Below are 112,028 nucleotides of genomic sequence, written 5' to 3' on the forward strand. Positions count from 1 at the left end.
GCCCCGAGCCCTCGCGCGTTCCGCGCTGGGCAAGCGAGGGAGCGGCGCCGCCGAGGCTTCCGCGCTGGGCGACGCCGTCCTCTGTCTCTAGCGCTGAACCAGTACGGCGACCGTTCGGGCCGGCACTGAGACGGTGCCGGTTGCGGGGGTCCAGGTCGTCTGCTTGACGACCGGGTCGGAGCCCCCGGCCTGCACCGGCGAGAGTGACAGGTTCGCACCGGTCAGGCCCGGCACCTGCTGGCTGACGGTCGATCCGGTGCTGTTGAAGACCACCACCACACCCTTCAGCGCCGGGTCGACGTTCGGACCGACCGAGTCGTCGACGCGCATGGTGATGACGCCCGGCACAGCGGCGGCAGTGCCACTCACCGGGAAGCTCACCTTCTGGTTGATCAGCTCAGCCGATCCCAGCCGGAACAGAGGCGTCGAGAACCTGAGCTTCAGCAGATCCGCGGCGGCCGCGGAGGCCGTCCCCACCTCAGCGGCCGAAGGCTTCAGAGCAGCGTTGCCGAGCAGCGGCTTCATGAACGACCACTTGGCTTCGTTGTCCGTCTTCGGCGGCAACCCGTGCCCGAACCCGTTGTCCGCCCCCGTCCAGTCCAGCTGGTTGAACCAGTCGCCGGAGTCGTACGAGTTCCGGTCCAGCGACTTGCTCCGCAGCAGGTCCGCACCCGCGTGCCAGAACGACGGCGTCTGCGCCAGCGCGGTCGTTGCCAACGACAACGTGTTCATCCGCACCCGGTCAGCCATCGGCATCGAGGCCGGCAACTTGAAGGTCAGCGAGTCCCACAACGTCTCGTTGTCATGGGCATCCACATACGTGATGACCTCGTTGGGCTGATCCGCGTACCCGGCAGGCGACCCGTTGTAGTCCACCCCATCACCCCGTACGACGGCCCCGCCGTCCGCGGACCGGAAGCTGAACGCCCGCAGGTTCCCCGCCAGCCCGAGCTGCACCAGATCCGTGTCGTGCGCCAACCGCTTCGCCTGGTCAGCCGGCGAACCGTTGACCGGAGCACCGTTCGGATCGCTCGCCGCACCGGACCCGAACCCCTGCACCCGCGGGTCCTCGTCGAACGGCCCACCACCCCGTACGGCGTCCCGCAGCCGGTCGGAGAACGTCGCGATCCCGGTCCCGCCGAGGTTGCCCTGCGTCGCCTGCTCGAACAGCGCGTTGTTGGCGACCTCGCCGAAGTTCCAGCCTTCGCCGTACAGGAACACCTTCTTCCCGTCGACGCCGTCGCGGGAGACGGTCAGCTTGTCCAGCGCTGCCCGGACCTTCAGCATGTTCGCCTTGCTGTGATGCCCCATCAGGTCGAACCGGAACCCGTCGACCTTGTAGTTGCGGGCCCACGACACCGTGCTGTCGACCATGATCTTCTCGGCCATCGCGTGCTCGGTCGCGATGTTGCTGCAGCACGTCGACGTCTCGACCCCACCGGTGGCGTTCAGCCGCTGGTAGTAGCCCGGGACGACCTTGTCGAGCACCGACGTCGGCGCCTGACCGGCGGCCGGCGTGTGGTTGTACACCTGGTCGAGCACGACCCGCAGTCCCGACTTGTGCAGCCCGCCGACCATCGTCCGGAACTCCGCGACCCGGCTCAGCCCGTCCTTCTGGACGGCGTACGAACCCTCCGGCGCGAGCCAGTGGTACGGGTCGTAGCCCCAGTTGAACCCGTCCTTCGCCGCGACGGCGGTGACGCACGCCTGCTGCTCCTCCGAGTCCGCCGGGAGCGCCTTCAGGTCGCACGCGGGCTTGTCCTGCGCACCCTCCGGGATCGAGGCGATGTCGAACGTCGGCAAGAGGTGCACCGTGTTGAGGCCGGCCTGCGCGAGCTTGCGCAGGTGCTTGGTCCCGGCGCCCTCGTCGGCGAACGCGAGGTAGGTCCCGCGGTGTGCGGCCGGGACCGTGGTGTCGTTGATCGAGAAGTCACGGACGTGCAGTTCGTAGATCGTCGAATCCACCGACCGCGCCAGCGGCGGCACCGGAGTCTTCGCCCAGAGCGCGGGCTTCCCGGCGGCGGCGTCGAGATCCACGGCCACCGAGTACGCCGAGTCCGTGGTCAGCGCGACCGAGTACGGGTCGGTGACCACGTTGGTCTCCACCTTGCCCGTGCTCGGTGCGAAGACCGTCACCTCGTACCGGTAGGACGCCCCGGTCGATTGTCGACGATCGTCCGCCGTCCACGAGCCGTCGGACGACGGCCTCATCGGCACCCGCCGGCCGCCGATCAGCAGCGTGACCTTCTGCGCGGTCGGCGCCCAGAGCGTGAACCGCGGAACGCCGCCGTGCCACGTCACGCCGTACGAGCGTCCGACCGCCGAGCCGTAGACGTCGTCCAGTACGCCGGGGATCTGCACCCCGGTCGCGTCGAGCAGCCGCCCGGCGTCGTCGTACTGGGCGAGCCCGAGCTGGCCCTTCAGGATCTTGCGCGCGTCGGCGTTGTCGAGCCGCAGCGCGGTGTAGCCCTTGAGTGCCGGGTACTTGGCCAGCACCTTCGCAGGCAATCCTGCTGGATCGACCCGCAGTCCGGATGACGAGCCGCCGATGTCGTCCGCGTCGACCGCGAGCCCGCCGGTCGGCGACCAGTGCAGCCGCCAGCGCGACCGCTCCGGGTGAGCCACCGGCGGTACGGCGAGCAGGTCCTTGCCGACCCAGTGCGCCTTCGCCTGCTTGAGATCGGGCTGCGCGCCCGGCTTTGAGGTCGTCACGGTCAGCAGGTGCGTCGCGAGCACGTACGAGAACGTGACGACCAGCCCGTCGCCCGGCACCTGGATCGGGATGTTGCCGCCGGTCGGACTGCCGCCTTGGCCGTAGCTCTCGTCGAAGGAGAGCCCGTGCGCGACCTTCGCCTCATAACTGCCCGCTCCCAACTCGCTCGTCGACCAGGTGAAGGTGCCGTCGCCGTCCTGGTCGGTCAACCAGGGTCGCATGCAGTCGGGCGACCAGTCGGCCGGGCAGCCCAGCTCGGACTGGAACGAACCGGGCACGGTGACGATCGGGCCCTGCGCGTTCGAGGTGGCGAAGTGCCGGCCGTGCTCGTAGTAGAACGTGGTCGGTGTGGCCGGCGCGGTGTAGGAGATGTTCGCGCCGTTGAGGTTGCCTCCGGCCCCGTAGTTCTCGTCCCACGTCTTGTTGATCGCGGCCTTGTACGCATGCTCGCCCGCAGGGATCGGGTACGTACCCTTCCAGACCTTGTCCTTCGGGTCGAGCGTCAGCTGCGCCTGGTCGCAGTCCGGCGACCAGTCCGCCGGGCAACCCATCTCGCTGTTGTGGTCGCCGGGCACGCTCACGTTCGCGGGCTGCGTGACCGGTCCGTTCCCACCACCCCCACCGCCGCCGGGCGGCGGCGGGTCGCCGACCACGCCGTACGAGCCGGAGACGGAGTAGTTGCCGGACGCATCCTTGAGCACGGCCCGGTACTCCAGCAGGGTGCCCTTGGCAAGCTTCGAGACGTCGTGGAAGACGCGGTACGGCGCGTTGTCGTCGGACCCGAGTCGTTGCCACGTCGTCGTACCGACCGGGCGGACGCCGTACGTGACGGTGACCGGGGTGTTCTCCGGGACCGCGGCGGCGATCTCGGCGCGACCGCCGACGGTCGCACCGGGCTCCGGCGAGCTCAGGTAGACGGCCGGTGCCTTGGAGCGGTGCGGGACCTTGGAAACAGCCTGGTAGACCGTGACCGACAGCGGCGGCTGGGTCAGCGTCGCCCGGCCCTCGCGGTCGGTGACGAACGACTTCGTCCCGCCGTACACGGGCTTGAAGACCTTCGACCCGTACGTCGGGATGGTGGCGCTCTTCGCGGTCGTCGCGTTGTTGGACACCACCAGGTACTCGGTCTTGTCCGCGCCGATCCGGCTGAACGCGTACAGGCCGCCGGCGTTCGACGAGTAGCGGTGGATCTGGGTGCCGTCGCTGAGTGCCGGGTACTTGGCGCGCAGCTTCTGCAGCGCCGCGATGTGCTTGTACATCGGCGCGTTCGTGCTGAACGAGTCCTTGCTGCCGATTGTCGACGATCCGGTCCCGTCGACGACCTCGTCGTCGGCGTACTCGGTGGTCTGGGTCGCGAACATGTCCTGCCGCGCGTCCTTGTCGCCGCCCGGCCCGGTGAAGCCCTGCTCGTCGCCGTAGTAGATGACCGGCTGGCCGCGGGTCAGGAACATCAGCGAGTGCGCGAGCTTGTCACGCTGCAGGAGTTCCTGACCTGCTGCCCCGCCCTGCTTGAGGAACGTGCCGACCCGGCCCATGTCGTGGTTCCCGAGGAAGGTCGGCAACTGGTACGCGTTGGAGTCGGCGTCGGTGTAGTAGTCGTCGTTCGCGTAGAAGTCTCTGAGCTTCGTCGCGGGATCGCCCTTGGCGAACGCGACCGCGTTCTGCTGGAACCCGAAGTCGATCGTCGCCTGCAGCGCGCCGGAGGTCGTGTAGGTCGACATGAACTTCGGGTCGGCGTCGTAGACCTCGCCGAACATGAAGAAGTCCTTGGTCCCCTTCGCCTTCGCGGCCTTCAGGATCTCCGGCGAGAACTTCTGCCAGAACTCCAGGTTCACGTGCTTGACGGTGTCGATCCGGAACCCGTCGATGCCCAGCTCGGCCCAGGTCTTGTAGACGTCGATCATCCCGTCGCGGACCTTCGGCTGCTCGGTGAACAGGTCGTCCAGTCCGACGAAGTCGCCGTACTCGGCGCTCTCGCCGGCGAAGGTCGAGTCGCCGCGGTTGTGGTAGAGCGTCGGGTCGTTCAGCCAGGCCGGCTGCTTGACCGTCTCGTCGGCCGGCGTCTTGAAGACCGGCACGTTCGGGAAGCTGGTGTTGCGGTCGAGCGGCGGGAAGGTGTCGCCGCCGGCGTACTGCTTGTCGTCGAAGACGGTGCCGTTGGCATCCTTGTACGGCGACGTCGCCTTCGGGATGTAGCCGTACTGGCCGGACTCGTAGGCGATCACGTCCGCGGTGTGGTTGGTGATGATGTCGAAGAAGACCTTCATGCCCTTGCCGTGGGCGAGCTTGATCAGCTGCTGCATGTCCGCGTTGGTGCCCAGGTGCGGGTCGATCTGGGTGAAGTCGGTGATCCAGTAGCCGTGGTACCCGGCGCTCACGTCGGCGCCCGAGCCCTGGACGGGCCGGTTCTTGAACGACGGGGTCAGCCAGATGCTCGTCGTACCGAGGGACTTGATGTAGTCGAGCTTCTGCATCACGCCGGCCAGGTCGCCGCCGTGGTAGAAGCCCTTGTCGGTTGGGTCGAGTCCGGTGGTGAGCCGGTCTCCGGTCAGTCCGCCGGCGTCGTTCGCCTTGTTGCCGTTGGCGAACCGGTCGGCCATCAGGAAGTAGAAGCGTTCCTTGGTCAGGTCCTCGCGCAAGCTCGGGCTCGCCAGCGCCTTGTCGGCCGGGGTCGGCGTCGGGCCCGCGAGGTTGACCGGCACGACACTGACGACGTGCGTGGTGTCGTCGTAGCTGAACCGCAGCTTGGCCGGCCCGGCGATCGTCAACGGGATGTTCGCGCCGTTCAGCACGCCACCGGCGCCGTAGTTCTCGTCCCAGCCGCCGTTGACGGTCACCTTGTACTCGTAGCTGCCGGCGGGCACGTCGAAGACCTTGCTGTACGGCGCTGCCGACCCGAGCGTGCTCGCGGCACACCCCGGATCCCAGTCCCCGGCACATCCCAACTCACTCTGCAGCGACCCGGCGAGCGTGATCACCCGGTCTGCGGACGGACCAGCGGGTGCGGCGGACGGCGTACCGAGCCCTACCGCCACCACGGCGATCGCTGTCGCCCCAGCCAGCCAACGAGCACGGCGCATGACGAACCTGAGCATCGCGGGTTCCCCTCCCAAGACAGGACAATCTGCCCGGGACGCTAGCCCGCGAGTCTGGCCGGGGGAAGAGCCTGAAGGTCGCGCTCAGGTCACGGGACCGGGGCCGGCGGTCAGCCGACGAGGGCCGGCAGGGTGGTCTCGATCGGGCCGCGGATGATCTCGTCGGCTTCTTCGTCGTACGGCGTGGGCTGGGCGTTCATGATGATCAAACGCTTGCCGGCCTTCAGCGCGACGTCGCACAGCCCGGCGGCCGGGTAGACCTGCAGCGACGTACCGATCGCCAGGAAGGTGTCGCAGGCCTCCGTCGCCGCGACCGCCGCGTCGAGGATGTTCTGGTCGAGGGACTGGCCGAACGAGACCGTCGCGGACTTGAGGATGCCGCCGCAGATCTCGCAGGCGGGGTCCTCCTCGCCGGCCTCGAGGCGGGGGAGGAGGTCGGCCATCGGGATCCGGCGGGCGCAGTTCAGGCAGTCGACGAACCAGACCGTGCCGTGCAGTTCGAGGACGTTCACCGACCCGGCCTTCTGGTGCAGGCCGTCGATGTTCTGGGTGATCAGCGCGGTCAGACGGCCCTGGCGCTCGAGGTCGGCCAGCGCGCGGTGGCCGGCGTTCGGCTCGGCGGTCCAGGCGGGCGCGGCGAGGCGGTGCTTCCAGGCGGCGGCCCGGACCTGCTGCGACGCGACGTACTCGTCGATGTCGAACATCGCCTGCGCGCCCGGGTCTTTTGTCCACAATCCCTGCGGCCCGCGGAAGTCCGGGATGCCCGACGCGGTCGAGATCCCGGCACCGGTCAGTACGGCGAAACGTTCGGTCACGCCTCCGAACCTACCGGGCTCACTGGTTACTTGGCGGCCACTCCGTCGCGAGCACCGACATGACGATCGAGTCCACCCACTCGCCTTCCCACAGCAGGTCGTCGCGCAGCCGGCCCTCGACCACGAACCCGGCCTTCTCGTACGCCCGCTGCGCCCGCGGGTTGAACGCGTACACCCCGAGGCTGATCCGGTGCAGCCCGAGCACCTCGATGCCGTAGCCGACGATCAACCGGGTCGCCTCGGTCCCCAGCCCCCGTCCACGACCGCTCGGCCCGATCAGGATCCGGAAGTTGCACGCCTGGTTGTCCGGGTCGTAGTCGTTCAGCACCGCCTCACCGACGGTCTCGCCGGTGGCTTTGTCAACAATCGCCAGGTCGAGCCGATCGGGCTGGTCCTTGCGGGTCCGGATCCACTCCAGCGCCTTCTCGTCGCTGATCTCCCCGTGGCTCCCGGTCAGCCGGGCCACCTCGGGATCGTCCATCGCGGCCTTCATCGCCGGGAAGTCCTGCTCGTCCAGCACGCGCAGGACGACCAGCTCGCCGGTCAGGATCGGCTTGATCGAGAAGTCGGTCATGCCGGTCAGCCTGGGGCGTACCGGTCACTCGGCGCCAACGGTTTTCAGCCCAGCTTCCGTACGACGTACTGCCCGTCCTCCGCGGAGACCAGCTCCTGCCCGCGCATCCGGCACCAGGCAGGGATGTCCGTCGCTGCGGCCGGGTCGTCGGCCAGTACGGCGATGCTGTCGCCGACCGCCAGGTCCGGGAACGCCTGCGCGAGCTTGATCACCGGGAGCGGGCAGAGCATCCCGCGGCAGTCGAGGGTCGTCACATCCCCACCTCAGCACGGATCCGCCGAACCAGCCCGGGCAGCACCCGCGCGAAGCGGTCGACGTCCTCGTACGTGCTGCCGCGGCCGAGTGAGACCCGGACGTTGCCGTGGGTGAGTACGCCCATCGCAGCCAGGACGTGCGACGGGCGCAGCGTGCTCGCCGTACAGGCTGATCCGCTGGAGACGGAGAAGCCCTCGGCGTCCAGTGCGGTGACCAGGGCCTCACCGTCGACGTACAGGCAGGAGAAGGTCAGCACGTGCGGCAGCCGGTCCTCCGGATCCCCGACAACCTCCACGTCGGTGAGGTCAGCCGCTACCCGCGTCCTGAGCTCGGCGATCCAGGCCCGGTGCTGCTTGTCCAAGGCATCGGCTTCCAGGAGGCGGGCCTGCAGAGCAGCCGCGGCAGCCAGCGCAGCCGGGACGTTCGGGTGCCCGGGGGAGAGGCCGTCCTCGCGTTCGTCCACCGGCCAGGCCGGGGCGAACCGAGTGCCCTTCCGTACGGCGAGCAGCCCGACCCCGGCCGGGCCGCCCCACTTGTGAGCGCTTGCGGCCAGCACCGACCACCCGCCAGGGATGGGCTCGTGCCCGACCGTCGCGGCAGCGTCCACGAACAGGGGGACTCCAGCTGCGGCCGCAATCTCGCCAAGGCGGCTCACCGGCTGCCGCGTCCCCACCTCGTGATTCGCCGTCTGCAAGGCGGCCAGCGCGACGCCGGGCTGCCGGACCTGCTCGGCGAAGTCGTCGAAGTCGACCCGTCCCAGCTGGTCCACGCCCACCTCGTACGCCGTACCAGCTGCTGCTGCGGCATGCAGGACCGCCGAGTGCTCGACTGCGGAGTGCACCACCGTCGTACCGATCCGTCGCCGAGCAGCCGCGATGGCAGGCAGTCCGGCATGGATCGCGGCCGTTCCGGAGGTGGTCAGATACAGCTCGTCAGGCCGTACGCCGACGCCTTCCGCGAGCACCGCGCGGGCGTTGTCGAGCAGCAGCCGGGCGGTCCGTCCCTCGTGGTGCAACCGGGCCGGATCGGCCCACCCGGAATCGAGTGCCTGCAGCAACACCTCCCGCGCGGCAGGGTGCAGTTCCTCGGCACTTGCGGCGTCCAGATGTGCACGGTGGCTCACACGGGAAACGCTAAGCCCTACCTATGCGCAGAACGCGGGAGGCAGTCCAGTAGTGTTCTGTCGTCAGTCTCACCTGGGAAGGGAAAGGCGCCCCGTGGGTTCGAACGGCACGTCCGGAGTGGTCGCGCGAGCGGCGGGTCAGCAGACCCGCGCCGCGTCACGTCCGGCGAAGCGACGCCTGCTGGTCCCGGCAGCGGTAGTGGTCGGCACAATGCTGCTGACCGGCTGCTCGTCGGAGACCAACGCGCAGTGGAAACGACTTGGACTGCCGGAGGGTGCTTCGGACCGGACCGAGGCAGTCAGAAGCCTGTGGATCGGGGCGTGGATCGCTGCCCTGGTCGTCGGTGTGATGGTGTGGGGCCTGATCCTGTTCGCCGTGGTCCGGTACCGCCGGCGCAGCGAGGACGCGCCGCGGCAGACGCGCTACAACCTGCCGCTCGAGGTGCTCTACACACTCGCGCCGTTCGCGATCATCGGTGTGCTGTTCTTCTACACCGTCGAGCACGGCAACGTGATCACGAAGAACTCCGGTGCCTCGACGCACCAGATCAACGTGGTCGGCCAGCAGTGGCAGTGGACCTTCAACTACAAGGACACCGTCGACGGGCAGCAGGGCGTCTGGGAGACCGGCACGCTCGACCAGCCGGCCGAGCTGGTGCTCCCGGTGAACGAGTCGGTCGAGTTCGAGCTGACCTCGCCCGACGTGATCCACTCCTTCTGGGTGCCGGCCTTCTACTTCAAGCTGGACGTCATCCCGGGCCGGACCGGCAAGTTCGAGCTGACCCCGACCAAGACCGGCACCTTCGCCGGCAAGTGCGCGGAGCTCTGCGGCCTTTACCACAGCCGGATGATCTTCACCGTCCGCGTGGTCACCGCCGACGAGTACCAGGCACACCTGCGTGAGCTGGCGGCCAAGGGCCAGACCGGCGCCGCCACCGGTGGCCAGGACGCAACCACCATTCCCGGCCACGGGGAGCAGGAGGGCGAGAAGTGACCGACTTCGCTGAGCGCAGCGGCGCCGTAGGGGCCGCGAGCGCGTTGCCGAGGCGGCGCAGCAAGGGCCAGATCGCGGTCAAGTGGCTCACCACCACCGACCACAAGCTGATCGGTCACCTGTACCTGATCACCTCGTTCATCTTCTTCCTGATCGGCGGCGTGATGGCGCTGCTGATCCGCGCCGAGCTGGCCAAGCCGGGCCTGCAGATCGTGAACGAAGAGGTCTACAACCAGCTGTTCACGATGCACGGCACGATCATGCTGCTGCTGTTCGCGACGCCGCTGTTCGTCGGCTTCGCGAACGTGATCATGCCCGTTCAGATCGGTGCGCCCGACGTGGCGTTCCCGCGGCTGAACATGTTCAGCTACTGGCTGTTCCTGTTCGGCGGCACGATCACGATCTCCGGCTTCTTCACCCCGGGCGGCGCGGCCGACTTCGGCTGGTTCGCCTACGCCCCGCTGTCGAACGCGGTCCGTTCGCCGGGCGTCGGTGGCGACCTGTGGATCATGGGTCTGTACCTGGCCGGTCTGGGCACGATCCTCGGTGCGGTCAACTTCGTCACCACCATCATCACGATGCGCGCGCCCGGTATGACGATGTTCCGGATGCCGATCTTCACCTGGAACATCCTGGTGACCTCGATCCTCGTGCTGATCGCGTTCCCGATCCTGGCCGGCGCGCTGCTGATGCTGGAGGCGGATCGAGCCTTGGGGGCTCACGTCTTCGACGCGGCGAACGGTGGTCCACTCCTGTGGCAGCACCTGTTCTGGTTCTTCGGGCATCCAGAGGTCTACATCATCGCGCTGCCGTTCTTCGGCATCATCACCGAGATCCTCCCGGTCTTCAGCCGCAAGCCCGTCTTCGGCTACATCGGTCTGGTCGCCGCGACGCTGTGGATCGCGGTCCTCTCGGTGGCGGTCTGGGCGCACCACATGTACGTCACCGGAGCGGTGAACCTGCCGTTCTTCTCGTTCATGACGTTCCTGATCGCGGTCCCGACCGGGGTGAAGTTCTTCAACTGGATCGGGACGATGTGGGGCGGATCTCTGTCCTTCGACACCCCGATGCTGTGGTCGATCGGCTTCCTCACCACCTTCCTGTTCGGTGGCCTGACGGGCGTCATCCTGGCCTCGCCGGCCCTGGACTACCAGCTGTCCGACTCCTACTTCGTGGTGGCGCACTTCCACTACGTGGTGTTCGGAACGGTGGTGTTCGCGATGTTCGCGGGCTTCTACTTCTGGTGGCCGAAGATGACCGGCCGGATGCTCGACGAGAAGCTCGGCAAGCTGCACTTCTGGCTGCTGTTCATCGGCTTCCACACGACGTTCCTGGTGCAGCACTGGCTGGGCGTCGAGGGCATGCCGCGGCGCTACGCGTCGTACGGCGCGAACGAGGGCTTCACCACGCTGAACGAGGTCTCCAGCATCGGTGCCTTCGTGCTCGGCCTGTCGATGCTGCCGTTCTTCTACAACGTCTACAAGTCCCGCAAGGCGCCGCTGGTCGGCGTCGACGACCCGTGGGGCTGGGGACGTTCGCTGGAGTGGGCGACCAGCTCGCCTCCGCCGCGGCACAACTTCGTCAGCCTGCCGCGGATCCGGTCGGAGTCGCCGGCCTTCGACCTGCACCACCCGGACATCGCGCTCGCCGAGTACGGCGACAGCGGTGCCCCGCGGGACAACCTGCTCGACGCCGGTGAGGACCAGGGCCGGGTCGAGAACCTCGAGCGCAACTTGAACGCGGGCACCGGTACGACCGGGGACGGAGAGGGTAAGGCATGAAGGTCGAGGCCTGGGTCTTCGGCATCCTGACGCTGTTCGTCCTGATCGTCGCCCCGATCTACTGGATCATGTCGGAGGACCCGACCGGGACCACCGCACTGGTGATGACGTTCTTCCTGGCGCTGCTGGTGACGTTCTACCTGAGCATCACCGCGCGCCGGATGGACGCCCGTCCGGAGGACCGCAAGGAAGCCGAGATCGCGGACGGAGCCGGTGAGCTGGGCTTCTTCCCGCCGTACTCGTGGTGGCCGCTGTGGTGCGCCGCGACGCTGTCGATCATCGTGCTCGGCCTGGTCTTCGGCTGGTGGCTGTTCATCATCGGCACCGGGCTGGGGATCGTGGCGCTGTCCGGATTCATCTTCGAGTACTACCGCGGCGACCACGCGCACTGACGGAGCGCACTGACGGGACTCACGAAAAAGTCAACTAAAAGACCGTTCCGATCGTCATCAGTACAGCGGGTCCGAAAGGGCCCGCCGTACCGGTGGCGATCTGGTGCGTTAGGACCACCGCAGGGCGAGCTAGGCTTGCCGGGGCGGTGCAACGAATCTCAGGGGAGCTCAGGGTGTTGGGTAGTTCGGTGCGCAAACGCGGCCTGGCCGTGGCGGGGATCTGCGCGATGCTGGTGGTCGCGGCGGCTTGTAGTGACACCGACGGGGGCAGTCCAGCCGCGGGAGGCGCCCCGTCGAGTTCCACTCCCGGCGCGTCGACGACGCCCGGTGGCGACCAGAGCCAGACCCCGTCGACCGACCCGGCCGCGGCGAACGTGACCGTCACGCCGGCGAAGAACGCCGCGGCGGTCCGCCCGGACCAGCCGGTCAAGGTCGTCACCAGCTCCGGCACGCTGGACAACATCACCGTCAGCGACAAGGACGGCGACAAGGTCACCGGGTCGTTCAACGACGCCAAGTCGGAGTGGACGTCGCTGCCGCAGCTCAAGCCGAGCGCGACGTACACGGTGGCCGGGTCCGCGCAGGGCAGCGACGGCAAGACCGTGCAGATCAGCTCGACGTTCAAGACGCTGGCCGCGAGCACCAAGCTGAAGGCCTCGGTCGCACCGCTGAACGGCGAGACTGTCGGTGTCGCGATGCCGATCCAGATCTTCTGGAACAACCCGGTCAAGGACCGCGCCGCGGTCGAGAAGCGGCTCTCGGTGAAGACCTCGGTCCCGGTCGAGGGCACCTGGCACTGGATGAACAGCAAGCAGGTCAACTACCGGCCCAAGAACTACTGGCCGGCCGGCACCAAGATCACCGTGAACATCGCCACCCAGGGCGTCAACGCCGGCGGCGGCGTGTGGGGCTCGGCCAGCCGCGAGATCGATTTCGCGATCGGCAAGTCGGTCGTCACCAAGGTCGACGTCAAGAAGCACACGATGGCCGTCACCATCAACGGCAAGCTGGCCCGGACCATCCCGATCACCGCCGGCAAGGACGGGTTCACCACCCGCAGCGGCGTCAAGGTGATCATGGAGAAGTACCGCACCAAGCGGATGGACGCCCGCACCGTCGGCATCCAGCCCGGCGACCCGGAGTACTACGACATCCACGACGTCCAGTACGCCCAGCGCGTCACCAGCTCCGGTGAGTTCATCCACGGCGCTCCCTGGTCGAGCGGCAGCCAGGGCACCGAGAACGTCAGCCACGGCTGCGTCGGCATGAGTCTCAAGGACGGCGCCTGGTACTTCGCCCAAACGCTCCGCGGCGACCCGGTCGTCGTCACCGGCACCAACCGCCCCATGACCCCCGGCAACGGCTGGACCGACTGGAACGACTCCTGGACCAAGTACAAGGCTGGATCAGCCCTGGCCTGACCGGTCGCCCGGGCCTACCGCCCAGGCGCTAGAGCACCTAGGACCGCCCCACGCAGCTTGCGGGGGGCGGTCTGTGCTTTCCACCCCACGCTGTGGGCACGTGTTTCCACCTCCTGCTCGGTTCGGCCCGGTTTGCGGCTGATCGGGGGCTAGGCCCTCGAGACCGGCAGCCGGACTGCGGGCGGGAGGTCCCGGCGTACGGGGTTGGCCTGGAACGACTGGAGCATGAGCGCGGCGAAGCGTCTCGAGGCGGCGACTCTGAGCTCGGGGGTCGCGGCGCGGATGCCTTCGTTGGCCATCAGGGCGAGGGAGAGGTCCTCGAGCACGAAGTCGTCGCGGAGGGCGCCGGCTTCCTTGGCGCGGCCGATGAGTTCCAGCAGCGAGCGGAGGGTGCGGTCGCGCTCGGCGGCGAACCCGGCGGCGGGCGGCAGGCTCGACGTGAAGGCCCGGGCGAACCCTCGATCCAGCGCGTGCTGCTCCATCATCCGCTCGATCATCCGGCTGAACCCCACCCACGGGTCAGCGGCGTCCAGTGCGTCCTGCGCGATCGTCGAGCAGAAGTTCATCTGCTCGGCGAAGGCCTCGACGTGCAGGGCTTCCTTGGTGGGGAAGTGCCGGTAGAGCGTCGCGACGCCGACCTCGGCCCGCCGAGCGATCTCCCGGATCGGCACGTCCAGACCTTCAGCAGCGAAAGCCAACCGCGCGACGGCAAGGATCCGCTCCCGGTTGTCCCGAGCATCCGACCGCAACCCTCCAGCGACCCGCCCACGCCCAGCACCCTGCCGTGCCCCCGATCCCACCTTGGGCTCCCGGCCCGGCGCGGGTGCCACCGCCGGTCCCACCGCAGGCGCCGGCCCAGCCTCCTGCCACGCCTCCGATCCCACCTCACGCTCCCGGCCCGGCTCGGGTCCCACCCGAGGCGCCGGTCCGGCTGGTTGTGTTCTCACTTCGGTTGTCACGGGTCTCAGTTTAGCTAAGCGGACGGGGTGTTCCGTTACGTTCGCGGGCATGAGAGTTCTGGAGTTCAGTGAGTACGGGCCGCCGAGTGTGTTGCGTATCGGGGAGGTCGAGGCGCCGCATGCGGGGCCGGGGGAGATCCGGATCGCGGTGAAGGCTTCTGGGGTGTCGGCGGGGGAGATCGGGATTCGGTCGGGGCGGTTTCGGGAGCTGGTGCCGACCGAGTTTCCGTACCGGACCGGGTTCGACGCCGCGGGAGTGGTGGACGAGGTCGGCGACGGCGTGGACGGGGTGAGCGTTGGGGACGAGGTCTTCGGGTTCACCTCGATGACCGGCCGGGCGGCGAACGCGGACTTCGTCGTACTGGCTGCTTGGGCGCCGAAACCGGCCGTCTGGAGCTGGGAGGAGGCCGGAGGGGCAGCTGGGAGTGTGGAGACCTCCACGCGCGTCCTGGACCGCCTGAGCGTCCAACCAGGCGACACGGTGCTGATCCAGGGAGCCGCCGGGGGAGTGGGGACCGTCGCCATCCAGCTCGCGGTTGCTCGCGGCGCACGAGTGATCGGTACGGCGAGTGAGCGCAACCACGCCTTCCTCAAGTCCCTGGGCGCCGAGCCTACGACGTACGGGCCGGGGCTGGAGGACCGCGTCAGGGAGCTGGCCCCGGGCGGCGTCGACGCGGTGTTCGACTGCGCGGGAGGCGCGCTGGAACAGCTGATCACCATCGCCGGCGACCCGGCGCGTGTGGTGACGATCGCCGACTTCAGCGCAGCCCAGTACGGCGTTCACATGTCCCACAGCGCACCCGCTGACGAGACCGGCGAGGCGCTGGGCGCGGGAGCCGACGTACTGGCCGTCCATGGTCTGGCCGAGGCGGTCGAGCTCGCCAACGAGGGCCGGCTCCGGATCCCCGTGGCGGCGGCGTTCCAGCTCACCGAAGCAGCCGCCGCGCACGAGCTGAGCGAGTCCCGCCATGCTCGCGGGAAGATCGTCCTGCTCCACTGACCGACGGGGGGAGCTCGGGCCCGCCGAAGCGAGCCGTCCGAGGGAGAACCCGAGGCATAGGCCACGGCAGCAGGCACCCAAAGCAACCGGCAGCATCCACCCAAAGCAAAGCAAAAGGCCCCGGCTCTCTCGAGCCGGGGCCTTTCACATCGTGCTTGGTCAGTGCTTGGTGATCTGCTCGCGCGCCGTCTCGTCGTCGACCTCGACGGTGCCGGTCAGGCCGGGGACCTCGGCGGTGTGGCCGAGCTCCTCGTGGTCGTCGTGACCGTGGCCGTGAGCGTGCGCCTCTTCGATCTCCGCGGCGGTCGGCTTCTGGACCGAGTCGGCGAAGTAGAAGCGGGACAGCGCCGCGCGGATCCTGGTCAGGCCGCGGTGCGGAGCCGCAACACCGTTCTCGTCCGTCTCCGGGCCGACCTCGAGGGGCAGCGTCCGGTCGCGGGCGGTCAGGGAGTACGCCTCGTAGTTCGAGATCGGGGCGTGCTTCTCGGTGTACTCACCGTCGGGCGACCGCATGATGATGCCGGTCTCCAGGCCGTGCAGCAGCCGGTCGTTGTCGGCGCGCTGCAGCGAGATCGCGATCCGCCGGGTCGCCCAGAAGGCGAACACCGGGCCGAGGAACACCGCGAACCGCAGGAACCAGGTGACCGAGTTGAGCGAGATCCCGAAGTGCGTGGCCACCAGGTCGTTGCCGCCACCGATCCACAGCAGGCCGTAGAAGGTGATGAACGCGGCACCGATCCCGGTCCGGGTCGGTACGTTGCGCGGCCGGTCGAGCAGGTGGTGCTCCCGCTTGTCGCCGGTGATCCACTGCTCGATGAACGGGTAGAGGGCCACCAGGGTGACGAACGCGGGCGGGATGATCAGCGCCGGTATCAGCAGGTTCCAGCTCAGCGTCACGCCCCAGAAGTGGGACTCGAAGCCGGGCATGATGCGGACCGAGCCTTCCAGCCAGCCCATGTACCAGTCGGGCTGCGAGCCCGCCGTCACCTCGGCCGGGTTGTACGGGCCGTACAGCCAGACCGGGTTGATCTGCAGCAGCGCGCCCATCAGGGCGGTGATGCCGAAGACGACGAAGAAGAAGCCGCCGGCCTTGGCCATGTAGACCGGCATCAGCGGGTAGCCGACGACGTTCTTCTCGGTCCGGCCGGGACCGGGGTACTGGGTGTGCTTGTGGTAGACGACCAGGATCAGGTGGGCCGTCACGAGGGCCAGGATCAGGCCGGGGATGAGCAGCACGTGCACGGTGAAGAACCGCGACACCATGTCGTCCCCGGGGAACTCGCCGCCGAAGATGAAGAAGCTCATCCAGGTCCCGACCACCGGTGAGGCCTGGATCATGCCCTGGGTGATGCGCAGTCCGGTGCCGGACAGCAGGTCGTCGGGGAGGCCGTAGCCGATGAAGCCCTCGATGATGCCGAGGAACAGCATCCCGAAGCCGATCACCCAGTTCAGCTCGCGCGGCTTGCGGAACGCGCCGGTGAAGAAGATGCGCAGCAGGTGCACCATCATCGAGGCGACGAACAGGACGGCCGCCCAGTGGTGGATCTGGCGCATCAGCAGGCCGCCGCGGACGTCGAACGAGATGTCCAGCGTCGAGGCGTAGGCCTCGGACATGTGCAGACCCTTGAGCAGGCTGTACGAGCCCTGGTACTCGATCTCGGCCATCGACGGCTTGAACCAGAAGGTGAGGAAGACGCCGGTCAGCAGCAGGATGATGAAGCTGTAGAGGGCGATCTCACCGAGCATGAACGACCAGTGGTCGGGGAAGACCTTGCGCAGGTTCTTCTTGCCGATCTTGGTGATGCCGATGCGGTCGTCGACCCAGGCGACCGGCGGGGGAAGTTCTTTCGTGGCCACTGTTGTCACCCTCGTTCCCAGAAGCTCGGGCCGACCGGTTCGGTGAAGCCGCTCTGCGCGACCAGGTAGCCCTCGGCGTCCACGGCCAAGGGTAGCTGGGGCAGCGGACGGGCGGCAGGGCCGAAGATGACCTTGGCGCCGTCGGCCAGGTCGAACGTCGACTGGTGGCAGGGGCAGAGCACGTGGTGCGTGGTCTGCTCGTACAGCGAGATCGGGCACCCGACGTGGGTGCAGATCTTGGAGTAGCACAGGATCCCGTCGATGCCCCAGTTCTCGCGGCCGGCCGGGGTGCGGATCTCGTTCGGTGCGATCCGCACCACGATCACCGCCGCCTTGGCCTTGGCGTTCTGGTACTCGACCGGGCTCTCCTCCTGGATCGGGGCCAGGTTGGCGGGCGCGCCGTTGACCAGCTGACCGACGACCAGGTCGGACGGCTTGATCGGGCGCAGCGTCACGTCGTTCACGACCCGGATGCCCTGCGCCCAGATGGTGTTGTACAGCTTGCGGCCCGGCGAGGGGCCGAGGTCGCGCAGCAGCACGATGGCCGGCAGACCGAGCAACGCCATCGCGCCGATCAGCGACCGGCGGATCAGCTTGCGGCGGCCGAACCCGGACTCGGCGACGCCGGTCTGGAAGCCCTCGATGATGTCGGCGCGCTGCTCCGGCGAACCGCTGGCGTCGTGCCGCAGCTCGACGATCTCGGTGTCGACCATCAGTTTCTTGGCCCACTGGATCGCGCCGGCGCCGATCAGGAACAGCGCCACGCCCAGGCACAGGCCGATCGTCATGTTGTTCGCGTTGCCCGACAGCGGGCCGAACTCCAGGACGGCGTCACGCGGGATCGCGAAGTACCCCACGCACGCGCCGAGCGAGAGCACACCGGCGAGCGTGAACATCGTCGCGACCTGGCGCTCGACGCGGTCGGCGGCCTTCGGGTCGATGTCGGTGATGCGGTGCTCGTGCAGCTCGATGCCCGGGTCGGCGATCGGCTCGGCCAGCTCCACGGCGCCGTGGCCGTGGTCGTCGTCCCCGCTCACCGCGGGAAGGTTCTTGTCGTCGCTCATTCGGCCTTCGCTCCCTTGGCCCTGACGCCCTTGGCGCCGATCCAGACCGCTACGCAGACCAGTAGGCCGATCCCGACCAGCCAGCCCCACAGACCCTCAGACACGGGGCCGAGGCGGCCGAGTCCGAAACCACCCGGGTCTTTCTGCTCCTGCAACGCGTTCAGGTACGCGATGATGTCGCGCTTGTCCTGAGCCTGCAGCACCTGGTCCGAGAAGACCGGCATCTGCTGCGGGCCGGTCAGCATCGCCTCGTAGATGTGCTTGGGGTCGACGCCCATCAGCGACGGGGCGTAGCGGCCGTTCGGCAGCGCGCCACCCTTGCCGGCGAAGTTGTGGCAGGCGGTGCAGTTGGTCCGGAACAGCTCGCCACCGCGGGTCACCTGCTCGTCGGTCGCCTTGCTGATGTCGTAGGAGTCCGACGCCGGCACGGCCGGGCCGGGCGCCAGCGACGCGACGTACGCGGCCAGGGCCTCGATCTCCTCCGGCGTGTACGCCGGGGTCTTGCGGGGGATCTGGGCGCCGGGCTGCATGGCCGGCATCCGGCCGGTGCCGACCTGGAAGTCGACGGCGGCCGCGCCGACGCCGATCAGCGACGGGCCGGCGAACTTGCCCTCGCCGTTGCCGCCACCCTCGGCGTTCAGGCCGTGGCAGCTGGCACAGCCGACAGCGAAGAGCTTCTTGCCCTCTTCGATCTGCTGGGACTGGGCCGAGTTGTCGGCGACCGCGTTGTCAGGGGCGAAGGCGGCGTACGCCGATCCCACTGCGAGGAGGCCGAACAGGAGCACGACGAGGCCGGCTGACCGGTGCCGTCGTCGCGCAGACAAAAAGCGCGCCGGTGACAAGGAAAGTCTCTTCTCACTCATTTGAGCAGGTAGATGGTCGCGAACAGGGCGATCCAGACCACGTCGACGAAGTGCCAGTAGTACGACACGACGATCGCCGAGACGGCCTGTTCGTGGGTGAACTTACGAGCCATGTACGTGCGTGCGAGCACGTACACGAAAGCGATGAGACCGCCGGTCACGTGCAGACCGTGGAAGCCGGTGGTCAGGTAGAAGACCGATCCGTACGGCGACGAGGCGATCGTCACACCCTCGTGGATCAGCGTGGCGTACTCGGTCACCTGGCCGGCGATGAAGACCGCGCCCATCACATACGTGAGGATGAACCACTCACGCATGCCCCAGGACCGCGGGTTCAGCACCGAGCCGGTCCGGCCGACCCGGCCGTGCTCGGCGGCGAAGACGCCGAACTGGCAGGTGAACGACGACAGCACCAGGATCGTGGTGTTCACCGCCGCGAACGGGATGTTCAGGAGCGCTGTGGAGGCGTCCCACAGGGTCTCCGTTCCCGGTGCCGCGGCGGCGGTCGTCACCGACCGGATCGTGAAGTACGCCGCGAACAGGGCGGCGAAGAACATCAGTTCGCTCGAGAGCCAGACGATCGTGCCGACACTGACCATGCTGGGACGGTCGTGGTGTCCGTGTTCACGGGACGCTGGGAGTGCGGTTGCAGTGGCCACGCGGTCATTATGTCGGTCCAGGTTCCTGACAGCACGCCCACCCCCATGCATGTCGGCCCTTTGTTGTTTCTACTGTGGGAGAGTGCTTCCCCTCCACGCCGGACCCGGCGATCAGATCGAGCCGATCACGCCGCTGCGGCTGCTGACCGCCTGGACCTTCGAACCGGTGCTGCTGGCCGTGATCGTGGCCGTCGGCGCCGTCTACCTGTACGGCGTTCACCGCCTGCGTGCGCGGGGGGACAAGTGGTCGCGCGGGCGGACGTTCTCCTTCGTCGGCGTCGGTCTGGGCAGCGCGGTGATCGCGACCCAGTCGGTGCTCGGTGCCTACGACACCGTTCTGCTCAGCGTGCACATGGCCCAGCACATGGTGCTGTCGATGCTCACCCCGCTGGCGATGGCGCTCGGCGCGCCGGTGACGCTTGCTCTGCGCACCCTTCCGCGGCGGCCGCGCGGCTGGCTGCTCGCCGTACTGCACTCGCGCTTCGCGAAGGTGATCTGCTTCCCGCTGATCGGCTTCACGCTGTTCGTGCTGAGCCCGTGGGCCCTCTACTTCAGCGGCTGGTACGACGCGACGCTGCGCTCGACGATGCTGCACGACCTGCTGCACGTCCACTTCATCGCAGTCGGCGCCCTGTTCTTCTGGCCGCTGCTCGGCCTGGATCCGGTGCCTGGCCGCGTGATCTACCCGTTCCGGCTGATGCTGACGTTCCTGACGCTGCCGTTCCACGCGTTCCTCGGGATCACGATCATGTCGGCGAACAAGCTGATCGCGGAGGACTGGTACACGTCGTTCGGCCGGTCCTGGCCGCCGTCACCGCTGCGTGACCAGTACATCGCGGGCGGTCTGCTCTGGGGCTCCGGCGACATCGTCGGACTCGTCTTCTTCGCCGTGCTCTTCGTCCAGTGGGTGCGCCAGTCGCAGCGTGAAGCCAAGCGTGAGGACCGGCGGCTGGACCGGTTGGAGGAACAGGCGCGCAGAGCCGCGCCACCACCCCGGTAGCATGCGCGGTGTTATCTGCCTGTCCACACACAGCTTGGGATGAAGCGATGAGTTCAGAGCGTCCGCTGAAGGTGCTGGTCTACAGCGACGACCGTACGACGCGGGAGTCGGTCCGGCTGGCCCTGGGCAAGCGGCCCGCCGCCGATCTGCCCGAGCTCGAGTACTTCGAGTGCGCGACCGAACCGGCCGTGATCAAGATCATGGACAAGGGCGGCATCGACCTGGCCATCCTGGACGGCGAGGCCGTTCCGGCCGGCGGCATGGGCATCGCCCGGCAGCTCAAGGACGAGATCTTCCGCTGCCCGCCGGTCCTGGTGATCACCGGTCGTCCGCAGGACGCCTGGCTGGCCACCTGGTCGCGGGCCGAGGCCGCGGTCTCGCACCCGATCGACCCGGTCCGGCTCGCCGAGGTGACCGCCGAGCTGCTGCGGCAGCGGGTCGAGTCGCTGCCCGCGACGACCTGATCCGGCGATGACCGCCGCTTTCACCTGGCCGCAGGTGCTCAACCCGCTGCTGCGGCACGAGGACCTCGACGGCGCCGCCACCGGCTGGGCGATGGAGCAGATCCTGTCCGGCGCGGCCTCACCGGCCCAGCTGGCCGGGTTCGTGATCGCGCTGCGGTCCAAGGGCGAGACCGTCGTCGAGGTCGAGGGACTCGTCACCACGATGCGCGACTTCGCCACCCGGCTGGAGGTGTCCGGCCGCACGCTGGACGTCGTCGGCACCGGCGGTGACCAGGCGCACACGGTGAACATCTCCACCATGTCGGCGATCGTCGCGGCCGGGGCCGGGGCGAAGATCCTCAAGCACGGCAACCGCGCGGCCTCGTCGGCGTGCGGCGCTGCCGACGTACTGGAGGAGCTCGGGATCCCGCTCGACCTGACCGCGGCCCAGGTGGCGGCGGTGGGGGAGCGGGCGGGGATCACGTTCTGCTTCGCGCCGGCGTTCCACCCGGCGCTGCGGCACGCGGCCGTCCCGCGGCGCGAGCTCGGCGTACCGACGACGTTCAACTTCCTCGGCCCGCTGGCCAACCCGGGCAACCCGTCGGCTCAGGCCGTCGGTGTCGGCGACGGGCGGATCGCGGGCCTGATGGCCGGCGTACTGGCTCGGCGGGGGATCGACGCGCTGGTCTTCCACGGCGACGACGGGCTGGACGAGCTGACCACGATGACGACGTCGCAGGTCTGGTCGGTCGGCGGCGGGTCGGTCGAGGGGCCGGTGACGCTGGATCCGCGCGAGCTCGGGATCGAGCCGGTACCGACCGGAGCGCTGCGGGGCGGCGACGCGCCGTACAACGCGAAGGTCGTCCGCGCGCTGCTGGACGGGGAGACCGGGGCGGTGCGGGACGTCGTCCTGCTGAACGCGGGTGCGGCGCTTGCGGCGTACGAGGCGGAGCCGGGGACCGTGCAGACGCGGATTCGCGCCGGGATGGACCGTGCGGCCGAGGCGATCGACTCGGGCGCGGCGAAGGACGTGCTGGAGCGCTGGATCACGATCTGCGGAGAAGTCCGCGGCTGAGATCGTTCTGTACGGCGCCCGCTCCTCTTCGTGAGGAGCGGGCGTCTTTGCCGTCGGCTACTTGTTGAACTGGATCTTGGAGACGTTGGTGCGCCAGACCGGCGCCCACTGCGGGGTGGAGCCGGCGATGTCGGCGACCGAGACGACCGCCGTACCGTCACCGCGGTCGACCACCGCCACCATCACCGTCGAGAACGTCTCGGGCAGCTTCGGCTTGCGGACGTCGACCTTGATCGTCAGCTCGTGGCCCGCGTGCCCGTCGACGGTCAGCGGCCGGTGGGTGGCCTTGCCGATCAGCTTCACGTTCGGGTCGTAGAGGCGGACGAGCGCGGTGCTGGCGGCCTTGATCGTCGCGTCCTTGAGCCCAGCCGGGGTATTGGTGAACACGATGTCCTTGCTCAGGCTGCCGAAGGAGACGTAGTTCACCCAGTCCTCCTTGCCGTCGTACTCCTTGTGCACACTCAGCACGCTGCCCATCCCGCTGAGCAGCCCGGTGCGATCGGCCTGCGACTTCCACGCCGACGACATCATCGGCATCGTGTCGTCCCCGCCGTTGTAGAACAGCCCACCGATCACACGCCCTTCCGGCGTCGGCGTCGGCGAGGGGCGAATGGACGGGCTGATCGTCTTCACGTCGCCGGCGTTCCCCGCCGGCACGTCGACGGGCGATACGGCCTGAGCGTTCGACCACAACCACGACACGCTGAACACAGTCGTCAGCACAGCGACGAGCACCAGCGACAAGGCCCCAATCAACCGAGCCCGCTGAACATTCCCACCCGGAGGCCGATCCACCACGCCGTACGAGTCGTCGTCCCCACCGTCGTCCGGCGGTCCACCAGTTTCCTGCTCCTGCCACCCACCCCGAGCCGCCCGCCGAGCTTGCGACCCGTGCGCCCCATGCTCCTGCCGCGAAGTCCCCAGCGGAGCTTGCCCTTCAGCCGGCGTCCCCAGCGGCGTGTGCCCCTGAGCGCCAGGTCCCACAGGCACCTGGTCAGATCCCATGGGCGACTGCTCCAAAGACCCCAACCGCTGCGGCGGCTGCCCTTGCGCACCGGGCCGTTGCTCTGCCTGCCCTAGAGGCCACAGCGCATCCTGTGCTTGCCCCTGAGGCCGAGGCCCCTGCGGTACCTGCCCATGCGGCGGTCCCTGCGCCGGTCCCTGCATCGCCGGCCCCTGACCGTACGGCCCAGGTCCCTGCGGCCCACTCTGCCCAGTTCCTTGCCCACCCGGCCCAGGCCCCTGCGGCCCAGTCCACTGACCTTGCTCCGGACGCTGCCCGTACGGCACAGCAAACCCAGGCTCCTGCGGCCCACCAGGCCCACTGAACCTCTGCGAATCTCCAGGCTGCGCAACCCTCTGCCCACCCGGCCCCTGCGGCCCACCCGCCTGCGCGGACCCTTGCCCGCTAGGCCCCTGCGGACCGCCCGGCTGCGTGGACCCTTGCCCGCTGGGCCCCTGCGGACCTCCCGGCTGCGCGGACCCTTGCCCGCTAGGCCCCTGCGGACCTCCTGCCTGCACGGGCCCTTGCCCGCTTGCCTCTTGCGGACCTCCGGGCTGCGACGCCCCATGTCGACCCGGCGTCTGCGGACCACCCGGCTGCTGTGGCGCCTGCCCACCGGTTCCCCGCGCCCCGGGCCCGTACTGCCCCGGCGCCTGCGGCCGCCCCTGCTGCCCGTACGACGCCTGCGGACCCACCGGCCCATCAGGCTGCTGCTGTACTTGGCCCACCGGACCACCCGGCTGCTGCCCAGCAGACCGAGGCGCCTGCTCCGCCGAACCTCCAGCGCGCTGCACCGGCCCACCCGCCTGCTGCGCGGGCGCACCCGCGTGCTGGGTACGTGCACCTGCGTGCTGCGCCGGTCCACCGGCCTGCTGCGACGGACTACTCGCCTGCTGCGCGGGGCCTTCCGCCTGCGACGGCCGACCACCTGTCTGCGACGGCCGGCCACTTGGCTGCTCCACCGGACCTCCACCGTGCCGCACCGGACCGCCTGCTTGCTGCGCGGGATCATCCGCGCGTTGCGACCAACCAGCTGTCTGCTCCGCAGGACCGCCAGCCTGCATCGGCGGACCCGCGTGCTGCGCGGGACCACCGGCGTACTGCGACGGACCACCAGGTTGCTGCGGGGGAGCACTCGTCTGTCGTACGGGACCACCGGCGTGCTGCGGCAGACCATCGGCCTGCCGCGGTCCACCGTTCGGCTGCTGCGGCTCACGGCCACCGAGCGGGGCCTGCTGCGTCAGCGGCCGACCAGGCGGCTGTTGCGCCGACTGCTGGCCCGGCGGCTGCATCGGTTGCTGGGTCGGATGCCCAGGCACCTGCTGCCCACCAACCGTCCCCTCGGAAGTGCGCGGACGCGGGGGAGGCGGCGGCGGGGGAGCCGGCGCCGGCGACTGCCCGAACAACGGATCCGACCCACCCAACGAATCAGAACCCCCGCCACTCAACGGCCCCGAGGATCCACTCAGCGAACTCGAGGACTGACGACTCGGCCCCGAAGGTCCGCCCAGCGAATCCGAAGACTGACGAGTCGGCGCCCCCGAAGGCCCGCCGAGCGGAGCTGACGGTCGGTTGCCTAAGGCATCCACTCCGGCATCGCCTTGCGGACCTGTCGTACGACCGCTCAGCGGGTCCCCTTGCCCTCCCGCCCGGCGATCACCCGAGACGCCTTCGCTCGGGGCCGATTGGCCTGCGACGCGATCGCCAGGGAACTCGCCCCGGGTACGGGCGTCATCGCGTGCGGCGCCCTCGGCGGACCTACGGTCACCCAGAGGCGGTTGGCCGGCGATGCGGTCGTCGGGGAAGCTGTTGGTCGGCGTACGAGAGCCTTCCCCCGACGTGCCGTCGGCAGGCAGGCGGTCGCCTGTGGCGGGGTCCGTGGTGGAGCGGTCGGCCGGGGTGCGCGCACCTGGGTCCTCACCCACCGCGTCCGGCGGAAGATCGGGCCGGCGCGGGGGGCTTGGGGGCGGGGGCGCGCTGTGGCGGGGCGGGGTTTCGTTCTCAGCCAACGTTGATTCCCTTGTAGAGCTGGGCTTCGGCCGTCCTCAGATCCGGCCGGGTGGTCGGGATGTCGCTGATGTAGGCGACGGCGGTGCCGTCGCCCAGATCGAACACCGCGACCGTCAGGGTCAGTGCCTTGGCGACGATCTTCGGGTTCGTCGCCGTGACGGACTGCTGGTAGTACCAGCCGTTCTTGCCGGAACGCTTCACCGCGCCGTTGCGCAGGTCCGCGAACTTCACCTGGATGTCGCCGTACAGCGTGCTGCGCAGCTGCCCGGACAGGTCCGCGGCGGTCGCCTTCACATCGCCGTTGAACAGGACCGACGTACCGAGCGAACCGACGAACGCGTCGGCGTACCAGCTGTTCTTGCCGTCGAACTTCTCCTGCAGCAGCACGTACTGCCCGCTGGAGTTGACCAGTTGCGGAACGAGCCGCTTGCGGTCCGACCACGGCGGGCGCTGCCGCGGGAACGAGATCGCCTCGGAGGCGATCCGTCCGCCCTCGTGCAGCTTCGGGTCCTTGGACTGACCGGGGCGCACGGTGCTCTGGCTGCCCGGCGGGGTCGTCGGGGCACTCGTCGGCGCGGTCGGCGTACCGCTCGGCGTGGTGGTCGGCACACTGCTCGTCGGCTCGGGCTCGGCCTTCTTGTCGTCGCGGTTGGCGACGAAGAACACTCCGGCGACGATGATCAGCACCAGCCCGACCGCACCGGCGACGATCAGCAGTGTCTTGGGCGGTCCGCCGGGCTTGTCCCCACCGGACGACTTCTGCCGCGTACCGCCGCCAGTCGGGCCGGTCGGCCCCGCCTGCCACTGCGGGTCGCCCTGCTGCGGTCCCCACCCAGTCGCGCCGCTCTGCTCGGCCCCTACCTGCTGGGTCTGAGTCACGCCGTGCCACGGGTCGTTCTGCTGGCCCTCGGTCTGCCACCCGGCGGCACCCTGCTGACCGTCGGTCTGCCATTCGTTCTGTACGCCGCTGGTCTGCCAACCGGCCGCACCCTGCTGCGCGTCGCCGCCGCCTTGCCAACCGGCCGCACCCTGCTGTGCATCGCCACTGCCCTGCCAGCCGCCGGCACCTTGCTGTGCCTCGCCGCTGCCCTGCCACTCGGGCGTGCTCTGCTGCGGGTCGCCCTGCCACTCCGGGGCGCCCTGCTGCTCGCCGTTCTGCCACTGCGTGGTCTGCTGGTCAGCCCACTGTCCTTGCTCACCAGTCTGGCCCCACTGCGGCGTCGCCTGCTGCTCGTCGCTGGTCCGCCAGTGGTCCGGAAAGTCGTCGTTCGTCGGCGACTCGTCAGGCACCTGCCACAGCTGAGGCTTCTCGTCCCCGCCTGCGGTGCCCTCTGCACCTGTCTCCGCAGCACCAGCGTCCGTCGTACCCGCCGGATCTGTTGCCAACGACAACGTCCACTGGTTCTGCGCCGGCTCGGGGTCACCGGCGACAGTCGCCGGATCTGGTCCGCTGGTCTGGTCACCCGCCTCAGGCGCCGCCTGCTGAGTCCAGTGCCCGGCGTTGGTCTGCCCGGCAGGCCTCTGCGTCCAGGTCGCCCGGGCCTTCTCAGCAGCACTCACCGCCGCAGCATCAGCAGCACTGTCGCCAGACAAGGCTTGTACGCCGCCCTGCCCGTCGCCGGCTGCAGCAGCCCCAACGTCACCCCAGCCGCCAGCCCCCGAGCCTCCAGCGCTCACCCCAGCAGCACTCGAGCCACCAGCCGCACCCGTGTTCAAGTCATCAGAACCCACAGCCCCAGCACCAACCGCGCCCCAGGCGCCAGTTCCTGAGCTGCCCGCTCCGCTCTCCTCAGTGCTCGCAGCCCCAGTGCGGTCCGCACCCCAGCCGCCAGCTGCCGAGTTGCTCGCCCCGCCGTCGCCAGACCCCGCAGCTCCAGCGCCGTCCGCGCCCCAGGCTCCAGCTGTCGAGTTGCTCGCTCCGCTGTCGCCAGAGCCCGCAGCCCCAGTGCCGTCAGCACCCCAGCTGCCGGCTCCTGTGCTGCTAGCCCCGCTCTCACCCCAAGTCCCCGACGGGCTCCACCCACCAGCCGTACCGCCAGGTGAACTCCCGGCTTCCTCCGTGCTGGCTGCGGTCCCGCCGGCAGTTGCCGCGCCGCCAGCGCCCGCCGTACCGCCATCGGACCAATGGCCCTCCGCCGTACCGCCGGCAGCTCCGCCAGCTCCCGCCGTACTGCCGGCAGCTCCGCCAGCTCCCGCCGCACCGCCCGCAGCCCCACCTGCTCCCGCCGTACCGCCGCCCCCGGCGCCTGCCTGGTCACCAGACGCACCGGACCATCCCGAACTGCTCTCCGGGCTGATCTCCTGGGTCGTGTCCTGCGGCTCCGGGGTGGCCTCGTCCGGCGTCTCGCGCTCGGTCTTGTTGGTCCACTGCGTCCCGTTCCACCAGCGGATGGTGTCCGGCTGTCCGGTGGGGTCCGGATACCAGCCGGCGGGAGGGTTGCTCATGGGTTCACCGTAACTTCAGCGGGGTGTCAGTCAGGCCACGTGATCCAGCCTCAGAGACCGTCCTCCTGGCCCAGGCTGAACGCGGCCTCGAGGTCGTGCGTCGAGTACGTCCGGAACGCGATGTGCGTCTCCGTGCTCTGCACCCCCGGCACCCGGTTCACGTGGTCCGGAATCACACTCGCCAGGTCGTCGTGGTGAGCCACCCGCACCATCGCGATCAGATCCAGCCCACCGGTCACCGAGTACACCTCGCTGACGCCCTCGATCGCCGCCACCTGCTCGGCCACCTCGGGAATCCGAGCCACATCCGCCTTGATGAACACGATCGCCGTGACCATGACGTCCTCTCCGTAGTTCCCCGCAACCCCTACCGCGCTGAAGCATAGTTCCGCCCAGCCCCCAGCCGCCGCCCGGACAGCCCCGGCCTGTGGACAACCAATCGCCATCCACCTCCCGTACGCCGTCAGCCCGAGCCGGCGCCACAACCCCACACGCACCCCGCCCGCGGGGTACGGCGACTGACACGTTGCACGACGACTGCTTCGTTGTTCGACGACTGACGCCGTACATCGCGCAAGTGGTGACAACCGGCTGCAGTCGTCCTGAACGGCGTTGGTCAGGGCACCGGCGGAGGGCGGTGTGTCCACTCGGGGCGCGGCCCGGTGGGATTCACCGCAGTCGGCGGCCGGGGCGGCCGGGCGGGCGGATGGCGCGGCCAAGCCCTGCCCGCATGCCTTGTCGGCTGCTGCATCATCACCCGCCTGAGGCCGGCGGTGATGCGGCCGGCTGGGTCGCCGCTGCCTGAGGCCGCTGCGGCCGGGAAAGAGCAGGAGTTGCTCGGCGCCGACCGAGCTCGGCGGAGAGCGTGCGGCGGCTAGTCATGTGCCGCGGGGTGCCTGCGACACCCGGTCATGCTCCGCAGGGCGGGGGCTGGGGCAGACGGTGATGCGGCCGGCTGGGGCGTCGGTGGCTGAGGCCGCTGCGGCCGGGAACAAGCAAAGAGTCGCTCGGTGTAGGTGTGCCGGGGTTGGCGGGTGGTGTGGGGCCGGTGGGTGGTGTGAGCGATGGCGCCGGGTTCAGGTGGGCGTGTGCTCAGTCGGCCGAAGGGGCTGGTCGGCGACTCGCCGGTGTCAGCCGCCGACTCGGGCAGGCCTCGCCTGGGTCAGCCGCCGACCAGGGCTTGCCTCGCCGGCCTCAGCCGCCGATCAGGGCTTGCCTCGCCGGCCTCAGCCGCCGACCAGGGCTTGCGCCGCCTGGGTCAGCTGCCGACTCGGGCGGGACCGACCGGGCGCATCGAGCGGCGGCGGCGTTCGGAGGGGTGGTGGTGGTCTTCGGAGCGGGGTGGGTCCAGGCGGCGTAGGTGGCGGCCGGCGCCGGCTATGGGGCAGGTCCAGGTGCCGTTCATCTCGACCAGGCGGATGCCGGGCTGGTCGAGCCAGCGGAGGACTAGCTCGATCTCCTCGGGGGAGGCGGTGGCGACCGGGCCGATGCCGGGGAGGACGGTTTCGGCGGAGGAGCGGAGCATGTCGAGGTACTTGCGGGGGTCCGTGCCGCGGACGGCGATACCGGCGGCGGCGAGGCGGCCGTGGCGGACGACGTGGAGCTCCCAGCCGCCTTCCTCGGTACGACGGGCGGCGCAGATCTCGGGGCAGCTGGTGACGGCGGCCATCCGTTGCATCTTCGCGCTGCTGCGGACGAACGCCCCGAGCCGGTCCCGGTGCACCGCGGCGTCCTCGAACCGCTCGTCGGCGGACAGGACGTCGATCCGCCGCGTCAGCGCCTCGATCACCGGGCTCGGGTCGGACACCAGCGCCGACCGCAGCCCCTCCACGAACTCGCCGTACGCGTCCATGTCGATCCGGCCGTCGCACGGCGCGACGCAGCGGCCCATCTCGGCCAGCACGCACGGCGACATCCGCGGCGCGCGCGACATCCGGGGAGTGCACTGGCGGATCGGGAACGCCTCGTGCAGCGCGGCCATCGCCCGCTCGGCGGTCTTGCGCGAGCTGAACGGCCCGAGGTACCCCGCCTCGTCGTCCTTCAGCTGCTTGACCAGCGACAACCGGGGGAACGGTTCGACGGTGACCTTCAGCCAGTGCTGCCGTTCGGGGAACTTCGACCTCCGGTTGTACCGCGGTTTGTGCTCCGCGATCAGCCGCAGCTCGCGCACCTCGGCCTCCAGCGACGTCCCGCACTCGATCCCGCGGACGCCGGACGCGATCCCGATCATCTCGCCGATCCGCGTCCGCGTCTCCGAGGCGGTGAAGTACGACCGGACCCGCGTCCGCAGGTCCTTCGACTTGCCGACGTACAGGACCTCGCCGCGGTCGTCGGTGAACAGGTACACACCAGGGGCGTGCGGCAACGACTCGGCCAGGTGCCGCTTTTTCCGTACGGCGGGCGCGACGCGCGCCGAGAACGTCTGCAGGTCCTCCAGCGTCTGTACGCCGAGCGACCCGACCCGCTCGAACAGCCCGTGCAGTACGTCGACCGTGGCGCGCGCGTCCGACAGGGCGCGGTGGTTCGGCGTCGTCGTGGCCCGGAAGAGCTTCGCCAGCGTGCCGAGTTTGCAGTTGGGCACCTCGTCCGGCGTGAGCACGCGGCGGGCCAGCAGCGCGGTGTCGACGACCGGGAAGTCGGGCCAGTCGTACCCGTGCACCTGGCTGTCGTGCTTGAGGAAACCGACGTCGAACGGCGCGTTGTGCGCGACCAGCACGCAGCCGCGGGCGAACTCCAGGAAGGCCGGCAGCGCCGAACCGATCCGGGGTGACGAGGCAACCATCACGTCGGTGATGCCGGTCAGTACGGCGATGAACGGCGGGATGGGCTCGGCCGGGTTGACCAGGGTCTGGAACTCGCCGACCAGCTCGCCGGCCCGCACCTTGACCGCGCCGATCTCGGTGATGCCGGAGTCGCCCGGCGCACCGCCGGTGGTCTCCAGGTCGACCACGCAGAACGTGACGTCGCGCAGCGGAGTCCCGAGATCGTCGAAACTCGGCTGCACGCCACGGATCGGCGCGAGCGGTCCGGGCGCCGGGGCAGCGGCGGGATCCGGCGAGGGGCTGCTCATGACGACGACGCTAGAAGCCCCCACCGACAATTCCTGCGCTGACACGCGGCCTGACCGACTACGCTGCCCGTATGCGTATTCAAGCGATCACCGTGATTCCGGGCCGTGTGCCCGGCCGCTGTGGTCTGCATCACTGGCTGAGCCAGACCTCCGTCCGGGCCGGACTGCGGACCGGTGACTGAGGCAGGCACCGCCGCCGGGTCCGCTACCACCGCCTTGCCCGAACCGGTCCGGCAGCGGGTCGTCGCTCTCGCCGCTCAGGCCCTCGGTCAGCTCCCCGCGACCGACATCCCGGCCCCGCTGCGGCGGTTCGCCAGTTTCGCCCCGGCCAAGCGGGCCAAGCTGTCGGCGTCCGTGCTGGGTCCGATCCTCGCGACCGACGAGCACTTCCGCCGGCTGATCGCTTTCGAGGTACGCCGGGAGCACCCGGAGCTCGGCGACGCGATCGCCGAGGGCGTTCCGGTCCCGGCCGCTGAGCCGATCGAGGCGGCCGCCCTGGCGTACCTGCTGCGTCCGGACGACTGGGAGGAGCGTGTGCTCGCCGCTGCCCAGGTCCAGCCGGACACGGCCGCTGTCGACGACCAGGTGGTCAGCCGCCTCAGTGACCAGCTCGACCAGGCCCGCACCGAGACCCGCCAGGTCCGTGAGCGGCTGCGTGAGCAGGTGACCGAGGTGAAGGCCGAGAACGTCACCCTGCGCCGCAAGCTGAACGAGGCGCGCCAGCGGATCACCGGTCTGCAGAGCGACCTCGAGCAGCGGACGATCGAGGCGACCACCGCGGACGAGCGGGTCGCGGCTGCCCGTGCCGAGGTCGAGCGGGAGGTCCGCAAGCTGCGGGCCCGCGTGACCGAGCTGGAGGCCGTTGAGCACGCTGCACGTCGTACGGCGGGCCAGGAGCGGGAGATGGCGTCCACACGGACCAGGCTGCTGCTGGACACGCTTGTCGAGGCTGCTGGCGGGCTACGGCGCGAGCTGGCGTTGCCGCCCGGGGGAGAGCTCCGCCCGGCCGACACCGTCGCCGGTGTCGAGCCGTCTGCGTCACCGGTCGGTAGGACTGCGCCGGACGACGACCCCGCGCTGTTCGACGAGCTGCTGGCGTTGCCGCAGGTGCATCTGATCGTCGACGGGTACAACGTCACCAAGACCGTCTGGCCGAACTCGCCGCTGCACTCGCAGCGGCAGCGACTGGTCACCGCACTCGGGGCGCTGGTCGCTCAGCGCCGTGTGGAAGTGACGGTGGTGTTCGACGGCGCCGAGCTGTCCGGACCGGTCCAGCTGACGCCGCCGCGTGGGGTGCGGGTGCGGTTCAGTCCGGCCGGCGTGATCGCCGACGAGGTGATCAGGCAACTGGTTCGCGCCGAGCCGGTGGGACGCCCGATCGTGGTCGTCTCATCGGACCGGGAGGTTGCCGAGAGCATCATCCAGCTCGGCGCCCGGGCGCTGTCCGCGGTCAGCCTGATCGCCCGCATCGCCCGCCCCTGAAGCCGATCCCGGCGTACGCCGGGAGGACCGGCCCGATCCGGCGGAACGCACCGGAATTCCGCGCTGCCGCGAAAACTGTCGGCGGGGTTCTTTAGCGTCCTTCTCAGCCGGATGCAAGTCCGGTCCTTCCCCACTTGGAGGACGTTGTGCTGATCGACTGCGACGCGTGCGTGATGAGAGGCCCGGGCTGCCGGGACTGTGTGGTCACGGTGGTGCTCGGGCTGACGGCCGAGCCGGCGCCGGAGCTGCGGATCGACGACGACGAGCGCGCGGCGCTCGACGTACTGGCCCAGTCCGGTCTGGTGCCACCGCTGCGGCTGGTTCATGCCGTCAGCAGTGTCGAGCCAAACGCTGCTGAGGAAGGAGAATCGGCCGCCGACGCCGTCTGACCCCGGGTACGGGTCGCGCGTGCACCGCGACCGGTACGGCGGGCAAGGGGTTCGTGGACGTTAATTTTGGATCAAACCCGAGGGGCGAATTGCACTGGTCACGAATCGGTTACTACTGTTACCTCTCGTTGCCTCAGCGTGTCGGTCTACCGGACCGGCCGGGCAGCAACCAGCCGAAGGGTGACCCACCGGCTGGCGGCGGATCTGCTGCGGTAGGTTCGGCGCCACGAACGTGCGGTCGACGGGGACGGCGCGAGCAGAGGAAGGGACCGACCGGGCTGTGTCCACCGGACGCATCAACCGCACCAAGGGAATCGCCCTCGCCGCCATCACCAGCACCGCTGTTGTCGCGGGACTGCTCTTCTTCCAGGGAGCCGCGGACGCGGACCCGAAGCCCACGCTGGAGCAGGCGAAGGCCCAGGTCGCGGCACTGCAGCACAAGGCCGAGGAAGCCGGTGAGTCCGCCAACGATCTGCGTGGTCAGATCAAGGCGTCGAACGACCGGGTGAAGGCGCTGCAGGCCGGTATCAAGAAGCAGCAGGCCCAGGTCGACGGTGTGAAGCGGCAGATCGGCTCGCTCGCGGTCGCCGGGTACCAGACCTCCGGGATGACGACGACGGCGCAGCTGCTGCTGTCGACGAACCCCGACCAGTTCCTCAGCCAGGCCTCCACCGCCCAGGCGTACGCCGGCCAGCAGAACTCCGCGCTGCGGAAGTTCCAGGCCGCCCAGGGCAAGCTGGCCGACCTCCAGGCCAGCGAGCAGACCGAGCTGGCCGCGCTGCAGGCCGTGCAGGCGCAGCAGGACGGCCTGAAGAAGCAGATCCAGACCAACCTGGACGCCGCCGAGAAGGTGCTCGGCAAGCTCAGCGACGCCGAGCGCCGGCGGATCCAGGCGGAGAACGAGAAGGAAGCCGACGAGGCCCGCGAGCAGCGGACCAGCCGCAGCGGCCGGATGGACGACGACGAGGACGAGGACCTGCCGAACGTGCCGGCCAGCGGTCGCGCGGCGGCCGCGGTCAACTACGCGATGGCCCAGCTCGGCGACCCGTACGTCTGGGGCGCTGACGGCCCGAGCTCGTTCGACTGCTCCGGCCTGACGATGGCGGCCTGGAGCCGCGCCGGTGTCTCGCTGTCGCACTCCTCGAAGGCGCAGATCAACGAGGGCCGCCGGGTCAGCAAGAGCCAGCTGCAGCCGGGCGACCTGGTGTTCTTCTACAGCCCGATCAGCCACGTCGGCATGTACATCGGCAATGGCCGGATGGTGCACGCCAGCCGCCCCGGCAAGCCGGTGAAGACCGAGTCCATCGACGCGATGCCGTACAGCGGCGCGGTCCGCCCGGGCTGAGCAGGCGCAGGTACAGATTCGTGATCGCGGCTCCGGGGAAAGACCCCCGGGGCCGCGTCGTTTCACCACCGGTGTGTTCTCCTGTCGGGGAGGACGCCTAAAGTGACTCCCCGGACTGGGGCAGGAGAGCAGCAAGGGGCCGAGGTGAACGACGACCAGCGCGACACGACGCCGCGTCCTGCCGTCCCGCCGCGTGGCAAGCCCTCCGACAAGCCCCCGTCGGACCAGACGACGGTCGTCATCCCCGCCCAGCACGCCGCCCGGCGCCCCGACAAGCCGGCCGCCTCCGGTGGTTGGTGGGACGACGCCCCGGTGGCCGAGCTCAAGACCGAGCCGGTAGCCACACCCCGCCCGGAAACTCCCCGCACCCAGCAGCCGACCCCAGCAGCGAGGGAGCGGCAGCAGCCGAGCCCCGCAGCGGCGGAGCGGCAGCAGTCGACCCCAGCAGCAGGGGAGCGGAGGCAGCCGGAGCGGCGTCCCAGTGCGCCGACCGCCCTGCTCGGCGGAGACGGCAGCGGGAGCGGCAGCAGCAGTAGTGGTGGCAGTGACAAGCCTCCGGGTGACGGGTCCTGGAAGGGTGTTGTCTGGCCCCTGCCCAAGCCCCTGGTGAAGCGGATCGCTCTCGGAGCCGCGGTCGGGGTGGTCGGTGTCGCCGCGTTCGCGGGCATCCGGCAGCTTGCCGACGACCCCGCCGACCAGGCCGGACCGAGCGGCACCCCCAATCCCGGCCAGAGCTCCACCACCCCCGACGACGAAGCCGCCGAGGGCGTACGACGGGCCGTCGCCGGCGAGGCCGTGCTGCAGAAGATGGCCGACGCGATCCGCGCCGAGAACCGCACCGAGTTCCTCGCCGCGATCGACCCGCAGGCCAAGTCGTTCGACGAGCAGGCCCGCACGATCTACACCAACCTCGGCAAGCTCCCGCTCGCCACCTTCCAGCTGCGCTACGTCAGCGACGACCCGGCCGCGCTCGAGCCGGACCGCACCCGCCAGCTCGGCGGAACCGAGTCCTGGCTCGCCCAGGTCGAGGTCTCCTGGCAGCTCACCGGGTACGACGCGAAGCCGGCCCGCGAGATGCTGCCGGTCACCTTCGTCACCCGCGACGACGGTACGACGTACGCCTCGTCCTTCTCGGAGCGCTTCGTCGCCGGTCAGCGCCGGCCGATCTGGGCGCTCGGCAGCATCGACGTCGCCAAGAGCGAGCACAGCCTGGTGATCAGCCTGGACTCGCAGGCCAACGCCGACGACTACGCCGAGGTCACCGACCGGGCGGTCGACTCGGTCAGCAAGGTCTGGGGCCGCAACTGGCGGCAGAAGGCGGTCATCTACCTGCCGTCCAAGCAGTCCCAGATGGAGAACGTGCTCGGCGCCCAGCAGGGCACCTACACCCAGATCGCGGCCGTCACGATGGCCGAGCTGGACACCCCGCAGGTCGGCGCCCCGGTCCGGATCGTGGCGAACCCGAAGCTGTTCGACGAGCTCGGCAAGCAGGGTCGCCGGATCGTGCTGACGCACGAGACCACCCACGTCGCCTCGACCGCTACCGCCTCGCCGGTACCGTTGTGGTTGGCCGAAGGGTTCGCCGACTACGTCGCCTTCACCGCCGTGTCCGTGCAGGACGAATCGGCGGCGAAGGAGTTGTTCAAGGCGATCCGGGCGGGCAAGGTTCCGAAGGCGCTGCCGGCGCCGGAGGCCTTCGCCGCGTCGTCGACGGAGCTCCCGCAGGCCTACGAGTCGGGCTGGCTCGCGTGCCGCCTGATCGCCGAGCGGGAAGGACAGAGCAAGTTGGTCAAGTTCTACCGGACCGTGCACGCGTCGAAGAGCCCGACCGGGCTGGCCGACGCGTTCCGCACCGTGCTGGGCACCACCGAGCAGCAGTTCGTCGCCGACTGGCAGAACTACATCAAGCGGCTCGCCGGTGTCTGACGCGACCAGCCGGCGCGCTCCCTGGATCGCCGGTCTGCTGGTCGCCGCCGCGCTGGTCGTGGTCATCGTCACCACCACGCCCTGGCACCTGATCGACCTGCCCAAGCCCGACGCCGCGCTCGACTTCACCAGTGCCGAGATCGACCGCCAGCAACGGTTCCGGCACGCTTTGTTGCCGTGGTCAACGACTTCCTGGGTGCTGTCGGTCCTCGTCCCGTTGCTGATCGGCTTCAGCCCGCTGGGTCGACGCCTGTACGACGTACTGCGCATCCGCCGCTGGTGGCTGGCCGTCCCGGTGCTGGTCGCCGGCCTCGGCCTGGTGACCTCGGTGATCACGTTGCCGACCGACGCGCTTGCCGAGCAGGTCACCCGCGACTACGGGCTGTCGACCGAGAGCTGGGGACTGTGGCTGCGCGACCGCGCCGTGAACTGGCTGCTGATGTCGGTCGCGCTGATCGCGATCGCGCTCGGCCTGATCGCGCTGGCGAAGAAGTGGCGGACCTGGTGGTGGGCGCCGGCCGCGATCGCCGGTGCGGTGCTGGTGCTCGGGGTCTCGTTCGCCTACCCGGTGCTGGTCGAGCCACGGTTCAACGACTTCACCTCGATGGCGCCGGGGGCGCAGCGGGACGCGTTCATGCAGCTCGCGCGCGAGGACGGCGTACCGGTGAAGGACGTGCTGGTCGCTGACGCGTCGAAGCGGACGACGGCGCTCAACGCGTACGTGTCCGGCTTCGGGTCGACGCGGCGGCTGGTCGTGTACGACACGCTGCTGAAGGACGCGACGCCCGCGCAGGTCCGGTTGGTGGTCGCGCACGAGCTCGGGCACGCGGCCGAGGACGACGTCCTGCACGGGACGTTGATCGGGACGCTCGGCGCGGCGTTCGCTGTGGTGCTGCTGCGGTTGTTGCTCGGGGCCCGGATGGCGGATCCTCGGCGTACGGCGGTGCTGCTGGCACTGATCGTGTCCGGTACGACGCTGGCCGCGCCCGTGCAGAACCTGGTCAGCCGCAAGATCGAGGCCCGCGCCGACTACCACTCGCTGCGGCTGACGAACGACCCGAAGGACTTCGTCGAGATGCAGCACGCGCTGTCGGTGACGAACATCTCCGGCCTCGAACCGAGCGCCTGGCGCTACTGGATGTTCGCCAGCCACCCGACCCCGCCCGAACGCATCGCGATGGGCCGGGCCTGGGGGACCGAGCACGGCTATCCCGTCCCGCCGCTGGTCCGGCGATGAAGCCGCTGCCCACGCCGCTCACGCCCCCGAAGGCGCCGGCTCGGCGATGACGGTTCTCGTCGTCACCAACGACTTCCCGCCCCGGCAAGGCGGGATCGAGACCTTCGTCCGCGCGCTCTGCGACGAGCTGCCCGAGCTCGTCGTCTACACCTCGCACAGCCCCGGCGACACGGCGTACGACCGCACCCTGCCCTTCCCGGTGATCCGCGATCGCACCTCGATGCTCCTGCCGACCCCGCGCGTCACCCGCCGAGCGGTCCAGCTCATGCGCGAGTACGACGCAGACCGCATCCTCTTCGGCGCCGCCGCTCCGCTCGGTCTGATGGGGCAAGCCCTCCGCAGTGAAGGCGCGCAGAAAATCGTTGCCCTCAGCCACGGTCACGAGACCTGGTGGGCGAGCCTCCCGGCGACCAGGCAAGCACTCCGCCGCATCGGTGACTCCGCCGACATCGTCACCACCGTCTCCGCCTGGTGCGAAGAGCGCATCGCCCGCGCGATGTCGCCCAAGGCAACGATCGAGCGCCTGACGCCGGGTGTCGACACCAAGCGCTTCTTCCCGGGGTGCGGGGGAGACGAGATCCGCACCAAGCTCGGTCTGGAGAGGCGTCCGGTCGTCGCCTGCGTCTCCCGCCTGATCGCCCGCAAAGGCCAGGACACCCTGATCCGCGCCTGGCCGCGTGTCCTGGCCGCCGTACCGGATGCCGTCCTCCTGCTAGTCGGCGGCGGCCCCGACCGCGACCGCCTGGAGGCCCTCGCGACGCCGCTCGGCGACGCCGTCCGCTTCACCGGAGCCGTGCCCTGGCAGGACATTCCGCCGTACGTCGACGCCGCCGACGTCTTCGCGATGCCGACCCGAACCCGCCGCTTCGGGCTCGAACCGGAGGCCCTGGGCATCGTCACCCTGGAGGCCGCCGCGACCGGGAAGCCGGTGGTCGTCGGCGACTCGGGCGGTACGGCGGACACCGTCCGGCACGGCGAGACCGGCTACCTGGTCGACCCGTACAACCCGGTCGCGACCGCCGTCCGGCTGATCGAACTGCTGACCGATCCGGGCCGTGCGCAAGCATTCGGCCGGGCCGGCCGGGAGTGGGCCGAGGCCGAGTGGACCTGGGCCAGATCAGGCGCCAAGCTGCGGACCCTGCTCGACCTCTGAACCGGCCGAACCCCGCCGCCTCATCGACCGTCCGGCTCGCCCGTTGCCCGGACCCCTCCTCGACGTCGGAGCAAAAGTGTGTACTCTGGGTGCATGCATCAGATGTCGCGCCTTGCCGCAGCCGTACGAGCTTCCCGCTCTCCGGCTGCCGCTGCCTGACATCTCCTCCCAGAACCGGCGACCGGAAACGGTCCGCCGGTTTTCGCGTTTCCGAGGCCTGCACATCGTTTCCGGTCCACACCCCCAAGGACCCGAAATGACCATCACCAAGACCTTCGTCGACTACTTCACCGAGCACGGCCACACCCCGACCACGGGCTCCTCGCTCATCCCGCGCCCGGGTGATCCGGTGCTCTTCACGACCTCCGGCATGCACCCGCTCACGCCGTACCTGGAAGGTGAACCACATCCGCTGGGACGCCGCCTGGTGGGCGTGCAGCGATGTCTGCGCACGACTGACCTGGACGAGGTGGGCGACCCGACCCACCTGACCGTGTTCGAGATGCTCGGCTCGTGGTCGATGGGCGACTACGGCAGCGAGCAGACCCTGCGCTGGGGGTACGAGCTGCTCACCGAGCGGTTCGGGATCGACCCCGGGCAGCTGTACGTCACCGTGTTCGGCGGCGACAACCAGGTCGAGCTCGACCAGGAGTCGCTGCGCACCTGGCAGTCGCTCGGGCTGCCGATCGAGCTGACCACCGACGAGAACTGGTGGTCGAACGGCCCGACCGGTCCGTGCGGCCCGGACTCGGAGATCTTCGTCTGGACCGGCGACGGCTCACCCGAGGGCACGCCGACCACCGACGACCGCTGGGTCGAGGTGTGGAACCACGTGATGATGCGCTACCGCCGGCTCGACGACGGCTCGCTGGAGCCGCTCGAGCAGCGCAACATCGACACCGGCCTCGGTCTGGAGCGGCTGACCATGCTGCTCGAGGGCAAGAAGTCGGTGTTCGAGACGAGCCTGTTCGAGCCGTGGATGCAGACCGTGCCGAAGCTGTGGAAGCTCGACCAGGAGTCGGAGCGGATCGTCATCGACCACCTGCGGTCCAGCATCGTGATCGTCGGCGACGGCGTGCACCCGTCGAACACCGGGCGCGGCTACGTGCTGCGCCGGCTGATCCGCCGGGTGCTGACGCTCCTGTGGCGCGACGACGAGTCGCGGTCGCTGTCGGACCTGCCGATCGAGCTGTTCCAGCAGACCCTGGACCACTTCCACCAGGGCGAGCTGGTCACGCTGGTGCGCCGGATCATGATCGACGAGGAGATCCGCTTCACCAACCTGCTCGACCGGGGCCGCAAGATCCTCAGCCACGACCGCTTCCGCAAGACGCTCGACGAGAGCGACTTCGACTACCTGCACGAGACCCACGGCCTCCCGAGGGAGCTTGTGGTCTCTCTCCTGTAGGGCGTGGCTCCCGAGCCCACGCCTACTGCGCGGCACTCGGCACGGCATCTCGCTACGGCGTGGACTCGGGAGCCACGCCCTAGAAGACCTGGATGGCCCGGGTGGTCGTGTCGTACGGCGACCAGCCCGGGCTCCCGGTCTTCGCGAAGCTCACCCAAGCGGCGTGCACCGTGTCGGCCAGCTCCTGCGGCGGCTCCGAGCCGTACAGGGGAGACGTGGCAGTTGCCAGGGTGTCGAACACGAACGGCAGCTCCAGCGAGTGGCAGGAGCCCAGCCCCTCCAGCGGCGACTCCCAGCTGAACTCGTAGACGTACGCCGTACCGCCCGCTGCCTGCTGCGCCTCAGCGAGCCGGATGGTCGGCTGGGTGAACGCGCGGTCGCTGCTGATCGCCGTGAAGATCTCGCCCGGCGTACCGGTGTACTGCAGCGCCAGTGCAGGGTCCAGCCCCGCCCGTCCGAGCAGAACCGGCAGAGCCTCAGCGGTGATGCTCGCAGCGACTCCACTCGGCACGCTGAACAGGTTGAACTCGTGCCGCGTCGTACCGGCCATCAGCTCCACACCAGCGGCAGCACCGGCCCTGATCGCTGCCAGCGGCTGCTGGTCGATCAGCTCGCCTTCGATCACCGGGAAGAACGGCATGATGCCGCCACCCGCCTGCACCGTCGTCACACCCCACCGGGCCGGGTCGGGCGCAGCCCGCAGCTCAGCAGACACCTGCTGCTGTACGGCGATCAGCTCAGCCGTCTCCACCGACTCCAGCCCAGCAGCAGTCGCCGGTACGCCGAGCCGCTTGGCCACCTCAGCCGTGACCAGCGCGAGGTCACTGTCCAGAGCAGTCGCCTCAGCTGACCCGCTCTGCACGATCGCGCGGCGGAACAGCCCCTTGGCCGCCGGCATCGCGAGCAGCGTCGCCACGCTCATCCCACCGGCCGACTGGCCGAAGATCGTCACCTGCTCGGGGTCACCGCCGAACGCCGCGATGTTGTCGCGGACCCAGCGCAGCGCCGCGAGCTGGTCGAGCAGCCCGCGGTTGCTGGGCGCATCAGGCAGTACGCCGAAGCCCTGCACACCAAGGCGATAGTTGACGCCGACCAGCACGACACCGTCCCGGGCGAACGCGCTCCCGTCGTACGCGGGTGTCGCGTTGGACCCGTTGCGGAACGCGCCGCCGTGGATCCACACCATCACCGGCAGCCCTTCGCCGCCCGGCGTCCACACGTTGACGTTGAGGAACTCGTCGCCGTCCTGCGTCGGGTTCGTCAGCAGGATGTCGAACGGCGGGTCGTACGGCGGCTGCGGCGCGGTCGGCCCGAGCTCGGTCGCGGCGCGGACCCCGTCCCACGGGGTGACCGGTTTCGGCGCTTCGTAGCCGACCGGGCTTCCGGCGTACGGGACGCCCAAGTACGCCGTCACCCCGTCGGTCGTGACGCCCCGGATCCGTCCGCCCTCAACTGTCAGCTCCATGCGGCCTATCCTCGCACCGACTCCGGAACTTCCTCGGTGATCGGCAGGTCGGGCGGCGCGACCTTGCCGACCGAGGACTGCGCGACGAACGCGCCGAGCAGCACGATCGCGCCGCCGATGATCTGGTTGGTCGTCAGCGTCTCGTTGAGCAGGATCCAGGCGAAGAGCGTCGCCGCCACCACCTCGACGTACGCGACCGCTCCGCCGATCGCCGCCGAGAGCCGTTGGACCGCGGCCGCGCCGGCCAGGTACGCGACGACTGTGCTGACCACGATCAGCCAGGCCGCGAACACCCAGCCTGGCGCCGACCGTTCGCCGATCGCGATCGTGTCGGTGAGCGCGTTCCACGGAATGCTCCACGGCGCCGCGATCGCGGTCAGCAGGATCGCGCCGACCACGCTGCCGGCGGCCGTCATCACCAGCGGATCGGCGACGCCGGTCAGCTTGTCGATCAGGATGAAGTACGTCGCCTGGCACGCGGCCGCGCCGAGCCCGGCGAGCAGGCCGACCAGGTCCAGCTGGACGCCGGACCAGACCTCGACCACCGTCGCGAGCCCGACCAGCGCGATGCCGACGCCGAGCGCCGCGGACTTCGGTACGGCGACCTTCCGGCCGAACTTGAGCCAGGCGACGACCAGGACCGGTCCGGAGAACTCGAGCAGGATCGCCACGCCGACCGGCAACCGGCTCGCGGCGATGAAGAACAGCGTCTGGCACCCGGCGATCCCGGTCAGGCCGTACAGCACGAGCTGCGGCCAGGACGCGCGCGCGGCCCGGAGCCCGGCCGCGCCGCGGAAGATCAGCACGAGCGGGACGAGCAGGGCAGCGGCGCCGAGGATGCGCAGCCAGGCGGCCTGCTGCGGGGACATCCCGGCGCCGATCAGAGCCTTGGCGAACGGCCCCGACCCGCCGAACGTGATCGCCGAGAACAGCGCGAATCCGAGCCCGATCGACTTGGTCCGGGCAGCATCCTGTGTCATGGGCGTAATGCTGGCACACCCATTACACGGCGTCGAGGGTGTTTCAAGCCTTGGTCGTCGTCACAGCACGTTGACCGCCCGGGCCGCGACCACCGCGATCGTCAGCAGCGAGATCGCCGACTGCACCGTCATCAGCGCCTTGACCCGCGCCGACAGCGGCATCGTGTCGGTCGGGCTGAACGCGGTCGCCGCCGTGAACGCCACGAACAGATAGTCGGTAAACCCGGGCAGCCACTTCTCCCATCCCGGGATGTCGGCCGTCATCTGCGGGAACAGCAGGTCCGCCCGCTCGACCGCGTGCTCGTGCTCGGGCGCCCGGGCGAACGGTCCGCCGCGGTCGACCTCCCAGTACCAGACCGCGAAGGCCACCACGTTGGTCACCCAGATCAGCAGCGCGGCCTTCACCAGCACCATGCCGTCGGTGGCGTTGCCGGACGCCAGGTAGTCGATCAGTCCGGCCAGGTAGATCCCGTTGAACACCACCAGCGCGCCCAGCAGCACCAGCTCGACCCACCGGAGCCAGGGCTCGTCGCGGCTGAGGTGGAACGGGTTCATCCACACCAGCGGCACCAGCAGCGCGACGCCCATCGCAGGTAGCAGCCAGCGGGGGAGCGACAGCACCTGAGCCGGCACTGCCACCTGCAGCGCCAGGACGACCAGCACCGCGAGCGAAGCGGGCCACCTGCGCATGTGCTTCTTGCTGAGTGCTGCTGCCTTCGGGACCTTGATCACTCCTGCATTCTGACTCTTGTAGCGCTCTATCCGACGGATGCGTCGACCACGGCCTGCCCGACATCCGTACGCCGGTAGTGCACCTGGTGTCCCGTACGACGCCGCGTCACCAGCCCAGCGCCGTACAGGGCGGCCAGGTGCTCGGCCACTGTCGCCAGCGCGAGCCCGTACTGCGCTGCGAGCGCACTGGTCGTTGCGGGCGGGTCCAGCGCCGTCAGCAGGGTCGCCCTGGTCCGGCCGAGCAGGGTGGCCAGGGGATCGGGTGCGGTCGGTGCGTCGTCCCAGAGGCGAGCCGCGCCGCGCGCCGGGTAGACCAGCGTCGGTTGGTAGCCGGGGGCAACTATCGCGACCAGGTACGGCCAGGCGAAGGCGCCGGGAATCAGGAGGAGACCCTCGCCGGCCAGCTCGTGATCCGGCTCGCGGTAGCGGGACGCGATCAGGCGGTCGTCGTCCCAGGACAGTGTGGGATGCAGGTCGTCAAACAACTTCGCGAGTCCGCCGCTGGTCAGTTGCTCGCCCCGATGGGCGATGTCGTCGTTGAGTACCCGACTGATCGCCGGCCAGTCCGGCTCGATCAGCGTGGTCCACGCGCTCTCGATCTGATCGGCGAACCGCTCCCGCGTACCGGCCGGATCGGCCAGCATCCGGTCGATTGCGGGCGCCGCCGGGTTGTTCAGCTCGTCCCGCGACCTGATGAGCTCGGCCCGTACGACGTCGAGCGGCGCGGTTCTGACCCGCGCGATCTCCGTACTGAACTTGGCCCGCGAAGCCTTCGGCGGGGGAGTGAGGAAGTCCGGCGTGAACCCGGTCCGCGGCTGCACCGCGCGCAGCATGGTGAGGTCGAGCTTCTTCGCGGCCTCCGCCTTGGCGGCCACCCACGGCGAGTAGAGCGGCCGGTGCTTGCTCCCGTTCAGCACGCGTACGGCGGACACCGTCTCCCACAACGGAGACACCCCGAACCGGCATCTGAGCGCGTCGGCCCGGTTGAACCGCAGTACGGTCATCGGTGCGGACTTTCGGTCACCCCCGAAACTATAGTCCTGGCATGTGTCGTGGGTTCACCCTCACGGGGTGACCACTCCGCCTGTCGTTGCCACCGGCTACCTGTCCGTCCTGCGCATCCCCGGCCTCCGCGCCGTCTTCACCGCGCACGCCGTCTCGATGGTCGGCACCGTCGCGGCCCAGGTCGCGCTCTCCATCCTGGTCTTCGACCGCACCGGCTCACCCCTGCTCTCCGCGCTGGTCCTGGTCTGCTCGTTCCTGCCCTACGCCCTCGGCGGCACGGTCCTCTCCTCCATCGCGGACCGCTACCCGGCCCGCCCGCTCCTGGTCACCTGCGACCTCCTCAGCGCGCTGTGCATCGCCGCCATGCTCATCCCCGGCCTGCCCGTCGCGGCGCTGCTCGGACTCCTGCTGCTCACCGGCCTGATCGCCCCGATCTTCGCCGGCGCCCGCTCAGCCAGCCTGACCCAACTCCTGCCCCCAGACCTCTTCCCGACCGGCCGATCGCTCCTCCGCACGATCAGCCAAACCACAGTCCTCACCGGCTTCGCACTCGGCGCCATCGCCGTTGCCGCGGTCGGCCCGACCTGGCTCCTGGCCCTCGACGTCCTGACCTTCGCCCTGTCCGCCGTCCTCATCCGCTTCGGTACGCCGTCGACGCCCGCGCCGGGAGCCGGCGGCAACACCCTCCAGGCCTCCCGCGAAGGACTCCGCTACCTCTTCACCACGCCGAAGGTCCGCAACCTGCTCCTCCTCACCTGGGCAGCCCCCGCCTTCTCCGCAGTTCCCGACGGACTAGCAGTCGCGTACGCCGCTCAAACCGGTGCAGCCGCCTCCGCTGCAGGAGCCCTCTTCACCGGCTACGCCGCCGGCACCGTCCTGGGCGAACTGGTCGCCACCCGCCTGGCCCCCACCACCCGCCGCAGACTCCTGGTCCCACTCCTCCTGGCCACCCAGCTGCCAGCAATCGCCTTCGCCTTCACCCCGTCAGTCGCAGGCGCAGCTGTCCTGCTGGCTGTCGCAGGCATCGGCCACGCCTTCAACCAGGCCATCGACCCGATGATCCTGGCCACCGCCGACCCGTCGTACCGAGGCCGCCTCTTCACCGTCCAGACCAGCGGCCTGATGACAGTCCAAGGCGTCACCATCGCGCTGGCCGGCGTAGTCGGCACCTTCGTCCGCCCCAACCTCACGATCACCTTCGCGGGCCTCCTCGGCGTACTGGTCACTCTCACCTTGGCCAGAAAGGTGATCAGCGCAGAAACCGCCGAACCTGCCGTCGCGACCTCAGGCGGATGAACCGCGCTTGCGGGAACGCGGACTGGTCGACACCTTCGTACTCGCGCTTGGTCGGGCTGTACGTTCGCCAGGCCCACAAGAGGATCGATCGCGAGGGATCGCGGCTCAACTGATCGCGGAGTGGTCGCTCTCGATTCCCGTTCCACAGCTCTACGCCGGTTGCCGTCCGCCGTACGGTCCGCCGGATCAGCTGCCACATCACCACGGCCCGCGGCAGATCCACCCAGACCACGAGATCGGCCTTGCCCCAGGTGAGCTGCCGGATCCGCGCCGAGTAGTTGCCGTCGACAACCCACCCGTCCGTCGCCGTCGCGGCGGTGACCTGCTCGGCGAACTCGTCCTCCCCGAGCTTCGTCCAACCGGCCTGCCAGAACAGGGCGTCCAGCTCGACATGCGGTACGCCGAGATGCCTGCTCAGCGCGCGGGCCACCGTCGACTTCCCGCCGCCGGCGACGCCGATCACGACCACCCGCCGTTCGGGCTCCTTGCAAGAGCCGGCGTCCGTCCAACCCATACCGGGACCTTTACGGAGCGGCGACTGGCTGGGCTCGGTCGGTGGCGAGCTTGACGGCGAAGACGGCCAGCGCGGTGCCGGTGACGTAGCGGTGGATCTTCGACCACAGCGGCTTGCGGCTGAAGAAGATCGCGACCGAGCCGGCGGTGATGACGAAGATCGCGTTCACCAGTACGCCGACGGCCGTCTGGGTGAGGCCGAGGATCAGGCTCTGGGCACCGACGTGACCGCGCGACGGGTCCACGAACTGCGGCAGCAGCGAGATGTAGAGGATCGCGATCTTCGGATTCAGCAGGCAGGTGAGCAGGCCCATGCCGAAGAGCTTGCGCGGACGATCCGGCTCCAGCGCGTCCGGCGTGAACGCGGAACTGCCACCAGGTCGGAGCGCCTTCCACGCCAACCAGAGCAGATAGGCCGCACCTGCGAGCTTCAGCGTCACGTAGATCTCCGGCACCAGCGCGAACAACGTCGCCAGCCCAGCAGCCGCCGCCAGCAGGTAGATCACGAAGCCGGTGCCAACCCCGGCCAGCGAGATGAGCCCAGCGCGACGCCCTTGCACCACCGACCGCGAGACGAGATAGATCATGTTCGGCCCGGGTATCACCACCAGCCCCAGCTCGATCAGCGCGATCCCGACCAGTGCTTCCGTGCTGACAATCATCTCCCACTCCTCCCGTCGTCACCGCCTCGGTGAACCTAACAGCCCGACCGGCGGTCACCGCGGGATTTTTCCCCAGGTGAGACGACGCTCAGGCGCTGGCGCGGACGACCAGGGGAGCGGTGACCAGGCAGCCCGGCTGGTCGGGCCCGTTCGCGATCTCGTGCAGGGCGCGCTGGAACAGACTGTGCGCGATGTCCCGCAGCGGGATCCGCGCCGTGGTGAGCGGAGTGTCGAGCATGCTCGCGAACGGGAAGTCGTTGAAGCCGGTGACCGCGACGTCCTCGCCGACCTTCACCCCCAGGCGTTGCAGCGCCCGCATCGCGACCACGGCGAACGCGTCGTTGTCGGCCACGAAGACGTCCGGCCGGTGCTCGCACTCCATCGCGGCCGTGACGTAGGCACCGACCTGGTCGAGGTCGTCGAACGATTCCGACGAGTGCGGCGCGGAGAACTCCCGCAGGAACCCTTCCTCCCGCTGGTGCACCCACGGCAGCTCGCTCCTGGTCCGCAGGTACGCCGCCCGCGAGCGGCCCTTGGTGTGCAGGTACCGCCCGATCGCCGCCATCGACTCGACGTTGTCCACGTCGACCCAGCACTGGCGCTGCCCGGGGCCGGTCCGTCCGAACGCGACGAACGGGAAACCCTTCGCGCTGAGGAACTCGATCCGCGGATCGTGCGGCATCGTCTCCAGCACGACGAGCGCGTCGACCTGCCGCGCCGCGATCAGCTGCTCGTACAACGCGATCTCGGTCTTGCCCTCGGTCGGCGTCGTCACGTGCACGCCGTACCCGGAGACCGCGGCGGCCTTCACCAGCCCGCCCAGCAGGCCGTGCAGGAAACCACCGAGCCCCGGGTCCACGTCGTCGTCGAGGTACAGCGGCAGGCCGATCACCTGGCTGCGGCCCGACGACAACGCGCGGGCGGCGTGGTTCGGCGTGTACCCGAGCTCGTCGATCGCGGCCTGCACCGACGCCACCGTCTGATCGCTCACCCGGTGCGGCGCGTTCAGCACGTTGGACACGGTCATCGCCGACACCCCGGCCTTCCGCGCCACGTCGGCCACGGTCGTCCGCCGGTTCTTCCGCTCGGTCGCCATCAATCCCCCTTCGTCGAACCCCGGACGCCCATCCAACCAGCGCCGTGCGTCACCCGGCGACCCGTTCGATCCTGGCCACTCCGCCGACCGGAACGTCGATCGCCCACAAGCCTTCCGGCGGCGTCGTCGTACGACGCCCGACCTCGATGCCTGAGCAGTCGGACACCACGATCTCGACCGGACCGTCACCGGCTCCGTCGAGCAGCACGGTCGGCTCGTTCCCGCCGTTCACCAGCACCAGTACGCCGGCCGGCGCGTTCAGCCGTACGACGGGATTCGAGTACACCGCCACGATCGTCTCCTCCGACGAGATCGCCGCGACCTGCGTGTACCGCGCGTCGGGCCGTACTGGCACCAACTCGCCCCGCAGCAACGTCGCCGCGTGATCCCGCAGGAAGCCGAGCCAGTACCGCACCACCCGGTCGTGTGCCTCCGGCAACGAACCGAGTTCCACCGACACCTGCGCCGAACTGAACAGCACCCCGATGAACTGCTCGGCCACGGCCTCGGGTGAAGCCTCCGGGTGCCACATCAGCATGTCCGAGTGCACCGCGCGATCGCCGGCGAGCAACCGCGCGTCGACCGTCCGGACCCGGTTCTCCACGGCGTCCAGCGCGCAGTCGCCCGCGCGCAGGAACGTCCCGTACTGCCAGAGCCGCGGGTTCACGTAGTCCTGCCGGAACTCGATCAGCAGGTCCGGCCGCAACCGCTGCAGCTCGTCCCGCACCGCGGCGAAGAACAGCTCGACACCTTCGTCGACCGTCGCGCAGTCGCCCTCCGGCGCGGGCGGCGGGTTCTTCCAGGCCCAGCTGTCGATGAAGTCGATCTTCAGCCCGTCCACACCCCAGTCGCGGACCGGCCGGACGCAGCACTCGACCAGGTGCTCGCGAACCTCCGGGTATCGCGGGTCGAGCGCGACCGTGGTCTGTTCGTCGTCCAGGAAGCCGAGCGCCCGATCGCTGAACCGGTCCCACGCCTTCGAGTGCCGGCCCATCAGCGGCGGCGCGATCCACAGCACGTAGTCGACGCCGAGCGCGTGCACCCGTCGTACGTGCTCGGCCATGTCGGGGAAGCTGCTGCTGGTCGGCTCCCAGTCACCGCAGTACGCGTACCCGCGCGCGGTGTTGTCGGTCTGCCAGCCGTCGTCGACGATCACCGCGCTGCATCCGTACTGCGCGCCGGTAGAAGCGTGCCGCTCGACCGACTCCTCGGAGACGTGCTGGTGGTCGGAGTACCAGGTCGAGTACATCGCCGTGCGCGCGATCTCCGGCACCGGCGCGATCCGGTCGCCGAGCTCGGCCGTCCACGCGTCGGTCACCCCGCGCAGCCCGGCAGCGAAGTGCAGCGCTCGCAGGTCGATCCGCACCGTGAACCGGTGCTGCCCGTCGATCAGCTCGACGTCGTCGACCACGAGCTCGACCAGGTGCTCGGCAGTCTCCTCGTTCACCCCGACGGCGAAGTCGCAGCCGCGCACGCTGGACGACAGTGACACGACCAGCGGGCTCACGTCGTCGGTCCGCACCAACGCGGCAACCGGCGCCGACCGGACCGAGCGAACGTCGCGTTGCGAACCCCAGTCGGTCGGGAGGTTGCGGTGCGACCCCTGGGTCGCCTGCCACAGCGTCGCCGCGCCCTCGACCGGCCAGGTCCACCGGATCCGCACCGGCTCCGCCCGCAGGTCCGCGGCGACGATCTCGACCAGCCGCACCCCGGCCGCGGGCGCGTCCAGCTCCCTGACCGCGGCGGCCGAGACCGTGGCGGTCCGGGTCGTCGAGCCGTCGGGGGAGCGCACCTCGAACGAGGCCTCGGGCGGGACGGGCATGGGCGACTCCTGTCGTCGTGACTTCACTCTCGGCTTTGACTATAGCGGTAAAATCGAGCCCGTCCCAAGGTATTGACGAATGCCCGACCTGTGCTAATTTTACCGCTAAACACGGATTCGTCGAGAGGTGGCCGCGATGCCGGAGCTGACCGTCGCGTCGGACAGCGCGTACGTCGAGAACGCCTTCACCTGGGCGCGTGAACGCGCCCTGCGGTGGGTGATGACGGACGCCGCCGAGGCCAACCTGCCGTCGTACTGGGCGGGTTATCCGTCGCGGGAGATGTTCTACTCACGCGACGTCTGTCACCAGGCCGGCGGCGCGCATCTGCTCGGCCTCGACGCGGAGAACTTCGCGATGCTGCGCCACTTCGCCGCGTCCGCCACCGCGGTCCGCAAGTGGTACCCGGTCTGGGCGTTCCACTTCGACGGCGCGATCGCCGCGCTGGACTACCGCGGCGACGACGAGTTCGTGCGGGAGATCCCCGCCGTCTTCGACCTGATCTGGCGCGCGCTGGAGCAGTACGACTGGACCGGCGACCGGCGCTGGCTCGACGATCCCGACCTCGCGACGTACTACGCACGCTCGGTCGGCGAGTTCGTCGCCGTGCACGACCACGACGGCGACGGCGTACCGGAGGCTCCCGGGACCGGCGACATCTTCGTCGGCTCCGCGACGTACAACGAGCAGGACGCCGAGCACCCGCTGATCGTCGCCGCCGACGGAATCGCCTTGCAGTACGCCGCTCTGAACGCGCTCGCCCACCAGTACGGCGACGAGTACAAGCAGCGTGCCGACAGGATTCAGCAGGAGTTCCTGGCGACCTGGTGGGACGAGCAGCAAGGCCGGTTCGCCCGCGGCCGCACCGTCGACCACGGTCTCGACTTCGGCTGGGGGCTGGAGGCGAGCTGGATCGGGCCGATGACCGGACTCACCGGTGACGGCCCGCGCAACGAGTTGTTCCTGGACTTCGTCGAGCAGCAGCTCGAGCTGTCGCCGCCGAAGAACATCGAGGCCTTCAGCTACCTGCCCGAGGTGTTCTTCCGGCACGGCCGCGACGAGTCCGCCTGGCGCTGGCTGCGCCACCTGATCGACAGCCGCGACGACTACCCCGAGGTCTCGTTCACCGTCGTGCACCACCTGGTGGCGGGACTGCTCGGGCTGCGACCGGACGCCGCGGCGGCCGCCCTGTCCATCGACTCCCACCTGCCGGCCGACATCGGCCGGCTGACCGCCGACCACGTCCGGGTCGGCGAGTGGGACCTACGCATCGCCCAAGAAGGACGGCACACGACAGAGGTCACCGTGCACAGCGGACCGGGGCCGCTCACGGTGACGGTCGGTCCAGCCGGCCCCTGCACCATCCAGCCCGGCGGGACCGTCCGGGTGATCACAGAGACGAAGGACCCCTCATGAAACTTCGCAACCGCCTGCTCCCGCTCGGAGCCGGACTCACCGCCCTGCTGCTGGCCGCCGGCTGCGCGACCGGCAGCCAGCCGGCCGCCAACACCGGTGGCGGTGACGAGAACGGCGACATCACCTTCTCGTTCTGGGGCACCAACTCCGAGGCCGCCTCGCTGAAGGCGATCGCGGCCGCGTTCGAGCAGGCCAACCCGGGCACCAAGGTCACCACGAACTGGATCCAGGCCGACTACGAGCAGAAGCTGCAGACCTCGATCGCGGCCGGCACGCAATCGACCGTGATCGAGATCAGCAACACCAGCCTCGCCGGGTTCGCGCCGAGCTTCGCCGAGCAGCAGGTCGACCCGGGCAAGTTCGTCCAGCCGAACATCTCCGAGGCGCTGAAGTTCGACGGCAAGTACTACGCCACGCCGTTCACCGCGAAGCCGAAGGTGATGGCGGTCAACCTCGACGCCTTCAAGGCCGCGGGACTGCCGGCGCCGAGCCCGACCACGCCGCTGACTCTGGACGAGTTCAAGACGATCGCCGCGAAGCTGTCCCACGGCGACGGCAAGAGCCGCGTGTTCGGCACCAGCAACATGTGGTTCAAGGGCTGGCTCACCGCGGCCGGCGGCGGTTTCTACAACGCCGAGGCGACCGCCTGCACGTTCGGCGACCAGCAAGGGGTCTCGACCGCGCAGTACATCGTCGACCTGCAGAAGGAACGCCTCGCGCCGAACTCGATCGACATCGAGGGCCAGGACCAGGCGCAGTGGTTCGCGGCCGGCCGGCTCGGCACGTTCAGCGACTTCGGCCCGTGGACGGTCGCCGACTTCGCCAAGATCAGCAAGCCGAACTGGACCCTCGTTCCGGTGCCGGGCAAGGGGTTCCCGATGGAGGTCGGCGGCCTGGCGATCGCGAAGAACGCCGCAGGCAAGAAGGCCGAGACCGCGAAGAAGTTCGTCGAGTTCGCCAGCACGCAGCAGGTGGCTCAGGACCTGCTGATCCAGGGCAACACCGCCCTCGGCGTACCGATCATCGCCGCTTCGACGCCGACGCTGGAGAAGGTGCTGCCGGCCGAGCGCAACCTCGCCGCCTTCACGACCGCGCTGAAGACCGGCCAGATCAGCCCGTCCGTCCCCCGCGAGGGACAGATCTCCGGTGACGCCGACAAGGGCATCACCAGCTACACGCCACTGGGCAGCGGCAAGGACGACGTGGCCAAGATCCTGCCCGGCCTGAACGACAAGTGCACCGCGGCCCTGAAGCAGTGAGGTAGACCGTGAACCCGACCATCGGATGGATCCGCCAGCTCGCGGAGTCCTGGGGAGTTCCCGCGGTCCTGGTGCCGCTGGTCCCGTTCCTGGTCCTGCTGATCGTCCTGTACGCCGTGATCGGGCTCGCGGCGTACGGGGCGAGGCGGAAGTGGCCGCGGGCCGACAAGACGATCGCGTTCTGGCTCTTCATCTCGCCCTGGCTGATCGGGTTCCTGATCTTCACCGTCGGCCCGATGCTGTCCTCGGTCTACGTCAGCCTGACCTCGTGGGACCTGATCACGCCGCCCAAGTTCGTCGGCGTGGCCAACTACACCGAGGCCTTCCAGGACCCACGCGTCGGTCAGGCGATCAAGGTCACGCTGCTGTACGCCGTGATCAGCGTCCCGCTGCAGACCGTGCTCGCGTTCCTGGTGTCGCTGCTGATGAACGTCGACCTGCCGGGGATCCGGCTGTTCCGCACGATCTGGTACCTGCCGAGCCTGGTGTCCGGCGTGGCCCAGATCGTCCTGTTCCTGTGGGTCTTCAACCCGCAGTACGGGCTGGTGAACGACATGCTCGGCAAGGTCGGGATCACCGGACCGGGCTGGTTCAACGACGCGTCCTGGGCACTGCCGACGGTGATCCTGATGAGCCTGTGGACGGTCGGCGGCGCGATGGTGATCTACCTGGCCGGTCTGAAGGACGTGCCGACCACGCTGTACGAGGCTGCCGCGCTCGACGGCGCCGGACCGTTGCGGCTGTTCTGGCACGTCACGCTGCCGCAGCTGAGCCCGATCATCTTGTTCAACGTGCTGACCGGGATCATCGGCGCGCTGCAGGTCTTCACCCAGGGCTTCGTCGTCAACGGCGGCCCGAAGGACTCGCTGCTGTTCTTCGTCTACTACCTGTACGACAACGCGTTCCAGAACTTCCGGATGGGCTACGCGTCGGCGCTCGCCTGGATCCTGTTCGTCATCATCATGGCGCTGACCGCCGTGACGCTGCGCGGGAGCGCCTTCGCGATCTACTACGAGACCGAGATGGGCGGGCGGCGGCGCCGTCCGCGCGTGAGGAAGGGCTGAGTCATGGCCGTACTGGTCGACACCGGCCGCGCCTCCGACGCGGCCACGAGCATCCGTCGCGCGGACCGGCCGTACTGGCGGCGCAACCTGCCGCTCTCGCTGGCGATGTACGTCGTCCTCGGGCTCGGGTCGCTCGCCTTCGTGTACCCGTTCCTCTGGATGATCGCGACGTCGCTGCGCTCGCTCGCCGGGGTCGGCAGCGCCGGCGCGAGCATCTGGCCGAGCGAGTTCCTCTGGAGCAACTACACCCGCGCGATCACGTCGTTCCCGTTCTGGCGGTACGCGCTGAACTCGCTGCTCACCACGCTGATCCCGATCGTGGGCACGGTGTTCTCGTGCGCGCTGGCCGGGTTCGCGTTCGCGCGGCTGCGGGTGCGGTTCTCCGGGGTGGTGTTCGCCGTCGTCCTGGCGACGATGCTGCTGCCGGGGGAGGTGACGATGGTTCCCCAGTTCATGCTGTTCAACAACCTGGGCATGATCGACACCCTGTACCCGCTGATCCTGCCCGCGTTCTTCGGGTCGCCGTTCTACATCTTCCTGTTCCGGCAGTTCTTCTCCCGGATGCCGGCCGAGCTGGCCGACGCGGCCGTGGTCGACGGGTGCGGCTGGTTCAAGATGTTCCTGCTCGTGTACCTGCCGCTGGCCAGGCCCGCGGTGGTCGCGATCTCGATCCTGCTGTTCATGGGGTACTGGAACAACTTCCTCGGCCCGGCGATCTACATCAACTCCGACCAGTGGAAGACGCTGCCGCTCGCGCTGGCCGGCTTCCAGTCCGTCAACGGCACCGACACTCCGTTGCTGATGGCAACGTCCGTGCTGATCACGCTGCCGTGCGTGGCGATCTTCTTCCTGGCCCAGAAGCAGATCACCAACGGCATCACGTTCACCGGCGGGCGGTAATCGGTTTGACCCAGCCCAGGGCGTCACTGATGATCGCGGCATGCCGGAACCTGTTGACGCCCTGGTGATCATCGACGTTCAAGCCGGGCACGTGGGCGGAGCGCACGCCGTACCGGATGCTGCGGAGTTGGTGGAAACCGTGTCCGGGTTGCTGGCGACGGCGCGGGGGAGCGGCGCGCTGGTTGTTCACGTGCAGAACGACGGTGATGCCGGACAGGTGGATGCGCCGGGGACTGCCGGGTGGGAGCTGCACTTCCCGCCAGTGCCTGGCGAGACAGTGATCCGCAAGGAGTACGACGACGCGTTCCGCGAGACCTCACTGGGTGAGCTGCTGACCGCGTCGGCTGTGAAGTCGCTGGTGGTCTGCGGGCTGATGTCGGAGATGTGCGTCAGCGCGACCGCCCGTACGGCGCTGGACCGCGGGTATCGCGTGGTCCTGCCGCACGACGCCCACGGCACGACCGGCGTACCGGCCGTGCCGGGCCTCGGCGAGGCGATCCCGGCCGCGGTCGTCTCCCGCGTCGCCGAGTGGGCCCTGGGCGATCAGATCGAGATCGTTGAGCACGCGAACGCAGTGACTTTCACAGACCGCGACTGACGAAGGTGTGTGCCTTGGCCAACAGGTCACGCCATTGAGCGAGGTCAGCCGGGTAAGGAACGCCGGCCCACTCACGTGTCGGGTTGCGGCCGACGTGTACGGGCTCTGCCTCGCCTGCGGCCAGTAGTTCGGCGACCTTGGGTGCCGGCAGCTTGACGATCAGCTGGCCTTCGCGGCCGACGAAGGCGAACACCTTGCGCCCGACGCGCAGGGCCTCGCTGCCGAACATCGGCGCGCGGTCGACGGCCGGCACGTCGTCGTACACGGCTGCCAACTCGTCGAGGAGTTGCTGGCCTCGGACTCGGTCAGGGTGCATTGCCGGCGCGGGCCTCGGTGAACGGCTGGCGGTCGAAGATGATGCGCAGGTGGGTGATGCGGCCGTCCTCGACGGTGAGCAGTTCCGCCGCGGGGGCATCGGCGACCGGGACCGTGCGGGTTTCGTACATCAGCAACGCGGTCGACTCGTCGCCGTACGCCGAGACGACCAACGACTCGAGCAGGATCTTCGAGAACGGCTCCATGAACCCTCGGAAGGCCTCGGCACCCTCGATCGGTCCGGCCGGGGCCAGACAGACGATGTCGTCGGCGACGTACTGCATCGCGGCCTCGAAGTCGTGGCCGGTCCAGGCACGGTGGTAGGCGAGGGCGATCTCGAGAGCGGTCGGCTGGGTCATCGGGTGGATCCTTCCGGTTGAGCGGCTGACGACTGTGTAGACACCAGCCGGACCGCGATCGGAACTGTCCGCACCGACTGACACGATAGTGCGATGACGAGTCCGTTGCTGGAGCGCGCGCAGGGTGGGGACGAGCGCGCGTTCCAGGAGCTCACGGCGCCGTACGTGCGTGAGCTGCACCTGCACTGCTACCGGATGCTCGGCTCGGTCACCGACGCCGACGACCTGCTGCAGGAGATACTGCTCGCGGCGTGGACGGGGCTCGCCGGGTTCGCAGGGCGGGCGTCGCTGCGTACCTGGCTCTACCGGATCGCCACCAACCGCTGCCTGAACGCGATCCGCGACGGCAAGCGCCGCCCGCCGACCGAGCCGCTGCCGCCGTTCGACCCGCCGGAGCCGACCCGTCGCGGCGACATCACCTGGCTGCAGCCGTACCCGGACACCTGGCTCGAGGACCACGCCGTACGCCGGGAGACCGTCGAACTCGCCTTCATCACCGCGCTGCAACGAGTCCCACCCCGCCAGACGGCGACGCTCGTGCTGGTCGACGTCCTCGGGTTCACGATCGCCGAGGTCGCCGATCAGCTGGACACCACGCCGACGGCGATCAAAGGTGCACTGCAACGGGCGCGCGCGGCGGTGCGTCGAGGATCCGACCTCGGCTTCACCGGTGAGTCAGTAGATGAGCAGAACACCCGCGGCGTGCGCGAGCCGGCTGCAGGGGAGTCGGCGACCCGGGATGCCGGGGACTGGGCGGTCGCCCGGCGGTTCGCGGCGGCGTTCGTTGCTGATGACATCGAGGCGGTCACGAGTCTCCTGACCGATGACGCGTGGCTGGCGATGCCCCCGGCACCGCACGAGTACCAGGGGGCTGTGGCGATCGCGGCGTTCCTGCGGGCGAGTGCGAACGCGGACGGGCGCCGCAGTGCAAGGTTGCGGTTGGACGCGAGCGGGTGCAACCACCAGCCGGGCTTCGTCTGCTACTTCATCGGCGAGGACCAGGTGCCGTCGTACGCCGGGCAGTTCGTGCTCACGGTCGAGGGCGAGCGGATCAGCCGGATCACCCGGTTCCTCGAGCCCGCGCTGGAGAAGGCGCCGGCTTAAACCCGTCGTACCGAAGGCGCCTCGCCTGGCACGATGTCCGCGTGGACCTTGTCATCGTCTTCGGCCCGGCAGCAGTCGGCAAAATGACCGTGGGGCACGCCTTGTGCGAGCTCACCGGTTTCAAGCTGTTCCACAACCACGCGATCATCGAGCCGATGCTGGAGATCTTCCCGTTCGGCTCGCCGCCGTTCGCGCGGCTGGTGGCGGAGTTCCGCCGCCGGGTGATCGAGGAGGCCGCGGCCTCGGACCTGCCGGGGCTGGTGTTCACCTTCGTGTGGGATCTCGACGATGCCGACGAGACCGCCGTGATCGCGTCGTACATCGAGATCGCCGAGTCCCACGGCGGCCGTGGCCGGTTGGTCGAGCTGTACACCGAGCAGTCCGAGCGGCTCGCCCGCAACAGCACGCCGTTCCGGCTCGAACGCAAGGCCAGCAAGCGCGATCTCGAGTTCTCGCAGGCCAACCTGCTGGAGATGGACGCCGGCTACACGCTCAACACCGGCGGCTCGCGCACGAAGGCCGAGGACCTGATCGAGCGGCACGACCACGTCCGGATCGACAACACCCACCTGACCGCGCGACAGACGGCCGAACGCGTCGTCGAGGCGTTCGGCCGTCCGTCGGTCAGTGCGCCTGACGGGCTTCGATGATCTCCAGGTAGTGCGGGTTGTGCATGATCCCGAGCACGTTGCCGAAGGGGTCCACGACCGAGGCGGTGGTGAAGCTGCTCTCGCCGTGGGAGGTGATGGGCTGGTACTCCTTCGCGCCCATCGCCAGCAGCTTGTCGAACGTCGCCTGCAGGTCGTCGACGTGCCAGTGCATGACCGCGCCGCCGGGGGCGTTGCCGGCGCCGGGCGGCGCGTACTTGCGGTCGATGAAGCCGAGCTCGTCCGCGTCGTCGCCGATCCGGTACTCCATGTACGCCGGCGCGGCGGGCGCCTCCGGGAAGGCGTAGTACGGCGCCTGGCCGAGCAGTTCGGTGTACCAGTCCCGGGCCGCGGCCAGGTCGTCGGCGTAGAAGCTGATGGTGGCGAATCCTCGGAACATCGGTTCTCCCTGGTGCTGGTTGGTGGCGTGTCCACCGCGATGAGTACATCTTGCGCCAGATAAGTGCTCACCCAATGAGCACTTATCCGAGGAAGTTTCCGGCGAGTTGTCGGCGGAGAGATCTACGATCGCGGGATCAGGTTTCGACAGCGCTCCGGGAGGGCCCATGACCACGCTGACCGATCGACCGAACACCGCGCTGCTCGTCATCGACGTGCAGAACGGCGTGATGGAGGGCACCCACGGCCGTGAGGCGGTGGTCGCCAACATCGCGGCGCTGGTCGACAAGGCCCGCACGGCCGGCGTCGACGTCGTCTGGGTCCAGCACAGCAGCGACAACCTGAAGCGCGACAGCGCCGAGTGGCAGTACGTCGCGGAGCTGACCCGCGCCGAGGGCGAGTCCGTTGTCCACAAGCAGTACCCGGACTCCTTCGAGGCGACCGACCTGGAGCCTGTCCTCGCCGAGCGCGGCATCGGCCGGCTGTTCGTCTCCGGCGCCCAGACCGACGAGTGCATCCGCTCCACACTGCACGGAGCCATCACCCGCGGCTACGACGCCACTCTCGTCGCCGACGCCCACACGACGGAAGACCTGTCCGAGTGGGGTGCACCCACGCCGGACCTGGTCATCGCCCACACCAACTTGTACTGGGACAACCACCGGGCCCCTGGCCGCACCGCCGGTACGACGACCACGGCCGAAGCCGACTTCAGCAGCTGAGAACTACTTGGTGTAGAGGGCTTCCACGTCGGCCTCGTGCTTCTTCATCACGATGTGGCGGCGCAGCGACAGCTTGAGGGACAGCTCGCCGTTCTCCTGGGTCCAGTCGGTCGAGAGGATCGTGAACTTCTTGATCCCCTCGGCCTTGGAGACGGCGGTGTTGGCGTCGTCGACGGCGGTCTGGATCTCGGCGATCAGGTCCTTGTCGGTGGACAGGGTCTCGAGGTCGGTCGACTTGCCGTGCTTCGACGCCCAGCTGCCGATCGTCTCGGTGTCGATGGTGATCAGCGCGGCGATGAACGGCTTGCCGTCACCGACGACCATGCACTGGCTGACCAGCGGGTGCAGGCGGATCCGGTCCTCCAGTACGGCGGGCGCGACGTTCTTGCCGCCGGCCGTCACCAGGATCTCCTTCTTGCGGCCGGTGATCCGGATGAATCCGTCGGCGTCGAACTCGCCGAGGTCACCGGTGTGGAACCAGCCGTCGGCGTCGATCGCGGCCTCGGTCGCCTCGTCGTTCTTCCAGTAGCCGAGCATCACCTGGCCACCCTTGAAGCACAGCTCGCCGTCCTCGGCGACACCGACCGAGACCCCCGGCAGCGGGCGCCCGACGGTGCCGATCCGGATGTCGTCGGGCAGGTTCACCGACACAGCGGCGGTGGTCTCGGTCAGGCCGTAGCCCTCCAGGACCGGTACACCGATGCCGCGGAAGAAGTGGCCGAGCCGGTCGCCCAGCGGCGCGCCACCGGAGACGGCGTAGTCGACCTGGCCGCCGAGCACGTTGCGCAGCTTGCCGTAGACGAGCTTGTCGAACAGCGCGTGCTTCGCCTTCAGGCCGAGGCCCGGGCCGCCCTTGTCGAGCGCCTGCGAGTACGCGATCGCGGTCTCCGCGGCGGCGTCGAAGATCTTGCCCTTGCCGGCCGCGTGCGCGGTCTGGCTGGCGGTGTTGAACACCTTCTCGAACACCCGCGGCACGCTGAGGATGAACGTCGGCTTGAACTCGCCGAGGTCCGCGACCAGGTTCTTCACGTCGGCGGTGTGGCCGACCTTGACCCGCATCATCACGCAGCCGACCTGGATGATCCGCGCGAACACGTGCGCCAGCGGCAGGAACAGCAGCGTCGAAGCGCCCTCGAGCCGGAACAGCGTCGGCAGCACCTTGGTCGCCGTACCGAGCTCGTCCATGAAGCTGGCGTGGCTGATCTTGCAGCCCTTCGGCCGGCCCGTCGTACCGGACGTGTAGATCAGTGTGGCCAGGTCGCCCGGCACTACCGCCGTACGGCGCTTGTCGAGCTCCGCGTCGCTGATCTGCTGGCCGAGCACGGTCAGTTCGTCGACCGCGCCGGACTCGATCTGCCAGACCTCCTGCAGGGCCGGGGCTTCCGTCCGCGCGGACTCGACGACGGCGCCGTGCGCGGCGTTCTCGACGACGGCGACGACGGCCTCGGAGTCGGTCAGGATCCACTGGATCTGCGAGGCCGACGAGGTCTCGTAGATCGGCACGGTCGCGGCGCCGATGCTCCAGATCGCGTAGTCGATCAGCGTCCACTCGTACCGCGTCGCGCTGAGCAGGGCGACCCGGTCGCCGTGCTTCACACCGGCCGCGATCAGGCCCTTGGCCACGCCCGCGACCTGCTCGGCGAACTGGGCGGCGGTGATGTCGAGCCAGCCGCCCTCCACCCGCTTGCTGAACACGGCGGTGTCCGGGTGCGACGATGCGTTCGCCCAGACCGGATCGGCCAGCCCACCAGTCGTCGGGGCGTCGATCACAGCAGGAACGGTGTACTCACGCATCTCCGCGTCTCCTCAGTCAGGATGGTCGGCTCCGGCGCACGTTACAGTCACTTACCCACAAGTAGCCAGGTCAGTGTGACCCAGGGAACTAAGGTCGACGGCATGCCTTCGCTAGACATCAGCTGCGACGACCTGGTCGTCGCGGATCCAGCCTACGTCGCGCAGCGGCTCGGCTCGGACACCCTGTGGCGTGAGTGGTGGCCCGAGCTCGTACTCACCCCGTCCGAGCGGCGCGGTCTGGAAGGTGTCCGCTGGGCCGTCACCGGTGCGGCCCTCGGTACGGCGGAGTGGTGGCTGGAGCAGGTCCGCGACGGCGTCGTCGTGCACTGGTACCTGCGGGCCGACCCCGTACGGCGTACCGGCGTACGGCGGCTGCGCCGGCTGCAGGAGTCGTACGTCGCGCGGTACCGGGAGCGGATCTGGCGGTTCAAGGACGAAGTCGAATCGGGCCGCGCCGCGGGCGAGCGCAGGTCCGGCTGGGAACCCGCGATAGTCTCCGGGAGGGGCACCGGTGCCCCGCACCCGGCCGTGCCGCAGAACGACCTGCACGCGGACCGGCGACCGTCCCGGCAGCGGAGAGGTGAATCGATGGCAGAGCAGACCACCTCGACCATCGTCGTGAACGCGACCCCGAAAGCGATCATGGCGGTGATCGCGGACTTCGAGGCCTACCCGGAGTGGGCGGACTCGATGCGGGAGACGCAGGTGCTGTCGACCGACGAGGCCGGCCGGCCCAAGCAGGTCCGGTTCAAGGTGGACGCCGGGGCGATCTCCGACGAGTACACGCTGGACTACGTCTGGTCCCGCAACGAGGTGACCTGGTCGCTGGTGCAGGCCAAGATGGTCAAGGGCATGGACGGCGCGTACGTGCTGCGCGACCTGGGCGCCGACGGCACCGAGGTGACCTACCGGCTGGCGGTCGACGTGGCCATCCCGATGATCGGGATGCTCAAGCGCAAGGCGGAGAAGGTCATCATCGACACGGCCCTCAAGGGGCTGAAGAAGCGCGTCGAGTCCTGATTCCGTGACACGCGTTCTGCTGTACACAGGCAAAGGTGGCGTGGGCAAGACCACGTCCGCGGCCGGCACCGCCACGCTGGCCGCCTTACGGGGACTACGCACTCTGGTGCTGTCGACCGACGCGGCGCACTCGCTGTCGGACGCCTTCGACTCCGAGGTCGGCGGGGAGCCGACCGAGATCGACGACCTGCTGTTCGTGCAGCAAATCGACGCGCAACGGCGGTTCGAGCGGTCCTGGGGTGACATCCAGGCGTACCTGCGGTCGGTGCTGCACGTCGTCGGCGTCGATCCGATGGAGGCCGAGGAGCTGACCGTGCTGCCGGGCGCCGAGGAGGTGCTCGCGCTGCTCGAGGTCCGCGATCATGTGCGGTCCGGGCGCTGGGACGTCGTGGTGGTCGACTGCGCGCCGACGGCGGAGACGCTGCGGCTGCTCGCGCTGCCGGAGGCGCTGAGCTGGTACATGGACCGGATCATCAATGCCGAGCGCAAGGTCCTGCGGTCGTTCCGGCCGTTGCTGGGCAAGGCTTCGGGGCTGCCGATGCCCGACGACACGGTTTTCGATGCGCTACGGCGGTTGCAGAAGGATCTCGCGGACATTCGGGCGTTGCTGGCCGGGCCGGATGCCTCGGTGCGGTTGGTGCTGACGCCGGAGGCCGTGGTGGTGGCCGAGGCCCGGCGGTCGATGACGACGCTTTCCTTGTACGGGTACCGCGTGGACGGCATCGTGGCGAACCGGGTGTTCCCGGCGGCCGGGGCCGACAACTGGCGGCGGCAGTGGGTCGCCGCGCAGCGCGGGATTCTCGAGGACGTCCAGGACTCGTTCAGCCCGCTGCCGATCTGGGAGTCGCCGTACCGGGCCTGCGAGCCGGTCGGGGTCGAGGAGCTCGCCGCCTTCGCCGTCGAGATGTACGGCGGGGACGACCCGTTCGCGCGCGCCTCGGACGAGACGTCGCTGCTGGTCGATCGGCACATCGACACCGACGGGCGGACGTACATCCTGACGCTGCCGTTGCCGTTGGCATCTGCTGCCGATCTGGAGCTGGCGCGGCACGGGGACGAGTTGATCATCACTGTTGGGTCCTACCGGCGGGTGATTCCGTTGCCGGCCGCGTTGGCGCGTGGGGTTGTCGCCGGGGCCCGGTTGGACGACGGGAAGCTGCAGGTGCGGTTCGCGCCGCGCGATCCGTTGCCGCCTCCGGTGCTCGAGCCGGATCTCGCGGAGGAGTTCCGCGAACAGATGGAGCTCGACGAGACCCCGATCCCGGAGGGCACCCGATGACACCCCCGAAGGAGCCCGTCGGCTCGGTCGCCGAGGAGGCCGCCAAGCTGTTCGCCGTACTCCAGCAGGCTTCCGCGGACGCGCGGGGTGCTGAAGCACCACCTGCACAAGAACCTCCTGCACAAGAACCACCTGTCGAAGAACCGCCTGCCGCGCACGATGGACGGGCGGACGATCACCAGCACGGCACCAACTGTCAGTGGTGTCCTGTCTGTCAGTTGATCGGGAAGGTTCGGCAGACCAGTCCGGAGACCATCGAGCAGTTGTCTACGGCGGCTGCGGGGGTTCTCGGGGCTGTGCGGAGTTTGGTGGAGGCCGCGGCGGAAGCGGCGCGGCAGGCGAAGGTGGACGCAGAGTCGCGGACCGCCGGGGAGCAGGACACGGAAAGACCAGCTCGGTCGCGGGTGGACCGGATCGACGTGAGTGAGGACCCCGAACCATGGGACTGACCATCGGCATCGACGTCGGCGGGACGAAGATCGCGGCGGGCGTCGTCGGCCGCGACGGGACGATCGGTGCGCGGGCGCACCGCGACACTCCGGCGGGCTCGGTCGACGAGACCGCCAAAGCGATCTGCGACGCGGCCGCGGAACTGATCGCGGGGCACGACGTCGAGGCGGTCGGCATCGGCGCGGCCGGGTTCGTGTCGTCGGACCGGTCGACCGTGCTGTTCGCGCCCAACCTCGCCTGGCGGGACGAGCCGCTGGGCAAGCGGGTGGCCGACGTACTGAAGGTGCCGGTCGTCGTCGAGAACGACGCCAACGCCGCGGCGTGGGGCGAGTTCGCGTTCGGCGCGGCGAAGGATGTCGAGCACATGGTCTGCGTGACCGTCGGGACCGGCATCGGCGGTGGCGTGGTGATCGCGACCGAGCTGCTGCGCGGTGCGCACGGCGTCGCGGCCGAGCTCGGCCACATGCGCGTCGTACCGGGTGGTCATCGGTGTGGTTGTGGCGCGCGCGGGTGCTTGGAGCAGTACGCGTCCGGGCGTGCGCTGGTGCGTGAGGGACGTGCGCAGGCTGAGTCCGGTTCGCTGGCGGCGGCGCAGATGATGAGCGTCATCGGCATCACCGACCCGGCCGAGCTGACCGGGCCGATGATCACCAAGGCCGCGGCGGGCGGCGACCCGTGCGCGGTCGAGCTGCTCGACGACCTCGGCCGGTGGCTGGGGGAGGGGCTCGCGAGCTTCGCGACGCTGTTCGACCCGCGCACGATCGTGATCGGCGGCGGCGTGAGCGCGGCCAAGGACCTGCTGCTGAAGTCCGCGCAGGTCGCGTTCGACAAGAACCTGCCGGCCCGCGCGAACCGTCCGCACCCGACGATCGTGATGGCGGAGCTCGGCAACGACGCCGGCATCATCGGCGCCGCCGACCTGGCCCGCCGCCCGGTGGAGACCCGCTAGTGCGGGGAGTAGCCGGTACGCCGGTTGGCGCGCTGCGCGGCGGGTTCGTCGTACGCGCGCTGAGCGACCGCGGAGCAGGCGCGGGCGAGGCCCGGTTGATCGAGCGTGGTTGGCTGGAAGTGGTCCAGGGGGCTGTTGGGGGTACGGCGAGGAGGGTCGTGCGATGGCTCTGACGCAGGCGCTGACGATCGGGATCGACATCGGTGGCACGAAGGTGGCCGCCGGGGTGGTCGATCCCGAGGGCAACATCCTGGACCGGTTGCGGCGTGACACCCCGACCAAGGACCCGCGCGAGACCGAGGACGCGATCGCGGACATCGTCCGGGACCTGGAGTCGCGGCACGACGTGATCGCGGTCGGCATCGGCGCGGCCGGGTTCGTCGACGGGACGCGGTCGTCGGTGCTGTTCGCGCCGCATCTGGCCTGGCGGCACGAACCGCTGCGCGACGCGGTCGAGCGCCGGCTCGGGCTCCCCGTCGTGGTCGAGAACGACGCGAACGCCGCGGCCTGGTCGGAGTGGCGGTTCGGCGGCGGGCAGGGCGAGAGCCACCTGGTCTGCGTGACGCTCGGGACCGGCATCGGCGGCGCGATCCTGAACGACGGCGCGTTGCAGCGGGGGAAGTTCGGCATCGCGGGTGAGTTCGGGCACATGCAGGTGGTGCCGGGCGGTCATCGGTGCGAGTGCGGCAACCGCGGGTGCTGGGAGCAGTACGCGTCGGGCAACGCGCTGACGCGGGAAGCTCGGGAGTTGGCGTTGTCCGGTTCGCCGGTCGCGCACAACCTGCTGCGCGCCGCCGAGGGCGACCCGCGCAAGATCAACGGGCCGATGGTGACCGAGCTGGCCAAGGACGGCGACCCGGTCGCGGTCGAGCTGCTCGAGGACGTCGGCCGCTGGCTCGGCATCGGCCTCGCGAACCTCGCGGCCGCGCTCGACCCCGGCACGTTCGTGATCGGTGGTGGGGTGTCGGACGCGGGCGAGTTGCTGCTGGCGCCGGCGCGAGAGGCGTTCAAGCGCACGCTGACCGGGCGTGGGTTCCGTCCGGAGGCGCGCATCGTGCGCGCCGTACTCGGTCCTGAGGCCGGGATGGTCGGTGCGGCTGACCTCGCGCGCGAGGAAGCGACCTGGCTGCGCCGGGTCCGGGTGAAGACGACCGCGGTGACGGCGAAGACGACCGGTGCTCGCGGTGGACGCTCGACCCGCCTCGAGCGAGCGGCCCGCAAGTCGGCAAGCCGCCGTACGGGCATGCGCGCCGCCGCAGCCGAGCCGGACCTCCAGCCCGGCGAGCTGCAACTCGACAAAACCCCCGAGCTGCAGGGCGATCCCGAGGCATGAGCCTGGTTGGCTCGCTGCCTCGCGGAGCAGCACCGGCCGCATCCGGCGCAGTCGGGCGAAGCGAGGACTCCCCGGCGCCTCGGGGAGCGAGGTACGGGCGATGAGCGGGACCTCTCTGCGCGTCCTCTCCTACAACGTGCATCGCTGGGGCGACGACCGGGAAGCCCTGGCGCGCGTCGTACGGGCTTGTGCTCCTGATGTCGCGCTCGTGCAGGAGGCGCCGACCTGGTGGGGGACGCGGCGCAAGCGGCGGGCGATGGCGGCGTCGTTCGGGATGACGTACGTCGCGGCCTCGGCGCGCAACGCGATCTTGGTTGCCGGGAGCACCGAAGTGGTCGAGTCCCTGCACTGGCGGGTCTGGCGGCCGTTCGTACGCCGGAGGTTCCGCCTGATCGCGACCCAACTCCCCGGCGGCGCGGTCGGCGGGCGCGTCACCCTGGGCACGCAAGCACTGGTGCTCGTCGTCTGCCACCTCGGCCTGCACATCCGCGGCCGCGAGCACGAGATCGAGCAGGTCCTCAAGGGCTGCCGCGCCTTCGACCTCCCGTACCTCCTGGTCGGCGACCTCAACGAGGAGCCCGACGGCCCGGTCTGGAAACGCCTCGCCGACGAAGGCCTCACCGACCTCGGCATCGACGCCGGCCCGACCTTCCACTCCGACAACCCCGAACGCCGCATCGACGGCGCCCTCCTCTCACCCGAACTCCAGGGCCGCCTGATCCCCCTCGCGGAGATCGACGGCATCACCACCGACGACCTGGCCAAGGGCTCCGACCACCTCCCCCTCCTGATCGAGCTGACCGAATAACAGGTGGCTGCCGAGCCCGAGCGGACGGCAGGATAAAGGCATGACGAGCAGACCTGTTGCGCTGGTGACCGGGGTTGGGCGCCGGGTTGGGATTGGTGCGGGGATTGCGGAGGCGTTGGCGGCGGGTGGGTGGGATGTTGCCTTCAGCTACCTGACCGGGTACGACGCGCGGATGCCGTGGGGGCCTGATGTCGAGGCTCGGGCTGAGCTCACCGACGTACTGGAAGGGCATGGTGCGCGGGTGCTCGCGGTCGAGGCGGATCTGCAGGACGTCGATGCGCCGGCGGCGCTGATCGGCGAGGTGCGGGACGGGCTCGGGCCGGTGCGGGCGCTGGTGATGGCGCACTGCGAGAGTGTCGACAGCGGGATCCTCGACACGACCGTCGAGAGTTTCGACCGGCACTTCGCGGTGAACGCGCGGGCGGTCTGGCTGCTGATCAAGGCGTACGCCGAGCAGTTCGACGCGCCGTACGGGACCGGACGGATCGTCGCGCTGACCAGCGATCACACCGCGCACAACCTGCCGTACGGCGCGAGCAAGGGTGCGCTCGACCGGATCGTCATCGCTGCGGCGGACGAGCTGAAGCACCTCGGGCTGACCGCGAACGTGATCAACCCCGGCCCGATCGACACCGGCTGGATCAGCCCGGAACTCGGCGAGCAACTCGTCGCTGGTACGCCGCTGGGCCGGCTCGGGACGCCGAAGGACACGGCCGACCTGGTCGCGTTCCTGTGCTCACCGGCGGGTGGCTGGATGAACGCGCAACTCCTGCACAGCAACGGCGGATCGCAGTAGCAGCAGGCAAAACGGCGCGGGCTACTTCTTCTTGCGGTTGAGGAACGCGAGCATCGCCTCGCGGGCCGGCTCGGACCCGAACAGACTCGCCGACAGCTCGGCGAGATCCTTGCCCCGGGCATCGATATCGGCGAGCAGCTCGCGGGTGAGCAGCTTCTTCGTCTCCCGAAGCCCCTGCGGCACGCCCTTCAGCAGGGACGTCAGTACGCCGCCAACCGCGTCGTCCAGCTCCTCATCCGGCACCGCCCGCGACACCAGCCCAAGCCGCGCCGCCTCGGTTCCGTCAAATCCATCACCGGTCAGGAACGTCAACGACGCGGCCCGATCGGTCAACCGCGGCAGCACAGTCAACGAAATCGTCGCCGCCGCCAACCCCAGCCGCACCTCGGTCAACGCGAACGTCGAACTAGCCCCCGCCACGCTGATGTCCGCCGCCGCCACAATCCCGATACCACCCGCCCGCACTGGCCCGGCGACCCGAGCAACCACCGGCTTCGGATTGGCGACGATCGCCCGCTGCACATCCACCATCCGCTGTGCGCCGACGCCCATGCCGACGGTCGTCGCCTCAGCCATGTCCGCCCCCGAGCAGAACACATCCAGCGCCGACCGGATCACGATCGCCCGCACCGCGTCGTCCGCCCCGGCAGCCTCCAGCCGCTCCAGCAGTTCCCCGGTCAGCTGCTGCGACAGCGCGTTCTTGTTGTGCGGCGAGTCCAGCGTGATCGTCGCAACGCCGTCGGCCGCCTCGAGATGCACCAGTTCGCTCATGCGGCCCATCCTGCCCTGCCCACCACCCCATACGCCGTAACCGGCCCCACACCTAGTCGACGTACAGACAGAACGGATGGCCCGCTGGGCTAGGCGGGCGGTGCCGTTGGGCTCAGTGGGTCGCCGTGGCGGTGGACGATGAACCAGTTGTCGCCCTCGCGGCGGAAGATCATCGTCGTTCGCAGTACGTGGGAGAACTCACCCGGCCGGTCGACGTACCGGACCGTGCAGCGTTCGATCGCGACCGTGTACGCCGTGTCGGAGCCGGCGTGCTTGTCGAGGTACTCGAACTCGACCTTCGCGCCGCTCGGCGCGAACTGCGCCGAGGCCCACGTGTACCGCGGGCCGATCTGCGACCAGCCGACCTCCTGGCCGCCGAAGCCGCCGAAGATCGACGTCTGCTCGCTGTGCGACACCAGCGGCATCCACAGCGACACGTCGCCGTTGACGAAGGCGGTGTTGGCGTCCTCGAACCGGCGCAGGAACGCCTCGAAACTCATCAGCTGCACTCCTGCTTCGTAGCGGTGGCGCTGGACTCGCGCGCCCCTACGATAGGCCGGGCTCGGGGCCCCGCGCAGAGGAGAGACGATGAACATCGACCAGGCGGATCTCAGGGATTCGGTCGCCAAGCAGACGGTCAGGTTCGGCAGGCCGATCACCGGCCGGGAACTCGTCGCCGCGGTGCAGTCCACGTGCCAGAACGGCTCCGGGTCGTTCTACGAGTCCAAGAAGTACGACGACGGCTGGCTGCACGCCGTCGGTCAGAAGTCCCGGAACCCGGCCGACAACCTGCTGGTGACCCCCGACCGGGAGACTCCGTACATCGTCCCCGACAAGACCTACAGCGAAGCGGTGGTGCAGCGGTACGACTCGCCGGACCGGGGCGCGCAGACCATGGCACGGCTCCACGTCGAGGACGAGGTCAGCGCGGTCGTCGACTTCGCCAGCGCCCTGAAGCAGACCGTCGAGCGTGGTGCGGAAGCCGGTACGGACAGGTCCCGCGAGGTGGACGCGCGCGAGGCGGGAGCCGGCACCGCACAGCCGGCCGCAGGCATCAGTTGGCCGGATCCCGCGCAGACCCGCGCCGGGGACAAATCGAGCGTGTCCCGCGTGGACCCGGCGCGGAGCCCGGGCGAGCGGAGCGGACCCGCCACGCCCCCGCTCCGCCCGGACCGCAGTTGGTGACCCGCCCTACTTGACGTCGGCGTAGGTCGGCGACAACTCGCGCGCCAGGTGCTCGATGAACAGGCCGACGTCGGTGACGATCCCTCGCGCCTGCGACGATCCACGGTCGGCGAGCTTGGTCACGGTCGCCGGGTTGATGTCCACGCAGGTGAGCGGGATCGCGGCCGGCAGGATGTTGCCGGTCGCAACCGAGTGGAGCATGGTCGCGGCCATCAGGCAGTACCCGACGCCGTCCAGCTCGGCCCGCATCGCGCGCTGCCCGGCCAGTACGTCGGTGTACACGTCGGGCAGCGGGCCGTCGTCGCGGACCGACCCGACGAGCACGTACGTGCCGCCCTTCTTCACCATCGCGTGCATCACGCCGGAGGTGAGGACGCCCTGCTCGACGGCGGCCGCGATCGAGCCGGACTTGCGGATCGTGTTGATCGCGCGGATGTGGTGCTCGTGGCCGTGCTCGACGCCGCGGCCGCGGGCCAGGTCGACACCGAGCGACGTCCCGTACAGCGAGGACTCGATGTCGTGGGTGGCCAGCGCGTTGCCGGCGAACAGGACGTCGACGTACCCGGCCTCGACGATCGCGACCATGGCCGGGGCCGCGCCGGTGTGCACGATGCCGGGGCCGCCGACCCAGAGCACCTTCTGGCCGTTCGCCTTCGCCTCGCGCATGCCGTCGGCGACCTGCTTGACCAGGACCCGCTGCGGCTTCTCGCTGGAGACGTCGGACTCCATGAAGCCGAACGCCTCCTCGGTGCTGGCGACGATCGGCGGCGCGACCTTGACGCCCTGCGCGCTCGTCACGACCCGCATCCCGGCCTTGACCTCGGACATCGGGATGGTCCGGACGCCGCCGTTCTCGACCAGCAGGCCGCAGTCCATCTCCGGGTTGGTGACCTGGATCCAGTGACCGTCGAGACGGACGCTGGTCGGCAGGTTGGTGGTCGAGTAGAACCCGTCGGGGAAGACGCCGTCCTGGTCGACCTCGGTGATCTCGGCGGTGCCGGGGTTGACCAGGTTCGCGCCCTTGGTCTGGATCCGCATCAGCAGCCGCTGCAGGGACTCCTCGTCCTCGGCGCCGACCGTCATCCGGACCGTCGACGGGTCGTCCTTGTCGTAGCCGAGATCGAACTTGTCCAGCGTGTACTCGCCGCCGTAGCCGCGGATGTCGTCGAGGACCCGGGACAACAGCCCGGAGTCCATCAGGTGGCCGGTGATCTCGACCGTCTCGGTGACCTGCACGGGATGCCTCCTCCGTCAGCGGGATGTCGGATTGTCCGACGATCCCGCACTCTAGCTGGTCGGTGTTTCCCGCGGATGTCCTGTCCAGCGGTCAGACCAGTCGAGGGTCTGGTACGGGTCGTGGCGAGCACGACAGTACGCCGTACGGCCGGAGTCGGCGGTACGGCGTACGGGGTGTTGACGGGTCAGACGACGGCGCCGTCGTCGGGGGTGTCCTCGGGTGGGAGGCGGTCGTTCATCCGGATCACCAGGGTGAGGAATCCGGCCATGAAGCCGACGACGCCGAGCAGGGTGATCCGGCCGGTGCCGAAGTCGAGGACCGCGGCGAGGATGAGCAGCAGCGGACCGCCGATCAGGCCGAGCCAGGCGGCGCGGGTGATCCAGTCCAGCCGGGGGCCGCGGGTGGGCTCCGGCGGGATGAAGTGGTCGTGCGGGTCGTCGGTGCGGCGCGGAGGTGGTTCCTTCGGCGGCTCTTCGTCGGTGTCGCCGACGATCAGGCCGGCCGGTACGTCGATGAGCGGCTCGTAGGAGTTCTCGTCGACGTCCTCGCTGGCGGGCCAGCGGGGGACCGGCGTGACGTCGTGCCCTGGCGCCGACGGCGCGTTGAACTGCTCGACGAGCGAGGCCCACTCGGCGTCCTCGGTGCTGCGGTCGATCACCCCACGCGCCTTGTCGGCGGCATCGGAGTCGACAAAGATCTCCTCGAACCCGGCTGGTACTTGAGCCTTGGCGGGCGCTGGGGCGGAGGGGGTGTCCTCGCCCGGGTCCGGCGGACTCGCCTTCGGCGTCGTCGCCTCGTCAGGAGCGTTCGCCGGAGCAGCTTCGGTGGTCGCGCGCGCCTTGGCCCCGCCGGCCTCCGCCGCGGCAGCCTCGGCTGCGCCGTTGTCCGCCTGCGCGGAAGCGGGGGAGGAGGGCGCATCCTCGTCGCCCGGCGCACTCGCCTTCGGCGTCGTCGCCTCGCCGGCAGCCGGCGCGTCGGGTGCGTCCGGCGTCACCGCGGGCGGGGAGCAGTACGCCGCGATGCCGGCGTCGGCGAGGGCTTTCAGGACCGCCGTGGTGACCAGGGGGTCGATGCCGCCCAGCGACGTGTAGGTCGCGGCGGTCAGGCCGTTGTCACGCATCGGTGCCGATCCGGCGGACGAAGGCGGTCGCGTCGGCGAAGATGCGTGGTGCGTCGTTGTCCAAAGTGGCCACGTGGTAACTGTCCTCGAGCAGGGTCTCGGTCACGTCGCGCGACGAGATCCGGGACAGGACCGTCCGCCCGGAGCTCGGTTCGACGACGTGATCGACAGTACTGCGGAACAGCAGCACCGGCTGCGTCACCTTCGCCAAATCTTCGCGCGTGACCTTCCACAGCTGCGACAGCGAGTGCAGCGCGCGCAGCGGCATCCGGTCGTACGCGCCCTCGTCGACGCCCGGCTTCTTGATGTCGTTCGAGATCCCCGGGAACGACGGGAGGAGCCGCTGCAGCACCGGCAGCACGGCCAGTCGCTTGTCGTCGGTCTGCACGGACGGGTTCACCAGGACCAGCCCCGCAACGTCCGCGCCGTGCTGCTCGGCCAGCCGCAGGACGAGACAGCCGCCCATCGACAGCCCGACCAGGAAGACCCGCTCGTGCTCCTTGCGCAGCCGCTCGAACTCGTTGTCGAGCACGGCGTACCAGTCCTGCCAGGTCGTGGTGTTCGCCTCGCGCCAGTGCGTGCCGTGCCCGGGCAGCCGCGGTACGGCGACGCCGAACCCCTCGGCGGCCAGGTGCTCCGCGAAGGGGCGCATGGACTTCGGGGACCCCGTGAAGCCGTGACTGAGCAGGATCCCGGTCGCGGCGTTCGGGCCGGAGCCGGGACTGCGGAACTCCTCCGCGTGGGCTTGCACGGGCACAGGTGCTCCTAGAAGTTCGCGTGTGGCCTGAGTCGTAATGGTCGCAGCCGCCGGGCCCGTCGCCCACCCCGGCCAGGGTGTCGGTTCGGTGACGTGATCGACCACACCACACAGTGTGCAACCACAGACCAACACGGAGCGCAACCCCTGATTCCCTGGCGGTGACATTGCTTGAGGAGGAAGCTGGAACGTAAGGTCCTCCCCGGCGGGGTGCTTTGTGCCTGCCGATGCGGGACACTGGAGCTGACCGAGTGGTGGAGGTGGCACGTGCTGTACATGTTCATCCGGCGGTTCCTCGTCGCACCGCTCGCGAGGTTGCTGTTCCGGCCCAAGGTGACTGGCCTGGACAACATTCCGGAGACCGGTCCGGCGCTGCTGGTCAGCAACCACCTGGCGTTCTCGGACTCGATCTTCCTGCCGGTCGCCGTACCGCGCCAGATCGTCTTCCCGGCCAAGTCGGAGTACTTCACCGGCCCGGGTCTGAAGGGCAAGCTGGTCGCGACGTTCTTCCGTTCGATCGGCCAGATCCCGATCGACCGTTCCGGCGGGCGAGCCTCGCTGGCCGCGCTGAACACCGGCCTGGAGATCCTCGGCAAGGGCGAGCTGTTCGGGATCTACCCCGAGGGCACGCGCTCGCCCGACGGCCGCCTGTACAAGGGCAAGACCGGCGTCGCCCGAATGGCGATCGTGGCCGGCGTACCGGTCATCCCGGTCGCGATGATCGACACCGAGAAGGTCAACCCGCCCGGCACCATGATGCCGAAGTGGTTCGTCAAGGAGCCCGGCCGCCGCTTCCCGCGGCTGGTCCGCCCCGGCGTCGCGATCGGCAAGCCGCTCGACTTCTCCCGGTACGAGGGGATGGAGCGCGACCGGTTCGTGCTGCGCTCGGTCACCGACGAGATCATGTACGCGATGATGGAGCTGTCCGGCCAGGAGTACGTCGACATGTACGCCGAGAAGGCCAAGGAACTGCTCAAGGCCGGCGAGAAGATCGACGACCACCTCAAGCCGCGCCTGGACGACACCAAGGCCTCCTGAGCGGCAACCGGCACGACCTGAGCGAGGATGTCCGGCGTGGAGACTGACCGGAACGTGCTCGGTGGTGAGCTGGAGGAGTGCGGGCTGGACCCGGTGACGGGGTTCTTTCGCGACGGCTGTTGCAGCACCGGGCCCGAGGACCTGGGCAGCCACACGGTCTGCGCGGTGATGACGACGGAGTTCCTCGGCCACCAGGCGGCGGTCGGCAACGACCTGAGCACGCCGCGGCCGGAGTACGGGTTCGCCGGGCTGAAGCCGGGGGACCGGTGGTGCGTGGTCGCCGCGCGGTGGCTGCAGGCGTACCACGCGGGAGTCGCGGCTCCCGTCGTACTGGCTGCTACGCATCGGCGGGCGCTGGACACCATTCCGCTCGCCGTACTGCGGGAGCACGCGGTCGACGTACCACCTGACCTCAGCTCGCTGGAGTGAGACGGCTGCGCAGCGGTTCGAGGGCCTCGAATATGGTTGGCGTATGCAATTCGCGACGTTGAACGAGGGCGTGGTGCCGGGTGTCCCCAGCCTGGACGAGCTGCGGGGACTCAAGCCGCTCCAGCAGCCCGAGTGGCCGGACCAGGTGGCGCTGGAGCAGGTGATCGGCCAGCTGCGCAAGCTGCCGCCGCTGGTCTTCGCCGGTGAGTGCGACGATCTGACCGACAAGGTCGGGGCGGTCGCGCGGGGCGAGGCGTTCCTGCTCCAGGGCGGCGACTGCGCCGAGACGTTCGACGGCGTCACCGCGGAGAACATCCGGGCCAAGCTCCGGGTGCTGCTGCAGATGTCCGTCGTGCTCCAGTACGCCGCGAGCGTGCCGGTGGTGAAGGTCGGCCGGATCGCCGGCCAGTACGCCAAGCCGCGCAGCTCCGGCGACGAGACCCGCGACGGCGTCACGCTGCCGTCGTACCGGGGTGACGCGGTGAACGGCATCGACTTCACGTCGGAGTCCCGCATCCCGAACCCGCAGCGCCTGCGCGAGGTCTACAACGCTGCCGCCGCGACGCTGAACCTGACCCGCGCGTTCACGACCGGTGGGTACGCCGACCTGCACCAGGTGCACGCCTGGAACACCGACTTCGTCCGGTCCTCGCCGGTCGGGCGTCGCTACGAGCAGCTGGCCTCGGAGATCGAGCGCGCGCTCGCGTTCATGCGCGCCTGCGGCGCGACGGCGGACGAGTTCAAGACCGTCGACTTCTACGCGTCGCACGAAGCGCTGATCCTCGAGTACGAGCACGCGCTGACCCGGATCGACTCGCGCACCTCGCAGCCGTACGACGTCTCCGGGCACCTGCTCTGGGTCGGCGAGCGGACGCGCCAGCTGGACGGCGCGCACGTGGAGTTCCTGGCCTCGCTGTCGAACCCGCTCGGCGTGAAGATCGGCCCGACGACGACGCCGGAGTACATCCGCGCGCTGATCGACAAGCTGAACCCGAAGGGGATCGAGGGCCGGCTCACGTTCATCACCCGGATGGGCGCCGGCAAGATCCGCGACGCGCTGCCGCCGCTGCTCGAGGCCGTCCGCGACCACGGCTCGCCGATCGCCTGGGTCTGCGACCCGATGCACGGCAACACGTACGAGACCCCGAACGGCTACAAGACCCGCAACTTCGACGACGTGGTCAACGAGGTCCAAGGCTTCTTCGACGCCCACGAACAGGTCGGCACCTGGCCCGGCGGCCTCCACGTCGAACTCACCGGCGACGACGTCACCGAGTGCCTGGGCGGCGGCGAGGAGCTCGTCGCCGAGGACCTGGTCAACCGCTACGAGACGGCGTGCGATCCCCGGCTGAACCGCCACCAGTCGCTGGAGCTGGCGTTCCTGGTAGCGGAACGCCTCCGCGGCGCCCAGTCGTGAGTGGTGTGATCGAAGCGCGTGGGCGCGTCGTACGGGGAGGTTTGTTGTGATTGATCTTCGGTCTGACACTGTGACGCGGCCGTCCGCCGGGATGTTGGCGGCGATGACGAGTGCGCCGGTCGGGGACGACGTGTACGGCGAGGACCCGACGATCATCGCGCTCGAGGAGCGGGTCGCGGGGTTGCTCGGGCACGAGGCGGCGCTGTTCGTCGTCACCGGGTCGCTGGCGAACATCCTCGGTGTGCGCGCGCTCGTCCCGCCGGGGTCCGAGGTGCTGTGTGAGGCGCGGGCGCACATCGCGCGTGCCGAGCTCGGTGCGCACGCGGCGGTCAGCGGGGTGACCACGCGGACGTGGAGCACGCCGGACGGGCAGATCGATCTCGGCCAGATCCGTGAGCTGATCGCGCCGGATCTCGGGCCGTACTTCGTGCAGACCGCGGCCGTGTCGGTCGAGAACACGCACAACTTCGGCGGCGGTTCGATCCAGCACTCGTACGACGCTCTCGCGGATCTGCTCGACGAGGCTCAGCTGCCGTTGCACCTGGACGGCGCTCGCCTGTGGAACGCCTCGGTGGCGACGGGTGTGCCGATGGCGGCGTACGGGTCGCGCGCTGCGGCGGTCAGCGTCTGTTTGTCGAAGGGTCTTGGTGCTCCGGTCGGATCGGTGGTGGCCGGCTCGGCCGAGCTGATCCGTGAGGCGCGCGTCTGGCGCAAGCGGCTCGGCGCCGGGTGGCGTCAGGCGGGTGTGCTCGCGGCGGCTGGTCTGTACGCCGTCGAGCACAACGTCGAACGCCTCGCCGAGGACCACGCCAACGCCCGGCACATCGCCGAGATCCTCGCCGACGCTGCGCCGGGCTCGGTCAAGCCGGATCAGGTCGAGACCAACATCGTCGTCGCCGACCTGGCTGCCACTGGTCGCACGGTCGCGGAGGTGGTCGCAGGAGCGAAGGAAGCCTGCGTCCTCGTCGGCGGAGTCGGCGCGACCCAGCTCCGTTTGGTCACGCACCTCGACGCCTCCGCCGACGACTGCCGGCAGGCCGCGGAGACGATAGCGCGCCTGCTGGGATGAGCTAACGCACCGGCTTCAGCACACAGGGCCCGAAGGTTCCGGTCGTCAGGAAGCCCATCTTCGTTCCGGTGACCCAGTCTCCTTGGGCAGGAAGCCGGTTGTCGGTCGCTTCCAGTACGAAGGTGGCGTCCTTGAAGTCGGCCGGCTTGAGCGTCCAGGTCTGCCCGGGCGACTGCCGGCCGTCCCAGTTGTCCGTCGTGCTCCACTGGCCCGGAAACCCGACACCGCGCGGGGTACGTTCACAGCGCAGCCCGGGCGCGAAGTACACGATCTCGGCCCGCAGCCCGGCTTGGGCGAGTCGCCGTTCGAGTCCTTCGGGGTCTTCCATCCGGTAGACGGTCACCGAGATCGTGCCGTCGCCGGCGTCGGTCACGGCGTACGCCGGTGAGGTGGTCTGCTCGCCGCCGATCATCGGTACGGCGACGGCTACCGCGGCGACCAAGGCGCCGCCTGCCGTGAGGGCGACGGCGAGGCGTCGTCGCGGCAGCGGGCCGCCTGCGGTCAGGCGACGCCGCGGTCGTCGTACGGTGGAGGGCAGCTCGTCGTGGGTGCCGACGATGCGCCGCAGGTCGGCTTCGGCGCGGGCGTCGAGGGTGAGTGGCGCTTGGGCCGCGGGGTCGTAGGCGCGGAGGGTGTCCAGTCTCGCGGTGCGGTTCATGGTCGGTCTCCTGTGGTCTGAACGGTCCCGTCGACGGCAGGCGCCGGCGGGGACGAGGGTTCGCGCTGGATCCCGGTGGCGGCCTTCAACCGCCGCCGGGCGCGATGCAGCCGGACTCCGGCCGCGGTGGTGGAGCAGCCGAGGGCGACGGCGAGTTCACTGCCGGACAACCCTTCCCAGGCGTTGAGCAGCAAGACCTGCTGGTCCCGCACACTGAGTCGGCCCAGCGCCGCGGTGACGTCGGCCAGCGCCTGCGCCGACTCGACCTGTTCCGCTGTCCCAGGCGTCACAGCGTCGGTCGAGGCCTCGGTCGCCAGCCGTTGCAGCGCCTGAGACTCCCGCCGGTCGCTGCGGTACCGATGACCCAGCCGGTGCGCCGCGACCCGGTACAGCCACGGCAGCTCGTACCGCTCCGGAATCTCGTCCCGCCGCCGCCACGCGACCTCGAACACCTCCGAGGCCACGTCCCGCGCCGCCTCCACGCCGGCAGTCCGGCGTACGGCGTACGCCAGCACCGTCACGTAGTGCGCCCGGTACAACTCCTCGAACGCCCGCTGCTCCCCACGGCTGATCTGCTTCACACCCTCATATCTCCGCACCGCCCGTTCGCTTACACCCCACGATCGGCCGCCACGGGTCCACCTCCGATCTGCGCGGCCGGACGGGCCGAGTCAGATCTGCGCCGCGCCGCCGTCGACGAAGTACTCCGTGGCGGTGACGAAGCTGGCGTCGTCCGACGCCAGGAACGCAGCGACGGCGGCGATCTCGTCCGGTTCGCCGATGCGGCCGCGGGGGAAGTCCGGGCCCATCTGCTCGACGACGTCGGCGCCGATGTACTCGCTCAGGCCAGGGGTCCTCGTCGCCCCGGGGCTGAGGACGTTGACGCGGATGCCTCGGCCGGCGAGGTCGACCACCCAGCCGCGGGCCAGGGCGCGGAGGGCGGCCTTCGACGCGCCGTACACGCTCTGGCCGGGCGCCATCCGGATCGAGGCGGTCGACCCGATGAGGATCACCGAGGCGTGCTCGCTCAGCAGCGGCAGTGCCTTCTGCACGGTGAAGATCGGGCCCTTCACGTTGGTTCCGAAAACCAGGTCCACCTCCGCCTCGGTGATCTCGCCGATCGGCGCGAGCGTGCCCGCGCCGGGGTTCACCACCAGTACGTCGATGCTGCCGTGCCGCTCCCGGACGGCCTCGAACACGGCGTCCAGTTCCGCGATGTCGGTCGAGTCCGCCGGGATCCCGACCACCGCTGAACCGAGCTCGGCGACGGCGGTGTCCAGCGCCGCCTTGTCTCGGCCAGTGATCACCACATTGGCGCCCTCGGCAACAAAACGGCGCGCGATCGCGTACCCGATGCCTCGGCTCGCACCGGTGACAACTGCCGTCCGACCTGCAAGTTTCCCGTTCACAACAACTCCCCAGAGGGTTATTTGACTAAGTAGTCTAAAACGTAGCTCGTTCTGGACTGATTAGTCAAGAAACCCCTCAAGGTAGGGTGGTGCAACGTCGAGTCACAGCGTTCGGGGAGAGCCGTGCGAGAGATCGTCGTGTTCAGCGGTAGTGCTCATTCCGGCCTTGCCGAGCAGATCTGCGCCGATCTCGGCGTCGAGCTCTCGCCGGTCGAGATCCACCGCTTCAGCAATGACTGCCTGCAGGTCCAGTTGCAGGTGAACTGCCGCCAGCGCGACGTCTACATTGTCCAGCCGCTGGTGCCGCCGACCCAGGAGCACCTGATGGAGCTGCTGCTGATGATCGACGCCGCCCGCGGTGCCTCGGCGGCGCAGATCACGGCCGTAATGCCGCACTACGCGTACGCGCGGTCGGACAAGAAGGACGCGTCCCGGATCTCGATCGGGGGCCGCCTGGTGGCCGACCTGCTGGTCGCGGCCGGTGCGGACCGGGTGTTGACGATGGCGCTGCACGCGCCGCAGGTGCACGGGTTCTTCTCGGTCCCGGTCGACCACCTGACCGCGATCGGCGTACTGGCCGACCACTTCCGCGACACAGACCTGACCAACACGGTCGTCGTCAGCCCGGACCTCGGCAACGCCAAGACCGCGACCCAGTTCGCCCGCCTGCTCGGGCTGCCGGTCGCGGCGGGTAGCAAGCAGCGGTTGGCCGACGACCGGGTCGTGATCGACGCGATCGTCGGCGACGTGGCGGGCAAGAAGGCGATCGTGCTGGACGACGAGATCGCCACCGGCGGGTCGATCATCGAGCTGCTGGACCGGCTGAAGGATCTCGGCTGCACGCAGGCCGCGGTCGCCTGCACGCACGGCCTGTTCGCCGGCAAGGCGGTCGAGCGCCTGCGCTCGCACCCGTCGATCACCGAGGTGATCAGCACCGACACTGTTCCGCGTCCGGACGGTTTCCCGGAGCTGCAGGTCAGCTCGGTCTCCAAGCTGTTCGCCGCCGCGATCCAGCGGATCCACGACGGCGAATCGGTCAGCAGCCTGTTCGACGGCGTCGACCCGACCCACGGACCGCCGCAGCCGAAGCTCCCGTTCTAGCCAGCCAGCTCTACCCCAGTCCGGCCCGCCCGTTCCCGGCGAGCCCGGCTGCCCGTCTCAGCCCTCACAGCACACCCGGTGCAGCCACTCCGGCTCGTGCCACCAGTACTCGCTGTCGTGCGAGTGCGCCTGATCCCGCCGCAGCGGCTGCGGCCCAGCGCTCACTCGAGCCGTTGTCGCGAACGGCTCCAGCAGGTCGTCGACGGTGTGCAGCTTTCCGGCGACCATCACCTGCTGGACGTCGGCCGCGTGTCGAATGTCTGCCAGCGGATTCCCCCGGACGAACGACAGATCCGCCTGCGCACCTGCCTGTACGACGGCCAGCTTGTCCTCCAGGTTCAGCCAGCGCGCAGGATTCCGGGTCGCCGTCGTCAGAGCCTCGTACGGCGTGAAGCCGCCCGCGACCATCGAGCGCAGGTTCGCGTGCAGCGACACCGCGACGTTGTCCAGCGGCGCGTCCGTGCCGGCGATCACCAGCCCGCCGCCGCGATGGATCCGCAGCACCATGTCGACGTTGCCGCGCAACAGTTCGCGCGTGGTGACGCCCGCCGGGCCTGCCGCGGTGTTCACCTCGGCCTGCAGAGCGGCGTACTCCCATGCTGGATAGAGCGTCGTCGTCCGGCGGTCCGTGAGCAGCGACGGATCGTCGACATGCGCCATCGTCGAGTTGAACAGCGTCGGCGTGACCGACAGCCCGGCCCGCGTGAACAGCGTGACCACGTCGGCGTACGCGCGACCGAGGCGGCTGACGGTGTGCGAGTAACCGAGCCGGTTCGTCGCGCCAGTGTGTTCCATCCCGTCCATGCCCAGGTGCTGGGCGGGGTAGAGGTAATGCGACGACAGCTGCAACCCGAGCTGGTGCACGGCCGCAATCGCCCGCCGCTGGTACTCGATCGGCAGCCGTACGTACGTCTTCACCATGTCGTAGCCGACACCCGCGACCCGGTCGAGCTCGAGCCCGAGCTGCTTCAGCGACAACGTCGGGCGCATGAAGTTGTAGTAGACCCGCGACCCGTCGATCGCCTCACCGGTCGCGAAGTACCGCGGACCGGTCAGCGATCCGTGCGAGAGCGCTTCCCGCGTCTCCTGCATCTGGTACACGGGATCACCGGGAGAGCGCGTACTCGTGATCCCGTACGACAGCCAGAGATTGCCCTGCCGCGCGCCCCACGCCCGCCCGCGCAGGTGCCAGTGGTTGTGCGCGTCGATCAGCCCAGGCATCACCGTCAGCCCGGACGCGTCGATGTCCGCACTTCCCCGGTGCGGCCGGACGGCGGCGATCTTCGACCCGTCGAGCACCACATCGACATTCGAACGCAGCTCCTGCGCGCGGCCGTCCCACAGTGCACCCGCGTGGATGGTGACGTGCTGGTTCACCTTCGCCCGCTGCCAGGTCAGGTCGAGCCGGATCGTCCGCGGTCGCGAACCGTCGACATCCGTACGACGCAACCGCCCGTTGTTCAGATAGACCAATGTCCGATTGTCGACCCACGCCGGCGAGTCCGTGACCTCGCTGGTCACCGCCCGCGGCTTACCGGTGAAGCGGCCGCGGCGATCGACCGGTACGACGTACAGCAGGCTTTCCACGACGAAGGCGAGCCGACGCCCGTCGGGGGAGAAGGCCGGGCCGTCATCGCCGCGGGTCGCGAGCGAGCGGAACGGCATCGGTTCGACGTACTCGAAGGAAGTCGTTGCGACGTCGACGTACAGGAGTTGGCTCGTGCCTTCGCGGAACCGCTTCGAGAACGGCTTGACCGCGGCGAGCACGATCGTCCGCCCGTCGGCCGACCAGCTGACTCGGCCGGGCTGGAACAGCGTCGGCGTCAGCTGGCGGACCTGCTGCGAGGCGAGGTCGAGGACCCAGGCGATGCCGTCCTGGTCCTGGTAGGCGATCTGCTTGCCGTCCGGGGAGAACCGTGGCGCGGTCTGGGCCCCGGGCAACGACGACAGCTTGATGTCGGTGCCTTGGGCAAGGTCGTGCAGCCAGAGGTCCGCCGTACCGTCGCGGTCGCTTGCGTAGAGCAACTTGCGACCGTCGGGGGAGAAGTCGGGATCGGAATTGAAGTAGCCGTCGGCAACGATCTTGCGCGGACTGCCGCTGCCGTCGGTCCGGGCCAGCCAGAGCGCGTTCAGCGCGCGGAAGCTGAGCCACCGGCCGTCGGGGGAGACGGTCGGGCTCGCGATTCCCTTCACTGCTTGGGGTTTCGTCGACTCGATGTCCGGGCGCTTCGGACGGGGTCGCTTCGAGGTCACCGGCACGATCGCCGTGAACGGTACCGCCATGGACGAGCCGCCGGAGTGCTTCATCACCAGACCGTCGGCCGTGTAGAAGAGGTCGTCGCCCGCCCACGACGGCGGTACGGCGAAGACGTCCTTCCCGCTGGTCACCGCCGCGTCGCCGATCATCAGGTCGCAGGTCGGGCCGCTGAGCCGAACGTAGGCAATCTGACCGCTCGGCGAGTACGACGGACCGAACACCGTAATGCCGGTCTTCGCGGCGACGACGGTACGCCGTACGCCGGTGGTCAGGTCGAGTTCGACGACCGCGGTCGTGTCGGTGGTGAAGGCGAGCTTGCGGCCGTCGGCGGAGACGGCCGGTTCGGCCTCCTCGGTCGGGTCGTCGGTGAGCGCGACGATCGCGCCGGTGCTCAGGTCGAGCCGGTGGATGCCGTACGTGCCGCTGCCGCCGCGATCGGAGGAGAACACGAGCGCGCGGCCGTCCGGGGTGAAGTGCGGCTCGCGATGGTCGTACCGGCCGCTGGTGAGCTGGCGGAGTCCGTGGCCGTCTGGTCGGATTGTCCACAAATGGAAGTTGCCGTCGCGGTAGGACTGGAAGACGAGCTGCTTCCCGTCCGGTGACCAGCGCGGCCGGGTGGCGTCCTGCAGGTCGTCGGTGAGGCGGGTCGCGCGGCCGCCGCCGGACGGGGTCACCCAGATCGCGGTGACCAGGTCGAACGCCAGGCGGCGTCCGTCCGGGGAGGCAGCGACCATGAAGTTCGTGCCCTCGGTCAGCGTGGCCTGGTTGCTGCCGGTGGGGTCTGCAAGCGCAGGGCCGGCGTCCGGCGAGGCGGCGGCTTCGGCGATCGGGAGCGAGCCGGCCGCGGCCACGCCGCCGGTGAGTTGCAGGGCGCGACGGCGGGAGATGCTCCAGGCAGGGGTTTCTTCGGGGTTCACGGGTGGATCCAATCCCTGAGGGCGGTGGGACGGAGCCGAATCTGCCAGGAGTGTCTACATCAGTTGAGCCTGTACGACGTTTCCCGCGACGAACGGGTGATTCGTTGCGACGAACGGACGGGCTCTATCGTCTGCGGCATGAGTTCCCCCGACGATCCGACGCCTCCCGCCGCGACCCCTGGATCCGGCGAAGGTCCGGCCGGCGCGGCGGCGACCGGCGGCGGCCTGGTGGTGCCGCCCCGGCTCCGCGGCACACTCGCCGCCACTGCCTGTGTGGTGGTCGCGTTGGGCGCGGCGCTGGCCGTCGACAGCCGGCTCGACCGGCACTGGGTGACGCGGGGGATCACGCTGCTGCTCGCGCTCGGCTGCGCGGGAGTCCTGGCGATGGAGAACGGCCGCCGGGCACGGCGGATCATCGCCGTGGTCGGGCTGCTGATGTTCGGCTTCGTCTTCCCGGTCACCTCGACGACGTGGTCGACCCCGCCCGAGGTCGACTTCGCCCTGTGGGTCGCGGACGACGCCAAGGCGGCGGCGCAGAAGAGCGCGCAGAGCGTCGTCACCGTCGAGGACGTCAAGCGCGCCGCCGAGGCCCGCGGTGGCGCGATCGGCGCACTCGTCACCGACAAGGCTCCGGAAGCGCGCGGCGCCACGGCGTACCCGCTGATCATCCGCGAGCACAAGGACCAAGGCCGCCCGTGGGCCTGCCTCAGCTTCGAGAACGGGCTGACCGCGAAGGTCCGCGCCTGCTGATCAGTACTCGCTCGCCAGCTCGTCGGCCCGCGCGAACGGATCCCACGTGATCGGTACGCCGTCGAGCTGAGCGGCAACCACCTCGAGCCCCGCTTCCCAACCGGCCGCCGCAGGCCCAGCCGCCTCGCGGTCGCTCAGCACATTGGTGAAGACCAGCCGGCAGCCCTCGGCCGTGCCGGTGAGCTCCCAGGTCAGGATCTCGTCCAGCCACTCGTACTCGAGCACCGACGGCGGCTCGTGCCGCAGCATCCGCCCGTTCGGCTTGCGCTCGGGATCGTCTTCCATGCCGTACGTCGCTCGCTGCCGCTCGGTCACCCCGAAGAACAGCTCGCCCTCGGCGGCCAGATCCACCACCGCGGGGAACCACGCGGCCAGCTGCTCCGGGTCGGTGAGCGCTCGCCAGACCTTCTCCGGCGGGTGCTCGAACAGCCTGACGAAGCGGATCGCCACCCGCCCGTCGTCGGTCGCGTGCACGGTCCCGCGCTCGGATGCCATCTCTGGAATATAACCAGCCGAGCATGTAAGAGCAAGCTGTCCACTGAGTGAGAAATCGATTTCCACGTCTCCCCAACGGGCGTCGAGAACCCTAGGCTCGCGGGCATGACTCTTGGGAACCTGGCCGGAATCAGTGCCGTCGCGGACGTCCAGAGCCGCTCGATCAGTGCGGAGAACCCGACCGGTGAACCCGGTCAGGGCGGTCGCCGGACCGAGGGGACGGGCGCCAACGCGGCCCGCGACCTCGGGCAGGGCTGGAAGGTCTCGCCGTCGATCGAGATCGGCCCGGGGGAGACCGCGACGCTCGCCGACATCGCCGGCAGTGGGTGCATCACGCACATCTGGCTCACCACCCACAGCGACAACTGGCGGCGACTCGTGCTGCGCTCGTACTGGGACGGCGACGACGCTCCCGCGATCGAGGCGCCGGTCGGCGACTTCTTCTGCTCCGGCTGGGGACGATTCGCGCAGGTGAACTCGCTGCCGGTCGCGGTGAACCCGAACGGCGGCTTCAACTGCTACTGGGAGATGCCGTTTCGCGAGCAGGCGCGCCTGACGATCGAGAACACCTCGGACGAGAAGGTCGTCGTCTACTTCCAGATCGACTACTGGCTCGGCCAGGTCGCGGACGGCTCGGCGTACCTGCACACGCAGTGGCGCCGCAGCAACCCGCTGCCTTCGAAGACCGTGCACACGTTGCTCGATGGTGTCGAAGGACCGGGCCACTACGTCGGGACGTATGTCGCCTGGGGTGTGAACAGTTCGGGATGGTGGGGTGAGGGCGAGGTCAAGTTCTACCTGGACGGCGAGGAGTGGCCGACCATCTGCGGCACCGGGACCGAGGACTACTTCGGCGGTGCCTGGAACTTCGACCTCGGGCCTGACCGCGGTGGGTACGCCGAGTTCAGTACGCCGTACCTGGGGATGCCGCAGGTGATCCGGCCCGACGGGCAGTACGCGAGCCAGATGCGGTTCGGGATGTACCGCTTCCACCTGCCCGACCCGATCCGCTTCCGCGAGTCGCTGCGCGTCGACGTCCAGGCGCTCGGCTGGCGCTCGGGCGGACGGTACCTGCCGCTGCAGGACGACATCGCGTCGACCGCGTTCTTCTACTCGACGAAGACCAGCACCGCCCGGCCGGAAGCGCCGACCCACGACGTGATGGAGATCTGCTGAAGCGATCTTTGGGCACGGCTCAGCCATGAATTCGCCTCGATCGCGACTGGGCCGTGCACAGAGTTGCTCTTCAGGGGTGGGTGAGGGGGCGGTCCAGGGCGGCGACCGCGAGGACGACGACGGCTGAGGTCCAGCCGAGGGGAGCTTCGCCTGCCGGGTGGAGGTCGCGGTTGACCTTTTCCGGCAGGGCTCCGCTCTGAGTGCGGTGGGTGTCGAGCCAGGTCAGCAGTTCGTCGGCCGTCGTCCGGTCGCCGCGGGAGCCGGCGCTGAGTGCGAAGAGCGCGGTCTGCGGAGTCCAGGCGACGCCGTCGGCGCGCCACTGCTCGCCGGGAGTGACGCCGCCGTTGGGCTGGGTGAGGACCTTCCGCGTCCGGTCGATCGCCTGGTCGAGTTCGGCGTCGGGGGGAGCGAAGGGCGGACCGAGGATCGTGATGATCGCGTCCGCGCCGCCGCCGATGCCGGTCGTCATGCCTTCCCAAGTGCCGACGGCGCGGGCCGGGGTCCTTGGGTAGTCCGGGCCGAAATGTCGAGTTGTTGCCTTGGACAACCGATCGAAGGCGGTCTGCCAGCGCTCGGCATCCGCGGTCTGGTTGAGCTTGCGAGCGATCGCGAGGCCTGCGCGCAGCCCGGTGAGCAGGGGTGCGACCGTGCCGAGGGTGACTTCGGACTCCTCGCGTTCCCAGTAGTCGGGTGACGCAGCCGGGAGGCCGTCGGGGCCGAGCTCGGCGACGATCTGGTCGGCGGACTCCTTCACCATCGGCCAGTACTGCGTGAGGTCGCGGTCGCAGAACCACGTTGCCCACAGCACCCATCCGGACCCGTCCAGCTGGGGTTCCCGTCCGTCGGCCGGTACGCCGCCGGTCTCCGCGAAGTAGCGCGCTTCCCACCGGCCGGCCTTCGGACGCACCCGGTCGAGGAAGGCGAGGATGCGGGCGGCTTCGTCGTACTGGCCGAGTGAGCAGCGTGCCGCGGCGACGAACGACGCGTCTCGCGGCCAGACGAAGCGCCAGGGGCCGTCGTTGCCGGCCAGGGTTGCGCCGTTCGGGAGGGTCAGAGCATCGAGATCGGCGAGTGCGTGCCGGACGAGGTCGGCGTACGGCGTCCCATCAGTGGCTGGGGGCAACGGACGTCCGGGGACTCCGTCGGCCACGAGTTGCGGCTGGGGATTGCGGTCCAGGTTCGAAATGGTGGCGGAGGCAAGGATCGCGAGCAGTACGCCGATGACGGCGGCCGGAAACCACCGGACGCGTCGCGCGCTGTTGTCCCGCATCACCAGCCTCCTCCGGCTACTGGGCGAGGTGCTGGACCTCGGCCTCGATCTTGCGGCGTGGAGCCAGTTCGACCAGGTACATCGCCGACATCACCAGCGCGCCGCCGATCAGCATCCGCGCGGTCACGCTCTCCGTCCCGAACAGTACGGCGAACGCCGACGCGAAGACCGGTTCCATCGTCATCGCGATCGCCGCGCGGGTCGGTGTCAGGTGCGCCTGCGCCCAGGTCTGCACGATCAGCGCGAGCGCGCCCGCGATCAGCGCCATGTAGACGACGCTGAGCCAGTCGGTGCCGCCCGAGGGCAGCGTGAACCCGCCGGGGATCGCGCCGATCGCGCACACCACGGTGATCACGACCATCTGCAGCGCCGACAGGCCGAACGCGTTCGACGGTGTCGACCAGGCGCCGAGTCCGATGATGTGCAGCGCGTACAGGCCGGCCGAGGCCAGCGTCAGCAGCTCGCCGGTACCGAGGCTGAAGTCGCGCAGGGACAGGACGCCGAGGCCGATCGTCGCCAGGACGACGGCGATCCAGGCCCAGCGACCGATCTTGTGGCGCAGGATGACCGCGGCCAGCAGCGGGGTGAACACGACGTACATGCCGGTGACGAAGCCGGAGACGCTCGCCGACGTGTGCCGCAGGCCCTCGGTCTGGACCAGCTGCGCGATGCCGTACGTGACGCCGAGGGCAACCCCGCGGCCGCGGTCGAGCCGGCTGAGCCGGGCGATCGCCGGGGGATGGATCGCGATCAGCGCTACCGCGGCGATCAGGAAACGCAGCGCCAGGTAGTCGGCGACGTCCATCCGGTCGAGCAGGTCCTTGGTCAGGAAGAACGTGGATCCCCAGGCCGCGGCCACCGCGAGCAGGGCGATCACGGCGATGCGCGGGTGATTCACGAGCAAAGCTAAGCAGACACCTGACAGGCCGACCAAAACGCCAGATGCCTTCACCTCTTGACAATAGTTAACGCCAGCAACAACTATTACGGCATGATGAACGATCAGGTCGACCGGTTCTTCGAAGTACTGGCGGACCCGACCCGGCGGCAGGTGGTGCGGCTGCTCGGTGAGGGCCCGCAGCGGGCCGGTCGGCTGGCGACCGCGACCGGCGTCTCGTCACCGGCGATGAGCCGGCACCTGCGGATCCTGCTGTCGGCCGGACTGGTCACCGATGAGCGGATTGTCGACGATGCGCGGGTGCGGGTGTTCCGGCTGCGGCCGGAGCCGGTGGTCGCCGTACAGGCCTGGCTGGACCAGGTGCAGGCGCACTGGCAGGAAAATCTGGGCTCGTTCAAGAAGCACGTCGAGGACAAGGGGAAGTCATGACGAAGCAGTCCGCCGCCGCGACCGTGGAGGTCGCCGCCGATCCGGAGACGGCGTTCCAGGTCTTCACCGACGAGATCGACCTGTGGTGGGTGCGCGGGCCGATCAACTTCTTCGACTCCGCCCGGGCGATCGAGATGCGGATCGAGCCGGGCGTCGGCGGCCGGATCCTCGAGATCTACCAGGTCGGCGCGGACGCCGCCGTCGAGGACGCGCTAGAGCTCGGCCGGATCACGGTCTGGGAGCCGGGCGCGCGCTTCGGCTACCGCAGTTCCGTCGACGACACCGAGACGACGATCGCCTTCGAGGCGGTCGATGCCGGGACGCGGGTCACCGTCGAGCAGGTGCTGCTGCCGGGTGGCAAGCAGGCCTTCTACATGTGGCCGAACGTCATCGTCTGGCTGCCGACCTGGATCGACCGTCGAGACTTCGCGCCGCGGACGACGCGGGACCTCGACCGGATCAGCATGGCCTTGTACTACGAGGATCCCGCCGCTGCCGCGCGCTGGCTGAGCGACGTCTTCGGCCTCGACTCCTGGGACCGCGTCCCCGCCGAGGGCGATCGTGCGCCCTGGCTGGAGCTGCACATCGGCAACTCAGCGCTGATCCTGTTCAAGCTGAAGGATCGCGGCGCACCGCGGCTCGACCATGGCCTGTGGGTGTACGTCGACGATCTGGACGCGCACTTCGCCCGCAGTACCGAGCAGGGCGCCAAGATCGTCTCCGAGATCCACCAGCACGGCTACCGGCGTTACGAGGCCCAGGACCTGGAAGGTCATCACTGGACCTTCGCGCAGGCCCGCCCCACGATGGCCTGATGCCGACACTGGACCTTGGCCCGGGCTCGCCCGACGATGGCCTGATGCCGACACTGGACCTTGGCTCGGGCTCGCCCGACGATGGCCTGATGCACTACGAGGACACCGGCCGCGGCGACGCCGTACTGCTCCTGCCCGGCTGGGCCGGAAGCATCGCCGAGTTCGGCTGGCTGCGCAGTGAACTGAGCGAGGGCTTCCGTGTCGTCGCGGCCGATCTGCCTGGTTCGGGCCGATCCCAGCCGCAGCCGCGCGAGTACCCGGTCGACTTCTACGCGGACGACGCGCGGGCCTTCCTCGCTCTGCTCGACGAGCTCGGCATCGGCGCGGCTCATCTGGTCGGCTTCAGCGACGGGGGAGAGGTCGCTCTCCTGATGGCCGCGCTCGATCCCGCGCGCGTGCTGTCGGTTGTCACCTGGGGCGCGGCCGGGCGCATCGTCGAGCCGGCCAACGGCCCGACGTTCGACCAGCTGGAGCGCCTGATCGACGAGCCGGTCCCCGAGCTGCTGCCGCTCGCGGCCTATCTGGCCGAGGCGTACGGCGTCGACAATGCGCGAGCGATGGCGCGCAACTGGGCTGCGGCGCTCCGCGGGATCGCCGCGAGAGGTGGCGAGGTGGGCAGGGCCCACGCGGCGAGCATCCGGTGCCCGGCGCTCCTGATCGGCGGGAGCGATGACGTGTTCTGCCCGCCGTACCTGGTGAAGGAGATGGCCGACGCGATCCCCGGCGCGCGGTTCGACGAGTTCGAGGGAGCGGGGCACGACCTGCACCGATCGGCTGCCGGACGGTTCGGTGCGACGCTCAGCGACTGGCTAAGTCAGCACTAGAACGTGACCTGCGTCATGAAATGTCACACGGGCTGAGCAGCTGGTGTCTTGAGGCCGAACCCCACAGGGAACGGAGACGAGACGATGATCCAGCAGATCGAAGCCGTGGTGATCGGTGGCGGGTACGCCGGCGTGATGGCGGCCAACCGGCTGACCAAGCGGGCGGACGTGGCGGTGACGTTGATCAACCCGCGGCCGACCTTCGTCGAGCGGATCCGGCTGCACCAGCTGGTCGGCGGGTCGGACGACGCGGTGGTGGACTACGACCACGTGCTGGCCGACGGCGTACGGCTGGTCGTGGATGCTGCCGATCGCATCGACGCGGCGGAGCGCACGGTGACGCTGGTGTCGGGGGCGACTGTCTCCTACGACTACCTCGTGTACGCCGTGGGGAGCGGGACCGATGACCGGCAGGTGCCGGGGCTCGAGTTCGCGTACCCGCTCAATTCCTTGGAGGAAGCCGAGCGGCTGCGGTCGATTGTCGACAACGTCGAGGCGGTGACCGTGGTCGGCGCGGGGCCGGCCGGGATCGAGACCGCGGCCGAGCTGGCCGAGTCCGGACACCTGGTGACGCTGGTGTGCGGCGGGGTCCTCGGCCCGTACCTGCACGCGAGCGGCCGTCGTACCGTCGCCGCGCGGCTGGAGAAGCTCGGCGTGAAGGTTGTCGACGGTCCCGGTACGACGGTGGCGGCAATCACGCGTCGAGCCGACGACGGTCTGGGCGGCGCCACTCGGTCGACCGTCCAGCTCGCCGATGGGCGTGAGCTGCCGAGCGACCTGACGATCTGGACCGCCGGGTTCGGCGTACCGGATCTGGCTGTACGCAGCGGGCTCACCACCGACGCACTGGGCCGGCTGCTCACCGACGAGACGCTGACGAGTGTCGACAATGAACGCATCGTCGCGGCCGGCGACTCCGCGGCGCCGTCGGACCTGCCGTTCCGGATGGGCTGCCAGTCCGCGGTCCAGCTCGGCCCGCAGGCTGCCGAGACCGTGCTCAGCCGGATCGCGGGCAAGAAGCCGGCCACCGCCGGCGTCGGGTTCGCCGGGCAGTGCATCAGCCTCGGGCGGGACATCGGGATCTTCCAGTTCGCGCACCGCAACGACGTCGCGATCAGCCTGCACCTGCGCGGCCGGTTCGGCGCCAAGGTCAAGGAGATGGTCTGCAAGAGCACGGTCTGGCAGCTCAGGACCGAGGGACGCCGGCCGGGTGTGATGAAGTGGTGGATGAAGGACGGCAAGCGCCCGCAGCTGGTGCGCGACGCCCGCGTCGTCAGCCGCCAGGCGTGAGAGGGAGACATCGATGACCGACCCGGCCACCGAGAGTTTTGTTGCTCACCGCAACCTGCTCTTCACCGTCGCCTACGAGATGCTCGGCTCCGCGGCCGACGCCGAGGACGTGCTGCAGGAGACGTGGTTGCGCTGGGTCGGTGTCGACCTCGAGCAAGTCCGCGACGAGCGCGCGTACCTGGTCCGGATCACCACCCGGCAGGCGCTCAACCGGCTGCGCACGATGAAGCGCCGTAAGGAGGCGTACGTCGGTCCGTGGCTGCCCGAACCGTTGCTGACGGCACCGGACGTCGCCGAGGACGTCGAGCTGGCCGAGAGCCTGTCGATGGCGCTGATGCTGGTGCTGGAGACACTCGGGCCGACCGAGCGCGCGGTGTTCGTGCTGCGGGAGGTGTTCGGCGTCGGGTACGACGAGATCGCGGACGCCGTCGACAAGACGCCCGAAGCGGTCCGTCAGATCGCGCACCGCGCTCGCAAGCACGTCGACGCGCGTCGGCCGCGCGAGGCGGTCTCGGCGAGCCAGACCCGCGTGGTGCTGGAGAAGTTCCAGCGCGCGATCGACACCGGCGACCTGCAGAGTCTGCTCGACGTGATGGCACCGGACATCGTCCTGATCGGCGACGGTGGCGGCGTCAAGCAGGCCGCGCTGCGCCCGATCGTCGGCGCCGACCGGGTGATCCGGATGGTCACCGGCGGCCTGGGCAAGGTCGACGCCAAGCTCAGCCTCACCCCGACCGTGATCAACGGCAACCCGGCACTGCTGGCTCGCCTCGACGAGGAGCTGGACGGCGTGATGGTGTTCCGGATCGAGGGCGCGCTGGTCACCGGCCTGTACTACGTGCGCAACCCCGAGAAGCTGTCCCGCCTCGACACCGAGACCACGCTCACCCTCCGCTGAGGCGCGAGCGGTGAGCCGAGGCGGCGTCGATGCGTCGGCGCGCGAACGGGCGGTGCGAAAGCGGGCGGGCGCTCAGCCTCAGACGATGGTGACGATGATCGTCGTACCGGGCTGGGCCTGCTGGCCGGCGGCCGGGTTCTGGCCGGCCACCAGGTTGAGTCCGAGGTGGAACGGCGCCTGCTCGACCTTCACCTTGAAGCCCGCCTCGGTGAGGATCTTCTGGGCGTCGGCCAGTCCCTTGCGGCGAACGTTCGGGACCTCGACCAGCGGCGGGCCCTTGGAGACGACGACCTGCACCTTGTCCTTGGCGAACAGGGTGCCGTTGTTCGGCGTCTGCGTGACGACCGATCCGGCCGGCACCTTCGGGTCGTAGGCGTCGCTGCGCTCGACCACGAAACCGGCCTTGCGCAGCGTGCGGTTGGCGTCCTTGAACGGCTTGCCGGTCAGGTCGGGCACGGTGATCGGGCGGCGGCCGAGGCTGACCCACAGGTTGACCGTGTTGCCAGGCTTCATCACCGTGTTGAGCTTCGGCGTGAACGCGATCACCTTGCCGGTCGCCACGGTCTCGCTGTAGTTCGTGGTGACCTTGCCGACGACGAGGCGGATCGAGTCCAGCGCGAGCTGCGCGGCCTCCTGGTCGAGGCCGACCAGCTGGGGCACCCGGTACCGCTCGGGGCCCTTGGAGACGGTCAGGCCGACCTGGCCCTCCTTGCGGATCCGGTCGCCGGGCGCGGGGCTCGTCCCCATCACCTGGCCACGCGGCACGTCCTCGGAGAAGTCCTGGTTGGCGATCGTCGTCTTCAGCCCGACCTCGCCCGCCTTGGCCGACGCGTCCGCGGCGCTGAGGTTGAGCAGGAGCGGGGTCTCGGTGTAGCGATGGATGCCGTAGTACCAGCCCGCCGTACCGACGCCAATCGCGAGAGCCAGTACGGCGATCAGCGCGATCAGCCCGCGGCCCTTGCGCGGACCGGCTGGGCCGACCCGCGACGAGGGCGCGGGATCACGCGGTACGACGATCGTGTCGTTGTGCCGCGGCTCGGGGCGCCGCATCTGCTCGTGACGCCGCCCGTTCGTGGGCTCGAGCCGCCGTACGGGCGTGTGCTCGACGTACCCGCTGCCGCGCGTGTAGCCGTCGTCGTCCCACTCGGTCTCCTGGCGCATGGCCTGCAGCGGCACGGTCAGGTCGCCGGTCAGCTCGGGGTCGTCCGGCAGCCCTTCCTCCAGCGCGCTGCGCACCCGCCGGACCTGGCGGCTCATCACGCGCGCGTCGGCGGGGCGCAGGTCGCGATCGCGGGCCGTGGCCCGCTGGACCAGCGCGTCGACGTACGGCGGAATGCTCGGCTCGAGCAACGACGGCGCCGGTACGTCGGCGTGGACGTGCGCGTACGCGACCTGGATCGGGGTCTCGCCGGTATGTGGCTTGGCGCCCGTGAGCAGCTCGTACAGCAGGATGCCGGACGAGTAGACGTCCGAGCGGGCGTCGGCGCTGCCGTCGGTGACCAGCTCGGGTGCGAGGTAGGAGACCGTGCCCATCAGCAGGCCCTGCGTCGCGGTCTGGCCGGTCGTGGTGACCGCGCGGGCCAGGCCGAAGTCGGCGACCTTGACCGTGCCGTCGTGCGAGATCAGGACGTTCTCGGGCTTGATGTCGCGGTGCACGATGCCGGCGTCGTGGGCCGCGGACAGCGCGGACAGCACCGGCGTCAGCAGGTCGAGCGCCCGCGCGGGGGACAGCGGACCGTGCTCGCGGATCACGTCGCGCAGTGTGCGGCCCGGGACGTACTCCATCGCGAGGAACAGCGTGCCGTCGTCCTCGCCCTGGTCGAAGACGGCGACGACGTTCGGGTGCGACAGCTTCGCGGCGGCCCGCGCCTCGGCGACGAACCGGCGGCCGAACTCGGCGTCGTCGCCCATCCCGAGGTGCATCACCTTGAGCGCGACGACCCGGTCCAGCCGCATGTCGAGCGCCTCGTAGACGGTCGCCATGCCGCCCTTGGCCACGCGCGCACCGACGCGGTACCGCCCGTCGAGCACCCGCCCGACCAGGCGGTCGCCGACCTGGGTGTCTACGTCGTCCGTCACGTGCGGTGAGCCGCCTCTCGATGCCTGCTTGCAATGAGAGTGTAAATAAGTGGTCCCGGCGAGGCTTTACCGCCGCGCCGGGACCACTGGTCGTCACCCTCCGGAGCCGTCACTCCGGTGCCCGGTTCAGGCGGGGTTCCACCCGCTCTCGAGGCGGGTCTTGATCTGCAGCACGCTCTTCACGTACTGCTTGGTGTCGGCGTACATGCCGTTGCGCCGGACGCCGCCGAGGCCCTGGTAGTAGCCGGCGACCGCGATGTCGAGCTTGGCCGCGCCGGTCAGCATCTCGAGCAGTACGACGCCCGCGGTGATGTTGTCCTGCGGCTTGAGCAGGTCGAGCTTGCGGCCGACGATGCCGGAGGCGTACCGCCCGGTCGACGGGATCACCTGCATCGCGCCGATCGCGTTGGCCGGCGAGACGACCCGCTGCTTCCAGCCCGACTCCTGCCAGGAGATCGCGAGGGCCAGCTCGGGGTCGACGCCGTAACGTTTCGCGGTGCTGATGATCGTCGAACGGATCTGTCCGCGGCTGGGCAGCTTGCGGTTCTTCAGCGTGGCGCGGTTCTTGTCCGCGGCATCGACCACGTGGTCGGCGTACTTGCGCCCGGCGAACGTGTCGTTGCGCTTCTTCTTGGACGGCGTTGCCTTCGGCACCGGAACCGGCACCAGGATCGCCTTGCCGACGAAGATCCGGTCGCTGCGCTTCATCGCGTTGACCGACAGCAGGTAGGCCTGGCTGACGTGGTACCGCCGGGCGATGCCGCCGATCGTGTCCCCGGACTTCACGACGTACTTGATCCGGCCGCGGCCCGCCGACGTTGCCGACGGCGCCTGCTTCTTCGGCTGGCCCGGCAGTTGGAGGACCTCACCGGCGTAGATCGCGTTGCCGTTGCCGGGCAGTTCGTTCAGGGCGACCAGGGTCTTGACGGTGGTCCCGTACTTGGCCGCGATGTGACTCAGCGTGTCGCCCTGCTTGACCTTGTACTGGCCGAGTCCGGGCGAGCCGGCGGTGATCACCCCGGCCGCGATCAGCGGGACCGCGATACCGGTGAGCACCTTGACGACGGTCCGTCGCCGGTCGCGTCGTTCGGGCTGGACGTCGTTCTCGGGCTCCGGCGCCGTTGCGCTCGTGTTCGTCATCATCCATCTCCCCGTGTCAACGTCCCTTGACCGTAAGTGGTGGTACTGATGTGACAACAGGGACGGACGGGGCACGGGTTACGGCTGTTACGCAATGTTTACAGTTGACGCCTGAACTACATGGATGTGGTTCACAATCGACGCGCCTGTTGGGGTTTGCGCCGAGGCCGATGCCAGCGGCAACTGGTGCCGAAGGCATCGACCGTCGTACGGCGAACTACAGCGCGGCGCGGCCCTCGAGCGGCGACGAGGCCTGGGCCGCGTGGTACCGGCGGGGGATCCGTCCGGCCAGCAACGCGTTCCGTCCGGCGGTCACCGCGTCGCGCATCGCGGCGGCCATCAGGGCCGGCCGCTCGGCCCGGGTGACGGCCGTCGCCAGTAACACTGCGTCACACCCGAGCTCCATCGCGAGCGCCGCGTCGGACGCCGTACCGATGCCCGCGTCGAGCACGATGGGGACGTTCGCGGCCTCGACGATCATGCTGATGTTGTGCGGGTTGCGGATCCCGAGCCCCGAGCCGATCGGCGCACCGAGCGGCATCACCGCGGCGCACCCGACCTGCTCCAGCCGGCGGGCCAGGATCGGGTCGTCGTTGGTGTAGGCAAGGACCTGGAACCCGTCCGCCGCAAGGGTTTCCGCGGCGTCCAGCAGCTCGACCGGGTCGGGCAGCAGCGTGTGGTCGTCGGCAACGACCTCCAGCTTCACCAGATCGGTCTCGAGCGCCTCGCGCGCAAGACGCGCTGTGAGCACAGCCTCACCGGCAGTGAAGCAGCCCGCGGTGTTCGGCAGTACGGCGATGTCGTGCTTGCGCAGCACGTCGAGCACCGAACCCTGCTGGCTCGGGTCGAGCCGCCGCAGCGCGACCGTGGTCAGCTGCGTGCCGGACGCGATCAACGCCTCCTCCAGCACCTCGAGGCTGGGCGCCCCACCCGTCCCCATCACCAACCGGGACGTGTACTCACGTCCGGCGATCACCAGGATGTCGTCACTCATGCGTTCCTCCTCAACCGCCCTGAACCGCGGTGACGATCTCCACCCGGTCGCCTTCGGTCAACGTCGTCCCGGACCACTCGGTCTTGGTCACCACCGCTTCGTTGACCGCCACCGCGACCCCGATCGGGCTGCGGGCCCACCGGTCCACCACGTCGGCGACGGTCGCCCCGGCGTCGATCTGCTCGGCGGAGCCGTTCACCTGCACGTTCATGACCTCACTCACCCCATCACCTTAGGTACTGCGCCGGCGCCGTCGTGCGCCCGGTCACCCCGTGAGAAGCGGTCGGCGAGGAACGGCTCCGCCAGCTTCGGCAGTACGCCGGTCCGCACGGTCTCGGCGATCACCTGCGCGGTGATCGGCGTCAGCAGTACGCCGTTGCGGTAGTGGCCGGTCGCCCAGAGCAGGCCGTCGATCCCGGACGCGCCCAGTACGGGGGCGTTGTCGGGAGTCGCGGGCCTCAGCCCGGCGACGGTTTCCACCAGTTCCAGCTCGTCCGTGATCGGCAGGACCATTCGCGCGTCGCGCAGGAGCGTGAACACGCCGCCCGCCAGGACTCTGGTGTCGTAGCCGAGCTCGGAGGTCGTCGCGCCGACCACCAGTTCGCCGTCGGGGCGGGGGACCAGGTAGACCGAGAAGCCGCGGGCTGTTGCTCGTACGGTGTGCTGCAGTGCGGGCCGGTACGCCTTGGGCACGCGGAGCCGGAGGATCTCGCCCTTGAGCGGGCGGACGGGTGGGCGGAGCTCGTCGGGGATGCCGTTGAGCTGTGCGGTCCAGGGGCCTGCGGCGGCGATGATGTGGTCGGCGCGGATGGTGTCGCCGTTGTCCAGCTCGACGCCGGTTGCCGTGGTGCCGTCTATCAGGATTTGGCTGACTGATTGGCGGATCAGCGTGACGCCGCTCAGTTCTACAGCTTTGAGCAGAGCCGCGACGGTCTGGCGGTTGTTCACGGAGTGGTCGCCCGGCACCCACACGCCGGCCGTCACTCCGGCGGCCAGCAGGGGTTCCCGTTTGCGGGTCTCGCGGCCGGTGAGCTCCTCGACCTCGAGGCCGAGACGGCGCTGGTACTCCGCGAGGCGGCGAATCGCGGCGGCGTCGTCGGCGTCGTACGCGACAGACAACGTGCCGGTCCTGTGCAGGCCGGCCGGGAGACCGGTGAACGCTTCCAGCTCTTCGGCGAACGCCGGCCAGGCGGCGTTGCTGGCCAGATTGAGCGCGAGCAGGTCGTCCTCGCCGTACTCGACCTCGGTGACGGGCGCGAGCATTCCGGCCGCGACCGAAGATGTCCGAATGCCGGGTGTCGGGTCACATACCGTCACCTGGATACCGTCTGCAGCCAGGCGCCAAGCGGTGGACAAACCGATCAGTCCGCCGCCGATCACCACGACCCCGGACCTCGACTCAGTCATAGAGCTAACAGTACGACGGTATACACGTGGCACGCTTAGCCCTGTGACTGAGCACACCGCGCCACTCCGCGACCGACTCGACGCCGCCCGGCTGTACCTGTGCACCGACGCCAGGCCGAAGCAGGGCGACCTCGAACAGTTCCTCGACGCCGCCCTGAGCGGGGGTGTCGACATCGTCCAGCTCCGGCAGAAGGAGATGGAAGCCGCCGACGAGCTCGCCGCGCTGGAGATCTTCGCCGACGCCTGCAAGCGGCACGGCAAGCTGCTCGCCGTGAACGACCGCGCCGACATCGCGTACGCCGCGGGCGCCGACGTCCTGCACCTGGGCCAGCGCGACCTGCCGGTCCCGCACGCCCGCGCGATCACCGGCCCGGACGTGATCGTCGGGCGCTCCACGCACACGTTCAGCCAGGTCAACGCCGCGGTCACCGAGACCGGGTCGGACTACTTCTGCGTCGGGCCGACGTGGGAGACCCCGACCAAGCCGGGGCGGGCCGCGGCCGGGCTGGAGCTCGTCTCGTACGCCGCCAGCCGGCAGCAGGCCAAGCCGTGGTTCGCGATCGGCGGGATCGACCTGGTGCGGCTCGACGACGTGATCGAGGCCGGCGCGCAGCGCGTGGTCGTCGTACGGGCGATCACCGATGCCGACGACCCGGCTGAAGCGGCCGGCGAGTTCGTACGGCGGCTGCGGAGCGCCTGATGATGAACAACCCGAAGGCCGCGCGGATCGTCGCTGCCGTGGTGGTCGCGATGCTGGTGATCACGCTGGCCGCGTCGTTGTTCGGGTGCGGGGCCTCCGACGGCAAGGCGTCTGGTGAGCCGTCGAAGGACCCGGACAGCGGGCTGGTCTTCGTCGCGGTCGACGACCTGCCGAAGGAGGCGCAGCAGACGCTGACGCTGATCGACAAGGGCGGGCCGTACCCGTACAGCCGCGACGGCGTGACGTTCGGGAACTTCGAGAAGATCCTGCCGAAGCAGGATCGTGGGTACTACCGCGAGTACACGGTGAAGACGCCGGGCGAGAAGGACCGCGGCGCACGGCGGATCGTGACCGGGAAGGGCGGTGAGCGTTATTACACCGACGATCACTACAAGTCGTTCCGCCGGATCGCGGCGGACGGGGGGACCGACGGATGACTGAGCTGCGCGCACTGCTGGACGCCGGACTCCGGCCAGGGGTCTACCGCTGGCGCTCCTCATCGGGCGTTGAGCAGATCGGCCGGCGGGTGACCGGGGCCGGCTGGGGCTTCATCTCGCTCGACACCACCGGAGTGCTCGACAAGGCGGGTTTCCTGGACGTCTGCGCGACTGCCTTCGACCTGCCGCGCTGGTTCGGGCGGAACTGGGATGCCTTGGCCGACTCGCTCAGCGACCGCTCGACCGGCGAGCCCGAGCTCGTCCTGTGGGACGGCTGGCGAGAGCTGCTCGACCACGACCACGACACGGTCGACGTGGCGCTGCAGATCTTCTCCGAGGACGCGAAGGAGTCCGGTCAGCTCCGCGTCTTCCTGCGCGAGGCCGACGACGTCCCGGACCTGATCAGCGACCTGCCGATCCTGTAGGCAGGCCGAAGTAGGACCGTACGCCGGGGCTGTGGGCGACGTGATCGGGCGGGTTGGTGCTCAGATCAGGCAGCCCGACGGAGGTCAGCAGGCCGCCGACCTCCAGCTCCAGGATCTCGGCCGAACGCAGCTCCCAGGCGGCGTGCTCGTTCGGCAGGTACCAGGTCCGACCGAGCCGACGGGTGTGCAGACCCCACCGCGCGGTGAGGAAGAGTTCGAGCTCGGTCACGTCGATCGGTGCGCCCACCTGAACGGCGATCCGACTTGAAGGATCTTGGGTCGTGTAGGTGTGCGTGTCCGCGGTTGCCTCGTACTGCATGGGGGTGTGGCGGTAGGGGAGGGCGAAGATCGTGCGGGCGATGGTGACCACGTCGCGGCGGTTGGCGTCGAGGCTGAGGAAGACGACTCCTCGGCGGCCTGTGTCGTCGACCGAGTACAGGCGGATGTTGGTCTCGAGGAAGTCAGGGAGCAGCACCGGCCCACGGGCGAAGCCGTTGGCGGCCATGCGGAAGGGGATCAGACCGACGTACGCCCTGCCCTCGAAGGTGTCAGGCCGGGTGCCAGCCGGATAGAAATGGGCGATCGACGCGGGATCGACCGCCCAGTGGATGAAGGTCAGGTCGAGCCAGGACTGTCGCAGGAGGCGCGGCCGGGGGAGCGGCGGCGCCTCGGCGGTGACAGGTTCGACCATGCGTTCAAACTAGCGCCCGGTCTCCCGCCGCTTCTGCTCCAGCGCCTCGACGTCGGCGACGAACCACAGCTGCCACCCACGATTGCTCTCCCGCACCCAGTCGCGGAACGGCGTACTGCTCACCTCGTACGACGAAACGTCGCCGACCACCGCCAGCCCCATCCCGTACTGCGCGAACTTCTGCACGATCTCCCCGGCCACCCCGCTGCTCAGCACGAAGAACCCCGCCGGCAGATCCTCGACCCGCACGGCGACCCACGACGCCTGGTGCCAGTACGACGCGTCGCCGATCAGGTCGATCGCGTCCTGCACCGACGTCAGCACCGTCGTACTGACGAAGACGCTCATCGCAGGAACTCCAGCACCCGCTCGGTCTGCGGCGGCAACAAATGCCCGCCCCCGGCAACGACCACCGACCGCCCCGGCAACCGCCGCGCCGTACCGGCCGAGTCGAGCATCTTGTCCTTGCTCCCGACGATCGCCAGCAGGTCGAGCTTCTCCAGCTGCTCGTCGGTGAAGATCGGCAGCCGAACCCGCCGCGGCTCGAAGTGCTTCTGCACCAGCATCCCGAACTCGAGGTACTCCCACCGGAACCCCTCCGGCATCGGCCCGATCACCATCGACACCGCGCGGCGCAAGCCCCATTCACCCAGAGGACGCAGCACCAGAGCGGGCAGTAGCGGCAACACCTTCTGCCTGCTGAACCCGGTCGGCGCCAGCAACGCCATCCGCCGCACCCGCCCCGGCCGCCGCGTCGCGTAGTCCAGCGCGAACCACGCACCCAGCGACACCGCCGCGATCGAGAACTCCTCGACCTTCAGCGCGTCGAGTACATCGTCCAGCCATTCGGCGTACGCCGGTGAACCGATCTCCGGCCGCGGCGACGCACTGAGGCCGGGCTCGCTGATCCCGTCGATCGCGTGCACGCGGAACTCGCGGCTCCACGCCGGGACGTCGTTCGACCAGTCGAGCGTCGTACCGGCGGAGCCGTGCAGGAGGATGAGCGGCGGCGCGTCCGCCGGGCCGCTCGACACCACGTACGTCGGGCCCTGGCGGGTGTCGACCAGGCGTTGCTCGTTCGGTACCGGCCAGTCCGCGAGCAGCGCGCGGTAGCGGGCGTGCACGATGGACTGGCCGGTGGAAGATCGATAGGTCATGTCCCTAAACTACCCTATAAGTCCTTATCTCGGTCTCTATAGGGAATTCTAAGGAAGCCAGATGCGCCAGGAGTTGTACTCGGTCGAGCAGGTCGCCGAGCAGCTGGGCCTGCACGTCCGGACGATCCGGAACTACGTGCGTGACGGCCGGCTGAAGGCGACCCGGATCGGCAAGCAGTACCGGATCACGCGGGAGGACCTGGAGGCGTTCACCGGTACGTCGGTGGTCGCGCCCGGCGCCGTCTCGGCGACCCGGCACGCCGAGGTGTCGAGCATCGTCCAGATCGACGGCGTCGACCGGTCGGGCGCCGACCGGATCACGACGTACGTCACCGCCTCGATCAACCAGGAGGGCATGGGCCGGCTCCGGGTCGAGCTCGCCTACGACGAGACGCGCGGGGTCCTGAAGATCATCATCCTGGGCGACCTGGACATCACCGCCGACGTACTGCGGCTGATCGACGTGATCGTCACCTCTTGAGGCCTAGAGGTGCCGCGAGGTCGCCGCGATCGCGAGGTCGGCCAGCGCCTTGCGGGAGGTCTCGTCCTGGACCGGTGAGCGGTCGAGGGCTTCCATCGCCTCCGCCGTACGCTCGCTGATCAGGTCCTCGCACGCCTGCACCGACCGGCTGTCCTGCAGGATCTCGCGCAGCAACTGGATCTCGTCGTCGTCCAGATCGGCCCGCCCGAACAGCCGCTCGAACTCCGCCAGCTGCACCGGCGACGCGTGATCGACCGCGTGCGCAACCAGAACGGTCCGCTTCCCCTCGCGCAGATCGTCCCCAGCCGGCTTCCCCGTCACCGCCGGATCGCCGAACACGCCGAGCAGATCGTCCCGCAGCTGGAACGCCTCACCCAGCGGCAGTCCGTACGCCGACAGCGAGTCGATCAGGTGCTGGTCCGCGCCACCGAGCGCGGCGCCGATGTGCAGCGGCCGCTCGACCGTGTACGTCGCCGCCTTGTACCGCAGTACTCGCAGTGCCAGGTCCAGATCCGACGCACCGCTGGCCTGCGCGACGAGATCCAGGTACTGGCCCGCGGTCACCTCGACCCGTACGGCGTCGAAGAACTTCGACGCGCGAGCCAGCGCGGCCGCGTCGAAGCCCGAGGTGTGCAGCATCTCGTCGGCCCAGATCAGGCACAGGTCGCCGAGCAGGATCGCCGCGCCGATCCCGAAGCTGACCGGATCGCCGCCGACACCGCTCGCCTCGGACCGCGCCTGCTGGAGCGCCTCGAACCGCTTGTGCGCGGCCGGCGCCCCGCGGCGGGTGTCGGACGAATCCATCACGTCGTCGTGCACCAGCGCGCTGACGTGCAGCATCTCGAGGCTCGCCGCCGCGGACAGGATCGGCCGCTCCGGGTCGCCGCCGGCAGCCCGGTAACCCCAGTAGCAGAACGACGGCCGCAGCCGCTTGCCGCCGCTGGTCGCGTCCCGCGCGGCCTGGACCTGCTCTGCCAGTTCGGGGCCGAGCTCGGCCAGCCGCTGTTCCTGGACGTCCAGGAACGCGGTCAGCGTGCGCTGGATCTCGGTCGGGATGTCTGCGTCGGCATGCACGTCTCGGAGGGTAGTCCAGCGCCCCGTGACGCGCGTCCCCGGTAGGCTTGCGGGATGGCCAACGGTTACCCCTCGACGCTTCCCGGCAGCACGCCGACGATCCGCGAACTGCTCGCGACGGGCGACCGGTCCTTCTCGTTCGAGTTCTTCCCGCCGAAGACCCCGGAGGCCGAAGAGGTCCTGTGGCGCTCGATCCGCGAGATCGAGAAGCTGCGCCCGTCCTTCGTCTCGATCACGTACGGCGCGGGCGGTACGACGCGCGACGGCACGATCCGCGTCACCGAGCGGGTCGCGCAGGACACCTCGCTCACCCCGCTCGGGCATCTGACCGCGGTCGCGCACTCGCGTGACGAGCTGCGCTCGGTCATCGGCGCGTACGCCGGCGCCGGGATCCGCAACGTGCTCGCCCTGCGCGGCGACCCGCCGGGCGGCCCGCGCCAGCCGTGGGTCGCGCACCCCGAGGGGATGAACCACGCGATCGAGCTGGTCGAGCTGGTTCGTACGCTCGGCGACTTCTGCGTGGGTGTCGCTGCGTTCCCGGACAAGCACCCGGAAGCGGCCGATCTCGACTTCGATGCGCGTGTACTGGCCGAGAAGGCCAAGGCGGGCGCGGACTACGCGATCACCCAGATGTTCTTCGGCGCGGACGACTACTTCAAGCTCGTCGAGCGTGCCTCGGCGCTGGGCTGCGACATCCCGATCCTGCCCGGGATCATGCCGGTGACGAACATCAAGCAGATCCACCGGATGGCCGAGCTCACCGGCATGGCCTTGCCGACGGCTGTCACCGATCGGCTGCATGCCGTCGAGGACGACCCGGCCGCCGTACGGGCTGTCGGCATCGAGATCGCCAGCGAGCTGTGCGACGAACTGCTGACCGGTGGTGCGCCGGGCATCCACTTCATCACCCTGAACCGCTCGACTGCGACCCGCCAGGTCTTCCTGAATCTCAAGGGCACCACGGTCTGACCCACGGGCGCCCCGGCGGCTAGGGTTTGCAGATGGCTGACCCGAGTGACCTGCTGATCGATCGCACGCTGGTGCTCCTGCGGCACGCGAAGGCGGTACCGCCGGAGACGATGGCCGACCTCGATCGCCCCCTGGCCGAGCGCGGCCGCGCCGACGCAGCCGCCGCCGGACGGTATTTGGTTGCCCAGGGCATCGAAGCCGACCTGGTCCTGTGCTCGCCGTCGATCCGCACCACGGAGACCTGGGAGTACGCCGCCCAGGCCGGCGCCACGACGACGGACCTGTGGTTCGACCGCCGAATCTACAACGCCGACGACGAAGGCCTGCTGGACGTCGTACAGGAAGCGTCACCCGAAGCCCGCACGGTGATCCTGATCGGCCACGCACCCGGCATCCCGTGGCTAGCCGACCAACTAGCCCTCGACGGCACCAGCCCCGAACGAGTCGAACTGACCAAGAAGTACCCCACCAGCGGCCTGACCGTCCTCCACCACACCACCCGCTGGTCAGACCTCGCAGCAGACGACTGCGACCTCGTGTCGTACGTCATCCCGCGCGGCTGACTAGGTCGTGAGGCGGTCTGCTTCGGCTAGCAGGAGATTGCCGAAGGGCTGGAAGCCGATGCTGCAGGCGTAGACGCCGCTGAAGACTCGGTGGATGGTTCCCCATTCCCAGATGGCGGTGGCGTCGACGCCCGTGCGAGAAGCCAGGTGCTCGGTCCGCACGTGGAGGTCGTCGCCGAGGTCCGGGTTGCACCGGACGATGGTGCCGAGATCGCAGGCCGGCTCGGCCCGCAGCCCGGCTGGATCGATGAGTTTGTAGCTGCCGTCGCTCGCCTGCAGAGCGTTCATCTCGTGGACGTCACCGTGGACCAGCACCGCGGTCCGGTCGTCGTGGGCGAGGCGACGACGATTCATGCAGTCCAGCGCGTCCGCCACGGTCGCCGGCGAACACGGTCGTCCTGCCTGCTCCCAGAGTTCGGGCAACCGACCGGCGTACAGCTCAGCCAACGTCGCGCCGGTGGGAAGGTCAACGTCAGGACCAACCGGACGCCACAGGCGAACCGCCGCTTCGCACAGCAAATCGTGGCGACTTGCAGGGTCGGTGACGACGTCGTACATCGGAGCCCCAAGGCGCTCCAGCAGAAGGGCTCGTCGACCCAGGTCTTCGCCCAGCAGCTTGGCGCATCCCTCTCCGTCGGCCAGGCGCAACAGCGTGGCCTCCTGGCTGAGGTCCCGACCTGGCACACCAACCTTGAGGACCGCCGGAGTCCCGTAGTCCAGCGTCACCGCGACAACCAGGGCGGCATGACCGCCCTCGAAGCTGGACCCGACCGTCAGCGACCACTCCTGGGCCAGCGACTCCACCACGCCAGGCAGCTCGTCCAGCCAGGATTCGTTCCCATCGGCGACAACCGTCCTGCGGACCTGGTCGGGAATGTCGAGGCTCACACCGCCAACCTAGTTGGTGCGCAGCGGACTCACCTTCGAATAAACGCGGCGCGGAGTGCGTTCGGGTCGCCCCGGAACTGCCCCGCGGAGAGGGCCTGCTCGATGCTGATCGTTCCAGCGGCCAGAGCGACGACCACGTCGGGAGCAGCAGTGAATACCGAGGCCGGCACCCGATCGGGCACGAATGCGCTCGGGCCGTCTTCGTCGACCCTCAAGGCCATGAGGAAGCCGTCCGTCTCGATGCCGAGCTCGACGGGAGGAGAGGCGGTCGCGCCTCGGAGGAGGGCAGGTAACGCCAAAGTCAGCCAGCGCGGCTGAAAGAGGTCGTCGCCTTGGCCGGTCGCCAGCAGCGGAGCGCCCCACCGGCCGAGCGCTTCCATCGGCTCTCGCAACTCCGCTCCCCACGGCGTGAGGGCGTAGACGACGCCCGCGTCCTCGAGGCGGCGCTCGACGATCCCGTTCGCCTCCATGGTCTTCAGTCGCGCGGACAGGAGGTTCGTGGCGATGCCGTCGAGCGAGGTCCTCAGCTCTGTGTAGCGCATCGGGCCCGGCAGCAGCTCGCGCACGACGAGCAACGTCCAGCGGTCGCCGACGACGTCCAGCGAGCGCGCGAGGGCGCAGAACTGGCCGTACGAACGCGCCCCTTTGGCCTGATTGACTTTCTCCATCACGCTTGATTTTATCAAGTGCACGGAGTCGGTGTCGAGCAGAGGAGATTCCGTGGAGCTGAGCATCAGTTGGCCGGCCGTCGTGGCGGCGATCGTGGTCGGAATGGCGGTCGCCTGGGGCTGGTACAGCGACTGGGGGCTGGCCGGCGGCATCTGGCGGAAGCTGACCGGCGTGACCAAGGAGGATTCCGAGAGAGCCGGCAAGCGGCCGTTCGTGGTCCTGGTGGCGTCGATCGTCGTCACCGCACTGGCTCTCGCCGCCGCCAGTTCCATCGCGTCCGGCTTCTTCGGCACCGCCTCCTTCTGGGTCGCTCTGGCGGTTGGGCTCGTAGCGTGGCTCGGCTTCTCGTTGTCGACCCTTGCCCAGCACAACGGCTTCGAGCAGAAGCCTGGTCGGCTCACTGTGATCAACAGTGCCTATCAGCTGGTGCTGTTCCTGGGCATGGCCGTCCCGATCGGCTTGCTGCAGTAACTAGGGCGCCGGGCAGAGGCCGTCTGACGGGAGTTCGCCCGTCAGCAAGTACTGCTCGGCGCGTTTGTCGATGCAGGGGTTTTTCTCGAAGAGGTACGACGCGTGGTTGCCGCCGCCGTCTACGAGGAGGCGTGAGCCCTTCAGGGCCTGGCGCATGCGGAGGGCGCCGATTGCTGGTGTGGCGGCGTCGGTCTTGCCCTGGAGGAGCAGGATGGGCGGGACCTCGACCGACCCGATCCGTACCTCGCGGGCCGGGCCGACCGGCCAGAAGGCGCAGGGGGCGCCGTACCAGGTGTTGAGCCAGGCGAAGAGTGGTGCGCTCGCGTTCGATGCGGCGGTGTCGTTGTGCCACTTGCGCCAGTTGCGGGGCCAGCCGGTGTCCATGCAGTTGTAGGCGAGCTGACCGGAGTCGACCGACTGCGAGGCCAGTTGGTCGGTCGCGGCGAGCAGGGTGTCGGGGTTGCCCTTGCGGTAGTCGGCGATCGCCTGCATCAGGCCGTCCCACGAGTCGTCGATGTACATGCTCGACGCGAGCAGGTCGTCCAGCTCCGCGCCACCCGCCCGACCGCCGGCAGGCTTCGCCGCCAGCGCGCGGTGCACCTGGTCGTACACAGACGCGACAGCGAGCCGCGTCTTGCCCAGGTGGTACGTCTTGTCCCGCGCCGCCGTCCAGGTGAACAGCGCCTGCGCGCGCTTCTGGAGCGCCGGGTTCTGCTCGTACGCCGTGCGGTAGGTGCTGACCATCGGGTCGACGACGCTGTCGAGGATCATCCGCCCGGTGTGCTGCGGGAAGAGCGTCGCGTACGTCGCGCCGAGCTTCGTCCCGTACGAATAGCCGAGGTAGTCGAGCTTCTCCCGGCCCAGCGCGATCCGAATCCGGTCCATGTCGCGGGCGGCGTTCTCGGTGGTGATGTGGGGGAGCAGGTCCTTGGCCTTGGCGCCGCAGCGCGCGGCGACCCGCTGGGCCAGCGAGATCCGCTGCTGTTCCTGGGCGTCGTTGGCCGGCCGGTAGGGGAGTGCGGGATGCGGAGTCAGGTCCGACAGGTCGCCGCAGTCGACCGGGCTGCTCAGGCCGACACCGCGCGGGTCGAAGCTGAACACGGCGTACTGCTCGGCCACGGCCTCCGGCAGCGCCGCGGACACCAGTTGCTCGGTGCCCAACCCGGATGCCCCCGGACCACCGGGGTTCACCAGCATGAAGTGCGAAGCACTCAGACTGCCGATCGCCGACAGCGTCAGCGTGATCTGTCGCCCGTCGGGTTTGGCGTAGTCCAACGGCACCCGAAGCTTGCTGCAGGCAACCTGTCGCGGAACCCCGTCCGGACAGGCACCCCACTTCAGCGTCGTCGCGGTCGCCGGGCCGGACTGCCCGGCGACCAGAACTGCCAAAGATCCCAGCGTGGCAAGGAACGCCACTCCTCGTACGAGGCCGTTCTTCAAGCGCCCAACTACCTTCCTGTCAGGAGGCGCGGGCGGGCAGCCAATGAGTCGTGCTGTTGATGGTGATCATCCGCTGGGTGGCACGGGTCAGGACGACGTACAACGCGCGGACGCCCCCGAGAGTATCGCTGACGATCCGGTCCGGCTCCACCACCACGACCGCGTCGTACTCGAGTCCCTTGGATTCAAGGGGTGTGAGCGTCGCGATCCGGGGATCGTTGAGCTCGGCAAGCACCGCGTCGACGGCCGGCCGCAGCTTCGGCGGCACGATCACGCCGACCGTGCCCTCGACCAGGTCGAGCAGCTCGGCGGCCGCGTCGGCCGAGGCCTCGGCGACCTTGCCGGCGTCGAAGATCCGGTGCTCCGGGTCGACACCGGTACGCCGTACGGCGTCCGGCAGGTCGGCGTCCGGGATCTGTTGCCGGATCACCTCACCGGCGAACGCGTAGATCTCGGCCGAGTTCCGGTAGTTGGTCGACAGCCGGAACGTGTGCCGCTGCAGATGCGACAGCATCGTCTCCATCGCGGTCCGGGCCTCGTCCGGGTCCGGCCACGAGCTCTGCGCCGGGTCGCCGACGATCGTCCAGCTCGCCTGCGGACCGCGCCGTGTGACCATCCGCCACTGCATCGGCGACAGGTCCTGGGCCTCGTCGACGAGGACGTGCGCGTACTCCTCGGGCTCGTCGGCCTCGGCCGCGGCGGCCGCGCGGGCCCGCCGCTCGGAGGTGGTGAGCACCTCGTTGACGCCGTCCGACAGGCCCTCGAGCCAGTCGAACTCCTCGTCCTTGCCCGCCTCGGGGATCGGCGCCCGGCCAAGCAGATGGGTCAGCTCGTCGAGCAGCGCGACGTCGGCGACGGTGATCTCGTCCGTGCCGGCGACTCCGGCCGCGAGCGTCTCGATCTCGGCCGGGGTCAGGTCGTGCCGCGCCCAGCGGGTCAGCCGCCGCGCGTCGCCGAGCCAGCGCAGCACGGTCTGCGGCGTCAGCACCGGCCACCAGGCCGCGAAGAAGGTCCGGTACGCCGGGAGGTCGGTGACCTGGTCGCCGAACGACTCGCGATCGGCGTAGACCCCGTTGCGCAAGTCTTCGGGGAAGCGGCTCCACAACGCCGCGACGAGTCCCTTGCGGGCCTCGGCCGCGGCGCGGTTGCGCGGCGTACGGCGAAGAGCGTTCCGGCGTACGTTGTCCAACTGGTTCGCGTCCAGCTCGACGTTGCCGCCGCCGACGAAGACCCGCAGCGTGGTCGGCGCGCTCGGAACCCGGTCGCGGGCCGCGCGGGACAGCAGACCGGTCATCCGCAACGAGCCCTTGATCGCCGCGACGTCGGCCTCGTCGATCGCCGTCGCGCGAACGCCGTCGACGAGCTCGCCGACCGCGCGGAGGGAGACCGTGTTCTCGCCGAGGCTCGGCAGGACGCGCTCGATGTAGGCCATGAACGCGGACGACGGCCCGACCACGAGCACGCCGCCGCGCTCGAAGCGGCGCCGGTCGGAGTACAGCAGGTACGCCGCGCGGTGCAGCGCGACGACGGTCTTGCCCGTCCCCGGACCACCGCCGATCACGGTGACGCCGCGGGCAGGGGCCCGGATCGCCTGGTCCTGCTCGGCCTGGATGGTGGCCACGATGTCGCGCATCGTGTGCCCACGGGCCCGCGACAGCGACGCCATCAGCGCGCCCTCACCCATCACCGGCAGGTCCTCGGGCGCCCGCTCGGGACCGAGCAGGTCGTCCTCGATGCCGATGATCTTGGCGCCCTTGTTGCGCAGGACGCGACGCCGGACGACGCCGAGGCGGTCGGTCGAGGTCGCGCGGTAGAACGGCTCGGCCGCGGGGGCCCGCCAGTCGATCACGAGCGGCTCGTACTCGGCGTCGCGGACGCCGATCCGGCCGACGTACAGGCTCTCCAGGTCGGCCGCGCGCTCGGCCGGCGGCTGCTCGTCGCCGCCGTCGGAGTCGAGCCGGCCGAAGACCAGGCCCTCGTGCTCGGCGTCCAGCTCGGCGATCCGCCGGGCCGCCGCGAAAACGAGGACGTCGCGCTCGTACAGGCCGGTCTGCTCCTCCTCGCGGACCCGGCCGACGTTCTGCGCCTGGGCGCGTTGATGACCCTCGACCGCGATCCGGGACGCCGATCGGGAAGCGGCCTCGACCCGGTCGTAGACCCGGTCGACGTGCTGCTGCTCGAACTCCAGTTCAGCCCTCTCGACCGACTCGGAATCGGGTGACGTGGGGGTTTGGTCCACCGGGGTCCTCTCTACTGCCGGGGCAGTTTCCCCCGACACGGAACACATGAACGATCAATCTTAGTGCGCCGGTGACGGCGACCCCAGGGGAGGTCTCAGGTTGGCCGCTTACGCCTTGCCGACGGCGTCGGCGACGATCGCCGCGCCGAGGGTCGTCGCCGGTACGCCGCCGCCTGGATGAGCGCCCGCGCCCACGCAGTACAGGCCCTTGACCGGCGACACGTTGGCCGCACGGCGGGCGGCGGTCTTGTAGCCCTCCCAGGCCACACCGGTCGCCCAGGAGGCCGACGTCTGGCGGCTGACCACCTTGTCCCGGATGTGCAGCCCGCGGGCGACCAGCAGGTCGACCACGTCGTCGGTGGGGTAGCCGTGGACCAGCACCGACCAGGCGGTGTGCCCGGCGGGCGCCGTACCGCCGGTGCGGACTGTGACCGTCGGCGTACCGTGCAGGACCGTCTCGAACGGCAGCTCCGGCACAGGCCCCTGCAGACCGAGGTGTACGACGTACGCCGCCTGCGCCTGGTGAGTGCGCTCGACCTGCTTGCGCACCTTCTTGGCAGCCGGGTCGCTGACCAGCTGGGTGTAGAGGACTCGCGGGTCGATGTCGCTGACCACCACCTCGGCCGTCAGCTCGGTCCCGTCGGCCAGCCTGACTCCGGTGACCACACCGTCCTTGCTGGTCACTGCGGCGACCTCAGCCTTGGTCCGGACGTCGATCTTCCGCTCGACCGCCCGCTGCGCCAAGGCGTCGGCCACAGCGGCGAAACCACCAGCCACGGTCCAGCGCCCGAACGTGCGCTCCAGGTACGACCAGACCCCGACGTACCCGGGAGTGAGCCGGGCCTCCGACCCGTGCTGTGTCGCGTAGTACCGCAGTACGGCGCGCGCCCGGTCGTCGTCCAGGTGACGGTCTGCGACGCGGTCCAGCGACTGCCACGGCTTCAGCCCGCGGATAGCGGGCAGCGGGAGCCGGTCCATCAGCGGTGGCTCGAGCGAGGTCTTGCGGAGGATCTGCCAGGTCTCGCCGTACGAGTCGACCAGGCCGGTCCAGGCCTCGGCGGTCTTCTCACCGGCCAGGTCGGTCCAGGTCTCCAGCTGGGCCGCGCGGTCGCCGACCGGGAGGTCCAGCACCGAGCCGTCGCCGAACAGGTGCCGGCGCGGTGTGGTGACCGGGTCGAGCTGGACCAGGCTCTCGATCGGGCGGCCGGACTTGCGGAACAGGTCGCGCAGGGCGGCCGGCAGCGTCGTACTGGCTGCTCCGGCGTCCCAGCTGAAGCCGTCGGCCTCGACCCGGCCGAGGGCGCCGCCGAGACGGTCCTCGGCCTCGCAGACGGTGACCTGGTGGCCGAGCTTGGCCAGGCGGACAGCAGTGGCGAGACCGGCGAGGCCGGCCCCGATGACGATCACGCGGGACATCAGAGGGTGGTGCTCCCAGTCGCTGGATTGCTTCGTCGTTCCCGCCAGGCCCGGAACCTGACGAGGCCGCGCCGGATCGCGCGCAGAGCGAGGTAGACGCCGATCAGGCCGATCACCAGCAGCACCGCCGCGATGATCAGCGCGGCGGTCGGGTGGAAGGCCGCCAGCGAGACCACGCCGAGCACGGCGACGTCCTCGCCGGAGGAGGCGGCGATGTTGGTGACGGGTTCGGGCGAGGTGTTGATCGCCAGCCTCAGGCTCGACTTCACCAGGTGCGAAACCAGTGCGACGACACCGCCGGTGGTGGCGATGAACGCCTGCTCCAGGCTGCTCGCCTGGCCGGCCATCAGGGCCGCGATGATCGCGCCGACCGTGGGCCGGATGACCGTCGAGATGGCGTCCCAGGCGGAGTCGACGTACGGGATCTTGTCGGTGACGAACTCGACCAGGAACAGCACGCCGGCCGCGATCAGCACGCCGTTGGAGGTCAGCGCGGTCGGGACGTCGTCGACGTCGGCGAAGCGGCCGAGCAGCCCGAGGACGAGCACGCAGGCGTAGGCGTTGATCCCGCTCGCCCAGCCCGACGTGAAGGCCAACGGCAGCGCTTCCATACTGTTGCTCCGAACTCGATCGCGGTCAGTAACGAACCTCGTGCCGCGAGTTTTGGTTAACCGTTGACATCCGCTCCGCCTCGACCCAGAGTGAACAGGCTGCCGGTCTGCGTGACCGCCACACACTCCAGATCAGGGAGAACGAACATGCGTCGTCGTCCGAAGATTCTCGCCGCCCTGGCCGCGTTGGCGCTGCCCATAGCCGCGATCGGCGTGTCGTCGAGCGGGCCGCCGGCCGAGGCGTCCACGCCGGCGCCGGGCCTGGCGGCCGCGTTCCAGTCCGCCGCGCAGCAGTACGGCGTACCGGAGTCCGTCCTGCTGGCCGTGTCGTACGCGGAGACCCGCTGGGACGACCACCAGGGCAAGTCGAGCACGTCGGGCGGCTACGGGCCGATGCACCTGACCGCTGCCGACCCCAGTGCGCTGGTGGAGCGCTCGGCCGGGCAGAAGCTCGCCAAGGGCGACTCGCTGCGCACTCTGTACGAGGCATCCGACCTGACCGGGCTGGACCCGGTCGCACTGCGCAACGACTCCGCGGCCAACGTGGCGGGCGGTGCTGCGGTACTGGCGTCGTACCAGAAGTCGCTGGGGCTGCCTGTCGGTGCTGAGACCTCACCGGCCTCTTGGTACGGGGCTGTGGCGTCCTACTCCGGGGCCCCGGACCGGGTGGGCGCTGCCGGCTTCGCCGACGACGTCTACGCGATCCTGGCCCGCGGTGCGTCCCGTACGACGAACGTCGGGCAGCAGGTGTCGATGCCGGCTGTCGCGGTGTCGCCTGAGCGGGGTCAGGTGTCGCGGCTGAAGCTGGCTGCTGGTTCGAAGGGCGGCTCTGACGTCGAGTGCCCGGCCGGACTGGCCTGCGAGTCGCTGCCGGCGCCGTACGAGTCGACCGGTGCGACGCCGGGTGACTACGGCAACCACGACCTGGCCAACCGGCCGAAGACCGGCAAGATCGACTACATCGTCATCCACGACACCGAGGGCGGCTGGCAGGGCACGCTGAACCTGGTGCAGGACCCGACGTACGTGAGCTGGCAGTACACGATGCGCTCGTCGGACGGGCACACCTGGCAGCACGTGAAGGCCGACGACGTCGCCTGGCACGCCGGCAACTGGTACGTGAACATGCACAGCATCGGGATCGAGCACGAGGGCTTCGCCGCCCAAGGTGCGACCTGGTACACCGAGGCGCTCTACCGGAACTCGGCGCGGCTCGTGAAGTACCTGGCCAAGAAGAACAACATCCCGTTGGACCGGGCGCACATCATCGGCCACGACCAGGTGCCGGGGACGATTCCGTCGACCGTCGCGGGGATGCACTGGGATCCGGGACCGTACTGGGACTGGGAGCACTACTTCGACCTGCTCGGGGCGCCGATCTACGGGCACAAGATCTTCCCGGTTCGTGCTGGTTCGATCGTGACGATCAAGCCCGGTTTCGCTTCGAACGTGCAGGTCGTGACCGACTGCGTGACGGCCGGTACGGCGTGCGCGCCGCAGGGCACGAACTTCGTCTACCTGCGCCAGGCGCCGGACGACGCGGCGCCGCTGGTCAAGGACCTCGGGCTGCGCCCGGGCTCGTCGGCCTCGACGACGCAGGTCTCCGACATCGGTGCGCGGGCGGCGGCTGGTTCG

The 112,028-nt window shown here is 69.6% G+C and carries 106 protein-coding genes (1 of these 106 running past the window's edge); 53 read left to right on the forward strand and 53 right to left on the reverse strand.

Features of this window, described 5'->3' with window-relative positions; all coding sequences use genetic code 11:
* Positions 1–87: 87 nt before the first annotated feature.
* From pulA to ACYVIO_RS21945, 5 genes are all read right to left on the reverse strand, one after another.
* Complete coding sequence (gene pulA, locus ACYVIO_RS21925) at positions 88–5,808, reverse strand: pullulanase-type alpha-1,6-glucosidase (protein ID WP_460652718.1); 5,721 nt, start codon at positions 5,806–5,808, stop codon at positions 88–90.
* A 110-nt stretch (positions 5,809–5,918) separates the two neighbouring features.
* Positions 5,919–6,623, reverse strand: a complete 705-nt coding sequence (locus ACYVIO_RS21930; RefSeq protein WP_460652719.1) for an SIR2 family NAD-dependent protein deacylase — start codon at positions 6,621–6,623, stop codon at positions 5,919–5,921.
* Positions 6,624–6,642: 19 nt separating this feature from the next.
* Complete coding sequence (locus tag ACYVIO_RS21935) at positions 6,643–7,197, reverse strand: GNAT family N-acetyltransferase (protein WP_460652720.1); 555 nt, start codon at positions 7,195–7,197, stop codon at positions 6,643–6,645.
* 44 nt (positions 7,198–7,241) lie between these two features.
* On the reverse strand, positions 7,242–7,451 hold the full coding sequence (locus tag ACYVIO_RS21940) for a sulfurtransferase TusA family protein (RefSeq protein ID WP_460652721.1): 210 nt from the start codon (positions 7,449–7,451) through the stop codon (positions 7,242–7,244).
* A complete protein-coding gene (locus ACYVIO_RS21945) occupies positions 7,448–8,575 on the reverse strand; it encodes a cysteine desulfurase family protein (RefSeq protein ID WP_460652722.1) in 1,128 nt (375 codons plus the stop codon). The genes ACYVIO_RS21940 and ACYVIO_RS21945 overlap by 4 nt, the downstream gene beginning before the upstream one ends.
* A gap of 94 nt (positions 8,576–8,669) precedes the next feature.
* Here ACYVIO_RS21945 and ctaC point away from each other — a divergent pair, with 94 nt between their 5' ends.
* From ctaC to ACYVIO_RS21965, 4 genes are all read left to right on the forward strand, one after another.
* Entirely contained in the window at positions 8,670–9,569 is a 900-nt protein-coding gene (gene ctaC / locus ACYVIO_RS21950) for an aa3-type cytochrome oxidase subunit II (protein ID WP_460652723.1), read from the forward strand.
* A 44-nt stretch (positions 9,570–9,613) separates the two neighbouring features.
* Positions 9,614–11,350: an aa3-type cytochrome oxidase subunit I gene (ctaD, locus tag ACYVIO_RS21955; protein ID WP_460653557.1), complete on the forward strand. Its 1,737-nt coding sequence runs from the start codon at positions 9,614–9,616 to the stop codon at positions 11,348–11,350.
* Positions 11,347–11,742, forward strand: coding sequence for a cytochrome c oxidase subunit 4 (locus ACYVIO_RS21960; RefSeq protein ID WP_460652724.1), 396 nt, complete (start codon positions 11,347–11,349; stop codon positions 11,740–11,742). The genes ctaD and ACYVIO_RS21960 overlap by 4 nt, the downstream gene beginning before the upstream one ends.
* 188 nt (positions 11,743–11,930) lie before the next feature.
* The gene (locus ACYVIO_RS21965; RefSeq protein WP_460652725.1) at positions 11,931–13,163 is read left to right on the forward strand and encodes a L,D-transpeptidase; all 1,233 of its coding nucleotides are present in this window, start codon (positions 11,931–11,933) and stop codon (positions 13,161–13,163) included.
* 149 nt (positions 13,164–13,312) lie between these two features.
* Here the strand turns inward: ACYVIO_RS21965 and ACYVIO_RS21970 are convergent, their stop codons facing one another.
* A complete protein-coding gene (locus tag ACYVIO_RS21970) occupies positions 13,313–13,963 on the reverse strand; it encodes a TetR/AcrR family transcriptional regulator (RefSeq protein WP_460652726.1) in 651 nt (216 codons plus the stop codon).
* 208 nt (positions 13,964–14,171) lie between these two features.
* Here ACYVIO_RS21970 and ACYVIO_RS21975 point away from each other — a divergent pair, with 208 nt between their 5' ends.
* Positions 14,172–15,122 (forward strand): NADP-dependent oxidoreductase, encoded by a 951-nt coding sequence (locus ACYVIO_RS21975; RefSeq protein WP_460652727.1) that lies wholly within the window; start codon positions 14,172–14,174, stop codon positions 15,120–15,122.
* Positions 15,123–15,281: 159 nt separating this feature from the next.
* Here the strand turns inward: ACYVIO_RS21975 and qcrB are convergent, their stop codons facing one another.
* From qcrB to ctaE, 4 genes are read right to left on the reverse strand one after another with little or no spacing between them, the layout of a single operon-like run.
* A complete protein-coding gene (gene qcrB, locus ACYVIO_RS21980) occupies positions 15,282–16,979 on the reverse strand; it encodes a cytochrome bc1 complex cytochrome b subunit (RefSeq protein WP_460652728.1) in 1,698 nt (565 codons plus the stop codon).
* Positions 16,980–16,984: 5 nt separating this feature from the next.
* A complete protein-coding gene (gene qcrA / locus ACYVIO_RS21985; protein WP_460652729.1) occupies positions 16,985–18,043 on the reverse strand; it encodes a cytochrome bc1 complex Rieske iron-sulfur subunit in 1,059 nt (352 codons plus the stop codon).
* A complete protein-coding gene (gene qcrC, locus ACYVIO_RS21990; protein WP_460652730.1) occupies positions 18,040–18,906 on the reverse strand; it encodes a cytochrome bc1 complex diheme cytochrome c subunit in 867 nt (288 codons plus the stop codon). Before qcrC ends, qcrA begins: the two co-directional genes overlap by 4 nt.
* On the reverse strand, positions 18,903–19,616 hold the full coding sequence (ctaE, locus tag ACYVIO_RS21995; protein WP_460652731.1) for an aa3-type cytochrome oxidase subunit III: 714 nt from the start codon (positions 19,614–19,616) through the stop codon (positions 18,903–18,905). The genes qcrC and ctaE overlap by 4 nt, the downstream gene beginning before the upstream one ends.
* Before the next feature lie 31 nt (positions 19,617–19,647).
* Here ctaE and ACYVIO_RS22000 point away from each other — a divergent pair, with 31 nt between their 5' ends.
* The 3 genes from ACYVIO_RS22000 to trpD are packed head-to-tail and all read left to right on the forward strand — an operon-like array spanning position 19,648 to position 22,083.
* Complete coding sequence (locus ACYVIO_RS22000) at positions 19,648–20,565, forward strand: cytochrome c oxidase assembly protein (protein ID WP_460652732.1); 918 nt, start codon at positions 19,648–19,650, stop codon at positions 20,563–20,565.
* Positions 20,566–20,612: 47 nt separating this feature from the next.
* Positions 20,613–21,029: an Rv3143 family two-component system response regulator gene (locus ACYVIO_RS22005; protein WP_460652733.1), complete on the forward strand. Its 417-nt coding sequence runs from the start codon at positions 20,613–20,615 to the stop codon at positions 21,027–21,029.
* Between the two features lie 7 nt (positions 21,030–21,036).
* The gene (trpD, locus tag ACYVIO_RS22010; protein ID WP_460652734.1) at positions 21,037–22,083 is read left to right on the forward strand and encodes an anthranilate phosphoribosyltransferase; all 1,047 of its coding nucleotides are present in this window, start codon (positions 21,037–21,039) and stop codon (positions 22,081–22,083) included.
* A gap of 57 nt (positions 22,084–22,140) precedes the next feature.
* Here trpD and ACYVIO_RS22015 read toward each other — a convergent pair whose 3' ends face one another.
* The 4 genes from ACYVIO_RS22015 to ACYVIO_RS22030 form a co-directional block, all read right to left on the reverse strand.
* Entirely contained in the window at positions 22,141–23,088 is a 948-nt protein-coding gene (locus ACYVIO_RS22015; RefSeq protein ID WP_460652735.1) for a hypothetical protein, read from the reverse strand.
* A 1,999-nt stretch (positions 23,089–25,087) separates the two neighbouring features.
* Positions 25,088–27,541, reverse strand: coding sequence for a DUF2510 domain-containing protein (locus ACYVIO_RS22020; protein WP_460652736.1), 2,454 nt, complete (start codon positions 27,539–27,541; stop codon positions 25,088–25,090).
* A 50-nt stretch (positions 27,542–27,591) separates the two neighbouring features.
* Positions 27,592–27,879 carry an Lrp/AsnC family transcriptional regulator gene (locus ACYVIO_RS22025; protein ID WP_077016896.1) on the reverse strand — a complete coding sequence of 96 codons (288 nt, stop codon included), beginning with the start codon at positions 27,877–27,879 and terminating at the stop codon, positions 27,592–27,594.
* 920 nt (positions 27,880–28,799) lie between these two features.
* Positions 28,800–30,611: a DEDD exonuclease domain-containing protein gene (locus ACYVIO_RS22030; RefSeq protein ID WP_460652737.1), complete on the reverse strand. Its 1,812-nt coding sequence runs from the start codon at positions 30,609–30,611 to the stop codon at positions 28,800–28,802.
* Between the two features lie 174 nt (positions 30,612–30,785).
* Between ACYVIO_RS22030 and ACYVIO_RS22035 the strand changes: the two genes are divergently transcribed.
* The 7 genes from ACYVIO_RS22035 (at position 30,786) to ACYVIO_RS22065 (ending at position 39,551) form a co-directional block, all read left to right on the forward strand.
* Positions 30,786–32,093, forward strand: a complete 1,308-nt coding sequence (locus ACYVIO_RS22035) for an NYN domain-containing protein (protein ID WP_460652738.1) — start codon at positions 30,786–30,788, stop codon at positions 32,091–32,093.
* Between the two features lie 146 nt (positions 32,094–32,239).
* Positions 32,240–32,482: a hypothetical protein gene (locus ACYVIO_RS22040; RefSeq protein WP_460652739.1), complete on the forward strand. Its 243-nt coding sequence runs from the start codon at positions 32,240–32,242 to the stop codon at positions 32,480–32,482.
* 280 nt (positions 32,483–32,762) lie between these two features.
* Positions 32,763–33,827: a C40 family peptidase gene (locus ACYVIO_RS22045; protein WP_460652740.1), complete on the forward strand. Its 1,065-nt coding sequence runs from the start codon at positions 32,763–32,765 to the stop codon at positions 33,825–33,827.
* 144 nt (positions 33,828–33,971) lie between these two features.
* Positions 33,972–35,753: a hypothetical protein gene (locus ACYVIO_RS22050; RefSeq protein ID WP_460652741.1), complete on the forward strand. Its 1,782-nt coding sequence runs from the start codon at positions 33,972–33,974 to the stop codon at positions 35,751–35,753.
* Positions 35,746–36,990 (forward strand): M48 family metallopeptidase, encoded by a 1,245-nt coding sequence (locus ACYVIO_RS22055; protein WP_460652742.1) that lies wholly within the window; start codon positions 35,746–35,748, stop codon positions 36,988–36,990. Before ACYVIO_RS22050 ends, ACYVIO_RS22055 begins: the two co-directional genes overlap by 8 nt.
* Before the next feature lie 46 nt (positions 36,991–37,036).
* Positions 37,037–38,143: a glycosyltransferase family 4 protein gene (locus ACYVIO_RS22060; protein WP_460652743.1), complete on the forward strand. Its 1,107-nt coding sequence runs from the start codon at positions 37,037–37,039 to the stop codon at positions 38,141–38,143.
* Positions 38,144–38,399: 256 nt separating this feature from the next.
* Complete coding sequence (locus tag ACYVIO_RS22065; protein ID WP_460652744.1) at positions 38,400–39,551, forward strand: alanine--tRNA ligase-related protein; 1,152 nt, start codon at positions 38,400–38,402, stop codon at positions 39,549–39,551.
* Positions 39,552–39,630: 79 nt separating this feature from the next.
* Here ACYVIO_RS22065 and ACYVIO_RS22070 read toward each other — a convergent pair whose 3' ends face one another.
* The 4 genes from ACYVIO_RS22070 to ACYVIO_RS22085 are packed head-to-tail and all read right to left on the reverse strand — an operon-like array spanning position 39,631 to position 43,732.
* Positions 39,631–41,016 carry a carboxylesterase/lipase family protein gene (locus ACYVIO_RS22070; RefSeq protein WP_460652745.1) on the reverse strand — a complete coding sequence of 462 codons (1,386 nt, stop codon included), beginning with the start codon at positions 41,014–41,016 and terminating at the stop codon, positions 39,631–39,633.
* Positions 41,017–41,021: 5 nt separating this feature from the next.
* On the reverse strand, positions 41,022–41,996 hold the full coding sequence (locus ACYVIO_RS22075; RefSeq protein ID WP_460652746.1) for an EamA family transporter: 975 nt from the start codon (positions 41,994–41,996) through the stop codon (positions 41,022–41,024).
* Positions 41,997–42,056: 60 nt separating this feature from the next.
* Positions 42,057–42,728 (reverse strand): hypothetical protein, encoded by a 672-nt coding sequence (locus ACYVIO_RS22080; protein WP_460652747.1) that lies wholly within the window; start codon positions 42,726–42,728, stop codon positions 42,057–42,059.
* A gap of 26 nt (positions 42,729–42,754) precedes the next feature.
* Entirely contained in the window at positions 42,755–43,732 is a 978-nt protein-coding gene (locus ACYVIO_RS22085) for a DUF5937 family protein (protein ID WP_460652748.1), read from the reverse strand.
* Between the two features lie 67 nt (positions 43,733–43,799).
* Here ACYVIO_RS22085 and ACYVIO_RS22090 point away from each other — a divergent pair, with 67 nt between their 5' ends.
* On the forward strand, positions 43,800–45,029 hold the full coding sequence (locus ACYVIO_RS22090) for an MFS transporter (protein WP_460652749.1): 1,230 nt from the start codon (positions 43,800–43,802) through the stop codon (positions 45,027–45,029).
* Here ACYVIO_RS22090 and ACYVIO_RS22095 read toward each other — a convergent pair.
* The 4 genes from ACYVIO_RS22095 to ACYVIO_RS22110 all read right to left on the reverse strand — a co-directional run bounded on the left by ACYVIO_RS22095 (position 44,983) and on the right by ACYVIO_RS22110 (position 49,122).
* A complete protein-coding gene (locus ACYVIO_RS22095; RefSeq protein WP_460652750.1) occupies positions 44,983–45,543 on the reverse strand; it encodes a P-loop NTPase family protein in 561 nt (186 codons plus the stop codon). The two genes, ACYVIO_RS22090 and ACYVIO_RS22095, sit on opposite strands and share 47 nt — an antisense overlap.
* 10 nt (positions 45,544–45,553) lie before the next feature.
* Positions 45,554–46,204 carry a LysE family translocator gene (locus ACYVIO_RS22100; protein ID WP_460652751.1) on the reverse strand — a complete coding sequence of 217 codons (651 nt, stop codon included), beginning with the start codon at positions 46,202–46,204 and terminating at the stop codon, positions 45,554–45,556.
* An 88-nt stretch (positions 46,205–46,292) separates the two neighbouring features.
* Positions 46,293–47,300, reverse strand: a complete 1,008-nt coding sequence (locus ACYVIO_RS22105; protein ID WP_460652752.1) for a LacI family DNA-binding transcriptional regulator — start codon at positions 47,298–47,300, stop codon at positions 46,293–46,295.
* 49 nt (positions 47,301–47,349) lie between these two features.
* Positions 47,350–49,122, reverse strand: coding sequence for a glycoside hydrolase family 36 protein (locus ACYVIO_RS22110; RefSeq protein WP_460652753.1), 1,773 nt, complete (start codon positions 49,120–49,122; stop codon positions 47,350–47,352).
* Between the two features lie 136 nt (positions 49,123–49,258).
* Here ACYVIO_RS22110 and ACYVIO_RS22115 point away from each other — a divergent pair, with 136 nt between their 5' ends.
* The 5 genes from ACYVIO_RS22115 to ACYVIO_RS22135 are packed head-to-tail and all read left to right on the forward strand — an operon-like array spanning position 49,259 to position 54,357.
* Positions 49,259–50,536, forward strand: coding sequence for a hypothetical protein (locus tag ACYVIO_RS22115; protein ID WP_460652754.1), 1,278 nt, complete (start codon positions 49,259–49,261; stop codon positions 50,534–50,536).
* Complete coding sequence (locus tag ACYVIO_RS22120) at positions 50,533–51,795, forward strand: extracellular solute-binding protein (protein ID WP_460652755.1); 1,263 nt, start codon at positions 50,533–50,535, stop codon at positions 51,793–51,795. The genes ACYVIO_RS22115 and ACYVIO_RS22120 overlap by 4 nt, the downstream gene beginning before the upstream one ends.
* 8 nt (positions 51,796–51,803) lie before the next feature.
* Positions 51,804–52,859, forward strand: a complete 1,056-nt coding sequence (locus ACYVIO_RS22125) for a carbohydrate ABC transporter permease (RefSeq protein WP_460652756.1) — start codon at positions 51,804–51,806, stop codon at positions 52,857–52,859.
* A 3-nt stretch (positions 52,860–52,862) separates the two neighbouring features.
* A complete protein-coding gene (locus tag ACYVIO_RS22130; protein ID WP_460652757.1) occupies positions 52,863–53,759 on the forward strand; it encodes a carbohydrate ABC transporter permease in 897 nt (298 codons plus the stop codon).
* Positions 53,760–53,799: 40 nt separating this feature from the next.
* Positions 53,800–54,357: a cysteine hydrolase family protein gene (locus tag ACYVIO_RS22135; protein ID WP_460652758.1), complete on the forward strand. Its 558-nt coding sequence runs from the start codon at positions 53,800–53,802 to the stop codon at positions 54,355–54,357.
* Here the strand turns inward: ACYVIO_RS22135 and ACYVIO_RS22140 are convergent.
* Entirely contained in the window at positions 54,341–54,673 is a 333-nt protein-coding gene (locus ACYVIO_RS22140; RefSeq protein WP_460652759.1) for a hypothetical protein, read from the reverse strand. The genes ACYVIO_RS22135 and ACYVIO_RS22140 overlap by 17 nt on opposite strands.
* Entirely contained in the window at positions 54,663–55,031 is a 369-nt protein-coding gene (locus ACYVIO_RS22145; RefSeq protein WP_460652760.1) for a nuclear transport factor 2 family protein, read from the reverse strand. Before ACYVIO_RS22145 ends, ACYVIO_RS22140 begins: the two co-directional genes overlap by 11 nt.
* Positions 55,032–55,124: 93 nt before the next feature.
* On the opposite strand from ACYVIO_RS22145, the gene ACYVIO_RS22150 reads away from it, so the two are divergent.
* Both ACYVIO_RS22150 and ACYVIO_RS22155 read left to right on the forward strand, forming a co-directional pair.
* Positions 55,125–56,135, forward strand: coding sequence for an RNA polymerase subunit sigma-70 (locus ACYVIO_RS22150; RefSeq protein WP_460652761.1), 1,011 nt, complete (start codon positions 55,125–55,127; stop codon positions 56,133–56,135).
* A 41-nt stretch (positions 56,136–56,176) separates the two neighbouring features.
* Positions 56,177–56,785 carry an AAA family ATPase gene (locus tag ACYVIO_RS22155; protein ID WP_460652762.1) on the forward strand — a complete coding sequence of 203 codons (609 nt, stop codon included), beginning with the start codon at positions 56,177–56,179 and terminating at the stop codon, positions 56,783–56,785.
* Here ACYVIO_RS22155 and ACYVIO_RS22160 read toward each other — a convergent pair.
* A complete protein-coding gene (locus tag ACYVIO_RS22160; protein WP_460652763.1) occupies positions 56,760–57,182 on the reverse strand; it encodes a VOC family protein in 423 nt (140 codons plus the stop codon). The genes ACYVIO_RS22155 and ACYVIO_RS22160 overlap by 26 nt on opposite strands.
* A gap of 166 nt (positions 57,183–57,348) precedes the next feature.
* Between ACYVIO_RS22160 and ACYVIO_RS22165 the strand changes: the two genes are divergently transcribed.
* The gene (locus ACYVIO_RS22165) at positions 57,349–57,903 is read left to right on the forward strand and encodes an isochorismatase family protein (RefSeq protein WP_460652764.1); all 555 of its coding nucleotides are present in this window, start codon (positions 57,349–57,351) and stop codon (positions 57,901–57,903) included.
* 3 nt (positions 57,904–57,906) lie between these two features.
* Here the strand turns inward: ACYVIO_RS22165 and ACYVIO_RS22170 are convergent, their stop codons facing one another.
* Positions 57,907–59,697, reverse strand: a complete 1,791-nt coding sequence (locus ACYVIO_RS22170) for an AMP-dependent synthetase/ligase (protein ID WP_460652765.1) — start codon at positions 59,695–59,697, stop codon at positions 57,907–57,909.
* Positions 59,698–59,799: 102 nt separating this feature from the next.
* Between ACYVIO_RS22170 and ACYVIO_RS22175 the strand changes: the two genes are divergently transcribed.
* From ACYVIO_RS22175 to ACYVIO_RS22210, 8 genes are all read left to right on the forward strand, one after another.
* Entirely contained in the window at positions 59,800–60,717 is a 918-nt protein-coding gene (locus ACYVIO_RS22175; RefSeq protein ID WP_460652766.1) for an SRPBCC family protein, read from the forward strand.
* A gap of 4 nt (positions 60,718–60,721) precedes the next feature.
* Positions 60,722–61,996 (forward strand): ArsA family ATPase, encoded by a 1,275-nt coding sequence (locus tag ACYVIO_RS22180; RefSeq protein ID WP_460652767.1) that lies wholly within the window; start codon positions 60,722–60,724, stop codon positions 61,994–61,996.
* 87 nt (positions 61,997–62,083) lie between these two features.
* On the forward strand, positions 62,084–62,218 hold the full coding sequence (locus tag ACYVIO_RS22185) for a hypothetical protein (RefSeq protein ID WP_460652768.1): 135 nt from the start codon (positions 62,084–62,086) through the stop codon (positions 62,216–62,218).
* Positions 62,215–62,445 (forward strand): hypothetical protein, encoded by a 231-nt coding sequence (locus ACYVIO_RS22190; protein WP_460652769.1) that lies wholly within the window; start codon positions 62,215–62,217, stop codon positions 62,443–62,445. Before ACYVIO_RS22185 ends, ACYVIO_RS22190 begins: the two co-directional genes overlap by 4 nt.
* Positions 62,436–63,395 (forward strand): ROK family glucokinase, encoded by a 960-nt coding sequence (locus ACYVIO_RS22195; protein WP_460652770.1) that lies wholly within the window; start codon positions 62,436–62,438, stop codon positions 63,393–63,395. Before ACYVIO_RS22190 ends, ACYVIO_RS22195 begins: the two co-directional genes overlap by 10 nt.
* 163 nt (positions 63,396–63,558) lie before the next feature.
* Positions 63,559–64,728: an ROK family glucokinase gene (locus tag ACYVIO_RS22200; RefSeq protein ID WP_460652771.1), complete on the forward strand. Its 1,170-nt coding sequence runs from the start codon at positions 63,559–63,561 to the stop codon at positions 64,726–64,728.
* A 100-nt stretch (positions 64,729–64,828) separates the two neighbouring features.
* Positions 64,829–65,536 (forward strand): endonuclease/exonuclease/phosphatase family protein, encoded by a 708-nt coding sequence (locus tag ACYVIO_RS22205; protein WP_460652772.1) that lies wholly within the window; start codon positions 64,829–64,831, stop codon positions 65,534–65,536.
* Between the two features lie 40 nt (positions 65,537–65,576).
* Entirely contained in the window at positions 65,577–66,332 is a 756-nt protein-coding gene (locus tag ACYVIO_RS22210; protein ID WP_460652773.1) for an SDR family oxidoreductase, read from the forward strand.
* A gap of 21 nt (positions 66,333–66,353) precedes the next feature.
* Here the strand turns inward: ACYVIO_RS22210 and ACYVIO_RS22215 are convergent, their stop codons facing one another.
* Both ACYVIO_RS22215 and ACYVIO_RS22220 read right to left on the reverse strand, forming a co-directional pair.
* A complete protein-coding gene (locus ACYVIO_RS22215; protein ID WP_460652774.1) occupies positions 66,354–67,103 on the reverse strand; it encodes an enoyl-CoA hydratase-related protein in 750 nt (249 codons plus the stop codon).
* Between the two features lie 89 nt (positions 67,104–67,192).
* Positions 67,193–67,603 carry a YybH family protein gene (locus tag ACYVIO_RS22220; protein WP_460652775.1) on the reverse strand — a complete coding sequence of 137 codons (411 nt, stop codon included), beginning with the start codon at positions 67,601–67,603 and terminating at the stop codon, positions 67,193–67,195.
* 88 nt (positions 67,604–67,691) lie between these two features.
* On the opposite strand from ACYVIO_RS22220, the gene ACYVIO_RS22225 reads away from it, so the two are divergent.
* Complete coding sequence (locus ACYVIO_RS22225) at positions 67,692–68,288, forward strand: hypothetical protein (RefSeq protein WP_460652776.1); 597 nt, start codon at positions 67,692–67,694, stop codon at positions 68,286–68,288.
* Between the two features lie 6 nt (positions 68,289–68,294).
* On the opposite strand, the gene ACYVIO_RS22230 is transcribed toward ACYVIO_RS22225, so the two are convergent.
* The 3 genes from ACYVIO_RS22230 to ACYVIO_RS22240 all read right to left on the reverse strand — a co-directional run bounded on the left by ACYVIO_RS22230 (position 68,295) and on the right by ACYVIO_RS22240 (position 71,402).
* Positions 68,295–69,524 carry an ornithine cyclodeaminase, nickel-pincer nucleotide-dependent gene (locus ACYVIO_RS22230; RefSeq protein WP_460652777.1) on the reverse strand — a complete coding sequence of 410 codons (1,230 nt, stop codon included), beginning with the start codon at positions 69,522–69,524 and terminating at the stop codon, positions 68,295–68,297.
* Between the two features lie 185 nt (positions 69,525–69,709).
* On the reverse strand, positions 69,710–70,645 hold the full coding sequence (locus tag ACYVIO_RS22235; protein WP_460652778.1) for a hypothetical protein: 936 nt from the start codon (positions 70,643–70,645) through the stop codon (positions 69,710–69,712).
* Positions 70,638–71,402 carry an alpha/beta hydrolase gene (locus tag ACYVIO_RS22240; protein ID WP_460652779.1) on the reverse strand — a complete coding sequence of 255 codons (765 nt, stop codon included), beginning with the start codon at positions 71,400–71,402 and terminating at the stop codon, positions 70,638–70,640. The genes ACYVIO_RS22235 and ACYVIO_RS22240 overlap by 8 nt, the downstream gene beginning before the upstream one ends.
* A 276-nt stretch (positions 71,403–71,678) precedes the next feature.
* Here ACYVIO_RS22240 and ACYVIO_RS22245 point away from each other — a divergent pair, with 276 nt between their 5' ends.
* Genes ACYVIO_RS22245 through ACYVIO_RS22260 form a run of 4 tightly spaced genes read left to right on the forward strand, consistent with a single transcriptional unit; the run spans position 71,679 to position 75,355 of the window.
* Entirely contained in the window at positions 71,679–72,440 is a 762-nt protein-coding gene (locus ACYVIO_RS22245; RefSeq protein WP_460653558.1) for a lysophospholipid acyltransferase family protein, read from the forward strand.
* Between the two features lie 36 nt (positions 72,441–72,476).
* Entirely contained in the window at positions 72,477–72,869 is a 393-nt protein-coding gene (locus tag ACYVIO_RS22250; protein WP_460652780.1) for a DUF2237 family protein, read from the forward strand.
* Between the two features lie 43 nt (positions 72,870–72,912).
* The gene (locus ACYVIO_RS22255; RefSeq protein ID WP_460652781.1) at positions 72,913–74,286 is read left to right on the forward strand and encodes a class II 3-deoxy-7-phosphoheptulonate synthase; all 1,374 of its coding nucleotides are present in this window, start codon (positions 72,913–72,915) and stop codon (positions 74,284–74,286) included.
* A gap of 46 nt (positions 74,287–74,332) precedes the next feature.
* On the forward strand, positions 74,333–75,355 hold the full coding sequence (locus ACYVIO_RS22260) for a threonine aldolase family protein (RefSeq protein WP_460652782.1): 1,023 nt from the start codon (positions 74,333–74,335) through the stop codon (positions 75,353–75,355).
* Between the two features lies 1 nt (position 75,356).
* Here the strand turns inward: ACYVIO_RS22260 and ACYVIO_RS22265 are convergent, their stop codons facing one another.
* From ACYVIO_RS22265 to ACYVIO_RS22275, 3 genes are all read right to left on the reverse strand, one after another.
* Complete coding sequence (locus ACYVIO_RS22265) at positions 75,357–76,013, reverse strand: hypothetical protein (RefSeq protein WP_460652783.1); 657 nt, start codon at positions 76,011–76,013, stop codon at positions 75,357–75,359.
* On the reverse strand, positions 76,010–76,594 hold the full coding sequence (locus ACYVIO_RS22270; protein ID WP_460652784.1) for an RNA polymerase sigma factor: 585 nt from the start codon (positions 76,592–76,594) through the stop codon (positions 76,010–76,012). Before ACYVIO_RS22270 ends, ACYVIO_RS22265 begins: the two co-directional genes overlap by 4 nt.
* Before the next feature lie 90 nt (positions 76,595–76,684).
* Positions 76,685–77,422 (reverse strand): SDR family NAD(P)-dependent oxidoreductase, encoded by a 738-nt coding sequence (locus ACYVIO_RS22275; protein WP_460652785.1) that lies wholly within the window; start codon positions 77,420–77,422, stop codon positions 76,685–76,687.
* A 123-nt stretch (positions 77,423–77,545) separates the two neighbouring features.
* Between ACYVIO_RS22275 and ACYVIO_RS22280 the strand changes: the two genes are divergently transcribed.
* The gene (locus tag ACYVIO_RS22280; protein ID WP_460652786.1) at positions 77,546–78,523 is read left to right on the forward strand and encodes a ribose-phosphate diphosphokinase; all 978 of its coding nucleotides are present in this window, start codon (positions 77,546–77,548) and stop codon (positions 78,521–78,523) included.
* Between the two features lie 57 nt (positions 78,524–78,580).
* On the opposite strand, the gene ACYVIO_RS22285 is transcribed toward ACYVIO_RS22280, so the two are convergent.
* Positions 78,581–81,697, reverse strand: a complete 3,117-nt coding sequence (locus ACYVIO_RS22285; RefSeq protein ID WP_460652787.1) for a DPP IV N-terminal domain-containing protein — start codon at positions 81,695–81,697, stop codon at positions 78,581–78,583.
* A 138-nt stretch (positions 81,698–81,835) separates the two neighbouring features.
* Here ACYVIO_RS22285 and ACYVIO_RS22290 point away from each other — a divergent pair, with 138 nt between their 5' ends.
* Positions 81,836–82,447: a hypothetical protein gene (locus ACYVIO_RS22290; protein ID WP_460652788.1), complete on the forward strand. Its 612-nt coding sequence runs from the start codon at positions 81,836–81,838 to the stop codon at positions 82,445–82,447.
* Here the strand turns inward: ACYVIO_RS22290 and ACYVIO_RS22295 are convergent, their stop codons facing one another.
* Positions 82,448–82,942 carry an SRPBCC domain-containing protein gene (locus ACYVIO_RS22295; RefSeq protein WP_460652789.1) on the reverse strand — a complete coding sequence of 165 codons (495 nt, stop codon included), beginning with the start codon at positions 82,940–82,942 and terminating at the stop codon, positions 82,448–82,450.
* A gap of 105 nt (positions 82,943–83,047) precedes the next feature.
* Between ACYVIO_RS22295 and ACYVIO_RS22300 the strand changes: the two genes are divergently transcribed.
* Positions 83,048–84,118 (forward strand): glycoside hydrolase family 172 protein, encoded by a 1,071-nt coding sequence (locus tag ACYVIO_RS22300; RefSeq protein WP_460652790.1) that lies wholly within the window; start codon positions 83,048–83,050, stop codon positions 84,116–84,118.
* A gap of 70 nt (positions 84,119–84,188) precedes the next feature.
* Here ACYVIO_RS22300 and ACYVIO_RS22305 read toward each other — a convergent pair whose 3' ends face one another.
* Together ACYVIO_RS22305 and ACYVIO_RS22310 are read right to left on the reverse strand one after the other, a co-directional pair.
* On the reverse strand, positions 84,189–85,388 hold the full coding sequence (locus ACYVIO_RS22305; protein ID WP_460652791.1) for a glycoside hydrolase family 15 protein: 1,200 nt from the start codon (positions 85,386–85,388) through the stop codon (positions 84,189–84,191).
* A gap of 16 nt (positions 85,389–85,404) precedes the next feature.
* On the reverse strand, positions 85,405–86,286 hold the full coding sequence (locus tag ACYVIO_RS22310; protein WP_460652792.1) for a DMT family transporter: 882 nt from the start codon (positions 86,284–86,286) through the stop codon (positions 85,405–85,407).
* Positions 86,287–86,379: 93 nt separating this feature from the next.
* On the opposite strand from ACYVIO_RS22310, the gene ACYVIO_RS22315 reads away from it, so the two are divergent.
* From ACYVIO_RS22315 to ACYVIO_RS22335, 5 genes are all read left to right on the forward strand, one after another.
* A complete protein-coding gene (locus ACYVIO_RS22315; RefSeq protein ID WP_460652793.1) occupies positions 86,380–86,715 on the forward strand; it encodes an ArsR/SmtB family transcription factor in 336 nt (111 codons plus the stop codon).
* Complete coding sequence (locus ACYVIO_RS22320) at positions 86,712–87,530, forward strand: VOC family protein (RefSeq protein WP_460652794.1); 819 nt, start codon at positions 86,712–86,714, stop codon at positions 87,528–87,530. The genes ACYVIO_RS22315 and ACYVIO_RS22320 overlap by 4 nt, the downstream gene beginning before the upstream one ends.
* A gap of 44 nt (positions 87,531–87,574) precedes the next feature.
* Positions 87,575–88,354 (forward strand): alpha/beta fold hydrolase, encoded by a 780-nt coding sequence (locus tag ACYVIO_RS22325; protein ID WP_460652795.1) that lies wholly within the window; start codon positions 87,575–87,577, stop codon positions 88,352–88,354.
* An 84-nt stretch (positions 88,355–88,438) separates the two neighbouring features.
* Positions 88,439–89,644, forward strand: a complete 1,206-nt coding sequence (locus ACYVIO_RS22330) for an NAD(P)/FAD-dependent oxidoreductase (protein ID WP_460652796.1) — start codon at positions 88,439–88,441, stop codon at positions 89,642–89,644.
* Between the two features lie 13 nt (positions 89,645–89,657).
* Complete coding sequence (locus tag ACYVIO_RS22335) at positions 89,658–90,542, forward strand: RNA polymerase sigma-70 factor (RefSeq protein ID WP_460652797.1); 885 nt, start codon at positions 89,658–89,660, stop codon at positions 90,540–90,542.
* A 78-nt stretch (positions 90,543–90,620) separates the two neighbouring features.
* Here the strand turns inward: ACYVIO_RS22335 and pknB are convergent, their stop codons facing one another.
* The 5 genes from pknB to thiO form a co-directional block, all read right to left on the reverse strand.
* Positions 90,621–92,621 carry a Stk1 family PASTA domain-containing Ser/Thr kinase gene (gene pknB / locus ACYVIO_RS22340; protein ID WP_460652798.1) on the reverse strand — a complete coding sequence of 667 codons (2,001 nt, stop codon included), beginning with the start codon at positions 92,619–92,621 and terminating at the stop codon, positions 90,621–90,623.
* A gap of 126 nt (positions 92,622–92,747) precedes the next feature.
* Positions 92,748–93,761, reverse strand: coding sequence for a LysM peptidoglycan-binding domain-containing protein (locus tag ACYVIO_RS22345; RefSeq protein ID WP_460652799.1), 1,014 nt, complete (start codon positions 93,759–93,761; stop codon positions 92,748–92,750).
* A gap of 217 nt (positions 93,762–93,978) precedes the next feature.
* Positions 93,979–94,755 (reverse strand): thiazole synthase, encoded by a 777-nt coding sequence (locus tag ACYVIO_RS22350; protein WP_460652800.1) that lies wholly within the window; start codon positions 94,753–94,755, stop codon positions 93,979–93,981.
* 10 nt (positions 94,756–94,765) lie between these two features.
* Positions 94,766–94,978 (reverse strand): sulfur carrier protein ThiS, encoded by a 213-nt coding sequence (gene thiS, locus ACYVIO_RS22355; protein WP_460652801.1) that lies wholly within the window; start codon positions 94,976–94,978, stop codon positions 94,766–94,768.
* Positions 94,975–96,162, reverse strand: coding sequence for a glycine oxidase ThiO (gene thiO / locus ACYVIO_RS22360; protein ID WP_460652802.1), 1,188 nt, complete (start codon positions 96,160–96,162; stop codon positions 94,975–94,977). Before thiO ends, thiS begins: the two co-directional genes overlap by 4 nt.
* 43 nt (positions 96,163–96,205) lie before the next feature.
* Between thiO and thiE the strand changes: the two genes are divergently transcribed.
* The 3 genes from thiE to ACYVIO_RS22375 are packed head-to-tail and all read left to right on the forward strand — an operon-like array spanning position 96,206 to position 97,724.
* Entirely contained in the window at positions 96,206–96,862 is a 657-nt protein-coding gene (gene thiE, locus ACYVIO_RS22365; protein WP_460652803.1) for a thiamine phosphate synthase, read from the forward strand.
* Entirely contained in the window at positions 96,862–97,299 is a 438-nt protein-coding gene (locus ACYVIO_RS22370) for a guanyl-specific ribonuclease (protein ID WP_460652804.1), read from the forward strand. The genes thiE and ACYVIO_RS22370 overlap by 1 nt, the downstream gene beginning before the upstream one ends.
* On the forward strand, positions 97,296–97,724 hold the full coding sequence (locus ACYVIO_RS22375) for a barstar family protein (RefSeq protein WP_460652805.1): 429 nt from the start codon (positions 97,296–97,298) through the stop codon (positions 97,722–97,724). Before ACYVIO_RS22370 ends, ACYVIO_RS22375 begins: the two co-directional genes overlap by 4 nt.
* Here ACYVIO_RS22375 and ACYVIO_RS22380 read toward each other — a convergent pair.
* The 3 genes from ACYVIO_RS22380 to ACYVIO_RS22390 are packed head-to-tail and all read right to left on the reverse strand — an operon-like array spanning position 97,702 to position 99,572.
* A complete protein-coding gene (locus ACYVIO_RS22380; RefSeq protein ID WP_460652806.1) occupies positions 97,702–98,415 on the reverse strand; it encodes a YqjF family protein in 714 nt (237 codons plus the stop codon). The two genes, ACYVIO_RS22375 and ACYVIO_RS22380, sit on opposite strands and share 23 nt — an antisense overlap.
* A gap of 9 nt (positions 98,416–98,424) precedes the next feature.
* A complete protein-coding gene (locus tag ACYVIO_RS22385; RefSeq protein ID WP_460652807.1) occupies positions 98,425–98,763 on the reverse strand; it encodes a DUF4180 domain-containing protein in 339 nt (112 codons plus the stop codon).
* A complete protein-coding gene (locus tag ACYVIO_RS22390) occupies positions 98,760–99,572 on the reverse strand; it encodes an alpha/beta fold hydrolase (protein ID WP_460652808.1) in 813 nt (270 codons plus the stop codon). The genes ACYVIO_RS22385 and ACYVIO_RS22390 overlap by 4 nt, the downstream gene beginning before the upstream one ends.
* A gap of 61 nt (positions 99,573–99,633) precedes the next feature.
* Here ACYVIO_RS22390 and ACYVIO_RS22395 point away from each other — a divergent pair, with 61 nt between their 5' ends.
* Positions 99,634–100,053 carry a helix-turn-helix domain-containing protein gene (locus tag ACYVIO_RS22395; protein WP_460652809.1) on the forward strand — a complete coding sequence of 140 codons (420 nt, stop codon included), beginning with the start codon at positions 99,634–99,636 and terminating at the stop codon, positions 100,051–100,053.
* A 3-nt stretch (positions 100,054–100,056) separates the two neighbouring features.
* On the opposite strand, the gene ACYVIO_RS22400 is transcribed toward ACYVIO_RS22395, so the two are convergent.
* Positions 100,057–101,127, reverse strand: a complete 1,071-nt coding sequence (locus ACYVIO_RS22400; protein ID WP_460652810.1) for a polyprenyl synthetase family protein — start codon at positions 101,125–101,127, stop codon at positions 100,057–100,059.
* A gap of 54 nt (positions 101,128–101,181) precedes the next feature.
* Here ACYVIO_RS22400 and metF point away from each other — a divergent pair, with 54 nt between their 5' ends.
* Both metF and ACYVIO_RS22410 read left to right on the forward strand, forming a co-directional pair.
* The gene (gene metF, locus ACYVIO_RS22405) at positions 101,182–102,096 is read left to right on the forward strand and encodes a methylenetetrahydrofolate reductase [NAD(P)H] (protein ID WP_460652811.1); all 915 of its coding nucleotides are present in this window, start codon (positions 101,182–101,184) and stop codon (positions 102,094–102,096) included.
* Positions 102,097–102,128: 32 nt separating this feature from the next.
* Entirely contained in the window at positions 102,129–102,659 is a 531-nt protein-coding gene (locus tag ACYVIO_RS22410) for a SixA phosphatase family protein (RefSeq protein WP_460652812.1), read from the forward strand.
* Here ACYVIO_RS22410 and ACYVIO_RS22415 read toward each other — a convergent pair whose 3' ends face one another.
* Both ACYVIO_RS22415 and ACYVIO_RS22420 read right to left on the reverse strand, forming a co-directional pair.
* Positions 102,660–103,547, reverse strand: a complete 888-nt coding sequence (locus tag ACYVIO_RS22415; protein ID WP_460652813.1) for an aminoglycoside phosphotransferase family protein — start codon at positions 103,545–103,547, stop codon at positions 102,660–102,662.
* A gap of 29 nt (positions 103,548–103,576) precedes the next feature.
* Complete coding sequence (locus ACYVIO_RS22420; protein WP_460652814.1) at positions 103,577–104,215, reverse strand: winged helix-turn-helix transcriptional regulator; 639 nt, start codon at positions 104,213–104,215, stop codon at positions 103,577–103,579.
* Between the two features lie 52 nt (positions 104,216–104,267).
* On the opposite strand from ACYVIO_RS22420, the gene ACYVIO_RS22425 reads away from it, so the two are divergent.
* Entirely contained in the window at positions 104,268–104,687 is a 420-nt protein-coding gene (locus ACYVIO_RS22425; protein ID WP_460652815.1) for a DUF1761 domain-containing protein, read from the forward strand.
* On the opposite strand, the gene ACYVIO_RS22430 is transcribed toward ACYVIO_RS22425, so the two are convergent.
* From ACYVIO_RS22430 to ACYVIO_RS22445, 4 genes are all read right to left on the reverse strand, one after another.
* On the reverse strand, positions 104,688–106,127 hold the full coding sequence (locus ACYVIO_RS22430) for an alpha/beta hydrolase (RefSeq protein WP_460652816.1): 1,440 nt from the start codon (positions 106,125–106,127) through the stop codon (positions 104,688–104,690). It abuts the gene before it with no gap.
* 19 nt (positions 106,128–106,146) lie between these two features.
* On the reverse strand, positions 106,147–108,366 hold the full coding sequence (locus tag ACYVIO_RS22435; RefSeq protein ID WP_460652817.1) for a HelD family protein: 2,220 nt from the start codon (positions 108,364–108,366) through the stop codon (positions 106,147–106,149).
* Positions 108,367–108,474: 108 nt separating this feature from the next.
* Positions 108,475–109,782 (reverse strand): phytoene desaturase family protein, encoded by a 1,308-nt coding sequence (locus ACYVIO_RS22440; protein ID WP_460652818.1) that lies wholly within the window; start codon positions 109,780–109,782, stop codon positions 108,475–108,477.
* Entirely contained in the window at positions 109,782–110,393 is a 612-nt protein-coding gene (locus tag ACYVIO_RS22445) for a DUF4126 domain-containing protein (RefSeq protein ID WP_460652819.1), read from the reverse strand. Before ACYVIO_RS22445 ends, ACYVIO_RS22440 begins: the two co-directional genes overlap by 1 nt.
* A 147-nt stretch (positions 110,394–110,540) precedes the next feature.
* Between ACYVIO_RS22445 and ACYVIO_RS22450 the strand changes: the two genes are divergently transcribed.
* A protein-coding gene (locus ACYVIO_RS22450) for an N-acetylmuramoyl-L-alanine amidase (protein WP_460652820.1) crosses the window boundary here: on the forward strand, positions 110,541–112,028 show its 5' portion. Its footprint extends 426 nt past the window's final position; the window shows 1,488 of its 1,914 coding nt (coding positions 1–1,488); its start codon is at positions 110,541–110,543; the stop codon falls past the right edge of the window.

Source organism: Kribbella endophytica, assembly GCF_054781295.1.

What these genes read in the sequence shown, in the direction of transcription:
- pulA (WP_460652718.1), bottom strand. Translation starts at nt 5,808, where the DNA reads ATGCTCAGGTTCGTCATGCGCCGTGCTCGTTGGCTGGCTGGGGCGACA.
- ACYVIO_RS21935 (WP_460652720.1), bottom strand. Translation starts at nt 7,197, where the DNA reads ATGACCGACTTCTCGATCAAGCCGATCCTGACCGGCGAGCTGGTCGTC.
- ACYVIO_RS21960 (WP_460652724.1), top strand. Translation starts at nt 11,347, where the DNA reads ATGAAGGTCGAGGCCTGGGTCTTCGGCATCCTGACGCTGTTCGTCCTG.
- ACYVIO_RS21975 (WP_460652727.1), top strand. Translation starts at nt 14,172, where the DNA reads ATGAGAGTTCTGGAGTTCAGTGAGTACGGGCCGCCGAGTGTGTTGCGT.
- qcrA (WP_460652729.1), bottom strand. Translation starts at nt 18,043, where the DNA reads ATGAGCGACGACAAGAACCTTCCCGCGGTGAGCGGGGACGACGACCAC.
- qcrC (WP_460652730.1), bottom strand. Translation starts at nt 18,906, where the DNA reads ATGAGTGAGAAGAGACTTTCCTTGTCACCGGCGCGCTTTTTGTCTGCG.
- ctaE (WP_460652731.1), bottom strand. Translation starts at nt 19,616, where the DNA reads ATGCATGGGGGTGGGCGTGCTGTCAGGAACCTGGACCGACATAATGAC.
- ACYVIO_RS22005 (WP_460652733.1), top strand. Translation starts at nt 20,613, where the DNA reads ATGAGTTCAGAGCGTCCGCTGAAGGTGCTGGTCTACAGCGACGACCGT.
- trpD (WP_460652734.1), top strand. Translation starts at nt 21,037, where the DNA reads ATGACCGCCGCTTTCACCTGGCCGCAGGTGCTCAACCCGCTGCTGCGG.
- ACYVIO_RS22015 (WP_460652735.1), bottom strand. Translation starts at nt 23,088, where the DNA reads ATGGGATCTGACCAGGTGCCTGTGGGACCTGGCGCTCAGGGGCACACG.
- ACYVIO_RS22020 (WP_460652736.1), bottom strand. Translation starts at nt 27,541, where the DNA reads ATGAGCAACCCTCCCGCCGGCTGGTATCCGGACCCCACCGGACAGCCG.
- ACYVIO_RS22025 (WP_077016896.1), bottom strand. Translation starts at nt 27,879, where the DNA reads ATGGTCACGGCGATCGTGTTCATCAAGGCGGATGTGGCTCGGATTCCC.
- ACYVIO_RS22030 (WP_460652737.1), bottom strand. Translation starts at nt 30,611, where the DNA reads ATGAGCAGCCCCTCGCCGGATCCCGCCGCTGCCCCGGCGCCCGGACCG.
- ACYVIO_RS22060 (WP_460652743.1), top strand. Translation starts at nt 37,037, where the DNA reads ATGACGGTTCTCGTCGTCACCAACGACTTCCCGCCCCGGCAAGGCGGG.
- ACYVIO_RS22065 (WP_460652744.1), top strand. Translation starts at nt 38,400, where the DNA reads ATGACCATCACCAAGACCTTCGTCGACTACTTCACCGAGCACGGCCAC.
- ACYVIO_RS22070 (WP_460652745.1), bottom strand. Translation starts at nt 41,016, where the DNA reads ATGGAGCTGACAGTTGAGGGCGGACGGATCCGGGGCGTCACGACCGAC.
- ACYVIO_RS22075 (WP_460652746.1), bottom strand. Translation starts at nt 41,996, where the DNA reads ATGACACAGGATGCTGCCCGGACCAAGTCGATCGGGCTCGGATTCGCG.
- ACYVIO_RS22085 (WP_460652748.1), bottom strand. Translation starts at nt 43,732, where the DNA reads ATGACCGTACTGCGGTTCAACCGGGCCGACGCGCTCAGATGCCGGTTC.
- ACYVIO_RS22095 (WP_460652750.1), bottom strand. Translation starts at nt 45,543, where the DNA reads ATGGGTTGGACGGACGCCGGCTCTTGCAAGGAGCCCGAACGGCGGGTG.
- ACYVIO_RS22100 (WP_460652751.1), bottom strand. Translation starts at nt 46,204, where the DNA reads ATGATTGTCAGCACGGAAGCACTGGTCGGGATCGCGCTGATCGAGCTG.
- ACYVIO_RS22105 (WP_460652752.1), bottom strand. Translation starts at nt 47,300, where the DNA reads ATGGCGACCGAGCGGAAGAACCGGCGGACGACCGTGGCCGACGTGGCG.
- ACYVIO_RS22110 (WP_460652753.1), bottom strand. Translation starts at nt 49,122, where the DNA reads ATGCCCGTCCCGCCCGAGGCCTCGTTCGAGGTGCGCTCCCCCGACGGC.
- ACYVIO_RS22115 (WP_460652754.1), top strand. Translation starts at nt 49,259, where the DNA reads ATGCCGGAGCTGACCGTCGCGTCGGACAGCGCGTACGTCGAGAACGCC.
- ACYVIO_RS22120 (WP_460652755.1), top strand. Translation starts at nt 50,533, where the DNA reads ATGAAACTTCGCAACCGCCTGCTCCCGCTCGGAGCCGGACTCACCGCC.
- ACYVIO_RS22130 (WP_460652757.1), top strand. Translation starts at nt 52,863, where the DNA reads ATGGCCGTACTGGTCGACACCGGCCGCGCCTCCGACGCGGCCACGAGC.
- ACYVIO_RS22135 (WP_460652758.1), top strand. Translation starts at nt 53,800, where the DNA reads ATGCCGGAACCTGTTGACGCCCTGGTGATCATCGACGTTCAAGCCGGG.
- ACYVIO_RS22140 (WP_460652759.1), bottom strand. Translation starts at nt 54,673, where the DNA reads ATGCACCCTGACCGAGTCCGAGGCCAGCAACTCCTCGACGAGTTGGCA.
- ACYVIO_RS22145 (WP_460652760.1), bottom strand. Translation starts at nt 55,031, where the DNA reads ATGACCCAGCCGACCGCTCTCGAGATCGCCCTCGCCTACCACCGTGCC.
- ACYVIO_RS22150 (WP_460652761.1), top strand. Translation starts at nt 55,125, where the DNA reads ATGACGAGTCCGTTGCTGGAGCGCGCGCAGGGTGGGGACGAGCGCGCG.
- ACYVIO_RS22160 (WP_460652763.1), bottom strand. Translation starts at nt 57,182, where the DNA reads ATGTTCCGAGGATTCGCCACCATCAGCTTCTACGCCGACGACCTGGCC.
- ACYVIO_RS22165 (WP_460652764.1), top strand. Translation starts at nt 57,349, where the DNA reads ATGACCACGCTGACCGATCGACCGAACACCGCGCTGCTCGTCATCGAC.
- ACYVIO_RS22170 (WP_460652765.1), bottom strand. Translation starts at nt 59,697, where the DNA reads ATGCGTGAGTACACCGTTCCTGCTGTGATCGACGCCCCGACGACTGGT.
- ACYVIO_RS22175 (WP_460652766.1), top strand. Translation starts at nt 59,800, where the DNA reads ATGCCTTCGCTAGACATCAGCTGCGACGACCTGGTCGTCGCGGATCCA.
- ACYVIO_RS22195 (WP_460652770.1), top strand. Translation starts at nt 62,436, where the DNA reads ATGGGACTGACCATCGGCATCGACGTCGGCGGGACGAAGATCGCGGCG.
- ACYVIO_RS22200 (WP_460652771.1), top strand. Translation starts at nt 63,559, where the DNA reads ATGGCTCTGACGCAGGCGCTGACGATCGGGATCGACATCGGTGGCACG.
- ACYVIO_RS22205 (WP_460652772.1), top strand. Translation starts at nt 64,829, where the DNA reads ATGAGCGGGACCTCTCTGCGCGTCCTCTCCTACAACGTGCATCGCTGG.
- ACYVIO_RS22210 (WP_460652773.1), top strand. Translation starts at nt 65,577, where the DNA reads ATGACGAGCAGACCTGTTGCGCTGGTGACCGGGGTTGGGCGCCGGGTT.
- ACYVIO_RS22215 (WP_460652774.1), bottom strand. Translation starts at nt 67,103, where the DNA reads ATGAGCGAACTGGTGCATCTCGAGGCGGCCGACGGCGTTGCGACGATC.
- ACYVIO_RS22220 (WP_460652775.1), bottom strand. Translation starts at nt 67,603, where the DNA reads ATGAGTTTCGAGGCGTTCCTGCGCCGGTTCGAGGACGCCAACACCGCC.
- ACYVIO_RS22225 (WP_460652776.1), top strand. Translation starts at nt 67,692, where the DNA reads ATGAACATCGACCAGGCGGATCTCAGGGATTCGGTCGCCAAGCAGACG.
- ACYVIO_RS22235 (WP_460652778.1), bottom strand. Translation starts at nt 70,645, where the DNA reads ATGCGTGACAACGGCCTGACCGCCGCGACCTACACGTCGCTGGGCGGC.
- ACYVIO_RS22245 (WP_460653558.1), top strand. Translation starts at nt 71,679, where the DNA reads ATGTTCATCCGGCGGTTCCTCGTCGCACCGCTCGCGAGGTTGCTGTTC.
- ACYVIO_RS22255 (WP_460652781.1), top strand. Translation starts at nt 72,913, where the DNA reads ATGCAATTCGCGACGTTGAACGAGGGCGTGGTGCCGGGTGTCCCCAGC.
- ACYVIO_RS22265 (WP_460652783.1), bottom strand. Translation starts at nt 76,013, where the DNA reads ATGAACCGCACCGCGAGACTGGACACCCTCCGCGCCTACGACCCCGCG.
- ACYVIO_RS22290 (WP_460652788.1), top strand. Translation starts at nt 81,836, where the DNA reads ATGAGTTCCCCCGACGATCCGACGCCTCCCGCCGCGACCCCTGGATCC.
- ACYVIO_RS22295 (WP_460652789.1), bottom strand. Translation starts at nt 82,942, where the DNA reads ATGGCATCCGAGCGCGGGACCGTGCACGCGACCGACGACGGGCGGGTG.
- ACYVIO_RS22300 (WP_460652790.1), top strand. Translation starts at nt 83,048, where the DNA reads ATGACTCTTGGGAACCTGGCCGGAATCAGTGCCGTCGCGGACGTCCAG.
- ACYVIO_RS22305 (WP_460652791.1), bottom strand. Translation starts at nt 85,388, where the DNA reads ATGCGGGACAACAGCGCGCGACGCGTCCGGTGGTTTCCGGCCGCCGTC.
- ACYVIO_RS22315 (WP_460652793.1), top strand. Translation starts at nt 86,380, where the DNA reads ATGATGAACGATCAGGTCGACCGGTTCTTCGAAGTACTGGCGGACCCG.
- ACYVIO_RS22320 (WP_460652794.1), top strand. Translation starts at nt 86,712, where the DNA reads ATGACGAAGCAGTCCGCCGCCGCGACCGTGGAGGTCGCCGCCGATCCG.
- ACYVIO_RS22325 (WP_460652795.1), top strand. Translation starts at nt 87,575, where the DNA reads ATGCCGACACTGGACCTTGGCTCGGGCTCGCCCGACGATGGCCTGATG.
- ACYVIO_RS22330 (WP_460652796.1), top strand. Translation starts at nt 88,439, where the DNA reads ATGATCCAGCAGATCGAAGCCGTGGTGATCGGTGGCGGGTACGCCGGC.
- ACYVIO_RS22335 (WP_460652797.1), top strand. Translation starts at nt 89,658, where the DNA reads ATGACCGACCCGGCCACCGAGAGTTTTGTTGCTCACCGCAACCTGCTC.
- ACYVIO_RS22345 (WP_460652799.1), bottom strand. Translation starts at nt 93,761, where the DNA reads ATGACGAACACGAGCGCAACGGCGCCGGAGCCCGAGAACGACGTCCAG.
- ACYVIO_RS22350 (WP_460652800.1), bottom strand. Translation starts at nt 94,755, where the DNA reads ATGAGTGACGACATCCTGGTGATCGCCGGACGTGAGTACACGTCCCGG.
- thiO (WP_460652802.1), bottom strand. Translation starts at nt 96,162, where the DNA reads ATGACTGAGTCGAGGTCCGGGGTCGTGGTGATCGGCGGCGGACTGATC.
- ACYVIO_RS22370 (WP_460652804.1), top strand. Translation starts at nt 96,862, where the DNA reads ATGATGAACAACCCGAAGGCCGCGCGGATCGTCGCTGCCGTGGTGGTC.
- ACYVIO_RS22375 (WP_460652805.1), top strand. Translation starts at nt 97,296, where the DNA reads ATGACTGAGCTGCGCGCACTGCTGGACGCCGGACTCCGGCCAGGGGTC.
- ACYVIO_RS22380 (WP_460652806.1), bottom strand. Translation starts at nt 98,415, where the DNA reads ATGGTCGAACCTGTCACCGCCGAGGCGCCGCCGCTCCCCCGGCCGCGC.
- ACYVIO_RS22385 (WP_460652807.1), bottom strand. Translation starts at nt 98,763, where the DNA reads ATGAGCGTCTTCGTCAGTACGACGGTGCTGACGTCGGTGCAGGACGCG.
- ACYVIO_RS22390 (WP_460652808.1), bottom strand. Translation starts at nt 99,572, where the DNA reads ATGACCTATCGATCTTCCACCGGCCAGTCCATCGTGCACGCCCGCTAC.
- ACYVIO_RS22395 (WP_460652809.1), top strand. Translation starts at nt 99,634, where the DNA reads ATGCGCCAGGAGTTGTACTCGGTCGAGCAGGTCGCCGAGCAGCTGGGC.
- metF (WP_460652811.1), top strand. Translation starts at nt 101,182, where the DNA reads ATGGCCAACGGTTACCCCTCGACGCTTCCCGGCAGCACGCCGACGATC.
- ACYVIO_RS22410 (WP_460652812.1), top strand. Translation starts at nt 102,129, where the DNA reads ATGGCTGACCCGAGTGACCTGCTGATCGATCGCACGCTGGTGCTCCTG.
- ACYVIO_RS22420 (WP_460652814.1), bottom strand. Translation starts at nt 104,215, where the DNA reads ATGGAGAAAGTCAATCAGGCCAAAGGGGCGCGTTCGTACGGCCAGTTC.
- ACYVIO_RS22440 (WP_460652818.1), bottom strand. Translation starts at nt 109,782, where the DNA reads ATGTCCCGCGTGATCGTCATCGGGGCCGGCCTCGCCGGTCTCGCCACT.
- ACYVIO_RS22445 (WP_460652819.1), bottom strand. Translation starts at nt 110,393, where the DNA reads ATGGAAGCGCTGCCGTTGGCCTTCACGTCGGGCTGGGCGAGCGGGATC.